The sequence below is a fragment of the Clostridium yunnanense genome, from assembly GCF_016595795.1.
Lineage (GTDB): Bacteria > Bacillota > Clostridia > Clostridiales > Clostridiaceae > Clostridium_AR > Clostridium_AR yunnanense.
In genome coordinates this window covers 115,344-230,686 of record NZ_JAENHN010000053.1, presented here as the reverse complement: position 1 = coordinate 230,686, position 115,343 = coordinate 115,344, and the positions used below count along the sequence as shown (strand labels likewise).

General features: G+C 31.5%; 99 protein-coding genes (2 of these 99 cut by a window edge). 86 read left to right on the top strand and 13 right to left on the bottom strand.

The annotated features are described in order from the left end of the window. The 6 genes from JHL18_RS20600 to JHL18_RS20575 form a co-directional block, all read left to right on the top strand. On the top strand, positions 1-689 hold the final stretch of the coding sequence (locus JHL18_RS20600) for a UxaA family hydrolase (RefSeq protein WP_200272723.1). Its footprint begins 799 nt before the window's first position; only the last 689 of its 1,488 coding nucleotides appear in the window; its start codon lies beyond the left edge, outside the window; it ends in the stop codon at positions 687-689. A gap of 564 nt (positions 690-1,253) precedes the next feature. After that, a complete protein-coding gene (locus JHL18_RS20595) occupies positions 1,254-1,898 on the top strand; it encodes a bifunctional 4-hydroxy-2-oxoglutarate aldolase/2-dehydro-3-deoxy-phosphogluconate aldolase (RefSeq protein ID WP_200272721.1) in 645 nt (214 codons plus the stop codon). 31 nt (positions 1,899-1,929) lie between these two features. Then, positions 1,930-2,877 carry a sugar kinase gene (locus JHL18_RS20590; protein ID WP_200272719.1) on the top strand — a complete coding sequence of 316 codons (948 nt, stop codon included), beginning with the start codon at positions 1,930-1,932 and terminating at the stop codon, positions 2,875-2,877. A gap of 320 nt (positions 2,878-3,197) precedes the next feature. Next, the gene (locus JHL18_RS20585) at positions 3,198-3,962 is read left to right on the top strand and encodes a MerR family transcriptional regulator (RefSeq protein WP_200272716.1); all 765 of its coding nucleotides are present in this window, start codon (positions 3,198-3,200) and stop codon (positions 3,960-3,962) included. Between the two features lie 287 nt (positions 3,963-4,249). Further along, positions 4,250-4,621, top strand: coding sequence for a hypothetical protein (locus JHL18_RS20580; RefSeq protein ID WP_200272714.1), 372 nt, complete (start codon positions 4,250-4,252; stop codon positions 4,619-4,621). A gap of 34 nt (positions 4,622-4,655) precedes the next feature. Next, positions 4,656-5,327, top strand: a complete 672-nt coding sequence (locus JHL18_RS20575; protein WP_200272712.1) for a DUF421 domain-containing protein — start codon at positions 4,656-4,658, stop codon at positions 5,325-5,327. 66 nt (positions 5,328-5,393) lie between these two features. Here the strand turns inward: JHL18_RS20575 and JHL18_RS20570 are convergent, their stop codons facing one another. Further along, positions 5,394-7,040, bottom strand: coding sequence for a cell shape-determining protein (locus JHL18_RS20570; RefSeq protein WP_200272710.1), 1,647 nt, complete (start codon positions 7,038-7,040; stop codon positions 5,394-5,396). A gap of 138 nt (positions 7,041-7,178) precedes the next feature. Beyond that, complete coding sequence (locus JHL18_RS20565; protein ID WP_200272708.1) at positions 7,179-8,108, bottom strand: alpha/beta fold hydrolase; 930 nt, start codon at positions 8,106-8,108, stop codon at positions 7,179-7,181. Positions 8,109-8,479: 371 nt separating this feature from the next. Between JHL18_RS20565 and JHL18_RS20560 the strand changes: the two genes are divergently transcribed. The 3 genes from JHL18_RS20560 to JHL18_RS20550 all read left to right on the top strand — a co-directional run bounded on the left by JHL18_RS20560 (position 8,480) and on the right by JHL18_RS20550 (position 13,814). Next, positions 8,480-9,202 carry an MBL fold metallo-hydrolase gene (locus JHL18_RS20560; protein ID WP_200272706.1) on the top strand — a complete coding sequence of 241 codons (723 nt, stop codon included), beginning with the start codon at positions 8,480-8,482 and terminating at the stop codon, positions 9,200-9,202. An 808-nt stretch (positions 9,203-10,010) separates the two neighbouring features. After that, on the top strand, positions 10,011-11,762 hold the full coding sequence (locus JHL18_RS26520) for a carbohydrate-binding protein (protein WP_243278038.1): 1,752 nt from the start codon (positions 10,011-10,013) through the stop codon (positions 11,760-11,762). A 27-nt stretch (positions 11,763-11,789) separates the two neighbouring features. Further along, positions 11,790-13,814 (top strand): glycosyl hydrolase family 18 protein, encoded by a 2,025-nt coding sequence (locus JHL18_RS20550; RefSeq protein WP_200272704.1) that lies wholly within the window; start codon positions 11,790-11,792, stop codon positions 13,812-13,814. A 59-nt stretch (positions 13,815-13,873) separates the two neighbouring features. Here JHL18_RS20550 and JHL18_RS20545 read toward each other — a convergent pair whose 3' ends face one another. Then, entirely contained in the window at positions 13,874-15,625 is a 1,752-nt protein-coding gene (locus JHL18_RS20545) for a methyl-accepting chemotaxis protein (RefSeq protein ID WP_200272703.1), read from the bottom strand. Positions 15,626-15,888: 263 nt separating this feature from the next. Between JHL18_RS20545 and JHL18_RS20540 the strand changes: the two genes are divergently transcribed. Both JHL18_RS20540 and JHL18_RS20535 read left to right on the top strand, forming a co-directional pair. Continuing rightward, a complete protein-coding gene (locus JHL18_RS20540) occupies positions 15,889-17,583 on the top strand; it encodes a methyl-accepting chemotaxis protein (RefSeq protein WP_200272701.1) in 1,695 nt (564 codons plus the stop codon). 228 nt (positions 17,584-17,811) lie between these two features. Further along, positions 17,812-18,510 carry a DUF2161 family putative PD-(D/E)XK-type phosphodiesterase gene (locus JHL18_RS20535; protein ID WP_200272699.1) on the top strand — a complete coding sequence of 233 codons (699 nt, stop codon included), beginning with the start codon at positions 17,812-17,814 and terminating at the stop codon, positions 18,508-18,510. 140 nt (positions 18,511-18,650) lie between these two features. Here the strand turns inward: JHL18_RS20535 and JHL18_RS20530 are convergent, their stop codons facing one another. Further along, complete coding sequence (locus tag JHL18_RS20530; protein ID WP_200272697.1) at positions 18,651-19,271, bottom strand: VanZ family protein; 621 nt, start codon at positions 19,269-19,271, stop codon at positions 18,651-18,653. A gap of 346 nt (positions 19,272-19,617) precedes the next feature. Here JHL18_RS20530 and JHL18_RS20525 point away from each other — a divergent pair, with 346 nt between their 5' ends. After that, positions 19,618-21,264, top strand: a complete 1,647-nt coding sequence (locus tag JHL18_RS20525; RefSeq protein ID WP_243278036.1) for a SulP family inorganic anion transporter — start codon at positions 19,618-19,620, stop codon at positions 21,262-21,264. Positions 21,265-21,516: 252 nt separating this feature from the next. On the opposite strand, the gene JHL18_RS20520 is transcribed toward JHL18_RS20525, so the two are convergent. Next, on the bottom strand, positions 21,517-22,416 hold the full coding sequence (locus JHL18_RS20520; protein WP_200272696.1) for a DMT family transporter: 900 nt from the start codon (positions 22,414-22,416) through the stop codon (positions 21,517-21,519). Between the two features lie 207 nt (positions 22,417-22,623). Between JHL18_RS20520 and JHL18_RS20515 the strand changes: the two genes are divergently transcribed. The 14 genes from JHL18_RS20515 (at position 22,624) to JHL18_RS20450 (ending at position 42,907) form a co-directional block, all read left to right on the top strand. Beyond that, a complete protein-coding gene (locus tag JHL18_RS20515; protein WP_200272695.1) occupies positions 22,624-24,783 on the top strand; it encodes a YhgE/Pip domain-containing protein in 2,160 nt (719 codons plus the stop codon). Positions 24,784-24,801: 18 nt separating this feature from the next. After that, on the top strand, positions 24,802-26,958 hold the full coding sequence (locus JHL18_RS20510; RefSeq protein WP_200272694.1) for a YhgE/Pip domain-containing protein: 2,157 nt from the start codon (positions 24,802-24,804) through the stop codon (positions 26,956-26,958). 184 nt (positions 26,959-27,142) lie between these two features. Continuing rightward, complete coding sequence (locus tag JHL18_RS20505) at positions 27,143-27,814, top strand: MgtC/SapB family protein (protein WP_200272693.1); 672 nt, start codon at positions 27,143-27,145, stop codon at positions 27,812-27,814. Positions 27,815-27,959: 145 nt separating this feature from the next. Next, complete coding sequence (locus JHL18_RS20500) at positions 27,960-29,132, top strand: NAD(P)-dependent malic enzyme (RefSeq protein ID WP_200272692.1); 1,173 nt, start codon at positions 27,960-27,962, stop codon at positions 29,130-29,132. 116 nt (positions 29,133-29,248) lie between these two features. Beyond that, positions 29,249-30,808, top strand: a complete 1,560-nt coding sequence (locus tag JHL18_RS20495) for a 2-isopropylmalate synthase (RefSeq protein WP_200272691.1) — start codon at positions 29,249-29,251, stop codon at positions 30,806-30,808. A 307-nt stretch (positions 30,809-31,115) separates the two neighbouring features. Then, on the top strand, positions 31,116-31,592 hold the full coding sequence (locus tag JHL18_RS20490; protein ID WP_200272690.1) for a hypothetical protein: 477 nt from the start codon (positions 31,116-31,118) through the stop codon (positions 31,590-31,592). A gap of 462 nt (positions 31,593-32,054) precedes the next feature. Beyond that, positions 32,055-34,085, top strand: a complete 2,031-nt coding sequence (locus JHL18_RS20485) for a methyl-accepting chemotaxis protein (protein WP_200272689.1) — start codon at positions 32,055-32,057, stop codon at positions 34,083-34,085. 669 nt (positions 34,086-34,754) lie between these two features. Next, positions 34,755-35,759, top strand: coding sequence for an ATP-binding cassette domain-containing protein (locus JHL18_RS20480; protein WP_200272687.1), 1,005 nt, complete (start codon positions 34,755-34,757; stop codon positions 35,757-35,759). Beyond that, on the top strand, positions 35,743-36,540 hold the full coding sequence (locus JHL18_RS20475) for an ABC transporter permease (protein ID WP_200272685.1): 798 nt from the start codon (positions 35,743-35,745) through the stop codon (positions 36,538-36,540). Before JHL18_RS20480 ends, JHL18_RS20475 begins: the two co-directional genes overlap by 17 nt. Continuing rightward, positions 36,530-37,321 (top strand): ABC transporter permease, encoded by a 792-nt coding sequence (locus JHL18_RS20470; RefSeq protein WP_243278033.1) that lies wholly within the window; start codon positions 36,530-36,532, stop codon positions 37,319-37,321. The genes JHL18_RS20475 and JHL18_RS20470 overlap by 11 nt, the downstream gene beginning before the upstream one ends. 437 nt (positions 37,322-37,758) lie before the next feature. Beyond that, positions 37,759-39,996 (top strand): DNA helicase RecQ, encoded by a 2,238-nt coding sequence (gene recQ, locus JHL18_RS20465; protein ID WP_243278032.1) that lies wholly within the window; start codon positions 37,759-37,761, stop codon positions 39,994-39,996. Positions 39,997-40,015: 19 nt separating this feature from the next. Further along, on the top strand, positions 40,016-40,807 hold the full coding sequence (locus tag JHL18_RS20460) for an EFR1 family ferrodoxin (RefSeq protein ID WP_200272681.1): 792 nt from the start codon (positions 40,016-40,018) through the stop codon (positions 40,805-40,807). Positions 40,808-41,276: 469 nt separating this feature from the next. Beyond that, complete coding sequence (locus JHL18_RS20455; RefSeq protein ID WP_200272679.1) at positions 41,277-42,509, top strand: ammonium transporter; 1,233 nt, start codon at positions 41,277-41,279, stop codon at positions 42,507-42,509. A 32-nt stretch (positions 42,510-42,541) separates the two neighbouring features. Continuing rightward, complete coding sequence (locus JHL18_RS20450; protein ID WP_200272677.1) at positions 42,542-42,907, top strand: P-II family nitrogen regulator; 366 nt, start codon at positions 42,542-42,544, stop codon at positions 42,905-42,907. Positions 42,908-42,975: 68 nt separating this feature from the next. On the opposite strand, the gene JHL18_RS20445 is transcribed toward JHL18_RS20450, so the two are convergent. After that, positions 42,976-43,989 carry a polysaccharide deacetylase family protein gene (locus JHL18_RS20445; protein WP_243278029.1) on the bottom strand — a complete coding sequence of 338 codons (1,014 nt, stop codon included), beginning with the start codon at positions 43,987-43,989 and terminating at the stop codon, positions 42,976-42,978. 346 nt (positions 43,990-44,335) lie between these two features. On the opposite strand from JHL18_RS20445, the gene JHL18_RS20440 reads away from it, so the two are divergent. The 5 genes from JHL18_RS20440 to JHL18_RS20420 all read left to right on the top strand — a co-directional run bounded on the left by JHL18_RS20440 (position 44,336) and on the right by JHL18_RS20420 (position 51,751). Next, positions 44,336-46,969 (top strand): EAL domain-containing protein, encoded by a 2,634-nt coding sequence (locus JHL18_RS20440; protein WP_200272675.1) that lies wholly within the window; start codon positions 44,336-44,338, stop codon positions 46,967-46,969. Positions 46,970-47,114: 145 nt separating this feature from the next. Then, positions 47,115-48,800: a putative bifunctional diguanylate cyclase/phosphodiesterase gene (locus tag JHL18_RS20435; RefSeq protein WP_200272673.1), complete on the top strand. Its 1,686-nt coding sequence runs from the start codon at positions 47,115-47,117 to the stop codon at positions 48,798-48,800. 208 nt (positions 48,801-49,008) lie between these two features. Beyond that, the gene (locus JHL18_RS20430; protein WP_200272671.1) at positions 49,009-49,413 is read left to right on the top strand and encodes a YbgA family protein; all 405 of its coding nucleotides are present in this window, start codon (positions 49,009-49,011) and stop codon (positions 49,411-49,413) included. Between the two features lie 256 nt (positions 49,414-49,669). Then, positions 49,670-50,629: a serine hydrolase gene (locus JHL18_RS26070; RefSeq protein ID WP_200272669.1), complete on the top strand. Its 960-nt coding sequence runs from the start codon at positions 49,670-49,672 to the stop codon at positions 50,627-50,629. Between the two features lie 135 nt (positions 50,630-50,764). Then, positions 50,765-51,751, top strand: coding sequence for a Gfo/Idh/MocA family protein (locus tag JHL18_RS20420; RefSeq protein WP_200272667.1), 987 nt, complete (start codon positions 50,765-50,767; stop codon positions 51,749-51,751). A gap of 199 nt (positions 51,752-51,950) precedes the next feature. Here JHL18_RS20420 and ytaF read toward each other — a convergent pair whose 3' ends face one another. Both ytaF and JHL18_RS20410 read right to left on the bottom strand, forming a co-directional pair. After that, the gene (gene ytaF / locus JHL18_RS20415) at positions 51,951-52,598 is read right to left on the bottom strand and encodes a sporulation membrane protein YtaF (RefSeq protein WP_338025492.1); all 648 of its coding nucleotides are present in this window, start codon (positions 52,596-52,598) and stop codon (positions 51,951-51,953) included. Positions 52,599-52,847: 249 nt separating this feature from the next. Further along, positions 52,848-53,693 carry a C1 family peptidase gene (locus JHL18_RS20410; protein WP_200272663.1) on the bottom strand — a complete coding sequence of 282 codons (846 nt, stop codon included), beginning with the start codon at positions 53,691-53,693 and terminating at the stop codon, positions 52,848-52,850. A gap of 370 nt (positions 53,694-54,063) precedes the next feature. On the opposite strand from JHL18_RS20410, the gene msrA reads away from it, so the two are divergent. Continuing rightward, on the top strand, positions 54,064-54,537 hold the full coding sequence (gene msrA, locus JHL18_RS20405; protein WP_200272661.1) for a peptide-methionine (S)-S-oxide reductase MsrA: 474 nt from the start codon (positions 54,064-54,066) through the stop codon (positions 54,535-54,537). 407 nt (positions 54,538-54,944) lie between these two features. Further along, on the top strand, positions 54,945-55,805 hold the full coding sequence (locus JHL18_RS20400; protein WP_200272659.1) for a hypothetical protein: 861 nt from the start codon (positions 54,945-54,947) through the stop codon (positions 55,803-55,805). 199 nt (positions 55,806-56,004) lie between these two features. Here the strand turns inward: JHL18_RS20400 and JHL18_RS20395 are convergent, their stop codons facing one another. Further along, entirely contained in the window at positions 56,005-56,619 is a 615-nt protein-coding gene (locus JHL18_RS20395; RefSeq protein WP_200272657.1) for a hypothetical protein, read from the bottom strand. Positions 56,620-56,864: 245 nt separating this feature from the next. Between JHL18_RS20395 and JHL18_RS20390 the strand changes: the two genes are divergently transcribed. Together JHL18_RS20390 and JHL18_RS20385 are read left to right on the top strand one after the other, a co-directional pair. Further along, the gene (locus JHL18_RS20390; RefSeq protein WP_200272655.1) at positions 56,865-57,140 is read left to right on the top strand and encodes a putative Se/S carrier protein; all 276 of its coding nucleotides are present in this window, start codon (positions 56,865-56,867) and stop codon (positions 57,138-57,140) included. Between the two features lie 21 nt (positions 57,141-57,161). Beyond that, on the top strand, positions 57,162-58,307 hold the full coding sequence (locus tag JHL18_RS20385) for an aminotransferase class V-fold PLP-dependent enzyme (RefSeq protein ID WP_200272653.1): 1,146 nt from the start codon (positions 57,162-57,164) through the stop codon (positions 58,305-58,307). Positions 58,308-58,434: 127 nt separating this feature from the next. Here JHL18_RS20385 and JHL18_RS20380 read toward each other — a convergent pair whose 3' ends face one another. Both JHL18_RS20380 and JHL18_RS20375 read right to left on the bottom strand, forming a co-directional pair. After that, complete coding sequence (locus JHL18_RS20380; RefSeq protein ID WP_200272651.1) at positions 58,435-60,069, bottom strand: hypothetical protein; 1,635 nt, start codon at positions 60,067-60,069, stop codon at positions 58,435-58,437. Positions 60,070-60,225: 156 nt separating this feature from the next. Then, entirely contained in the window at positions 60,226-61,572 is a 1,347-nt protein-coding gene (locus tag JHL18_RS20375; protein WP_200272649.1) for a hypothetical protein, read from the bottom strand. A gap of 185 nt (positions 61,573-61,757) precedes the next feature. On the opposite strand from JHL18_RS20375, the gene JHL18_RS20370 reads away from it, so the two are divergent. The 7 genes from JHL18_RS20370 to recJ all read left to right on the top strand — a co-directional run bounded on the left by JHL18_RS20370 (position 61,758) and on the right by recJ (position 72,782). After that, positions 61,758-62,024, top strand: a complete 267-nt coding sequence (locus tag JHL18_RS20370; protein ID WP_200272647.1) for a DUF1294 domain-containing protein — start codon at positions 61,758-61,760, stop codon at positions 62,022-62,024. 257 nt (positions 62,025-62,281) lie between these two features. Next, entirely contained in the window at positions 62,282-63,694 is a 1,413-nt protein-coding gene (locus JHL18_RS20365) for a glycosyltransferase family 2 protein (protein ID WP_200272645.1), read from the top strand. A gap of 552 nt (positions 63,695-64,246) precedes the next feature. Then, entirely contained in the window at positions 64,247-66,199 is a 1,953-nt protein-coding gene (locus JHL18_RS20360; protein WP_200272643.1) for a DNA gyrase/topoisomerase IV subunit B, read from the top strand. Positions 66,200-66,216: 17 nt separating this feature from the next. Then, a complete protein-coding gene (locus JHL18_RS20355) occupies positions 66,217-69,147 on the top strand; it encodes a DNA topoisomerase IV subunit A (protein WP_200272641.1) in 2,931 nt (976 codons plus the stop codon). Between the two features lie 15 nt (positions 69,148-69,162). After that, the gene (locus JHL18_RS20350) at positions 69,163-69,723 is read left to right on the top strand and encodes a DJ-1 family glyoxalase III (protein WP_200272640.1); all 561 of its coding nucleotides are present in this window, start codon (positions 69,163-69,165) and stop codon (positions 69,721-69,723) included. A 57-nt stretch (positions 69,724-69,780) separates the two neighbouring features. Next, a complete protein-coding gene (locus JHL18_RS20345; protein ID WP_200272639.1) occupies positions 69,781-70,992 on the top strand; it encodes a M16 family metallopeptidase in 1,212 nt (403 codons plus the stop codon). An 11-nt stretch (positions 70,993-71,003) separates the two neighbouring features. Beyond that, positions 71,004-72,782: a single-stranded-DNA-specific exonuclease RecJ gene (gene recJ / locus JHL18_RS20340; protein WP_200272638.1), complete on the top strand. Its 1,779-nt coding sequence runs from the start codon at positions 71,004-71,006 to the stop codon at positions 72,780-72,782. A 40-nt stretch (positions 72,783-72,822) separates the two neighbouring features. Here the strand turns inward: recJ and JHL18_RS20335 are convergent, their stop codons facing one another. After that, entirely contained in the window at positions 72,823-73,005 is a 183-nt protein-coding gene (locus tag JHL18_RS20335; RefSeq protein ID WP_200272637.1) for an alpha/beta-type small acid-soluble spore protein, read from the bottom strand. A gap of 234 nt (positions 73,006-73,239) precedes the next feature. Here JHL18_RS20335 and JHL18_RS20330 point away from each other — a divergent pair, with 234 nt between their 5' ends. The 16 genes from JHL18_RS20330 (at position 73,240) to fliY (ending at position 91,476) form a co-directional block, all read left to right on the top strand. After that, a complete protein-coding gene (locus JHL18_RS20330; RefSeq protein ID WP_274600981.1) occupies positions 73,240-74,322 on the top strand; it encodes an undecaprenyldiphospho-muramoylpentapeptide beta-N-acetylglucosaminyltransferase in 1,083 nt (360 codons plus the stop codon). Between the two features lie 271 nt (positions 74,323-74,593). Then, a complete protein-coding gene (locus tag JHL18_RS20325) occupies positions 74,594-75,019 on the top strand; it encodes a flavodoxin (protein WP_200272636.1) in 426 nt (141 codons plus the stop codon). Between the two features lie 132 nt (positions 75,020-75,151). Next, positions 75,152-78,673, top strand: coding sequence for a pyruvate:ferredoxin (flavodoxin) oxidoreductase (gene nifJ, locus JHL18_RS20320; RefSeq protein ID WP_200272741.1), 3,522 nt, complete (start codon positions 75,152-75,154; stop codon positions 78,671-78,673). Positions 78,674-79,040: 367 nt separating this feature from the next. Continuing rightward, positions 79,041-79,415: a DUF1292 domain-containing protein gene (locus tag JHL18_RS20315; protein WP_200272635.1), complete on the top strand. Its 375-nt coding sequence runs from the start codon at positions 79,041-79,043 to the stop codon at positions 79,413-79,415. A gap of 430 nt (positions 79,416-79,845) precedes the next feature. Further along, positions 79,846-80,670: an aminotransferase class IV gene (locus JHL18_RS20310; RefSeq protein WP_200272633.1), complete on the top strand. Its 825-nt coding sequence runs from the start codon at positions 79,846-79,848 to the stop codon at positions 80,668-80,670. A 102-nt stretch (positions 80,671-80,772) separates the two neighbouring features. After that, entirely contained in the window at positions 80,773-82,674 is a 1,902-nt protein-coding gene (locus JHL18_RS20305) for a flagellar assembly protein A (protein ID WP_200272631.1), read from the top strand. An 11-nt stretch (positions 82,675-82,685) separates the two neighbouring features. Beyond that, complete coding sequence (locus JHL18_RS20300; RefSeq protein ID WP_200272629.1) at positions 82,686-83,135, top strand: chemotaxis protein CheW; 450 nt, start codon at positions 82,686-82,688, stop codon at positions 83,133-83,135. A 9-nt stretch (positions 83,136-83,144) separates the two neighbouring features. After that, positions 83,145-83,633, top strand: a complete 489-nt coding sequence (locus JHL18_RS20295; RefSeq protein ID WP_200272627.1) for a chemotaxis protein CheD — start codon at positions 83,145-83,147, stop codon at positions 83,631-83,633. 13 nt (positions 83,634-83,646) lie between these two features. After that, positions 83,647-84,687: a protein-glutamate methylesterase/protein-glutamine glutaminase gene (locus JHL18_RS20290; RefSeq protein WP_200272625.1), complete on the top strand. Its 1,041-nt coding sequence runs from the start codon at positions 83,647-83,649 to the stop codon at positions 84,685-84,687. 10 nt (positions 84,688-84,697) lie between these two features. Next, positions 84,698-85,462, top strand: coding sequence for a CheR family methyltransferase (locus JHL18_RS20285; protein WP_200272623.1), 765 nt, complete (start codon positions 84,698-84,700; stop codon positions 85,460-85,462). 371 nt (positions 85,463-85,833) lie between these two features. Continuing rightward, positions 85,834-87,885, top strand: coding sequence for a chemotaxis protein CheA (locus tag JHL18_RS20280; RefSeq protein WP_200272621.1), 2,052 nt, complete (start codon positions 85,834-85,836; stop codon positions 87,883-87,885). Positions 87,886-87,905: 20 nt separating this feature from the next. Beyond that, positions 87,906-88,508: a chemotaxis protein CheC gene (locus JHL18_RS20275; RefSeq protein ID WP_200272619.1), complete on the top strand. Its 603-nt coding sequence runs from the start codon at positions 87,906-87,908 to the stop codon at positions 88,506-88,508. 15 nt (positions 88,509-88,523) lie between these two features. Next, a complete protein-coding gene (locus JHL18_RS20270; RefSeq protein ID WP_128212445.1) occupies positions 88,524-88,883 on the top strand; it encodes a response regulator in 360 nt (119 codons plus the stop codon). A gap of 15 nt (positions 88,884-88,898) precedes the next feature. Beyond that, a complete protein-coding gene (locus JHL18_RS20265; RefSeq protein WP_200272617.1) occupies positions 88,899-89,300 on the top strand; it encodes a chemotaxis protein CheW in 402 nt (133 codons plus the stop codon). Between the two features lie 21 nt (positions 89,301-89,321). Then, positions 89,322-90,317 (top strand): flagellar motor switch protein FliM, encoded by a 996-nt coding sequence (fliM, locus tag JHL18_RS20260; RefSeq protein ID WP_200272615.1) that lies wholly within the window; start codon positions 89,322-89,324, stop codon positions 90,315-90,317. Then, positions 90,310-91,476, top strand: coding sequence for a flagellar motor switch phosphatase FliY (gene fliY / locus JHL18_RS20255; protein WP_200272613.1), 1,167 nt, complete (start codon positions 90,310-90,312; stop codon positions 91,474-91,476). The genes fliM and fliY overlap by 8 nt, the downstream gene beginning before the upstream one ends. Before the next feature lie 42 nt (positions 91,477-91,518). Here fliY and JHL18_RS20250 read toward each other — a convergent pair whose 3' ends face one another. Next, positions 91,519-91,689 carry a hypothetical protein gene (locus tag JHL18_RS20250; protein WP_207753069.1) on the bottom strand — a complete coding sequence of 57 codons (171 nt, stop codon included), beginning with the start codon at positions 91,687-91,689 and terminating at the stop codon, positions 91,519-91,521. Positions 91,690-92,091: 402 nt separating this feature from the next. On the opposite strand from JHL18_RS20250, the gene flgM reads away from it, so the two are divergent. The 28 genes from flgM to JHL18_RS20110 form a co-directional block, all read left to right on the top strand. Continuing rightward, positions 92,092-92,370, top strand: coding sequence for a flagellar biosynthesis anti-sigma factor FlgM (gene flgM, locus JHL18_RS20245; RefSeq protein ID WP_200272609.1), 279 nt, complete (start codon positions 92,092-92,094; stop codon positions 92,368-92,370). A 1-nt stretch (position 92,371) separates the two neighbouring features. Beyond that, the gene (locus JHL18_RS20240) at positions 92,372-92,782 is read left to right on the top strand and encodes a flagellar protein FlgN (RefSeq protein WP_200272607.1); all 411 of its coding nucleotides are present in this window, start codon (positions 92,372-92,374) and stop codon (positions 92,780-92,782) included. A gap of 14 nt (positions 92,783-92,796) precedes the next feature. Beyond that, positions 92,797-94,617: a flagellar hook-associated protein FlgK gene (gene flgK, locus JHL18_RS20235; RefSeq protein ID WP_200272605.1), complete on the top strand. Its 1,821-nt coding sequence runs from the start codon at positions 92,797-92,799 to the stop codon at positions 94,615-94,617. Between the two features lie 15 nt (positions 94,618-94,632). Beyond that, positions 94,633-95,628 carry a flagellar hook-associated protein FlgL gene (flgL, locus tag JHL18_RS20230; protein WP_200272603.1) on the top strand — a complete coding sequence of 332 codons (996 nt, stop codon included), beginning with the start codon at positions 94,633-94,635 and terminating at the stop codon, positions 95,626-95,628. A gap of 19 nt (positions 95,629-95,647) precedes the next feature. After that, entirely contained in the window at positions 95,648-96,076 is a 429-nt protein-coding gene (gene fliW, locus JHL18_RS20225; RefSeq protein WP_200272601.1) for a flagellar assembly protein FliW, read from the top strand. 1 nt (position 96,077) lies between these two features. After that, positions 96,078-96,293, top strand: coding sequence for a carbon storage regulator CsrA (gene csrA / locus JHL18_RS20220; protein WP_200272599.1), 216 nt, complete (start codon positions 96,078-96,080; stop codon positions 96,291-96,293). A 12-nt stretch (positions 96,294-96,305) separates the two neighbouring features. Next, positions 96,306-96,662 carry a flagellar protein FlaG gene (locus JHL18_RS20215; RefSeq protein ID WP_200272597.1) on the top strand — a complete coding sequence of 119 codons (357 nt, stop codon included), beginning with the start codon at positions 96,306-96,308 and terminating at the stop codon, positions 96,660-96,662. 29 nt (positions 96,663-96,691) lie between these two features. Further along, entirely contained in the window at positions 96,692-97,000 is a 309-nt protein-coding gene (locus tag JHL18_RS20210) for a hypothetical protein (protein WP_200272595.1), read from the top strand. 9 nt (positions 97,001-97,009) lie between these two features. Beyond that, on the top strand, positions 97,010-97,393 hold the full coding sequence (gene fliS / locus JHL18_RS20205) for a flagellar export chaperone FliS (RefSeq protein ID WP_200272594.1): 384 nt from the start codon (positions 97,010-97,012) through the stop codon (positions 97,391-97,393). 1 nt (position 97,394) lies between these two features. Further along, positions 97,395-97,733: a flagellar protein FliT gene (locus JHL18_RS20200; protein WP_200272592.1), complete on the top strand. Its 339-nt coding sequence runs from the start codon at positions 97,395-97,397 to the stop codon at positions 97,731-97,733. Between the two features lie 17 nt (positions 97,734-97,750). Then, on the top strand, positions 97,751-99,622 hold the full coding sequence (fliD, locus tag JHL18_RS20195; protein ID WP_200272590.1) for a flagellar filament capping protein FliD: 1,872 nt from the start codon (positions 97,751-97,753) through the stop codon (positions 99,620-99,622). 788 nt (positions 99,623-100,410) lie between these two features. Then, entirely contained in the window at positions 100,411-101,544 is a 1,134-nt protein-coding gene (locus JHL18_RS20190) for a flagellin N-terminal helical domain-containing protein (protein ID WP_200272588.1), read from the top strand. A 256-nt stretch (positions 101,545-101,800) separates the two neighbouring features. Next, on the top strand, positions 101,801-101,977 hold the full coding sequence (locus tag JHL18_RS20185) for a carbon storage regulator (protein WP_200272586.1): 177 nt from the start codon (positions 101,801-101,803) through the stop codon (positions 101,975-101,977). Between the two features lie 235 nt (positions 101,978-102,212). Further along, on the top strand, positions 102,213-103,475 hold the full coding sequence (locus JHL18_RS20180) for a flagellin N-terminal helical domain-containing protein (RefSeq protein ID WP_200272584.1): 1,263 nt from the start codon (positions 102,213-102,215) through the stop codon (positions 103,473-103,475). A 289-nt stretch (positions 103,476-103,764) separates the two neighbouring features. Next, positions 103,765-104,082 carry a hypothetical protein gene (locus JHL18_RS20175; RefSeq protein ID WP_200272582.1) on the top strand — a complete coding sequence of 106 codons (318 nt, stop codon included), beginning with the start codon at positions 103,765-103,767 and terminating at the stop codon, positions 104,080-104,082. A gap of 274 nt (positions 104,083-104,356) precedes the next feature. Beyond that, positions 104,357-105,223 (top strand): flagellin N-terminal helical domain-containing protein, encoded by an 867-nt coding sequence (locus tag JHL18_RS20170; protein WP_243278027.1) that lies wholly within the window; start codon positions 104,357-104,359, stop codon positions 105,221-105,223. 433 nt (positions 105,224-105,656) lie between these two features. Next, on the top strand, positions 105,657-106,055 hold the full coding sequence (gene flgB, locus JHL18_RS20165) for a flagellar basal body rod protein FlgB (RefSeq protein WP_200272580.1): 399 nt from the start codon (positions 105,657-105,659) through the stop codon (positions 106,053-106,055). Between the two features lie 6 nt (positions 106,056-106,061). Continuing rightward, on the top strand, positions 106,062-106,469 hold the full coding sequence (gene flgC, locus JHL18_RS20160) for a flagellar basal body rod protein FlgC (RefSeq protein ID WP_200272578.1): 408 nt from the start codon (positions 106,062-106,064) through the stop codon (positions 106,467-106,469). Between the two features lie 12 nt (positions 106,470-106,481). Next, positions 106,482-106,787, top strand: coding sequence for a flagellar hook-basal body complex protein FliE (gene fliE / locus JHL18_RS20155; protein WP_200272576.1), 306 nt, complete (start codon positions 106,482-106,484; stop codon positions 106,785-106,787). A gap of 18 nt (positions 106,788-106,805) precedes the next feature. Beyond that, entirely contained in the window at positions 106,806-108,377 is a 1,572-nt protein-coding gene (fliF, locus tag JHL18_RS20150; RefSeq protein ID WP_200272575.1) for a flagellar basal-body MS-ring/collar protein FliF, read from the top strand. Positions 108,378-108,380: 3 nt separating this feature from the next. After that, on the top strand, positions 108,381-109,397 hold the full coding sequence (gene fliG / locus JHL18_RS20145) for a flagellar motor switch protein FliG (RefSeq protein WP_200272574.1): 1,017 nt from the start codon (positions 108,381-108,383) through the stop codon (positions 109,395-109,397). Further along, complete coding sequence (locus JHL18_RS20140) at positions 109,381-110,130, top strand: FliH/SctL family protein (protein ID WP_200272573.1); 750 nt, start codon at positions 109,381-109,383, stop codon at positions 110,128-110,130. Before fliG ends, JHL18_RS20140 begins: the two co-directional genes overlap by 17 nt. A gap of 13 nt (positions 110,131-110,143) precedes the next feature. Next, entirely contained in the window at positions 110,144-111,454 is a 1,311-nt protein-coding gene (gene fliI, locus JHL18_RS20135; RefSeq protein WP_200272572.1) for a flagellar protein export ATPase FliI, read from the top strand. Positions 111,455-111,460: 6 nt separating this feature from the next. After that, entirely contained in the window at positions 111,461-111,901 is a 441-nt protein-coding gene (gene fliJ / locus JHL18_RS20130) for a flagellar export protein FliJ (protein ID WP_200272571.1), read from the top strand. Positions 111,902-111,906: 5 nt separating this feature from the next. After that, on the top strand, positions 111,907-113,586 hold the full coding sequence (locus tag JHL18_RS26515; RefSeq protein WP_200272570.1) for a flagellar hook-length control protein FliK: 1,680 nt from the start codon (positions 111,907-111,909) through the stop codon (positions 113,584-113,586). 11 nt (positions 113,587-113,597) lie between these two features. Continuing rightward, entirely contained in the window at positions 113,598-114,284 is a 687-nt protein-coding gene (locus JHL18_RS20120) for a flagellar hook capping FlgD N-terminal domain-containing protein (RefSeq protein ID WP_200272568.1), read from the top strand. A 10-nt stretch (positions 114,285-114,294) separates the two neighbouring features. After that, positions 114,295-114,681 carry a TIGR02530 family flagellar biosynthesis protein gene (locus JHL18_RS20115; protein ID WP_200272566.1) on the top strand — a complete coding sequence of 129 codons (387 nt, stop codon included), beginning with the start codon at positions 114,295-114,297 and terminating at the stop codon, positions 114,679-114,681. An 89-nt stretch (positions 114,682-114,770) separates the two neighbouring features. Next, positions 114,771-115,343: the start of a flagellar hook-basal body complex protein gene (locus JHL18_RS20110; protein WP_200272564.1), read on the top strand. The gene runs 2,100 nt beyond the window's last position; 573 of the gene's 2,673 nt are visible here — the first part of the coding sequence; it begins with the start codon at positions 114,771-114,773; its stop codon lies beyond the right edge, outside the window.

Here is a 115,343-nt window from a genome sequence, read left to right as displayed (position 1 = left end):
CTGATGGATTCTCAGGAATTACTGCAAATCCTCTAGTAGGAAGATTTTCAGATTTCCTTGTAGCACAAGGCGGAACTACTATCCTTACAGAAGTTCCTGAAATGTTTGGAGCAGAAACACTGCTTATGGATAGAGCTTTAGATGAAGGAGTATTTGATAAAGTAGTTCACTTAATAAATGATTTCAAAGAATACTTTATAAGATATGATCAACCGGTATATGAAAATCCTTCGCCAGGAAATAAAGCTGGCGGTATTACAACTCTTGAGGATAAATCTTTAGGTTGTACACAAAAAGCTGGTACAGCTACAGTAATAGATGTACTTAAATATGGAGAAACACTTAAAGAAAAAGGATTAAACTTGTTAAGTGCACCAGGAAATGATTTAGTTGCTGCTTCTGCTTTAGCATCTGCAGGTTGTCAAATGGTACTATTCACAACTGGAAGAGGAACTCCATTTGGATCTTATGTTCCTACATTAAAGATATCAACAAATACACAATTATTTGAACTTAAGCCTCATTGGATTGATTTTAATGCAGGAAGTCTTCTTGAAGATAAGAATTCAGAAGAAGTTCTTAAGGAATTCATTGACTACATAATAAGTGTGGCTAGTGGAGAACTTGCAAATAATGAAAAGAATGATTTTAGAGAATTAGCTATATTCAAAACAGGTGTAACTCTTTAATCAAAAGTGTAAATAAAGATTATTCAGTTTAATAGGATTCGGACTTAAAATAATTATCTTCCTAAATTCTCATAAGTCCTTATGATGAGTGAAGGAAGAGGGTTTATACAGATAAGTACATTTATAAAATATAAATTACAAAGACCATAATATAAAAAAATAAGATACACTACTCCATATTACAATTGATTGCTTTTGATTCATATGCCCTTTGTCTTTAAAAGTTACCGATGAAACTATGGAGTAGTGCATCATTACGAGGTTCTAAATTCAGCTATATATTTATATAGAAATATTAATTCAGTTCAATAACTATTTTCAAAATTCTTTTTGAAAGATAGAAGGATTTTGAAAATATAAGTTTTACTATGAGTTGTGTAAATCTATAATCGAAAATTTTAATGTGCAAAATTAAAAACATAAATTGAGCTGTAAAAAGGAACTAAAGATGAAACACTTCAATCCAAAGTCTATTTTAAAACTCATCTTGTTTATTAGAGGAGAAGTTGACAATATAAAATTGATTATGAAGTGGTTCATCTTTATAGATAATAGGAGGATTGAATGAAAAGAATACAAGTAGTACAAAAAATAATTGAATGCGGTGTTGTAGCTGTTATAAGAGCTGAATCAAAAGATCAAGCAATAAAAATTATAGATGCAGTTAAAAAAGGTGGAATAAAGGCCTTAGAAATAACTATGACAGTGCCAGGTGCTGTTGAGATCATAAAAGAAATATCAGAAATCTACAAGAATGAAGATCTAATTATAGGAGCAGGAACAGTTCTTGATCCAGAAACAGCTAGAGCATGTATACTTGCAGGCGCAGAATTTATAGTAAGCCCTTATTTCGATGCAGAAACTGTTAAACTATGCAATAGATATAGAATAGCAGTAATGCCAGGAATAATGACAGTTAAAGAAGCTGTTGAAGCTCTTGAATATGGTGTTGAAGTATTAAAAGTGTTCCCAGGAAATGCTTATGGTCCTTCAATAATAAGTTCATTTAAGGGACCTTTACCACAAGCTAACTTTATGCCAACAGGTGGCGTAAATCTAGACAACATAAAGGATTGGGTAAATGCAGGAGCTGTAGCAGTTGGAACAGGTTCCGACTTAACTAAAGGTGCTAAGACTGGTGATTATGAACTAGTTACAGAAACAGCTGCAAAGTTTGTTGAAGCACTAAGAAAAGCAAGAGAAGCTTAAAAACAAAAATTGAGAGCAGGTGTGAGCGTAGATGGAAGTGTTAACTTTTGGTGAAACTATGGTGCTTTTCAATCCAGAATCTAATGGACCGTTAAGATATGTTAATAGTTTTGGTAAGTCTGTAGGTGGAGCGGATTCTAACGTGGCTGCAGCACTTTCAAGACTTGGACACGATGTAGCATGGTTTTCAAAATTAGGAAAAGATGAATTTGGAAGACAAATTTTAAATGTAGTAAGAGGCGAAGGTGTTGATACCTCTAGAATTAAATTTGATGCTGAGGCAAGTACAGGTATCATGTTTAAGGAAAGAATAGGTGGAGACAATCCTAGTGTGTACTACTATAGAAAAGGTTCTGCAGCAAGCAGACTTTCAGTGGAAGATATAGATGTAGAGTATATAAAGCAAGCTAAGATAATACACATTACTGGTATAACACCAGCATTATCTGAAAGTGCTAGAGCAATGGTTTTTGAAGTTTTAAAGATAGCAAAAGAAAATGGTATAACAGTTTCTTTTGACCCTAATATAAGACTTAAATTATGGACTATTGAAGAAGCAAAGCCGGTGCTTTTAGAGATAGCTAAGATGTCAGATATAATCTTCCCTGGTGCTGATGAAGGGGGACTTCTTCTAGGAACCACAGATGAAAAAGAGATAGCTGAGAAGTTTATAGCTATGGGAGCAAAAATTGTAGCTGTAAAGCTTGGTGCTGATGGCTGTTATGTAGCTGATAAAGATGGAGGCGTGTATGTTACTGGCTTTAAGATAGAAAAGCTAGTAGATACTGCTGGAGCAGGGGATGGATTTGCTGCAGGATTTTTATCAGGAGTACTTAAGGGGATGAGCTTGAATGAGTGCGGAACCCAAGGCAACGCAGTAGGCGCAATGGCAACTCTTGTTCAAGGGGACATGGAAGCATACCCATATGAAGAGCAACTTATGACTTTTATGGGTAAGAAGAAAGTTGTAGATAGATAGAATAATACTAAAGATAAAATGTGATTTAACTAGGTATAGGAAAAATAGATAAGAAGACAGATAATCCCTGAGAGGATTGCGATTCTTAAGGATAAATAGTATATTATAAGAAAATGTTTTGGACGAACATGGATAAAAAAGCTTGAAGTTTTTCAAGCTTTTTTATTTTTTTATTTTAGGAGTATGATTAAAAATCTAATCAATATTTTATAAAACATAAACTAAGAGGATATAATAAGAAAATTTAAAAATATTTCGAATTCCTATTGACCTTTACGCTACGTATAAGTTTATAGTATAGATATCAGGAGGTGATACACATGGAATATACAGTTCAAAAGTTAGCTCATTTAGCAGGTGTCAGTGCACGTACTCTTAGATATTATGATGAGATAGGGATTCTTAAGCCGGCAAGAATCAATTCATCTGGATATCGAATATATGGTCAAGATGAGGTAAATAGATTGCAGCAAATACTTTTTTATAGAGAGCTTGGAATAGAGCTAGACAATATTAAAGATATAATAACAGCACCTTCTTTTGACGGAGCTGAAGCGCTAAAGGAGCACCGTGTAAAGCTTCTTGAGAGAAAGATGCAGTTAGAGCTTCTAATTGCAAATGTTAATAAGACCATTGAGTCTATGGAAGGGAGAATTACTATGAGTAATAAAGAAAAATTTGAAGGCTTTAAACAAAAGCTAGTTGATGATAATGAAAAGAAATATGGAAAAGAAATACGTGAGAAATATGGGGATGAAGCTGTTAATAAATCAAATAATAAGCTTAAGAACATGACTGAGGAAGAGCATGAAAGAATAACAAAGCTTTCTAACGATGTTATGGAAACATTAGCAGCTGCATTTAAGACAGGAGATCCAGCAGGGGAATTAGCTCAAAAGGCAGCTGATCTGCACAAACAGTGGTTATGCTTCTACTGGGATCAATACAGCAAAGAGGCTCACGCAGGACTTGCTCAGATGTATGTGGATGATGAGAGATTTACTCAGTATTATGACAAGGATCAGCCAGGTACTGCAGAGTTTTTAAGAGACGCTATCCTTATATATACAGGGATGAAAAAATAGTAATATTTTTATGTTAAGAGTTACAGATTGATATCTGTAACTCTTTTGCTATGTAAGAAAATGCGAAATTTTTAGTTGTTTCAAACTATAAGATTCAAGTTCTATACAAAATTTTAAGTGTATAAAACAAAAAGATTATTCATCTGTCAAACTTCCATTATATATGAAGAAAATCAGATGCGTTAAAAAATCACTGAAGAAGGTTACTTCAGTAATTTTTTACTGTATATAAAGTGAGTTTTATCAAAAGATAAATATATAAATATTTAGTTGATACAGGAGACAATATGAAAAACAAACATGATATTAGATTATTTATTGCTTTGACATGGATTATTTCTTTTGTATTTATGTGGTGTTTCTTCTATATATTATTACCTAGGGATAGATTTAAAGAACAATTAGACATAATTGAGAAGAATGTAATGGAAAGTAGATGGGATGAAGCGAGAGTTTCTATTGATGAGTTGAAAAAAATATATGAAGGAAATAGAACTATAATACAAATTAATAATGCTACAGAGGCATTTGTCACATTTGACTCAATGATAGGCCAGTTAGATGATGCAATAAAAAACAAGCAAGAATTGGCTGGAGAGTATGTCGGAGGATTAAGATACTACACAGATTTTGTGATGAAAGCTTTTTCTGGGCCTTAATTTCATGAGAAAATAACCATTTAGGAGGGGTGAAATGATTGATGTCATATCTTTTAGCATAAGGGTAGTGGTAGTTTTCTACTTTACATACCTCTGCACAAGATCCCTTTCAAAAAAAGCCATGGCTCAAATGACAGCTTATGAAATTGCAGGAATCATGATTTTAGCTAATGTAGCAGCAGAACCTTTAGTAGATAAGGTTATGGTTAAATCTGTATATGGCACAGGACTATTGGTTGCCTTAATGGCTTTAAGTACTAGGCTGGCTTTGAAAAATAAATTTAATCATATAATGGAGCATGCCCCAAGTATAATTATGGATAAAGGAAAACTTGATATGAAAGCTTTAAATACATTAGGTCTAAGTTTTAATCAACTTGAGGGCTTACTTAGACAGCAAGGATATGATAAGATGTCTGATCTAGATACGATAATAATGGAGCCTCAGGGTAATATTTCAGCATTTCCTAAAGCTGAAAATAAGCCAGTTACATTAAAAGACTTAAATATAACAGATAATACTCAAGGAATAACAATACCTTTAATAATTGATGGGGATATACTTTATACTAATGTTAATCATATAAAAAAGACAAAAGAATGGCTTATTGAGGAACTGAATAAACAAGGGATTTATGATTACAAAAACGAAGTAGGTATAGCAGAACTTGATTCTAAATGGAAGCTAATTGTGTTGAAAAAATAGAGTTATAGGGGTGGCTACCTATAACTCTTTAAGGCTTTGGTATGGCTAATAGTAATATCTACTATATTATTTCTTCTCACCTTCAATTTTTTGTTCAGTTGCTGACTTCTTTTGAGCAAATTCTAAATTATCGAAGGCAGTTGCATTAATAACACTGTTATCTGAATCGATATATTGTATATCTATCTTATCACCAGGTTGTGTAAGTGCTAGTTCACTAGAGGCGTCTGCACTTACAACAAAGACAACATCAGGTTTTTCTTTAACAATTATATGGTAGAAGGTTGTTTTATCTATATTTTCCTGACCGATTCTTAAAACAGTACCTTGTTCATGATTTACTTTTCCAGAAGAATTTAATGATGAAGAACTACCTTTTCCAGAAAGTGCTTTTGTATAATCTGATAATGCTTGTTTAGTAGTCTCACCAACTCCAACAAGGTTATAATCCTGCACACTGATCATCCCATACATTCTAACTATGCCATCTTTATCCTTAAGTGTTGTAAAATAAGTAGGAACATTTTCTATATTTATTAGTATTGGAGAAGTTGCAGTATAGCCCATATTTTGAACTTTTCCTTCTGCTGATTTTATACTTGCAGATTCAGTGGCACCTGAAGTTTTATACAAAGTTGTCTCATGAGTTTTCATATTTGTCAAAGTAAAGCCTATAGTTGCGCTGTCTTTACCTACAGAAGTAAGTCCTGTGTAGAAATAGCAATTACCTTTGTCGTATATTATTTCTCCATCATCAGTGGTCTTTAGCTTATTGTTCTTAGTAAACCATTGATAGCCTTTTATATATTCACCGTATAGATTTAATTGATCTTTAATTATTTCTTCAGGTTGTATTCTATCAACCCACTTTGGAGTATTATCAATATTGTAGTTATCAACTTGTCCAGTCTGAGCGTTTACTATACAAGTACCTATAGCATTTTCTCCGGAAAAACCAATAGTATTTTTATATCTAGTAATAACCCAATAAGGAGTTCCGTTATCATCGATTTCAAATGAAAAATCTGTTAGACCAGTGAATTCATTGCCTTTATAGTAAGCATGCCTCTTAAGATCATCACCTAAATATGCATTTGGCTGATATTTTAAAGAAATAGGCTTATTGTTTACTTCCTTTACAAAAGTTACATCATCAGCATTTGTAGCACTTACAACTATATATCCAGGAGTTCCTTCGTTGTTACTCATCCAGCTGAAAAAACCAGAATGAAGTAAAGGTACAATCCAACAAAGTTTATCTTTAACTATTTGTTTTACTGGTTCACCGGTTACAACTTGGCTACCTATTGCTCCTGCTTCTCCTAGCTTCTTTTCAGCTAATTTCTGTGCATAAGCTTTATCTACAACAGGTAGTTGGGTTATATCAATTGGAGATATATCTTTAGAAAATTCCTGCTCTTTTATAGTTCCAATTAAGCTTTTATAAGACTTAGATCTAAACAAACCACTTGTGGATACACAATAACCGATAAATAGTATTATTGTAAGTGGTATTAGCAGTAAAACAAACTTTTTCTCTGAAAAACCTGAAAATAATATGGAAAAAATTATTACTAAAACAGAAATGAATAAAGTGGTAGAGAAAAATTTCAAGGATAATGGCATTAAAAATACAAAATGCAGTACTAGAGCAACTATGGCAAAGAAAACTATTATTGCTATACGATGTTTGGAATTAAGTTGTTTTTTCATCTATAAATCTCCTTGATTCAAATAATTTATTTATGGATGGATCACTTCGTAATAAAACTTATTATTTTTAAATTCTCTCACCAGAAGCCGTGAGAGTTTTAAAAATAGGCTTCGGTTCGAAGTGGTACATCTTTAGTATTAGTCTAAAAGAATATGGTTTAACCAATAAACTATATCATTAAATACTACATTGCTATTGAGTTCGTTAATCAACTCGTGTCTATTGCCAGTATATAGCTTTATATTCACATTATTTAGGTTTACATCTTTATATATAGTGTATAGGTTTTTAACCCAAACACCATAATTTCCTACTGGATCATCTTCACCAGAAATTATAAAAACAGGTAGTTGTTTAGGTATAAGTTCTAATCTGTTAGTATCATATAGTTTTGTAAGACCTTTTAGGAAATAATAATAAAAACCAGAAGTTGCTATATTTCCACATAGAGGATCAATCTCGTATTTCTGTATTTCTATACTATCCTTAGTAAGCCAGTCAAACTTAGACTTGGACTTTTTAATTTTTTTATTATAGTTATAAAAACTTAAAAAATCTAATAATGAACTTTTTTTAAGGTCACCAAATAAAGATTTTTCAATGAAGGAAAGTACAATTCCTCCGTGAACAGCTAATCCTTTTCTTAGAGCTGAACCAGAAAGCATTATACCAGAAATCTCATTTCCATGCTTGATGATGTATTCCTGACCTATGAAGGAACCAAAGCTGTGAGCAAATATAAAAACCGGTATATTCACATGTTTCTCTTTAATTATATTAGTTAGCATATGTTCATCTTCAACTATCTTGTTAAAACCATCTCTACCTATGTAGCCTAGGTTGTTTATATCTGTTCTCCCATGACCTCTATAATCATTTGCATAAACAATGAAATTCTTTGAGTTAAGATATCTTGCAAAAGCAGCGTATCTTGCTGAATGTTCTGCCATTCCATGAAAGATTTGAACTATCCCTTTTGGAGTGGAAACATCATCCCAACAACGTACAAAAATTTTTTTCTCATCTTTTGTATCAATAAAAAAAGACTTTTCAGTATCTTTATTCATGGATCGCCCAATCCTTTCAAAAAAATCATCTAAAGATTAAACAAATATATACTTAGTATTATACTTAATTCTATCTGATTAATTGATTAAGTCAAATAAAAATACAGCCTTGTAGAATCGATTAATAGTTAATATAATTATGTACAACGTTAAACCTAGATATAGCTTAAAAAAACCTCTGGGTTCTGTTATAAAGCTAAATAATCAAAAAACTATTTTTAAAACTTTCTTGGGTTCTTAGAGGAGAATTCGAAAGTATAACTTTTATTATGAAGAGGTACATGCATAAGCTTTACAACTTATAAGGAGGAAATATAAAATAGATTTTAATATAAGATATTTGGACTTAGAATTAGAAAGGAAGGTAAATTATGAATAGAGTAATTCCGTTACAAGTTAGCTTTGGAAGTATTGATAATCTAATTTTTCCAGTAATATTAAATGATGATAGCGAGATGGTCTTGATAGACTGCGGATATATAGGATCATTTGAACTAATAAAGAAAGCTGCTATGGAAGTAAAAGTTGATTTATCGAAATTAACAAAGATAATAATAACCCATCACGACCATGACCATATAGGGGCTTTGGGAGAATTTAAGAAAAGTTACCCTAATGTAAAGGTAATCTCATCTTTTAATGAAGAAAAATATATTAGTGGTAGAGAAAAGTCTTTGAGGCTTCAGCAAGCTGAAAGAATTTTTAAAGATATTCCAGATGATAAAAAGGAAGAGGCGTTGAAGTTCCATGAGATGCTTCAGGCTGTTAAACCAGTTGAGGTAGATATATGTGTAAAAGATAAGGATACTTTTGATTGCTGTGGTGGAATAGAGATTATAGAAACTCCTGGACACATGCCTGGCCATATTTCAGTGTATTTAAAAGAAAGTAAAACTTTAGTTACCGGAGATGCAATGGTAGCCGAAAGTGGTAAGTTATGCATTGCAAATCCACAATATACTTTAGATATTGAAGAGGCAAGAAAATCAATAGAAAAGTTTTTACAGTATGATATAGAAAAGATTATATGCTACCATGGAGGGATTTGTACTGAAAGAATTAAAGAATCTATTGAACAAATAGTAAGTAAATAAGACTATTTTAGTATAAGTTGTCGTAAGTGAAAAGTAATCTTCATATCTCTATAAATTAAGAGAGTATGAAGATTATTTTAGTTAATATATATTTCTATGTGTCTACTTTTATATTATTTAGCTGATTTTAGTAGAATATTATAACTTTATATTAAAACAAATGTAATTGATAATAAAAAAAATATAATATAAGTAACTAAAAACTTAAAAATAGTGTTTACAAATTGATGTTATGATTATATAATAAGGATATAAAAATTAGCAGAAAATTCTATAAATAATAATTTCTATATTTAAAGTAATAAATATTCTAATAGATTCTAAATTCATAAGTGGTAATACATTTCTAAAAACTTATTCTTAAGCAAAATATACTCTACATTAATATCCATAAAGTTATAACGTGTTTAATAATATTGTTGCTATCTAATAGCAACAAACTGGTATATACATCTATATATGTTTGCATATGATTTTAATTAATTGACCAAATCTAAACCTTCTTAACAAAATAGTTCTTATTATAAAAATTCAGTTTAACCTTATTTAAAAATAATAAATTTTATTACGAAATGGTACATCCATAACTACAGATATAGAACTCAAATCTATGTAGTGACTAATGATAAATAAAATTTCTTTATCGTAGGCTAATTATAATCTGATAACTTTATAATTCAACCATCTTCTTAAATTTTCTGGGCAAAAAGCAGAACAATCTTAAACTAATCTATTGTTTTAAATTCATTCTCCATTAAAAAAGTTTCCAATAAAATAATATAAATTAAATGTTTGAAAGGAGTTTTTTATGAAAAGAAAGCTTAAACTAATTTCATCACTTCTTGTGGCGATGGTATTTACTTTTTTTGTGTTACCATCTTTTAGTGCCATTGCTGCACCAGCTCTTAACAGCCGACTTCTTGTTGGATATTGGCATAATTTCGACAATGGGACAGGCATAATAAACTTAAGAAATATATCAAGTAAATGGGATGTTGTCAACGTTGCTTTCGCAGAATCAGGAGGCGACAGAAGTACAATGCAATTTGCACCAGTAACTGGAACTGACGCAAGTTTCAAGTCAGACGTAGCATACCTAAACAGTATAGGGAAAAAAGTCGTAATATCAATAGGTGGACAAAATGGAGTGGTACTTTTACCAGATGCCGCTGCAAAAACTAGGTTTGTAAACTCAATGATATCTATAATTGATAAGTATGGGTTCAATGGCATAGACATAGACCTTGAAACTGGTATGTCATTAAATGGTGGAGATAGCGATTTAAAGAATCCTACTACACCTCAAATCGTAAACCTAATAGCTGCAATAAAAGAAATATATAACCATTATGGATCAAGCTTCATAGTAAGTATGGCACCAGAGACTGCATATGTTCAAGGTGGCTTTGGCACTTATGGAGGTATATGGGGAGCATATCTACCTCTTATAAATGGAGTGAGAGATATCTTAACTTATTTACATGTACAACATTATAATTCAGGTTCATGTTATGGATTAGATGGAAAAGTATACACTCAAGGAACTGCTGATTTTGAAGTAGCTTTAGCAGAAATGTTGTTAAAGGGCTTCCCAGCTGGAGGTAATGCAAACAATGTATTCCCTGCATTAAGACAAGATCAAGTAATGATTGGATTACCTTCTAATCAAGCTGCAGCACCAAGTGGTGGATATATAAATCCTACAGAAATGAAGAAAGCTCTTAATTATTTAATAAAAGGACAATCTTATGGTGGAAGCTATAAGCTTGCAAATGCTCAAGGATATACGAACTTCAGAGGATTAATGGCTTGGTCTATTAACTGGGATGCATATACTGGAAATGAATTTACAAACAGTTATCGTCCTTACCTTGATAGCTTAGGAAATAACAATCAAACAGTACCTGCAGTACCAAGCGGACTCACAGCAACAGCTGCAAGTACATCACAAATAAACGTATCTTGGAGTACTGTGTCAAATGCAACAAGCTATGATATAGAAGTAGATGGAGCTGTAGTAACTAATGTTACAAGTCCATACGCACACAAGAACTTAGTAGCAGGTTCAACTCATTCTTACAGAGTAAGAGCTGTAAATTCAGTTGGCGCAAGTGCATGGAGTTCATCTGTATCTGCTAAGACATCTACTACAGTTACTGTACCTTCAGTACCAACTGGACTCTCAGCAGCAGCTGCAAGCACATCACAAATAAACGTAACTTGGAGTGCAGTATCAAATGCAACAAGTTACGATATAGAAGTAGATGGAGCTGTAATAACAAATGTTACAAGCCCATATGCACACAAAAATTTAGCAGCTGGTTCTACTCATACTTATAGAGTAAGAGCTGTAAATTCAGCTGGAGCAAGTTCATGGAGTAGTTCTGTATCTGCTAAGACTCAAACTTCAACAGGGGTTGCTGCTTGGGCACCTAACACTTCATATGCGGTAGGAGCTTTAGTTACCTATAACGGAGTAACTTATAGTTGCAGGCAGGCTCATACATCATTAGTAGGTTGGGAACCACCAAATGTGCCAGCACTATGGCAAGCACAGTAATAAAAGATAATTGAAAGGAGTTAGAATATGAAAAAAATATCTTTAAAAAAGATTCTATCCATTGTTGTTTCATTATCAGTTTTATCCATTGCTGCTCCTACTTTAACTAGGTCCTCAGCTTCAGCTACTACAAATACTAGTTTGGCTGCTCAGTCAGCTACTGGTAAGAGATTTGTTGTATACTTTCCAAACTGGGGAATGTATAACGCTGCTCATAACAGTATGTCAGTTGATAATATTCCTTGGGATAAGGTAACCGTAGTAAATCACGCTTTCTTTACAGTGGATTCAACTTACAAACTAGCAAGTACAGATGAGTATGCTGATTATCAGGCTACATTCCCTCATTCAGGTGGTTGGAATCCTGGAGACCTAAGGGGACATTTTGGAGAATATAAATACTATAAATCACTTAATCCAAATGTGAAAATTCTTATTTCAATTGGTGGATGGACAAGAGGAGAGAACTTCCATGCAATGGCAAGCACCGCAGCTAATAGAGCCACATTTATAAATAGTGTAGTCTCCTTCTTAAAACAATATCCTTTTATTGATGGTATAGATATAGACTGGGAGTATCCAGGTGTAAATAGAACAGCTGCTCCTGGAGATCAATATGATAAAGGCTGCCCAGGTGGACCAGAAGATAAGCAAAACTTTACAACTTTAATGAAAGAAATCAAACAGGCGTACAGCAATAACGGTTTATCTGGAAAACTTCTAACTATTGCTGCCCCAGGAGGATATGATAAAGTAGATCTAACAGAGCCAAATTTATATAGTCAATATCTAGATTGGATAAATGTAATGACTTATGATATTCATGGTGCTTTTGAAAATACAACAAATCATCATTCTGCAATCTACGCAAATCCAAATGATCCTTCACCTACATCACCTGTAGATATAAAAAACAAATATAATACTGATTATATTATGAAGTATTTTGTAAGCAAATACAATGTTCCTGCTGATAAGCTTAATGTAGGTTCACCTTTCTACTCAAGAGGTTGGAAGAATGTTGATAAAACTACTGGAACTAACGGACTATTTGCAAAGGCAAGTGGAGCACCTGTAGGTAACCTTGATGATCCAAATAATCCAGGTGGACAAAACTCTTATGGTCAAATGCTTCAATTAGAAAAAACATCAGGATATGTTAAATATAGAGATAGTTATTCTAAGGTTCCATGGCTATATAATTCTTCTTTAGGTATAACTTATACCTATGAAGATACTACATCAGCAGCAGCTAGATGTGATTATGTTATAAATAATGGGTTTGGAGGGGTAATCGCTTGGGATATATCAACTGATGATCTTGCTAGTGGACTACCACTTACTAACACTATAGCAACAAAACTTGGAATTGGTGGACCTGTAACTCCAACAGTACCAACAGTACCATCTGGACTCACTGCAACAGCTGCAAGTACTTCACAGATAAATGTAACTTGGAGCTCAGTATCAAATGCAACTAGCTATGATATTGAGGTTGATGGAGCTGTAATTACTAATGTGACTAGTCCTTACGCACACAAGAATTTAGCTACAGGTTCAACTCATACTTATAGAGTAAGAGCAGTAAATTCAGTAGGGGCAAGTGCATGGACTACATCAGTATCAGCTAAAACTGCTACATCAGTTACAGTACCAGGAGTACCAACGGGCCTCGCAGCAGCAGCCGCAAGTACTTCACAGATAAATGTATCTTGGAGCACAGTATCAAATGCAACTAGCTATGATATTGAAGTCGATGGAGCTGTTGTAACAAATGTGACAAGTCCTTATGCTCATAAGAATTTAGCTGCAGGCTCAACACATTCCTATAGAGTAAGAGCAGTAAATTCAGCTGGAGCAAGTGCATGGAGTAGTTCTGTGTCAGCAAAGACTCAGGCATCAACTGGAGTTGCTGCATGGGCACCTAATACTGCATATGCAGTAGGAGCTTTAGTTACCTACAATGGAGTAACTTATAGTTGCAGGCAGGCTCATACCTCATTAGTAGGTTGGGAACCAGCAAATGTACCAGCACTTTGGCAGGCACAATAAAAAAGACAAAATAATAAAAATCTCTGTAGAGCTAAATAATAGCTTTACAGAGATTTTTTTTACAACTTAAATTTAGAAATCATTGAAACTAGATTATCTACAGTTTCTTTAGATTTGTTTGATTGATTTATTACTTCATTTGCCATCTCAACTATGCTAGTGGTTTTTTCAGCTATGTCGGTCATCCCTGTTGCCCCTTCATTAGTTGCACTGCTAACTTCAGTGATTGATCGCGTAACATCTTGAATAGATGCCAGTAGCTCTTCAGTTGTAGAGCTTAGATCAGTTACTAAATCATTAAAGGTTAAGGAATCTGCGTTATATTGATCGCCAGTATTAACAAGCTTTTGATAGTCAGGAATTATTTGCTTATCCATATAATCTAGCACGTTTACAGAGCTTTCTCTCAATTTATTAACGGCAGTTATTACAGAAGCAGTTACACTTTGTATCTCCATTGCACTTTGTTTTGAAATTTCTGCTAGCTTTCTTATTTCATCAGCTACTACAGCAAAACCTTTACCTGATTCTCCTGCTCTTGCAGCCTCTATTGCAGCATTTAAAGCAAGTAAGTTTGTTTGTGAGGAAATCTCCAATATGCTTTCAGTTAGTGAATTGATTTGCTCAACAGCTTTTACCTCATTTAAAGATGATTTTAAACTGTTATCAAGAGAAACTAATATCTGTTGTGATTTTTTCTGCGATTCAACAGCTTCGGATTTTAATGCAGTAGCACGATTACTAATTTCTCTTGAAGAAGTAACTCCATCTTCTGATTTGCCAGCAATGTTTTCAACAGCTTTTTCAATCTCTAAAGTAGATGCGTTCATTTCTTCAGTAGCTGCTGAAGTTTCTTCCATTCCAGCAGATAATTGCTCAACGGTTTTAGATATATCTTCTAATTCCATACCTAAACTTGTCATGTTTGAATTGGATTTGTCTACCATCATATTTACAGAGTTAGTGGAGGCGATAACATCAGTTAAGGTTTGTCTAAATTCTTTTCTTGAAATTCCTTCAGCTTTAATTATCTGACCAAATTCATCTTTATCTTCTAAATATTTAGTATAACTATCGTCATACTTAAGATCAAAATCCGCAGTTTTGTTAATTAAGGAAATAGCAACTTTTGCCCTTCTATTAATATTGATTATCAAAGCTATACCTAAAAGTAAGGAAAGGACTAAGGTAGATATAGAAACAGTCATAATTATGTTTTTTACACTTTGTACTGATTTTGCACTATTTAAAATAACCTGCTTACCATAATCATCTAAGATTTCTTCCATTTGGTTTATATTACTTCTAGCTGAATTAAAAGCATCTAAATACTGCTTCTTATCCTTTAAAGTATTGGTTTCAAGATTATATAGATTTGTCCACAAAGTAAAATCTTTATTAAAATTATCATAAAGCTGAAAGACGTTTAAATTTGAATCTTTATGAGTTAAATTTGTTAAATTATCTTTATCTTTGTTCAGTATATCAATTGCTAATTTGACTCTTTCATGGGTCTGCTTTAAATTTCCAGCATAATCACTTTTCAAACCATTGACATCAATATCTTTATCAGGAGCTTCTAATTCTGCTTGAGCATCCAGGGCCTGATAAAAATCTCTATCTGCATTTAGAAGCCAGTATTCACTTTGATGAACTGTATCATACAAGTTTGATACTAATCTTTTATTAATCGAATCAATATCGATCAATGAAAGAGCAGAAACAAAAAATAAAGATATTACTGGTATAAGCAAAATTAAACTCATTTTACCACCTAATTTGATGTTATTAATTTTGATAAATTTAGACATATAATCCCACCCCAAATTTTAATTTTAAAATAAATAAAATGTTTATAAATTTCTTGAAATTCGAACAAAAATTCAGTTACTTCATATAAGATTTTTCGTGCTGTTCCTACAAAGCTTTAATATAAAAACTTGGTTAAATTGTTGTTAAAAAGGAAGTTTAATCCAGTCAATATATAAAAAAATGTGGCGATAAATAAAGTAAAACAGTATAATTATAACTAATCAGCAAAACTTTCGTCGAAATAGGAAAGAGGGGTAAAGAAATGAAACTAAAATGGAGAATTACATTAATAATATCAATAACGCTTCTTATATTTTCTTCACTTCTTGGAGGCATTATTTATTACAAGGTTACAGAAGTAATTAAAATGAAGATATCAAATGAACTTGATACTAATTCAAATATGGGATTGCTTATTTTAGATAAGAAGTATCAGGGAAACTGGAAAGTACAAGATGGAAAACTCTATAAAGGGGATAGTGTTATTAACGAAGATTATTCTGTTATAGATGAAATTAAAGAAAAAACAGGAATGTATGTTACCATCTTTATGGGAGATACCAGAGTAGCTACTAATGTTAAAGACAAGGATGGCAAAAGAAGTATAGGAACAAAAGCTAGTGAAGCGGTTGTTGATAAGGTTATTAAAGACGGAAATTCCTTTGAAGGAAAGGTAAATATACAAGGAATTGATGTACAAGCTAACTATGTACCTTTAAAAGATAAAGATGGTACTGTAGTAGGTATGTGGTTTGTTGGAATAGCTCAAGAAGATGTTCAAAAAGAATTGACAGCTATGGCGATATACATAGGTGGATTTAGTATTGCTGTGATAGTTATAGGTGCATTCATTGCCTTCGGTATAGCAAAGTATATAACTAATGATTTGGAAATACTTAAGAACAAAATTGAAGTGTTTTCATCTGGTGATTTTAGTAGCGAAATCGATAAAAAGGTATTAGGAAGAAAAGATGAAATAGGGAAGATAGGTAAAGCGGTAGCAGGAATGCAGGAGGGTATTGTATCTATAGTACAAAGTGTTATGGAAGAGACTAAATCTATAGAATCTAATATCGAAAATATCAATTCAAGACTAGATAATCTGCAGGTTGACATAGAAAGTATTTCTTCAACAACTGAAGAATTATCGGCAGGACTAGAAGAGACATCCGCTTCAGCTCAAGAGATGAATGAGACTTCTGAAAGAATTGAAGCTTCAATTGAGGAGACTTCGGAGAAAGCGAAGAGTGGTAAAGATGCATCTGAAAAGATAAAGAAAAGAGCCGAAGAGCTTAAGATAAAGGCTGTAGATTCGCAAAGAATAGCACAAGAGATATATGATAAAACTCAAAAAAACATGAATATTTCTATTGAAAAGGCAAAATCAATAGAAAAGATAAAATTACTATCTGAAACCATTCTTACAATAGCTTCACAAACTAATTTATTAGCATTAAATGCAGCGATTGAGGCTGCAAGCGCAGGGGAGGCTGGAAGAGGATTTTCTGTAGTAGCAGAGGAAGTAAGAAAGCTTGCTGAAAACTCGCAAAGCGCAGCAACAGAAATTCAAAGTGTTACAAAATTAGTCATCGATTCCGTGGACAATTTAACTGAAGACTCTAAAAATATGCTTGAGTTTATGGATACTACTGTTTTTAATGATTATAATGTATTCGTTCAAACCGGAGAACAGTATAGAGAAGATGCGGTTTTTGTTGAGAAGCTAGTATCAGATTTTTCAGCAACTTCAGATGAATTGGCAAAGTCAATAAGTAATATGGTGACAACAATAAATGAGATAACTAGTGCTGCTAACGATGGGGCAATGGGTTCAACAAGTATAGCAGAAAAGACGATGGTCATGGTAGAAAGTGTAAATAAGTTGGTTGAAGAAGCAGTATATACGAAGAATAGTTCGGAAAGTTTAGAAAAAAGTATAAGTAAATTTAAAATCTAATAAAGAAGAAAATATATACCACTTCAATCAAAAAGTTCTTTTGATATGAGGTGGTATGTTCATTTTTCTGTAAAGTTTTTATAGTAAAATATTAAGAAATTGATTATTATAAAAATATATTAAATAAACTGCAAAACTTAACTAGATTTTTAGTATTTGGTATAAAGAGGTTGAGTTTGGTTAATTTAATTATTATGAAAGACTAATGAGCAAGTGGAGATTTAAACAATGAAAAAGGATTTTTTACTTGAAGAAGAATTGTATAAGCCTGTTAGGGAATATCTATCAAGCATTGGATATGATGTTAAAGCTGAAGTGGGCAATTGTGATGTTTTTGCTATGAAAGATGATAAAGTAGCAGTGGTAGAGCTTAAAAAAGGTTTGACTATAGAATTATTAGTACAAGCTACTAATAGGCAAAAATTTGCTGATTTAGTTTATGTAGCAATTCCAAAGCCTAAAATTAATTTTTTCAGTAAGAAATGGAAAGATATCTGCAATTTAATAAAAAGACTACAACTAGGGCTCATATTAGTTTCTAAAAAAGATAGTAAGTACGAGGTAAAGATTGCTATAGAACCAGCTCCTTTCGATATAAAGAAAAGCATAAACTCAGGAAAGAAAAAAAGAAATAGGTTAGTGAAAGAATTTAAAGGAAGAACTCTTGAAGATAATGTTGGAGGCAGCAAAGGTAAAAAGCTAATGACAGCTTATAGAGAGCAGTCTATAAAGATAGCAGAGTATATGATGGAAAATGGCCAAACTTCTGCAGCAGATCTTGCTAAGAGTGGATTTAATCACAAAAAAGCCTATTCGATTATTTATAAAAATTATTATGGGTGGTTTAATAAGCTGAATAAGGGAATGTATGAATTAAGTGAAGCGGGAGTAGAGGAGCTTAAGAAAAGAGCTTTATTAACAGGTTAGTTTGATGTCGTCCCAATATTTTATAGTTGGAGCATGAATAATTTAATAGTTGAAGAATACATCTTATAAATAAAACCATGTATAAATAGGAGAATAACACCTTTTATATACATGGTTTTATTTATTTTAATTTATAAGTTTTAATTTTGTAGAACCTTATTACTGTTTTTATATTTTGAAATAACTAGACTTACAAAAATATAGATACAATAACCTACTGCAGCTCCTAATGAGTTTAAAATCAAATCATCTATATCCACAATTCTGCCGAAGGTTAGTCCTGAATAGTTTTCTAAAAATTGCAGTATTTCTATACATAAAGAAACCATTAAACCTAATATAAAACTCTTCTTAATGGAATCTACTTTACTTGTAAGTAAAGGTAGCAGCATCCCCATAGGCATTAACAGAATAAAGTTTCCACCAACATTTCTAATCATAAGTTTAATCTGAAATGCTACTGAAAAATTGTGTTGTCCCATCTGAGAAATCTCCCTGGCTATATCGGTAAATGGAACGTAATTTACGGATATATAATTATCATATGTAGGTGGTGATCCATAAACATATATTGTTATAGGTAAGAGTGTTACCCCAACAACAGCTAAAGCATAAAAAGTGAAAATAAATCTTAGAAGTTCTTTTTTAAAAGATATCTCTTTACCACTTCTTTTACTTAAGAAGATCCTAATACAAAGTACAAATAAGTAAATAGGTATTATAGTTATAAAAAGCAATGTCCCTTTTAATACATATCCCATGACCATATTTCTATACTTCCTTCGAAATTAATTTTGTTGAAACGAAAAATTAACTGTAAAGCTAAAATTAGATAGTGCAAGTACAAAATATTATACCATTAATTGGAGGATTTGTGTATTTATTAAATATAAAACTTATTGTGGTATGAACTGAAATAGTAAAGTTAAACTAGAACAATTGAAAAGTGAATAATATATCCCTTAATCAGTTAAAGATTGTAGGAAGTTATTCAATGTATAAACAATTTGAAAAATTAGAACATTTACTTTAAATTTGGATTTATGTGTTATAATTTCTACGGCTAAACAATGTACATCAATTAATTAAAATATCGGGGGGATAAAAATGTTATTAGTTCCGAAGTCTGTAACCTGCATGAAAGGATATACAAAGGAACAATTTACAAAAGATTTTATATCGGGGATTATAGTTGCTATAATTGCACTTCCTTTATCTATTGCGTTAGCTATTGCCTCAGGAGTATCGCCTGAAAAGGGGCTATACACAGCGATAATTGGTGGATTTATAGTATCACTGCTTGGGGGAAGCAGGGTTCAAATAGGTGGACCTACAGGTGCGTTTGTAGTTATAGTCTATGGAATCATACAAAAATATGGATTAGATGGTCTTATAGTTTCTACTATAATGGCGGGGATTTTCTTAATTATAATCGGTGCATTAAAGCTAGGTAGTTTTATTAAGTTTATACCATCTTCAATTACAACCGGATTTACAAGTGGAATAGCCATAACAATTTTTTCAACTCAAATTAAGGATCTGCTTGGACTCAAGATACAATCAGTACCTTCAGAATTTATAGGGAAATGGGAAGCGTACATCAAAAATATAGGAACTATCAATATATCAAGTGCTCTTATAGCCTTGCTTACACTTGCCATTATAATTGGGTGGCCCAAAATAAATAAAAAGATACCAGGAACTTTTGTTGCTATAATAATAGTAACTATCATTACTGTTGTATTCAATCTTCCAATTAACACAATAGGAAAACAGTTTGGACATATATCTTCTGCTTTGCCAAGTTTCTCAATGCCAAGAATAAATATGAATATGATAAATGAGCTTTTGATGCCATCTTTGACAATAGCTATTCTTGGGGGTGTAGAATCCCTACTTTCTGCAGTAGTAGCAGATGGAATGATTGGTGGAAAGCATCGATCAAATATGGAGTTAATTGCTCAGGGAACTGCGAACATTTTTTCAGCAGCCTTTGGTGGTATTCCTGTCACTGGAGCAATAGCAAGAACTGCCGCTAATGTTAAAAATGGTGGGAGAACTCCTGTTGCAGGAATGGTTCATTCACTTGGATTACTTGTCATACTATTAGTATGCATGCCATATGTAAAGTTAGTTCCAATGTCAGCTTTAGCTGCGGTTTTAGTTATGGTTTCTTACAACATGGGAGAATGGTCTGCTTTTAAGGATATATTTAAAGCACCAAAAAGCGATTATTTAGTTTTCATTGTTACGTTTATATTAACAATTGTACTAGATTTAGTTGTAGCTATTGGTGTAGGTGTGGTTCTAGCTTCGCTATTATTCATGAAAAAGATGGCTGAAGTAACAGAAGTTAAGTACATATTAGATGATGATGCAAGTGAATATGAAGAAAGCTTTATAAATGACCAGGAGAGTTTAGAAGAAGGTATTGCGGTGTTTGAAATTACAGGGCCATTTTTCTTTGGAGCTGCAAATAAGTTTGTAAGTGCCATAAAAGAAATGGGAGCTCCGCCTAAAACCTTGATAATAAAGATGAGTAAAGTTCCATACATGGATTCTACTGCATATCACTCTTTCGAAATGCTCATTGATATATGTAAAAAGAGTGATACAAAGCTTAAGATTATAGAGGTACAGGAACAGCCGATGAAAATGCTCAGAAAATATGGCTTTATAGATATTATCGGCCAAGAAAATATATGTGAAAGCATAGAACAATCTATGTTTGAAGAAAATGAAAAGGTAAGCTAAAGGAGGATGTGAAAAATATAGCTATTCTTTTTCGTGGGCCGCTCGTGGAATGCCAAGCGCGGTGTAGCGAAACCTATAGAATAGCTTTTTTCACAGCCTCCTAAGGATGAAATTAAAAGGTGGTCTAGAAGTAAATTATTATTTTACTTTTAGACCACCTTTTAGTTTGATAAATCCATAGATAATATTGTTGAAATTGATGTGGGCTACATAAGTCAAACTCATTCAAGTATAAAAGTTTGCTACTTTAATTTACTTAAATTTATTTGTTCCCCAAACTCCAGTGAGTATAAGTATAGATCCAATAAAATGATATATATGAAAGCTTTCTTTCAAAATTAAAACACCAGCAACTATTGAAACTATTGTTGACACATTGGAGAAAACAGACATTTTTGAAGCTTGAATCTTTGAAAGAGTAAAATTGGTTAAAAAGTACGCGATTACGGAAGATATTATTCCTAAATATAAAATAGAAATTATAAAGGTTTTGTTTTTTAGAGGGTCAAAATAGTGGTGGATATCTCCGTTGATAGATACATCTATCAAGTTCATTATAGTAAAACAAAGTGCTGCAAAAAACATCATAAAATATGTGATTTCAACTGGAGTATAATACTTGGACACTTTCCTTGATATTATTGTGTAAAAGCCAGCTGAAGTAACTGCTCCAAGCAATAATAATATACCTAGAGGAGAAGTTTCTTGTCCACCAGTACTGCTCATAATCCCGATTAATGCAACCCCAAGTACAGAAATTATTATAAAAACAACTCTTGTTACAGAAGGGACTTCATTTAATATATAAACACCCAATAAGGTTACTGCTATTGGAATTAAAGAGAGCATAAGTCCAGAAACCGATGAAGAAGCATTTTTAACACCGAAAGTTTCAAATATAAAGTATACTACTGGCTCTGCGAGTCCTAGGATAAGCAACCCGCCTAGAGGTTTATTTCTATAATCTACTTTTAATATTCTAAAGATTATTAATACAGTCATAACCAAAAAGGCAAGTAAAAAACGAAATGATACAAGCATAAAAGGGCTTGCTACAGTAAGGGCTTGTTTTGAAAATAAGAAACTAAGACCAAAAATTATGGAACTAATTGATACTGAGATATAAGGTAATAAAGTATTTTTCTTGTCCATTAAATATAATCTCCTTAAAGTCAAAATATATATAAATATATTAATGTATATTTGCAAACTCTATAAATGTATTATTGCATGATTAAAATCATACTTTTAAGCAACTAATAATCACAAGAATTCATTATATTTTAATAGAGTAGCTGTGTCAAATATAGGCTGATTTATGAAGTAATACATTTATATGCAATAAAAAGGGGTTATACAATGAAGAATATTTTAAAAGTATTTAAAAGAGATATGAAAAGTATAGCAAAAAATCCTATTGCGTTATTAATCGTTGGAGGATTATGTGTTATTCCGTCTCTATATGCATGGGTGAATATAAAAGCCTGCTGGGATCCCTATGAAAACACAAGTACTATACCGGTGGCTGTGGTAAATAATGATAGAAAAATAATATATAAAGGAAAAGAAATTAATATAGGTGAAGAGGTAGTTAAAAAGCTAGAGGGTAACAAAAAGATTGGATGGACATTTGTAAATTCTAAAGCTGCAAGTCTAGGGGTGGTTGACGGAACATATTATGCTGTAATTGAGATACCAGAAGATTTTTCTTCAAGCTTTATAAGTGTTTTATCAGATAAACCTAAAAAGCCTGAAATAAACTATAAAGTAGATACAAAGGCAAACCCTGTAGCTACAAAGATTACGGGGGTAGCTAAAAATACATTGACAGAGGAGATTACTACAAACTTCGTAGAGACTGTTAATGAAACTATATTTTCATCATTAAATGATGTAGGACAAAATGCTGAGAAAAATAAGCAAGACATTATAAAATTAAAAGATAATATAATCAACATGAATAAAAATATGGAGCTAATTCTCAGTACCCTACAAAACATTAATACTAGATCGGGAGATTTAAGTAAGTTTTTAACTGAAATAAAATCAACGATGCCGTCAATAAGCAGTGGGCTCGATTCTGTGATAGAAAGCAACGAAAATAATAAAAATTTAATTAAATCTACTCAAAACTCAATGAATAGTTCTTTTGATTCTATTAATATGACTCTGAATAATTCACAGGCTTCAGTTTATAGGATTCAAGCTTCGATGAAAGATATGAATGCTGTAGCCTCTGATACTACAAGTGCTGAAGCTAATTCAATTATTGGTAAGGTCACTATGGAAGTAGGTAATATAAGCAATGGAATTAGTTCTACTGTAGATTTTCTTCAAAAGGTAAATGAAGCAAGTCCGAGTGGTGAAGTTACTAAAATGATTGCATCCTTAAAAAATATTCAAACTTCATTAAATGATGAAAAAAGTAGATTAGAAAGTGCAAGAACACAGTTAAATGAAGCAAATAAAATTAATAAAAATATGTTTGATTCTATAAATAACGGAATAGCTGATATAAATATTGAAATTATTAACGCATCTAAACAGTACAATACAAGTGCTAGAACTTCGTTAAATGCTATTTCTAATAATCTAATAACATCTACAAATGATGCAACTGATTTACTAAAGTCAGCTCAAAACCTTAATAGTCAAATAGATAAACTAATGAATACAGCAATTGATGGAACCAATCTAGCTAATAAGGTATCAGGTGACATGAATTATAGACTTGTTGAATTTAAAGATACTATAAGTAAGCTTAGTGAGAAGCTACAGCTTGTAAATAATAATGATCTTGTTCAAATAATAAGTATCTTGCAAAGTAATCCTAAATTTATGGGGGATTTTATAGCTGATCCTATTAATTTAAGAGAAGAAGCAATAAATGCAATACCTAACTATGGTTCGGCGATGGCACCTATATACACTGTTCTAGCTTTATGGGTTGGATGCTTACTACTAACATCTTTATTAAAAACCTCCGTAGTAGCTTTTGAAGGTAGTGAAAACATATCACTGAGAGAAAAACATTTTGGTAAAATGCTTACATTTGTTACCTTAGCATCAATACAGGCTTTTATTGTGTCAGTAGGAGATAAGGTATTGCTGAATGTGTATACAGTTAGCACAGCTTTAATGATAATTTTTGCAATTGTATCATCTATAACCTTTGCTATAATAACCTTCACTTTAGTTTCTATATTAGGTAATATAGGTAAAGCTATAGCGATAGTATTTATGATAATTCAATTAGCTGGTAGTGGAGGAACATATCCGATTCAGGTAGATCCTTTGATTTTTAGAATACTTCAACCTCTATTTCCTTTTACTTATAGTGTAGGAGGTTTTAGAGAGGCAATAGCTGGCCCACTAATAAGTAGTGTGGTACTAGACTTTACTGTATTAATAATTATAGCAATAGTATTTATTTTGATAGGATTCTTTTTCAAAGAACCTTTGCACAATAAAATTCATAAGTTTGAGATGAAATTTGAAGAGTCTGGCATTGGTGAGTAAGAATTTAAGGAGAGAATTATGAGGAAAGTTTTTAAAGTATTTATTAGGGATTTGAAAAGTATATTTAAAAATCCTGCTGCTTTAGTTATTGTAATAGGATTATGTATTTTGCCATCTCTTTACGCTTGGATAAATATAAAGGCTTGCTGGGACCCTTATGCAAATACAGGAAATCTCCCAGTGGCTATAGTAAACAGTGATGAAGGAACAACCTTTAATGGTAAAAATATAAATGCTGGTGAGCAAGTTGTTGCTGAATTAAAGAAAAACAAATCAATTGGCTGGGTATTTGTAGATCAGTGGCAAGGCAACTATGGATTAAATGAAGGCAAATATTATGCTTTAATAGAAATTCCTTCAGACTTCTCAAAGGGACTTGTTAGCCTTACTACAGTTACTCCAAAGAAGCCAGATATAATATATAGAGTTAACCAAAAGTTAAATGCAATAGCAGCAAAAATTACAAATGCAGCTAAGGAGCAAGTGGCAAAAAATATTAAAAGCAATTTTGTAGATACTGTAAATAAAGAAGCGCTTAAAACTATAAATTCTGTAGGTGAAGAGTTTAATATAAATAAAGCACAAATAATCCAAATTAAGAATACAATGACAGAAGCAAATGGTGATATAGATGCAATAAAGAAATACATAGCAGAAGCAAATTCTAACTCTGAACAGCTTCAAAAATATTTAGGTGATGTAAAAACAAAATTACCAAGGATAACAGAGCAAATAAACAGTTTACAAAAAGCTACTGAGGCCAGTAAAGAGCTTACTATAGCTACTAAGCAAAGCATAAGTTCACTGGCTTCAACTTTAAACAATGACATAGGAAAGATTCAAAGTATAAACAATCAAAATCAAAATCTTCTAAAGAAATTAAAAGATATAAATAATGGAACAAGTACAGATAATATCATTAGAGTAATAGGAGATATGGCTAGCATAATGGATGGTGCAGATAAACTAGTAGATGCTGATATTAAAAGTTTGGAGGCAGTAAATGAAAGTCATCCAAACAGTCAGATTACTGCAATTATAAACTCCTTGAAAGCTTTAAAGGTTGTAATTGGTGTAGAGAAAAATAATCTAGATAGTTTAAAAACATCAATAAATAGTAGTGCGTCTAAAGAAAACATAAATACATCTTTAGATAACCTCACTAAAATAAGTAACGATTTGTCTAATCAAGTAGTTAGTGTATCCAATGGTTTTTATTCAAATGGAATTTCTCTTTTAAATGGCATTGCAGATAGTATGACAGCAAGTTTGGATAACATGAATTCAATATTGGAGTCTACCAAAGTCATAGTTCCTCAGCTAGATGCACTTGCCAACTTTGGTATAGCAAGTAGTAAAGCATCAGTACAACAAGCTAACGATTTAAGCAACAAACTCTCTGAATTACAAGTAGAATTAAGCAAATTAAGTGATAAAATGAAAGATTTAAGCAATGATAACATAGATCAAATAATTAAGCTTATGAAAATGAATCCTGATGAGATAGCTGGTTTTATTTCTTCTCCTATAAATGTAAATGAGACAGATGTATATGATGCTGGAATATTTGGTGTTGGACTCACTCCATTTTATACAGTATTAGCTATATGGGTTGGAGCATTATTATTATCATCTTTACTCACTGTGGAGGCAAGAGACTTTGAAGATGGAGAAAGATTAAATTTTATGCAAAGGCATTTTGGGAAAATGTTGTTATTCCTCATAATATCTATGATTCAAGCTGTAATAGTTACTTTAGGGGATAAATACATTTTAGGGGTAAAAGCAGCAGATATGAGACTTATGATTATATTTGCATTAGCATCTGCGATAACTTTTACAATTATAATTTTTACTCTAGTCTCAATATTCGGTAACGTAGGAAAAGCGATAGCAGTTATAATAATGGTATTTCAAATTGCGGGAGCAGGTGGTATATATCCAATACAAACAAATCCCAAGATATTCGGTATATTGCAGCCTTTATGGCCTTTTACCTATGCAATAAATGGATTTAGAGAGGCTATAGCAGGTCCAATATGGAATACTGTTTATAAAAACTTAATTTCACTATCTATGTTTGCTTTAATTTTTATTATGCTTTCAGTGCTTAAGAAACCATTTCATAAATTAACTGAATTCATGGAACATAAATTTAAAGAAGCTGGAATCTAATATCAAAGAGTACATTTTTTATCATAATTTATCTTCTTGGTGGGGTTTATAGATCTATTTTGGAAAGCATATTATGAGTAAAAGCTGTTGTAGCAAGCATAGCAAAAGCTGACATGTCAATGTGTATAGAAAAAAATAAGAAGAAATGTAAAAATATAAATTAATTACATACAAAGGTGGTATAATGGATTATAAGGTAATACTTGAACATTTATCTAGACTTCTAATAGCTTCTTTTTGTGGGATACTAGTAGGCTGGGAACGAAAAAGCAGAATGAAGGAAGCAGGTATTAGAACTCATTTTATTGTGGCCTTAGGAGCTGCTTTGATGATGATAATCTCAAAGTATGGATTTCAGGATTCAGAAGCGTTTCTAAAAGTCCCAATAGACCCCACAAGAATAGCAGCTCAGATTGTTAGTGGTGTTGGTTTCCTAGGAGCAGGAGCTATTTTTATGCAAAAAAATACTATTAGAGGTCTTACAACTGCAGCTGGAATTTGGGTAACAGCAGGTATAGGAATGGCTGTTGGTGCTGGAATATACTCTGTTGGGTTCGCGGCCACCATAATAATTATTATAGGGCAAACTGTTTTACATGCAGACTATAAATGGTTATCATCACCAAAGGCTGTGCCGGTAAATATTACGGCGACAAATCAAGAAAAAGTGGTTAAGGACATAAATGAGAGACTAAAAAGTAATGGGATTACCATTCTAAAAATAAAGATTATCAAAAGACATGAAGATGAACTTATAGATTTAAAGATGATTTTGAAAGTAAATCCATCTATTACACCTATTGATATTGTAGATATAATTGAAAGTGATAAAAATGTAAGGTCTGTAGAAGTTTAACTTTCATCCATACGGATATAGTGTATTAATATATGTTTCCATTATGAAAACTTAATTTTATAAATACAAAAGATTTAAATCAAAAAGCGATAAAGTTAGTATTTGTATTTAAAAACAAGTACTAACTTATGGGAGGAGATAAATTATGAATTATTTTGAAGAAAGTCTTAAGGTACATGAAGCACATAAAGGGAAAATAGAAGTTATCTCTAAGTTGAAAGTAGAAACAAGAGATGATTTAAGTCTTGCATATACTCCAGGAGTTGCCGAACCATGTAAGAAAATACATGAAAATAGAGATGATGTATATAAATATACAGCAAAAGGCAATTTAGTAGCTGTTGTAACTGATGGAACAGCAGTATTAGGACTTGGAGATATAGGTCCTGAAGCTGGACTACCTGTTATGGAAGGAAAAGCTATATTGTTCAAGGAATTTGCAGGTGTAGATGCATTTCCAATTGCTTTAGCATCTAAAGATCCGGATGATATTGTAAAAGCAGTAAAGCTAATTGCTCCAGGGTTTGGTGGCATTAACTTAGAAGATATATCTGCACCAAGATGCTTTGAGATAGAAGAAAGATTAAAAAAAGAGTTAGACATTCCAGTATTTCATGATGACCAACATGGAACTGCTGTAGTTGTTCTTTCTGGTGTAATTAATGCATTAAAAATAGTTGGAAAGAATATAAAAGATATAAAGGTGGTAGTAAATGGAGCTGGAGCTGCTGGTACTGCTATAGCTAAATTGTTATTATCACTTGGAGTTAAAAACCTTATTGCATGTGATAAGGTAGGAATTTTATATGACGGAATTGAGAATGTAGATTATGCAAAGAAAGCTTTAGCTAAGATATCAAATCCTGATAAAATACAAGGAAGTCTAGCTGATGCTTTAGTAGGAGCTGATGTATTTATAGGGGTATCTGCACCAGGAATATTAAAGGCAGATATGATTAAAAAAATGAATAAAGACTCTATAGTTTTTGCAATGGCAAATCCAGTACCAGAAATAATGCCAGATGAAGCAAAAGAAGCAGGAGTAAAAGTTATCGGAACAGGAAGATCTGATTTTCCAAATCAAATTAATAATGTCTTAGCTTTCCCAGGAATATTTAGAGGAGCATTAGATGTAAGAGCTAAGGAAATAAATGAAGAGATGAAGATTGCAGCAGCATATGCTATAGCGAACTTTGTAAAAGATGAAGAATTGACACCTGATAACGTGATTCCAAGTGCCTTAGATAAAGAGATAGCTAAGGTAGTTGCAGATGCAGTTGCAAAAGCAGCGAGAGAAACAGGAGTTGCTAGAGTTTAACATAATATAAAATCAATAATAAAATTAAAAATATGTCTAGCTTAAGATAGACATATTTTTTACTGTGAAAAAACCATATTTATGAATTGAAAAAGCATATATTGGGGGTTAGATATATGGGAAAAAGAATTTTGGTATTAGATACAACGTTAAGAGATGGAGAGCAGGTTCAAGGTGTAAAGCTTAACTTATATGAAAAGTTAAAAATTGCAGACCAATTAAAAAACTTAAATGTAGATATAATTGATGCAGGCTTTCCGGCTAGCTCAAAACAAGATTTTAAAACTGTAGAAACTATAGCTAAAAAGCTTGGAAGTTATACTTCAATATCTGCAATAGCTAGGGCTGTAAAGGATGATATTGATTTAGCATATAAATGCTTGAAGTTTGCTGACAATCCACTAATTCATATATCACTTGGGGTATCAGATATACATATTGATAAGAAGCTTAGAAAGACTAGAGAACAGATATTACTCCAAAGTGAAGAAGCTATAAAATATGCTAAAAGATTTTGTGATGATATTCAGTTTTCCTTTGAGGATTCAATAAGAGCAGACTTTGAGTATCTTTGGAAAAGTATTGAAAATGCTGTAAATGCAGGTGCAACAATAGTCAATATAGCAGATACAGTTGGATTTGGAGTACCTGAAGAGTTTGGGGATCTAGTTAATAAAATAAATTATCGTTTGAAGAACTTAAATGATAAAGCACTACTTAGTGTACATTGTCATAATGATATGGGGCTGGCAACGGCTAATACACTTGCAGCTATAAAGAATGGTGCTGATAAAATTGAAGGAACCATAAATGGCGTAGGTGAGAGGGCTGGTAATGCAGCTTTAGAAGAAGTTGCGATGACACTTAAAGTTCGTGAAGAGTATTATAAATCATATACTAATTTAATAACTACAGAGTTGAAGAAAACTTCAAGTTTAGTTAGTTATATAATGGGATTAGATGTAGCCTCAAATAAGGCGATTGTAGGAGCAAACGCTTTTAAACATTCTTCTGGAATTCATAAAGCTGGAGCAATTAAGAGTCGAGACGTATATGAAATAATTCATCCAGAAGATATAGGTAGAGAGGATTCTGATATAATCTTAACAATGCACTCAGGTAGAAGTGAGCTTAAGGATGCACTAATTAAGATGGGATTTGAAAGGTTTACTGATGAAGAGTTTAATCATATATTTGATAAGTTCCAAGAAATTGTGGAACTAAAAAAAGAGGTATATGACTATGATATTTACTTTCTTATAGAAGATATAGTTGAAGATAACACCTATTTAGGTGATGAAATAATTGAAAAACGAAAAAATCTTTATGAACTATTAGATTTACAGGTTATAAGTAATAGTATCTTTCCTTCTGCAAGTGTTAAGCTTAAGAGAGGTGACAAGATATATAAAAAAAGTAGTATAGGGAACGGTGCTGTAGATGCCTTATACACAGCTATAAAAGAAGTGACTGAATTAGACGTTGATTTAAGAGAATACAAGATAAGCAGTATATCTAGAGGTAAAGAGGCTTTAGGAAAAGTAACAATTAACTTAAGCCATAACAAAAAGAATTATATATCTAGAGCTATTGATACTGATATAATAAAGGCTAGTGCTATGGCCTTTATTAATGCTTTAAACAATATACTTATGGATAAAACAAAAACTAATTAAATTCTAATAGCTAGCTCATAGAGCGTCTCCTGTATAACCAATTAATTTCAACAATATTCTTAAATATAACTATAATAAATAAAAAAGCTGCTTATAATAAAGCAGCTTTTCCTCACATTCATGAGTAAAGGCAGATGCGTTAAAAAGTTTGCTTTAGCGACTTTTTTTATTGAGTATATGCTGATATACATGAATATTTAGGTAAAAAGAAAAAAAGTTATATTATATGCCATATATTATGTAGAAAACTACAAAAATTAGTGTATAATTTAAATCGAGAACAAATGTTTTGTGAGGATGAAAAGGAATGTATACCATTATTGATTTAATAGACAAGCTTATCGCTATAGAAAGAAATTCTGAAGAGGGTTATATAATACTTAGTGAAAGTAAAGAGTTGAGTGAAAGAGTACGAATAATTGCAAAGGTTTTCGCAAAAAGACACAAAAGACATGCTGATAAATATGCCGACATAAAAACAAAGATTGATGCTAATGTAAATATAGAGATAGACTTTTTTACTTATGACAAAGCTGTTAAATTGATATACGAATTTGTAAAATTAAAGAAGACTAATGTAGTTTATGTAAATGGGAAAGATCTTGTAGACACAGCTCTGAGATTTCAGAAAGAAGGGTTGGCCTTACTGCTAAGTATACATGGGCTTTTGATAAAATCCCATACCGATCCAGGAACTGAAAACTATAAGATACTGTTAGATATAATTGATGAAGAAAAGAAGCAGATAAGAGATTTAGAAAAATTTAAAAATGAAAGCGCTTAATTGCTTTAGAAGGTATGTTATTGAACTTGTTTGTTTAAATAATATGCCTTTTAATTTTTATAAAATTTATTTTTAGGTGCTGTTAAAGCACGGTGTTGAAATTAATTTCAACAGTATTCTTAAACATAGTTTATTATTAAAATGTGTGATGAAATATGTTATATACTGGTATTTGGTAATGCTTTTTTGCTAATATAAGTATATTTTAATTTAAAAATTCATTTAATATTGTAAATTCCTCTAAAAGGAATTGATAGATTATATAGAGAATATATATCTGTGCGTAGAATTTAGATTAATTAGTGTTCTTCTTAGTACAGTAAAGAAGTAAGTAGTCTAAAATTTATGCAGATAGAATTGAATCCGTTTAGTTTCAAATGTAAACAAAAGATAAAGTTTAGTTTTGGTGTATACGTTCTCTAAAATTTTTTAAATTTATTACTTTTAATTTAGGAGGAAAATATGTCTATCAAAAAAAGATTACCTTTAATAATGATTTTGTTATTAATTATGGCTATAGGAGCACTTTCAGTAGTTACTTATAATAACATGTCAAAGGCACTAATGAATCAAAGTGATGGTGAGATGAAGTCTTTAACAACAGAAGGAGTTAAAACTCTTGAAGCGTTAATAGAAAAAGAGAAGAAAGCAAATGATATGTTGGCAACTAAAAGTGAGTTTAGAGATATTCTTACTAGAAAAGGGAATGGAGAAGATTCAGAGGAACTAACGCAAAAGATTACAGATACTAATAATTGGCTAAGAGAGTATGTAAGAAATCAAACGAGTCTAGATAATGTTTTTGTAATTGATAAAAATTTTAGTGGTGTGTTGGACGGAAATTTCAACATGGGAGCAGAATATGATAATGAGGAGTTTGTGAAGACTGTTTTATCAGGAAAAACTGTTATAAGCAGCTCGATAACATCAAATTCTACAGGAAAAAGAATAATAGTATTTGCAACCCCTATATTGAGAGACGGAAATGTTATAGGAGCAGTAGGGTCTGCTGTAACTTGCGAAAGTCTTTCGAATTACTTAAAGGATTTAAGAGCTTCGTCTTCGCCATCAAGTTATTTATATATTGTAGATGGTACTGGAAACATAGTTTATCATCCTGATGATAAGAAGATAGGAAAGCTTGTAGAAAATGAAAAAATAAAACAAGTGGTTAACGAAGTGAAGAATGATTCAAACCTAAAGGGTCAAAAGGTTCAGTATACATATAATAAGGCTGAAAAAGTAGGCTATTATGAATTGATTTCAGGAATGAATTGGATTGTTGTTTTATCAGCTGATAAAGCAGAGGTAATGCAACCAATAACTGATATGATGAAAATGTACATAGTAATGGCTGCAATAATAATTGTTATATCTGCAGCTATTGGAATTGCAGCGTCACATAGGATTACATCTTCAATTTTAGATATAACTAAATTAGTAAATGATACTGCAGAGCTTAATCTTGTATATAATAAAAGATATGAAAAGTATGAAAGATATAAAGATGAAGTTGGGCTTATGTTCAAGTCAGTAACAAGCACAAGGAAAATATTGAGAGAGTTAGTTCAAAATCTTACCGAAGTATCAAACAAAATAAATGAAAATGCAATACTAGTAGAAGATATGACAAAAAACTTAAAAGCTTATGCGGATGAAACTTCTTTAGAGACAGAAACCTTATCTGCCAGTATGGAAGAGAGTGCAGCTACAGTTGAGGAGATATCAGCATCTTCTAGTGAAGTTAGCAATGCAATAGAAGTAATCTCAGAAAGAGCATCAGAAGGAAGCCTTCTAACAAACGATATTTCAGAAAGATCTAAAATTCTTAAAGATAGTTCTGTCAGTTCAGGTAAAAATGCTAAAGATATCTACTCTAGTGTTAGGGACCAGTTAGAAGCAGCTATAAAGAAGTCAGAGGCAGTAAAGCAGATTGAAGTGCTTGCTCAATCAATTTTAGAGATTACGGAGCAAACTAATTTACTTGCACTTAATGCAGCCATAGAAGCTGCAAGAGCAGGGGAAGCAGGAAAAGGTTTTGCAGTTGTTGCTGATGAAGTAAGAACCTTAGCTGAACAGTCAGGAAGTACTGCTTCTAATATTCAAAACATAGTAAAGACTGTAAATTCCTCTGTTAAAGATTTAAATAATCAAGCTTTAAGAGTATTGCAATTTATAGATACTCAGGTTTTAAATGACTATGAAAGCTCATCAAAATCCTCTGAGCAGTATAATTTGGATTCTATTAAAGTAAATAATATGATGTTGGAATTTAGTGCAACATCAGAAGAATTAACGGCAACCATTGAAAATATATCTACTGCTATAATCGACATCTCCGCAACGGTAAGCAACGGTGCAGCAGGAATTACAAGTATAGCAACTAAAACTTCAGAAGTTGTAGATAAGGTTAATATAATAGAAAATAGTGTTTTAAGAAGCAAAGAAAGCGCAGAAAGTCTAAGAGAAATAATATCTAAATTTAGATTGTAGTACATAGACTGCATTTTTAATTTGTTAAATAATTGGGAAAATTCATAGGAATATATTTATGGTTCATTAAAGTTTTTAAAAAAGTAGTGCAAATATAATAGTATTATTACAAATGTTACAAATATATGAACTAACTATTAACCTGTGTTTACAATTCTTTACAAATAATGTATAATATCAATAATATGAGAGTGTATCTAGGGTTCCGGTATATGTAGATGTACGACTGGTCCGAGCGATACAGGATTTTTTCTACACTTTTAGGACAAAAGCCTAAAGGACGAGTCTCGAGATGAGATTTGTCTTTTGGGCTTTTTTTTACTGTATAAGAAAATATGAAATTTTTATGTCGGTTCAACCTTAATATTTCGTTGATTTTAGAAGTTTTTATGTTTATACAGTAAAAAAATAAAACTTATTCGCCCGCCAAATTTTCCTTATATGCATTCGGAAAGGCAGATGCGTTAAAAAAGCCCACTGAAGAAGATCGCTTCAGCGACTTTTTTGTTTTAACACTGTGTTGAAATTAATTGGCCATTCCATCTGAAAAAACCATTTAATTCTAATAGCTCGCTCATAGAGCATCTCCTGCATAACCAATTAATTTCAAAAGTATCATTAAAGCATAGCTTGAATTTTATATAAAAATCAATGAAGGAGGTAGTATAAGTGGAAATAATTACAGTAAGAAACTTGTACAAAAAGTTTAAAGTTAAAACTAAGGAGCCAGGATTAAAAGGAAGTTTACGTTCAATTATCTCTCCAAGCTATCGGGAAATTGAAGCAGTAAATAATATTTCCTTTAGTGTTCAGAAGGGAGAGATTTTGGCTTTCATTGGTCCAAATGGTGCAGGAAAGTCAACAACTATAAAAATGATGACAGGCATACTTCATTCTAGTAGTGGGCACATTGAGGTTGCTGGAATGAATCCTGCGAAGGAGAGAAAGCAGTTAAGCTATAACATAGGAACTGTTTTCGGCCAGAAATCACAGCTGTGGTTTCACCTCCCTCCAATAGATAGTTTTAATTTATTAGGTAATATCTATGATATGGATAAAAACAAACTTAAAAGAAGGATAAACTATCTAAAAGAAATATTTGAGATAGAGGAACTTATGGATATACCTGTTAGAAAGCTTTCTTTAGGTCAGAGAATAAGATGTGAAATAGCAGCATCCATACTTCATGAGCCAGAAATAATATTTTTAGATGAGCCTACAATAGGATTGGATGTTGTAGTTAAGCAGAATATAAGAGATTTAATTATTAAGTTAAATAGTGAAGAAAAAACAACGATATTTTTAACCTCACATGATTCTGGAGATATAGAACAGCTATGTAAAAGAGCTATAATAATAAATCATGGAGAAATAGTATTAAATGAAAGCATAAAGGATCTTAAGCATAATTATTTAAATAAGAAAGTTATTAATATAAAGTATGATGCCTCAGTAAACATAATGGATAAAGATCTTAATATAATAAAAAATAAGGAAAATGCCTTAAAAGTTGAAGTTGATACATCAAATCAAGATATAGAAGTTGTTTTAAATAATCTAATAAATAAAGGAAGAGTAAAGGATATAACAATATCAGATCCTTCGTTAGAAGATATAATCTCTCATATATATAGATCTAATAGGGGAGGGGAAGTTCATGCGGCTAATTTATAAGTATCTACAAATATCAAAGATAAACATGTCTAACAACTTAGTTTACTTTTGGAATTTTATAAGCAAAAACTTATTCTTCGTATTTATAATGTTTATATATTTGATGCTTTGGAAGAACGTATATGGTAGCAAGGGCAATACAATAGCGGGATTTAGCTTAAATCAAATGATATGGTACTTGATATTTACAGAACTTGTAACCTTATCACGAACGGATATACATCTTCAAGTAAATGATGATGTAAAGACAGGTAATATAGCATATCTATTAAATAAACCTTATAATTACATCGCATATTGCTTTTCGTATTTTATAGGAGAATTAGGAATTAAACTGTTAACAAATGGTCTTATAGGAATAATAATTGGAGTGATATATGTAGGGCCGCTTAATAGCTTCAACTTAGTTTCTCTGCCTTTTATATTCATATCATTGGTGGTGGGTTGCATAATAAATTTTTTCATTTATATAACTATAGCGCTAACCTCATTTTGGTTTGAAGACAATAATGCTTTCTTTTGGATTTACTCAAAACTTATCTTTACATTAGGCGGAATGCTTATGCCTATAGAACTTTTCCCAAAATGGCTAAAGAATATCTCTAATTTTCTTCCTTTTTCTTACGTAACTTATGTACCTGCAAAATTAGCAGTTAATTTCTCTTTTTATGATTTTTCAAGGCAGTTTATGCTTCAACTTTTGTATCTTGGTATATTTATCTTCCTGTCAGCAGCAATGTATAGAAAGGGGGCAAGAAATCTAAATGTTAATGGAGGTTAGAAAATCAATAAAATTAATATTATATTATTTTAAATTCAACCTATCTGCCGTAATGGAATATAGAGTGAGTTTTTTAGTACAAGTTTTTGGAATGATACTAAATAATTCTGCGTTTATATTTTTCTGGTGGGTATTATTTAATAATGTAAATTCTATAGGAGGCTATGGGTTTAAAGATGTTATGATGCTTTGGTCTATAATGTCCACTAGTTTTGGAGTAAGCTTTTTGGTTTTTGGTAACGTAGGAAATATAACAAAAATGATACTAAATGGAGAATTAGATACTTATCTACTTCAGCCGAAAGATGCTCTTATAAACATACTATGTTCTAAAACAATAGTTTCAGCATGGGGAGATACTCTGTATGGAGTAATATTATTTATTATCATGAATGGCTTTCATATCAAAAGCTTTATGTTGTTCATTCTGTTCTGCATCACTGGAGCTCTCATATTTGCTTCAGTACTTATAACCTGTCATAGTTTTAGCTTCTATGCAGGCAATTTAGATAGTTTAGCTCAACTTGTAACTGAATTCATGATTAGTTTTTCAATATATCCAGAAGGTATTTTTAAAGGAGCAATAAAATATGTGCTTTATACAGCTATCCCAACAGTATTCATGGTTTATATTCCAGCAGAAATTGTAATAAATTTTTCTTTGATAAAAGCGCTAGAAGTTTTAGCAGTTACAGTAGTATGGATAACTATTGCCTATGTAGCATTTTACAATGGACTTAAGAAGTATGAGTCAGGTAATTTGATTATAAACAAACTATAGAAGTACAACTTAATTATAAAATATAGCCTATATTTGAGTTGCTCATCGATAAAACTAAATATTATTTTAATTAAACTATATTAAAATGCTACTGTTATTTTATAATAATTGTAGCATTTTTTATTCTTTAGAAATAAGTCGCTTCTGTGATTATTGGCTAATAATTATTTGCAGAAGTTAATATTTAAACAAAAGAATAATGCAAGTTATAGTAATTAATAACAGATGTAAGGACAAGAAGTTTGGAGAATGAAGTTATGCTATAATTAAAAAGGATAGCATAATCCTAAGAATATTTTTAAAGCTTTTTAGAGCCTAAAGCTGAATTTAAAAATATAAATTATGTTAGTAAGTTATACAGTGAAAAAATGGGATATAATTTTAGATGGGATTTTTTACAAGAGTTATGTTTTTATATAGGAGGAGTAACATCAGAAATGAATTTAGATTTAGATATGAATACAAAAGATTTTAATGATAGAGCTTTAGAAGTTTTAAATAAATACTATGGATATAGTTCTTTTAGACCTGGGCAGAAGCAGATTATAGATGAAATTTTAAATGGTAATGATGCTGTAGCCATTATGCCAACAGGTGGAGGAAAGTCTATATGTTATCAAGTTCCTGCAATGATTGTAGAAGGACTTACAATTGTCGTTTCTCCTTTGATATCACTTATGAAGGATCAAGTAGATGCAATTAGAGATATAGGAATCGAGTCAGCATATATAAACAGTACCTTATCGAGTAGAGAGATAGATGAGATTTTTCAATTAGCATTGGAAGGAAATTTGAAAATACTATATGTTGCTCCAGAAAGACTTGAAACTTCACAGTTTTTGGACTTAGTATCTAAAGTTCAGGTTGGTTTAGTAGCTATTGATGAGGCGCATTGTGTATCACAGTGGGGACATGATTTTAGAACTAGCTACAGGTTTATCAAAAGTTTTATAAGTATATTAAAAGTAAGGCCTATAGTAGCAGCGTTTACTGCAACTGCTACAAATGAAGTAAGAGAAGATATAATAAAACTTTTAGGGTTAAGAGAGCCTAAGGTTTTCATATCTGGATTTGATAGAGCAAATATAAAGATAAAAGTCGTTAAAGGTGTTAATAAAAAGAAATATATTGTTGACTTCATAAAGAAGAATATTGATTCAGCTGGAATTATATATGCTGCTACCAGAAAAGAAGTGGATTCTCTTTATGAGCAATTAAGTGGTAAAGATATAAGTTGTACTAGATATCATGCGGGACTAGGTGATGAAGAGAGAAGCAAGAATCAAGAAGATTTCGTTTATGATAGATATAATGTAATGATTGCTACAAATGCTTTCGGGATGGGAATAGATAAACCTAATATTCGATATGTTATTCATTATAACATGCCTAAAAATATAGAAGGATATTATCAGGAGATTGGTAGAGCAGGAAGAGATGGGGAAGAGAGTGAGGCTATACTTTTATTTTCTCCCGGAGATATACATACACAAAAGTATATTATCGATATTGGAACTGGTAATGAATCACGAAAAGTTAACGAATATAAGAAACTTCAAAGCATGACTGATATGGTATATAGTAATGATTGTTATAGAAAATATATACTGAATTATTTTGGTGAACAATATGATAAACACTGTAACAACTGCAGTAACTGTGAAGTAGAAGGCGAGCTTACAAACAAAACTCTAGATGCACAAAAGGTTCTATCCTGTGTGTTTAGGATGAAAAGATCATATGGAGCAACAGTTCTAATAGATACTTTAAGAGGTTCAGAGAATAAAAAGATAAAGGATCTAGGTTTTCACAGACTTTCAACCTATGGAATAATGAAAGATTACTCAAAAGATGATCTTAAAAATTTTATAAACACTTTAGTTTCACATAGGATATTGAGCTATGATGAAGGTGAATATCCTGTGGTAAGATTAAATGAAAGGTCTATGGCTGTACTCAGAGGTGAAGAAGAGGTTTGGTTTAAAGAAATACAGAAAGTAAGCAAGATCATAGAAGACAATGCGTTATTTGATATACTTAGAAATCTCAGAAGAGAAATTGCTGTTCAAGAAAAAGTACCACCATATATTGTATTTGGAGATTCAACTTTGAAGGAAATTAGCGGAAGAATGCCAAGAACTATGGAAGAGCTTAGTGATATATCTGGAGTAGGTGAGCTTAAGCTAAATAAGTATGGGGAAAGATTTCTTAATGTGGTTGTAGAGTATGTGGAAAGTAATAAAATTGAAGTGCAGTTTGATTATAAGAACAAAGAAAAGAATACAAAGACCAATACTGAACAAATGAAGTTAGACGAAGTAACTTCTAAAAAAGCGAAAACAGTAAAAGAACCAAAAGAAGGAAAGAAAAAGTCCTTTATGCTAACAATTGATATGCTTAGAGAAAATCTTAGTTTATTAAAGATAGCAAAAGAGCGTGAAATAACTATTTCTACTGTGTGTAGCCACTTAGAGCAGTATGTTTTGGAAGGAAATCAAATAGATTTTTTAGTAGATTTTAGCGATATACTTAGTAAAGAGCAAGAAACAGTTATACTAGAAGTAGTCAAAGAACTTGGCGATGATAAACTTAAGCCAATAAAAGAAAAGGTTGACGATGCCATAACTTATGATCACATAAAGGTGGCATTGTTAAAGAAGAGATTAGCAATATGATTTTTTATGGGGTGAGGGTATGATATTTTATTTTTCAGGTACAGGTAATTCACTATATGTAGCTAAGAGTATAGCTAAAAATATAGGTGATGATTATACGTCGATAGCATCAGTAATAAATGATTCTAGTGAAGAATATGTTTATTGCTTAAAAGAAAATGAAGCTATAGGTTTTGTTTTTCCAACTTACGCTTGGGCAGCACCAAAGGTAGTAGAAGCCTTTATAGATAAGTTAATATTAAAAAATTATAAAGATAATTATGTTTATGCTGTAGCCACTTGCGGAGAAAATAGTGGACATTTATTAAAAGCCTTTGAAAAATTAATAAAAGAAAAAAATATTATTTTAAATAGCGGATTTGTGGTTCGCATGCCAAATAACTATATTGTATCTTCAGATATTGATAATGAGAAGATTACTGAAGAAAAACTTAGCAAGGCAAAAGATTATGTAGAATATATAACTGAAAATATAAAGAATAGAAAATCAAATGTATTTGAAAGTGTAAACACTTTTTATGATAAGCCTCTAACAAAGATAGTTAGTCCTCTTTTTAACAAATTTGCATTGAATAACACCAAAAAGTTTTATGCAAACAGTAAATGTATTTCTTGTGGATTATGTGAAAAGATTTGTGTTTCTAATACTATAAAAGTCAATGGAAAACCTAAATGGGGAGAAAAGTGTACACAATGCTTAGCATGTATAAATTGGTGTCCTGTCAAAGCAATACAATACGGAAAAGGAACAGAGAAAAGGAATAGATATACTAATAAAAATATAAAATCTAATGAGTTAGTAATTAGATAATCATAAATACTTATAAAATTTTGAATCTTATCATTTAGTAAAAATAAAACTAATCTAAATATGGAACTACAAATATATGGATGTACTATTTTGTAATGAAATTTATTTTCTTTAAATCCTCTCACTAGTAGCGGTGAGAGTTTTAAAAATAGATTTCGGCTCGAAGTGGTACATCTTTAATTTTGCTTCTATATGACAAGGTTAAATATTATATCAAGTTTATTATGAAAATACAATGATTATCATCATAAAAACTTAAATAATATTAAATTAATCCATAGATACTAATGAAAACGTTAGTAAAATCTTATTTTCATAAAAATGAGCCGTTTTTCATTGAAAAATTAACAGATTGTTGATAGCCCCCTTTAAGATTCATAAAATAAGAATATGAAATAATTTAAATTTTAAAGGCGTAGTTTAGTAATTTTGACTACTGAAAAATAATATTAAAAAGGGGGAAAATTTTATGAACGGGGTAAACGGAGCAGATACAACCTTTGTAATCTTTGCAACAGCATTAGTTATGTTAATGACTCCAGGTCTAGCATTATTTTATGGAGGAATGGTAAGAAGAAAGAATGTACTAAGTACTACAATGCATAGCTATGCAGCAGTAGCAATAGTATCAATTCAATGGATTCTTATCGGATATACATTATGTTTTGGAACGGATATTGGTGGGATTCTAGGAGGATTCAATTTCTGGGGGCTAAATGGTGTAACCTTCGCACCAAATGCTGATTATGCAGCTACAATACCTCATCAAGCATTCATGTTATTCCAACTTATGTTTGCAATAATAACTCCAGCTTTAATATCTGGAGCAGTAGCTGAAAGAGTTAAATTTTTATCTTTTGCAGTATTCATATTACTTTGGAGCACTTTTGTGTATGATCCTGTTGCGCACTGGGTATGGGGTGTAGGTGGATGGATTAGAAACCTTGGTGCATTAGATTTTGCAGGAGGTAATGTTGTTCATATAAGTTCAGGTGTTTCAGCGTTAGTTTTCGCAATAGTACTAGGTAAGAGAAAGAGATTAGAAACAATAACTCCACACAATATACCAATGACAGTTCTTGGGGCAGGAGTGTTATGGTTTGGGTGGTTTGGATTTAACGCTGGTAGTGCTTTAGCTATAAATGATGTTGCACTTAATGCATTTATAACAACAAATACCTCTGCTGCTATGTCAGCAATCAGCTGGGGATTATGTGAATATATCCACAGAAAGAAAGTCACTTCACTTGGTATAGCAAGTGGTGCTGTTGCTGGTCTTGTTGCTATAACTCCAGGCGCTGGATTTGTAACTCCAATCTCAGCATTAGCGATAGGTCTTTTAGGTGGAGCAATATGCTTCTACGCGGTAACTGTGCTTAAGAAAAAGTTCGGATATGATGATGCTTTAGATGCTTTTGGATGTCATGGAATAGGCGGTATATGGGGTGGTATAGCAACTGGTATATTCGCTTCAAAAGCAGTAAATTCAGCAGGAGCAGATGGCTTAATATACGGAAACATTAATCTTTTAGGGGCTCAATTAGTTGCTATACTGGCAACAGTTGCATATTCTGCTATAATTACATTTATAATATTAAAAGTAATGAATGCAGTATCAGCTTTAAGAGTAAAAGATGAAGATGAACAAGCAGGATTAGATGTATCACAACATGGTGAAGATGCTTACGGTGGAATTATCTAATTAGCAATATGATTGAAAAGGAGGCTATATAAATGGGAGAAAAACTTAGCAAGATTGACATAATAATATCACCAGCTAGATTCGATGAATTAAAAGATGCATTGTGTGCTATAGGTATAACAGGGATGACTGTATCAAATGTATTAGGCTGTGGTATGCAAAAAGGTCATAAGGAGTATTATAGAGGTTTAGCTGTAGAAATGAATTTACTTCCTAAAATAAAACTAGAAATCGTAGTTTGTGATGTTCCAGTTGATTTAGTAGTGGAAACAGCTAAGAAGATACTTCATACAGGAAAAATTGGGGATGGAAAGATTTTTGTCTATGATGTGGAAAATGTTATAAGAATAAGCACTGGACAAGAAGGAAGAGATGCGCTTCAGTATTCAAAAGAATAAATGTTATTTACTCAACAAAGAAAAATCGAACAGGATAAACTCCTGTTCGATTTTTTTACTGTAAAAAATTACTCCAGTGTCTTAAATTCATAGCCTTGAGCTCTTAAATACTCAATTATACTAGGTAAGGCATTAGCAGTTTCTTCTTTACCATAGGTATCGTGCATAAGTATGACTACTTTTTTCTTGCCACCGACAGATTCTTTAACCATTTGAAGTAATTCTTGAGAATTCTTTTTCTTTCCTTCTGCATCTGAATCGGAGGCGTTCCAATCTACGGATATATATTTTTCTTGTTTTAACCGTTGGTCAAAGTTAGGAAGATTGGAATCGTGATAGTAAGATCTACTCATGTATCCGCCGGGAAGTCTTATGAGTCTAGTATTAAAGTTGTTTCCTAGGATGTCTTTCAAGATAGTATTTGTTTTATATACTTCTGTCATAAAGTAGTCGGTATCTATCTTATTATTAGGGTATAGTTTGTTTAAATCATGTGAATAAGTGTGGTTGCCAATAGCGTTACCGTTAGCATAGATATTGCTAACCAAGCTTCTACTAATAGAATTTTTTTGTATATTATTGCCGAGTAGAAAAAATGTTGCATTTATATTATATCTTTTCAATGTGTCTAAAACTTTTGGAGTAACAGTAGTAGATGGGCCATCATCGAAGGTTAAATACGCAGTTTTCTTTCCATCCTCTAAGAGGGCATCTTCAAACCTAGTTGAAGTTTTAGTTTGATTTATAGGAATTGTATTATTAATAGGAGTATTAGTATTGGTATTAGTATTGTCAGAAATGTTTTTAGAATATAATACGGAATTTATATCAAGATACTTGAAGTTAAAAACGGAACTATAATCTTCATAATTAGTTATCATATTCTTTTCGTCATATGGATACGAAAAATCACTCTGTTTATCAGTGAGATCATAATTATTACTAATAATATACCTATCAATTAGGATTAGGGTGGAGAGTATTAGAGTTAGAATAAGAAAAACAATTAAAAATACTAAGAACTTCAGCGTCTTCATAAGTTTTGTAAAAGTCTTATTTACAAACTTAAAAATCTTTAACATAATTAAATTTATTACCTCCCTCAAACGAAAAGTAATTATAGAACATAGCCAATTTATAATATGCTGGCAGAGTTGAAAAGGGAATAGAGATAATATTACAATGTTGTTACTTTTCTTATAGTTTCATGATAGAATTTTAGCAGGGTGACGAATAGAGAGGTAAGGTTAGCTTTAACTATGTTCATTAAGGGAGTTTATAGTTTCTAACTTGAAGATCATATCTCCAATGAATAGTTTTAGGTTTAAAGTTGTCCGTCTTTATTGATAACTGCATAGTTAATAAGGTATAATTTTAAGATATAGATATCTAGACTTAATACGGTTATCAAAACTGGGAGGATTAAGAATGAATTTTATTTATAGATTAAAGATGAGGTCAAAACTCATATTAGCATTTACAGTAATATCGCTTTTTAGTGGAGTGATGGGATGGGTTGCATTAAAAAATATTAGAGTTCTCAATAGTAATAGTGCTATTATGCATGAAAGAAATTCAAGGGTAATAAAAGATATTACTTTAGTTAAGTCGAATTTAGTCCAAATTAATCTTGATATTTATATGATATTGGATCAAAGAAATTCTAATAAAGTAAAAACTTTAGTAGACGAAATAAATACCTTGAAATTCGAGGATGATAAATTACTAGAGGATTATGAGAAACATATAGTAGACAGTGAAGATAGGAAACTATTTGGTGAGTTAAAAAATATATTGAGTATATATAGGCAATATAGAGAAAGATTGCTAGCATACATAGATGAAGAGAATTATGATAAAGCGTGGATCGTATATAATGATTTAGAAATAGTAAGTGATAATATAGTAAAAAATACTGAAAATTATATTGAATTTAATTCAAGAGTTGCTGAGAAGTATGACAAGTATAATAAACAGTTATATCATGATACTATTGTATCAACCATTGTTATAGGGGTATTGGGTTTTGTTATTTCAATACTGGTAGGTTATTTTATTGCTTATAGGATTTCTGGTAAAATAAAGACCATATTAGATTTTGCAAAATCTTTGACTGAAGGAAATCTTGAACACAAAATAATCATGAAATCCCAAGATGAGATTGGTCAGTTAGCAATCGAATTAAATAAAGCTGCTGATAAAAGAAAAGAATACGAAGAAAACTTAATGAGTAGTTATGAGGAGCTTGAAGCATCCTATGAAGAAGTTAGAGCTTTAGAGCAGGAATTAAGAGAAAAATATAACGATTTAGAAGCTTCATTTGAGGAAATAACAGCATTAGAACAAGAGCTAAGAGAAAAGTATACAGAGATATCAATCAATGAGGAACTACTAAGAAATAATGAAGAGTGGTACAAGCTTATAACTGAGGCATCTTACGATGCGCTTTGGGATTGGAATATAAAAGAAGGAAAGATGTTTTTTTCAGATCAATGGTACAAGGTATTAGGATACGATAAGGAAAAAACTATTGATATGGATTGGAGCAAGTTAATTAATGAAGAAGATTACGAAAGACTTCAGAATGTTATCAGAGAAAATTGGGAGAGTAAGAGTTCAGTCTTTACAGTAGAGTACAGAATCAAAGATGTTAATGGAATATACACATGGATGCAAACCATAGGAAAAACATTATTTGATTCAGAAGGAAAACCCTATAGGTTAGCTGGATCACATAAAAATATAACTGATATAAAGGAATATCAACATAGATTAGAATACATAGCATACCATGATTATTTAACTGATTTACCTAATAGGCAGTATATGCATAAAGTAGCAGAGCAGTATTTTGATAATAAAGATGTCTGTGAACTCAGTAAAAGTGCATTAATATTTGTTGATATTGATAATTTTAAGTACATAAACGATACTTTAGGACACAACTTTGGTGATTTTTTAATTTGTGCTATTGCTGATAGACTTAATAGAATCAAGGGAGCAGAGGATTTATTGATTAGATTAGGTGGAGATGAGTTTGTAATAATACTAAATTCTATTGAAGATAGGATGCAGGTAGAGCATTTCTGTAGTGATATGCTGAAGTGTTTTGAATCATCATTTAACGTGGACAGTAATTACTTGCAAGTTACATCCAGCATTGGAATAGCAATTTTCCCTGAAGACGGTAAAGGAATAGATGATCTTTTGACTAAAGCAGATATTGCAATGTATAGATCAAAAAGTTTAGGTAAAAACAACTACACATTCTACCATTCAGGAATGAATGATAAAGTGATAGAGAGAATGGAAATTGAAAGATATTTAAGAAATGCATTAGATAAAAACGAATTTATTCTTTATTATCAACCTCAAGTTGATGCTAATACTGGTAAGATATGCAGCTTTGAGGCTCTAATTAGATGGAATAGTCCAGAATTAGGTTTTGTACCTCCTGATAGATTTATTACTTTAGCAGAAGAAAATCATAGGATAATAGATATTGGAAACTGGGTACTAAGAAGTGCTTGTGAGTTTATAAAAGAGGTACATACAGATGGGCATGATAACTGTTATATATCAATAAATGTATCAGTAATTCAATTGATGCAAAGTGATTTTGTAGACAATGTTTTAAAAATTATAAATGATATTAAAATAGACCCTAATTATATTGAGTTGGAAATTACTGAATCTATATTTATCGAAACCTATGACAGCATAAGTGATAAGTTGAATAGATTAAGAGAGATAGGAATTAAAATAGCTCTTGATGATTTTGGTAAGGGCTACTCCTCATTAAGTTATCTGAAACAACTACCTATAAGTACTTTAAAAATTGATAAGACATTCATAGATGATGTTGCTGAAGAACACAAGATATCTTTAGTAGAGAATATAATAGATATAGGACATAAAATGAATCTAAAAGTTGTTGCAGAAGGTGTAGAGACTGAGGAGCAGTTAAATTATCTAAATAAATATAGCTGTGATAGGATACAAGGCTATTACTTTAGTAGGCCGGTTCCTCAAAGGGAAGCAATTAGTTTGCTTAATAAATAAAATAGATAAATAGAAAGAAGCTTAGCAGTGAAAAAATTTCAATGCTAGGCTTTTTTATTGTGTAAGAAAATTGATTAGGCGTTTTTTTATTAAATTAATTATGAGATTATGGAAACAATATATTATAGAGGTGGTGAATTTTCTTTTGAAAGATATAAATAAAATTTACAGAATGAATGAAAGAAATATACAGTATTACTTAGATTCTTCAAGTAAGATAAACCCAAAGAGGCAATCATTTAAAGTTGCGTCTGTCTACGCAATAGTAGGTATTATTTGGATTGTAACCTCTGATAACTTGGCAGTATATGTAGCTGGGCGTGATAATTTATATGAGCAAATTCAAACCTACAAAGGGTGGGTGTTTGTATTATTAACGACTTTAGTTATATACATATCCATTAGAAACAGTTTAATGCTTTTTGATAAGGCACTAAATGAGATCTATCAAAATTATGATGAATTAAATAAATCTCACGAAACTTTACTAGAACTAGAAGGAGAAATAGAAAGACAACTTCAAGATCTCCACATATTAGCATATTATGATACTTTCACAAAGCTACCTAACAAACACCTATTAGAAAAAGAGATAAAAAACCTAATTAATAGTTCTAAAATTGAAAGTTTAACTAATAAATTTGCTTTTATATGTCTAACAATAGATAACTTAGCAGATATAAACGATATATTAGGGCATAAATATGGTGATTTACTTATAAAAAATGTAGGAAACACACTGAAGGATATAATAAATAATCCAAATAAGATTTCGAAATTGAAAGAAGATATGTTTGCTATTATATTATTAAATATAAAAGATAAAAATGAAGTTGTGGATAAAGTAAATAATATCCTTTTAAAATTAAAAAGGGGCTGGAAGATAAACAATCAAGAGTTCCATATTTCATATAACTTAGGGATTTCCTTATACCCTATTGATGGAAGTAATTTTAACGATCTATTAAAGAATTCCAATATGGCATTATCAAAAGTAAAAAGCTTGGAAAAGGATAAAGTTTCGTTTTATGATAAAACAATAGAAGAGAGAAATGTAGTTAAAATAAATCTTATTAACGAGATTATACATGCCATTGAAAATGAACAATTTAGTTTATTCTACCAACCTATAGTTGATTTGAAAAAAAATGTAGTAATAGGGGTTGAAGCTTTAATTAGGTGGATTCATCCTAAAAAAGGATTTGTGTCACCAATGGATTTTGTACCTTTAGCTGAGAGCATGGGTCTTATTGATAATATTGAAAAGTGGGTATTTAAGCAAGCATTGATGCAAAAGAAAAGTTGGAATGAAAAAGGATACAAATCTATAAAGATATCTATTAATTTATCTTCTAAGAGAATGAATAATGACTGCTTTATAGATGAGTTGTGTTCTATGACAAATAGTATGGAAATTGATAGAGAAGAAGTACAATTAGAGATTACTGAAACTTCAGTGATAGATAATTTGGAAATAGCGGGTATAATGCTAAATAAATTGAGAAGCATGGGATTCAAAATTGCATTAGATGATTTTGGAACGGGATATTCATCACTTACCTATATAAATTCTCTTTCGATGGATGTGGTTAAAATAGATAAGGAATTCATAAAATCAATATCTAATAAAAATAAGAATGCAATCATAGTAACGGCAGTTATGAACTTAATACATAGTCTTGATTTAGTTGTAGTAGCAGAAGGGATTGAAAATATTGAACAAAAGGAATTTTTGAAGCTAAATGGTTGTGATATGGGGCAAGGCTTTTTATATAGCAAGGCTTTGCCGGCAGTGGAGGTAGAAAAGTTATTTACTATAAAATTCGAATAAAAAGGTCCATATAAGCTAAGTCTATATAAGAAAAGAAAGGGGCGTTTCTATGTTTGGAAAGTATGTAGAAATAATTTTTACATCCATATCTGTTCTTATTGTTGTATGGGCTGTTTTAGTACTTGTTGTTGATAGAGAAAAGGCATGAATAGTTGGTTGGTTCTGATATATTGAGTATAATATTATTAAAAAGTGGTCAGAGGTTTCTATGAGAAATAATAATATAAGAGAAGCACAACAATTATGGGCAAAATATAAATATTGCATAATGGAAAGATCTTATTATGAATATAAAAAAATAAGTAAGTATTTTTCAGAAGATAATGTTAAACTAGATGAAATAAGACAAATATTAGGTAGTGCATTACTTATGGATTTATCTAAGGGACAGGTAATAAATACATTGCAGCATGTTTGGGGCTATTTTAAGAAGATAGCGGATGAACAAGAAAAAATAAGTTTTTTTAGTTCTTTAAAAATGTACGAGAATGATGAATGTACCTTACAGGAAGTGAAAGTTCTCCTTTATGAACTAGCTAGCAAGTATAATATAAAATATTTGCTAGATAGTTTTTATTTTAAAACTAGCCAGGAGTATGATTTATATGAATAGCAGTGAATTAATAGACTTATTATATAAATTATGTGTTAAATTTGTGTAATAATTATATAAAGACACATAATTTCACACACTCATCTCACAGTTATTATAAAGATACGTTTTATAATAAATATATATGTATGTACCACTTAGTAATAAAATTTATATTTTTAAATTCTCTCACCAGAAGCCGTGAGAGTTTTAAAAATAGATTTCGGTACGAAATGTTATATCTTAGAAGATAATACTGTATGAGAGGTTGATAGGTGTGAAAAAGAAATATGTGTATACCTGTATGGTTGTAGGCATAATTATAATAGTTTTTATAGGATACAGGAATAATGGACAGGCTAAGGTTTTGGCTGATAAAAATGAAGCTATTACAAGTTCTACTAATACATCAGAAAATACAAGTAAGTTAATAACTGAACATAAGCAAATAGATGATGAAAAGATAAGAGAAATAGAAGAGGTTCAGGAAATAAAAGTAAACAAACAAAAGAAACTAGATGAACTTAAAGCAAAGGTTGAAAAGATTATTAAAGAGGATATGAATAATGTTGGGGTAGCTTATTATGATTTAAATTCTGATTTAGGCTTTAATATAAATGGTGAAAAGATCTTTGGAGCGGCTAGTACCGTAAAAGTTCCTATTAGCATGGCTACCGTTGACCTAGTAAAAGAAAATAAATTAACTATGGATCAAGGCGTTGTTTACTCTTCTCAGGATTATGAGGATGGCGCTGGAATATTACAGGGGACCAGTACACTAAGGGAGCCAATAAATATAAGTACATTAATTGATTATTCGATAAAGTATTCAGACAATATAGCTGTAAATATGCTATTGAAGACTATAACACCAGAGTATAAATACTCTTATATTGAGAATATAGTCAAGCATACGGTAAATAGAGAGGAAAATGAATCATCAGCTTTAGATTCTTTAGAAATATTGAAAAAGTTATATTTTAATAAAGACAATAATGAGTATTACAAGACAATTATCGAGGATATGAAAAATACAGTTTATCATGATAGAATTGATAAGTACATACCACAAGAAATGGTTGCACATAAGATTGGGGACTACGATGATTACGTAAATGACATAGGAATAATATATGCTGATGAACCTTATATATTAACAGTATTTACAAAGGATACTAATGGGAATCCTGATGAACTTATAGCAAAACTCTCTAAGTGTATATATGACAATAGATAAAGTTGAAATGTTATAATATTAATATTACAATTACCTTAAATATAAAATTATATATGAAACTTGTAATAATGTTGGTGCTTTTAACTGTTTATGAGATAAAGTATATATTATGATTTTTAACCTTAGGAGGAAAACATGATTAGATTTGGTGTTATAGGTACAAGTTGGATAACTCATGCATTTATAAAAGGTGCTAGTAATATAAAGGATTTTAAGCTGTCAGCTATTTATTCACGTGATTTAGAGAAAGCTAAGGAATTTGGTAAGATATATGATGAAATAACTTATTTCACATCACTAGAAGAAATGGCTCAAAGTGATGTTATAGATGCAGTATATATAGCAAGTCCTAATTCGTTACACTGCGAACAGTCAATATTATTTCTTAAGAATAAAAAACATGTAATATGTGAAAAAGCATTTGCTTCTAACTCAATGGAAGTAGAATCTATGATAAAAGAGGCAATAAAAAATAATGTTGTATTGATGGAAGCTTTAAAGTCTCATTTCCTTCCGAATTTTAAAGTTATAGAAGAAAATATCTATAAGTTAGGAAAAATAAGAAGATACTTGGGAAACTATTGTCAGTACTCATCAAGATATGATACCTATAAATCTGGAACAAGAGTCAATACTTTCGATGCAAGTTTCTCAAATGGATCAATCATGGATATAGGGATATATTGCGTTCACCCAATGGTAAAGCTTTTCGGAGTTCCAAAACAAATAACTGCATCTGCGTATCTTCTGAAATCTGGTGTAGATGGAGAAGGCTCAGTAATAGCAAAATATGATGATATGGATGCTGTTATAATGCACTCAAAGATAGCTTATTCTTATTCACCAAGTGAGATACAAGGTGAAAATGGAACAATGATTATAGATAAGATAGGATCTCCAGAAAATATTGAAATAATTTATAGGAATGGTGAAAGAGAAGTTTTGACTGTACCTCAGATAGAAGATAATATGTTCTATGAAGCAGAAGAATTTATTAATCTCATAAATGAAGGGAAAATTCAATCCCAGGTTAACTCTCATGAACATTCACTAAATGTGATGAATGTAGTAGATGAGATAAGAAGTCAAACAGGGGTGAAATTCCCTGCTGATACTAAATAAAGATGAAGCACTTCAATCCGAAATCTATTTTCAAAACTCCTCTGGGTTCTGAGAGGAGAATTTGAAAATATAAATTTAATTATGAAGTGGTTCATTTATAGGTTACTGATCTATAAAACACCAATTTAAATTTTTAAATTGGTGTTTTACTATTTTTAAAATATAGTAGTATCTATTAAAAACATTAGACTTTATCTTTTTAAGTTAGTGCAAGTTCAAATAAGCCTAAAGCTATTAATATTAACGCAGAAATTAATGGTGCGGCACTACCTAATTTTTTTGCTAGGAACTTATTACCTAAAAACATGCCAATTGGAATAACAATTATACTGAAGATAAAGGTGAATAAGGTGGTTCTAGTAATATCTAAACCTGCTATACTTCCACCAATACCAAGTCCTACATTGTTAATTGCTAGAGCTACTGATAGTGAAAAAGATTCTTTTAAATCAATTGTACCAGAATGATCAAAATCAGCTGCTTCGGGATTGTCTAGTAGGTTCATGCAGCTTCTTTTACTACTAGAATCCGATAGGTTGGCTGATTGTATGTTTTTAAGAGACCTATAATAATCATATAAAAACCATAATCCAATTACCAGTAAAATAGTACTACCAATAATATTGGCTGTATGAGGAGCAAGTAAATTTGCAAGAGCTAAACCTAAAGACATTGATATAAAAGTACCTAAAGAAGAAACTATGCTTATGACTATATTACTAAAAAAGCTTATTTTTATATTCTTTACTCCGTAGGCTAGAGCTACAGTAAAGTTATCTATACTACTTGTAAAAACAAATAGTATTATTGCTAGTAAATTCATGTTATCCCTCCTTTGTGACTTAATTTCAATATATTGAAAAGAAGGAATATATGTTACAGGTATTAATGATTGCGATTCAAAATAAAAATATGTATATACTAAAGCATTGTTGTTAAAGGTTTAGTAGCTAAGTTTATATATAACAGTTTGTAATTTTAAAATTGGATTTTATAAATGTTCGAAAATCACTAAATCACATGATTTTCGAACAAGCACAAATAGAAATTTTCTGTAATAAGGATACATAGTTAGTCTAACAAGGGATAGGTTGATTTAAAAAAACCAGTCCTTTTTCAAAACATACCAAAAATCCTTGGCGAGTCCTTTTAAAATATATTCGTAAGGAAGATAACCATAGCCATCTTCACCCCAGTCTTCACCCCATGAGTTTTTTATTATTAAGGCCCCTAAGCTAGAATGTCCGGTTAGTTTATTAATTGACAAATATTTATCGTCATAACCTACGGCCATAACTGAATGGCCACCTATTACCCTATTACGGGAATTCGGGAATAATATTTCCCCTGATTCTTCTGCAGAAGCTATGCAGTCGTATACGGAAAAACCAAAAATACATGGAAGTTGTAAACATAGTAGTTCTTTAATTTTTTGAAGAATATTCTCAGTATCTTTGTTTACATCTAGTTTGAAAAAAATCAAATCCTTATAATCATCTCTAAAACCATAACAAAAGGCCTTTGGATCTTCATCAATTTTATTAGAGCTTGTAGAATAATATCTTTCAGGAGGCATACCAAATTGAATTAAGGATTTTAGTGCAGAGCGAAATGATACGCCAGTATCTCCGATGTTTCCTAAAATTGATCTAGAGTTTTTATAAACAAAAAGAGATGAACCATTAGTGTTTTTGCCGAAGACTTTATTTTCAAAGTATTCAATTAGACTTACCAATGCTTCAGCAGTAGAAGAGTTGATTAGTCCTTGATTTTTTATTGGTGAGCACCAATTTCTGAGATCAATAAACCTTGGTGGACTTTCTTCAGTTTTTTTACTTGATGCATAAATGTTTTTTATAATGGCTTTGACTTCAGGAGTATCCTCAGTATAATCATTTATGTCGTTGTAATCAGGAATCCAGCCTAATCTATGATGTAGCATAAAAAAACCTCCTTAGTAAAGAAATAGTTTGTAAGTATAGAGTTCCTGTATGGAAACTTAATTTATACTTGTTCGAAAATTGCACACCTATGAACTTTAACATGTATAAATTAATTGTTGAGTTAGGAAATCTGTAATTATTTCTCTCATATACATATATGCAAGAAAAGTGTAATTTGAAATAGAAAAAAGTCAAAAAAACACAAATATAGGTAAAGATATTGGATTATAATCTATTTTTTTGTACAATGTAATTATAATTAATTGATATTTATTACAAGTTAGGTTGCGAGATTCAGTGAGTTATGCATAAGTTAGCATTGGGTAGAAAATCATATATAAAATATAGGATTAAGGAGGGTGTGTAAATATGAAAGAAATAGTATTTGCAGGTGGTTGTTTTTGGGGCGTAGAAGAATTTATGTCTAGAAAAAATGGTGTAAAAGAAACTAAGGTTGGATATGCAAATGGAGAAAAAAATGAACCTACTTATGAACAAGTATGTACAGGAACTACTGGTCATGCAGAAGCTTGCTATGTAAAGTACGATGAAGAAGCTATATCTTTAAATCAATTGCTAGATGAATACTGGAGTATAGTAGAACCCACAGTGATTAACAGGCAAGGAAATGATATAGGGCACCAATATAGAACTGGAATTTATTACATTGATAAACATGATTTGAAGGTGATTGAACAAAGTAAGGAAGAACAGCAAAAAAATTATAATAAACCTATTGTAACTGAAATAATACTACTAAAATGTTTTTATGATGCAGAGGAATATCATCAAAAGTATTTAAAGAAAAACCCAGGTGGCTACTGCCACATAAAATTAGATTAGTAAGCTAATTTATTTAGAGTCCACTATTAATTCTATCAAATAGAATCAATAGTGGATTTTATTTTAAAAAAATTTTTTATAAAAATTTTAAATTTTTACAAATTATAGATAACACTTGGTAGCCATGTTGAATATTATATACCGAACGAATCAGTAATTATGTGTAAGCATTAATTTCAGTAGGAATTTACTGTATAAAAGATATTAAATGATAACAGATTTATTCACAGTACTTAGTAATTTGCAAAGGCGGTTTTGTGATTGACTACCTGTTTGTGCAAATTAAAGTAAAATATAAAAAAATTAGCAAAATTATGCTATATCACAAGGTAATAAGAACACTTTTATATTAGCAACATAATATATTATTGAAGTGTCTAACGTAAAATGGAATAGGAGGATATATTATGCAAGAAAATTTTGAGGTAAAAGGAATGGCTCCATGCCCTTCACCAATCAGCGATGAATGTATAATAGCTCACAGAGTATATGGAAAATGCAGACAACAAGATTGCTTAAGACCATTCGATAGTACAGTTTTAACACCACCTCCAGGAGCAATTGAAATAACTTCATCTAGATTAGGAGAGGCAGGATCAATTAGCGGTGGTGTAATAGTTGGAGGACCAATCGCTCCAGGTGAAATAATTACCTTCAATAGTTCAGTAGCATCAGTAAGGGTTGTACCAGGATCGTTTAGAGTATCTGATATAAGAGTTACAGTGAACCCAAGTGCATTTGGGCAAGAGGGATTTTATGACGTAACAATAGTATATACTTTTACGTATGCAATTAATTTGCTTGATGCATCTGGATTAGTAATACCAGTAACTTTAACAGTAACTGGAGAACCAGCAACTGTAATAACTAGCATCTGTGCTTTCACAACTTACACAAAAACTTTATGTCTATTTGGTGGAGAAGCTAGTGAACAGACAATAACTACAACTAACACTTTATACAGCCCACAGTCAACATATGTAAATGTTGGCAACTTACCTTATGCACTTGTTCAAGCTATAGCTAATCCATTACAACAACCAATAATTGGAATATATGAAAGTATTCCAGGAACAGTTGAATACCATGCTGATGTTGTTATAGGTTTATTTACAATTATTAAACTTTACAGAATAGTTAATATGACAGTTAGCTCAAGTGGAGACTGTGATATACCAGAATGTGAACCTATTACTGGAGATCCATGTGAATTCTTTAATAGCTTGCCATTCCCATTTGAAGATTTTGATCCACCAACAACTTTATAGAATTAAGAGTGCCAACATATTTAAAATATGTTGGCACTTTTATTTATAGGGTTCCAACTTAAGTTTTCGTAATGGAACCCTATACTATAAAGTAAAATGTAAAGTTTTGAGTTAGTCAAACCTATATATTTCAACGGCTTTAGAAGTTTTTTATGTGAATATAGTAAAAAAGGACTGCCCAAAAGCAGTCCTAGTAAGTTTATGGTACTAGAGGTGGTATTATTGGTATTATAGGTGGTATTACTGGGAGTATAGATGTTGTAGGTGTTATACCTGTAAAACTAGTAAATTGGTTTAGTAAAACAGCAGGTTTTTCTTCAGCAATTATATTGAAGAATAGACCTTGAGCAACACTATTAACAGTTAAAGTAGCTGCAGCAACTACGATTCCAGCAGTGATTGCAGTAACTCTAAAGAAATAATCAGTAGAACCTGCGCAAAGTGGAGTAGCTGGATCATCAACAAATTGGAATGGTAGAACATCATAAATTACTGCGCCAACTGCTAGAGTTAATCCGCTAACTATAGTTTGTCTAGATCTGAATATTGGAGTAGTTGAGGTTGCACTTCTGAAAACTTCTAAAACAACATCAACTGATCCAACAGCAGCAACAGCTGCTAATGCAGTAAATACTAGTGGGATTGTACCTTCTATAAAGACTCTATTGCCTCTTGTTGTTAAAGGTAATGTTAAACTACCTATGGTAACTGGTGTTCCAATGCCGGCTACTGCAGGAATTGGAACAGGAATATCTGCTGTACCTGTTATTGAAACGAAATTAGTTGGAGTATTAATTAAAAAAGGTGTAGCCATGAATTAAAAACCTCCCTTTCATGTAAATCTATTATATATTATGATATTTGTCGTATTTTGGTTACTAATGTAATTGTAAGAAAAGGTTTTAACAAATATAGCAGAAAAGTTTAAGTCGAATATATTTAGCTTCTATTGATACGTCTAGGAAAAAGCTAATTTGAAACTTTATTTTGAATAAGCAGTGCAATTTTTGTGCTTATTCGAATATATTATATTAAATTGTTTTATAGCGGGTGAATTCAATGAGAGACTTAAATGTATGTATAATAGCTTTTTCTTCCACTAGTCAAAGTGTAAATCTTTATAAGATATTAAAAAATAAAAAATACAATGTGGTTATGATACAAACCCCTTGTACTATATCAGCAGGCTGTGCTCGGTCAATAGAGATTAAAGAACAGGACTTAAATGCTATAGTAAATGAAATAAAGCAAAATAAAGTTGATATTCAGGGGATATATAGAAGATCTCTAAATGATAGTACAAGACGTTATTATTACTCTGAGCTTGATATTTAAATAAATATAAGGGAGGTTAATATGGTTTATATAGATAATGCCGCCACATCTTTTCCAAAGCCAGAATCTGTTTATGATTCTGTTTTGGATTGTATGAAAAGATATTGTGCAAACCCGGGGAGAGGGTCGCATAAATTATCACTAGAGTGTGAGATGAAAATAATTGATACAAGGCAAAAGATAAGTGAATTGTTCAATATAGATGATATTATGAATGTTATTTTTACTAGTAACACTACTGAAGGGTTGAATATAGCAATTAAAGGGGTATTAAAGAGTGGGGATCATGTAATAACAACTTCTATTGAGCATAATTCTGTATATAGGCCCTTAAGAAAGCTAAAGGAAATTGGAGTTGAAGTATCAATTGTTTCTGTTGATGAAAAAGGATATATAAATTTAGATGAACTACAAAAAAATATAAAGATAAACTCTAAGGCATTGATAATAAACCATGGATCAAATGTTTTGGGGACTGTTCAAGATATTGAGAAAATAGGGAGAATAGCAAAAAAAAATAATCTTATATTTATTGTAGATGCAGCTCAAACTGCTGGGGTTTTTAATATAGATGTAAAGAAGATGAATATTGATATTATGGCCTTTCCAGGACATAAATGTTTATATGGGCCGCAAGGAATTGGAGGGCTTTATATAGGAGATTCAGTTAATGTTGATACTTTTAAAGAAGGAGGCACTGGTAGTAATTCCAATATAATGGAACAACCAGATTTTATGCCTGATAAATTTGAGAGCGGTACATTGAATACTCCAGGAATTGTTGGACTTGGTGCTGGAATAGATTTTATTTCAAAGATAGGTATTGATGTAATAAGGAAACATGATCAAGAATTAGCTGTATATCTAACAACAGAACTACAAAAATTGCCATATATTTCTATGTATGGAGAAAATGATTGTGAAAAGAAGTGCCCCGTAGTCTCTTTCAATGTAGATGGCTATGATAGCTCAGAAATAGGGGAGTTTTTTAATAGTAGAGATATATATTTGCGTACAGGATATCATTGTGCTCCTATTATACATAATATAATAGGAACTAAGAATCTAGGTACAGTTAGAGCAAGTTTTGGATATTTTAATACAATAGAAGACGTAGAAAAGTTAGTGGCTACAATAAAAGAATTGTATGGACAAAAAAGTATATAACATATAAAAATCTGAGGAGTGGCAATGATTTTTATCTCAAATGCCACTCCTCTTAATTCGTGGTTTTAGATGTAATTGTAGGCTTTGATATAAAGATGTACCGTATTGGATAAGGTTATTTACGATATTACTCTTCGTCATTAAATATACGTTTTATAAATGAAGATTTCTTTTGCTTAGCGCTAAGTTCTTCTATTGCGCTATTTAAATTATTTACTTGATTAAGAAGTTCTAAGTTCTTTTGAGTAAGGGAGGATAAAGTTTTATCTTTACTTGTTAACTGTTCTTTTAGGGTATCAATTGTTTTGGTTAAAGCAGCTATTTGATTAGCTTCGGAAGATGTTGAAGTTTGTGGTTGAGTAAAGTTAGAATTGTTTTTGTATGCATTTACTTGACTATCTAAATTAGATATTACCTTATTAAGCTCTTCTATTTTATTCTTATATGTGGAGACGGAACTATGTTTATCTGCAAGTCTTTTTTCTAAATCACTTATTTTATTTTCTTTGTTTAGTAAGTTTTGATATAAAGATGCAATGTTTGCTTTTAGTTTTAAGTTTTCTTCATCGTTTATATTAGTTGCTTTTGATAAATTTTTCATCTTATCTTCGTTGAGAGTAGTTTTATATTTTAAATCCTTGATGGTGTTTTCAAGTGTATTTATATGCTGTTGTTTTTCAAAGAGCTGTTTTTCGTATTCTATTAATTTTAATGCGTTCATTTTCAATGAGTTATCGCTAATTGTATCTGCGCTATCATCAGATCTTTCTTTGTCTGATAAGGAAATATTGAAATAGTAGGAACTTCCAAGAATCAAGTTGCCGGTGGTGTTCTTTGAAAAGAATATATTATTTACTATCATTGGATTATTGGTTTGATAGTTTACTTTAAATATTACATTGTTTGTCTCAAGTTGGATATTGTTAGAACCGGATTCTCCTTTTAAGAAGTCTACGATTTTAGTTGATATTACTTGGTCAGTCACTGATGTGAAAAAGAATTTGCCGTGAAAAAAAGCTGTTGAACAGGCTAGTAATCTAGAATTACTATTTACGGAGCTCCTAACCATATTTGTAGGAATTCCGTAACCATATTTAAGCTGGCCTCTTTTTTGGCTGTTAATCTTATAGCAGTAGGATAGTACTTCTCCATCAGCTACAATAAAAGAGTAGTCTTCAATAGGCAGGTAAGAGGTATCTAAGATGTTAAAACCTTCCCAATTATTTTTAACAGCATCGTATTTTCTAAAGCCAAGACAACTGTTTTTCATTTTTTTGTTATAGCACAGGTATATATTATTACCTACTGTACACGATATAAACGAATAAGGAATGGAGTTATCAATTATATCTAACATAAGTGGGGAAGTAAGTTTTAAATCTGATGTAATGAGTCTGTGGTATAAAAATGTAGTATTATCTGTTGTCTTTGAATAAATAATATTTAAATAATTATTAAGTGAAATTATCTGTATGTAATCGCTGGCTAAATGGTTATTGGTAATTATTGAACTTGTTAAGTTTTCATCAATCATGCAATGCATGATTATGCTATTACTAAGATTCTGAGTAAAAATATATATAGCATCATTTTTTGTCAATATGACACTAAGTAAGGTTTTACAACTGTCAATGATAACCCTTTCATTCCCGAAGCCATTATCATCAAAAGTTCTAAGGCAAACTTGAGATTCGTTCTGATAGAAATACCAAATAGAATTTCCTATTTCTAAGGCATACTCGTTATATTTATTTGCTAACATAATATAATTACATCCTCCATACTAATATATTAATAATAATCAAACTAAAAGTTAAATGACTTTAAATGTAGATATCACTCTAAGAGAATTTGCATTTTAAGCTGATAAAGCTATTAATATAGAATATGCAGTAACAACAATGAGATAGTACTTGTTTTACTTATTATTCTTATTGTTAAGCCTTAATAATTCATCTATAATTTTACTTTTATCATCTATTACATTTAATAAGTTTGATATCAAATCTTCGTAGTATTTTCTAGTTTTAATATTAAGACCAACAAATCTGGATACTCTTTTCTCAAACTGTTTATTGGTTGTATTAAGAGAGGTTTTCAAGCTATCAATCTCCTTATCTTTTTCATGAAGAAGTCTCAGATATTTTAAAGTAAGTGAATTTATAATAGATAGTAGATAATTAGTAAATTTATCATTGTTTTTTGTTACAGTATTTTCAGTAGTATCAAAATTGGCTTTTGTATCTGTACTTGTAGTAGTTGTAATTAAAGGTATTGCAATTGGGGGATTTGGAACTTCATCATTCTTTAGAAGTTCATTATAAAATAGTGATTTCGCAAAGATTTTTTCTGATATAAAGCCGTTAAAAACAGAAAAAGTAGAGGAAATCTTAAATATCGTTGCTGCGATGTTGTTGTTATTATTTTCAATAGTAACTACACTTGTCCAATTTTTGAGGTCATATGAGGTTGTGATATAAAAGTTAAGTCCAGCAGACCAATTTAGATAAAATTTGTTGTTGTAAAAGGATAGCATAGGCTTTGTTATAGATACATTAACATTAATCTGACTTTCCTCGGAAAAAAGAAATTTGTCTTGAAAACAAGTAATTGATCTTTGAAAAAGAAAAATATCTTTGTTTAAGGTTTTATTATAGAAAATGATAATTTCGTTTTCGGCAGACAAAACATTTACAGCAAAAGCGTTAGGGATATCGAAAGATTTAATTTTAATTGAGTTATTGTCATCTATCTCTCGTAGAGAATAAGTATTTTTGTTATAGTCTTCACATATTAATAAAATTAATTTATCATCTAACAAAGTAGTATATAAAGGACATGAGTATTTTAAGGAATTAATTTTACATAATTCGTATGATTGACAACTATTTGACACAATTCCGTGGTAAATATATGATATAGTATTTTTTAAATTAGATAACCTATAGAAAAAGTGGATTGATGTTTTAGTAATTTCTAGTGATATGAAATCCATCTTTCTATATGAATAGCTTGATGTTTTAAGCCATTGAATTATTATGTCATCTAATTGTGAAATATTGAGTTTTATTAGTCCTAGCTTAGAATCAAAGGTAAGAAATAGTATAAAAATAAAATTAGGACTATATTTTACATCGAACATCTCTACATTCTGTTGAATTGTCCTATGGAATGTAGAATTAAATATTTCTATAGATGCATTTTTAAGTTTTATGTAAAAAATATTTTTGTTAAAATTAATAACTAAAAACTTATTATTATTCATAAAATCACCACAATCTATTATTTTGGATATGCAATCTGAAAACTTACAAACTTTTACCTAATATAAAATTATGATATAGATGAAGTATTTAGCACATAAGCAATATAAATAATGTTATGGATGTATCGTTTCATAATAAAATTTATATTTTCAGATTGAAGTGCTAAATCTATAGAGGAGTAAAGATGATAGTATATTATTTTTTATTTATAAACCTTATAGGGTTCTTTGTTATGTATATGGATAAGAAAAGGGCAATAAAAGGTAAGTGGAGAATTTCTGAAAAAAATTTGTTCTTGGTTGCTATAGCGGGAGGTAGTTTAGGGGCAATTATATCAATGAATTTATTTAGACATAAAACTAAGCATTGGTATTTTAAATATGGACTACCATTTTTATTTTGTGTACAAATAATATTAATAATTATTGGGAAAAATATTTTTGGGAAATAAGAATTTTGCATTTAAAAGATGAAAAAACATGAAAGTGTCAATAAATAAACGATTACATTTTTTATGTGCAAACACAGTGCCGCTTTAAAATTAAAAAGTATAAATATTAATATACAAATAGACTTGATTTTTTCTTGTTATTGAAATATAGTATATAAGGATTTTGAACTTTATTTATAATCGAAAATTTTGATATTTAATTGTTATAAGATACAAATTCCAGTATATAGTACTAATAAAAAATGGGAGTGAATTACATGGGGAATTTTGTTTATTATATAACCGCTGCAACCAAAGTATTCCAAATCGTAGTCTACACACTAACTTTGTATTATTTAATGTTAAGCTTGTTTGGGCTATATAGACGAAAAGAGAAGAAAAACTATACTCCAAATAAAAAATTTGCTATGATAGTTGCTGCTCACAATGAAGAAGTGGTTATTGGAAATCTTATTGAAAGCTTGAAACATCAAGAGTATCCAAAAGAGTTGTATGATATTTTTGTAATTGCAGATAATTGTACTGATTCAACTGCAGAGATATCAAGAAAACATGGTGCTAAGGTCTTTGAAAGAATGAATAAGGAAAAAAGAGGTAAAGGTTACGCACTTGAATGGATGTTTGATAAGATATTCAAGATGGACAAGAAGTATGATGCTATAGCAATATTTGATGCTGATAATTTAGTTTCACCTAATTTTATAAAAGAAATGAATTCAAAGATGTGTGAAGGATACAAGGTTGTACAGGGATATCTAGACAGTAAGAACCCAGAAGATTCATGGATAACTCAAAGTTACTCTATATCCTTTTGGTCTTCAAATAGAGCATTTCAATTAGCTAGAGCTAATCTGGGATTATCTAATCAAATAGGCGGTACAGGATTCGCAGTGGATGTAGAAATACTCAAAAAATTAGGGTGGGGTGCAACATGCCTTACTGAAGATTTAGAGTTTACTTGTAAACTAGTACTAAATGGAGAAAAAGTAGGTTGGGCTCACGATGCTATAGTGTTTGATGAAAAACCTCTTACTTTAAAAGATTCATGGAATCAGAGAAAGAGATGGATGCAAGGTTTCTCAGATGTAGCTTCGAGATTTTTTGTTAGGCTTATAAAAAAGGCGGTTAAAGATAGAGATTTTGTAGCTTTTGATTGTGCACTTTATGTTGCTCAGCCTTTTATGACTTTGATGGTAGCATTGTCACTTTGTCTTACAGTTATCCAAAGTAATTTTGGAATAGGGTTGTTTACAATGGACCAAATGTTCTCTGAGGATAGTATATGGATTTGGAGAAGCTTTAGTATGTTTCAATTTTTATTAACTCCTTTTATACTTATAGCAGATAGAAAGCTTACAAAGAAATTTTTTGCTGTTCTACTTTTATATTCAACAAATGTTTTGGTTTTACCAGCGTTTATAGAATTTATGGAAAAGACTAAGGACTTTACATTTATAGCATCAGTAAATATAGTGTTTACTCTTGGATTCATAGCTGCTGTTATGATTACAATGGGTAAGAAAGCTACTTTGCTGTTCTTTAGATACCTTCTATATGCAATATACACATTAACTTGGGTACCGATAACAATACAAGGAATAATGAATAAAAATAACAAAGAGTGGTCACACACTAAACATGTAAGACAAATTGGAATATATGATGTATAGATTGATACCCAATGCTTAAGCATTGGGTATTTTGTTATTAATGTGTTTAAATTAACTTAATAAATGTAAATTGATCTTATTGAGGGTTAAAATAACTGAAATCTAATAAATAACATAATTTTGATACATTTAAGATACTGTTTTAAACTAGCTAATTATTAAGGGAGTTTTGAAAATATAGATATAAATAAATGAAAGTGGCTTATATAAAAATTCAATAATATAGGAAAGGTTAAGAAGAATTACGGTTTGGAAATATATAAAAATTCAATATTATTACAATTATCTTGATAATAGTTGAAATATTAATTACAATTACATGATGTGGTGAATGTATAGAATTAATAAAAATACATATATGCGAACAAATGTTTGACATAATTTCTTAAAGTATTTATACTTTGATAATGAGGAAGAGAAATATTTATATAGGTGTGTTTGCCTATTAAAATGAAGCTTGAATTCTGTGTCAATAATTCAAGAATTAAAATACAGGATACGAAAGAATAATATAGTGTGTTATATAGGTATTAATTGCTTTGGAGGAGAATAATGGAGAAGGAAATTTTAAATAGCAGTTATGATGTTACAGATCTTACGTCACTTGAAAAACTTGAACCAGTTAGGATAAGACCCGGAATGTATATTGGGTCTACTGGTAGTAAAGGGCTGCATCATTGTGTATGGGAAGTTCTTGATAATGCTATCGATGAAATAACAAATGGATTTGGAGATACAGCAATTGTATTATTAAATAAAGATAAAAGCGTAACAGTCCTTGATAATGGAAGAGGAGTACCAACTGGGATGCACCCTATTAAGAAAAAATCTGGTGTAGAGATGGTGTATACCGAACTTCACACTGGAGGTAAGTTCAATAATAAAAATTACAAGACTTCTGGAGGACTACATGGAGTTGGAGCAGCTGTAGTAAATGCATTGTCAAAGTGGCTAGAAGTTGAAGTTTATCAGAATGGTAAGATATACAGACAAAGATTTGAGTATGCAATGGATAAGCAATTAAAAAAGCTTATGCCTGGTACACCTGTAACTAAGTTAGAGATTATAGGTGAGAGTGATAAGACTGGTACTAAAGTAACCTTTATGCCTGACGAGGAAGTCTTTTCTAATACGGATTTTAAATTTGATGTAATAGATGAGAGATTAAAAGAGTTAGCTTTTCAGAATAAAGGAATAAAGCTGAAATTTATTGATGATAGAAAAGAAGAAAGTGTAATAAAAGAGTACTATTCAGAAAGAGGTCTATTAGATTTTATAGAATATCTTAATGAGAGTAAAACACCTATTCACCAGGAGCCAATTTTGTTTTCGGGTGAAAAAGAGATTGATGGTATAAACATGTATGGTGAGGCATGCATACAATTTACTGATTCATCAACTGAGTATATAGCCAGCTATGTGAATAATATACCTACAACTGAAGCTGGAACTCATGAAACAGGATTTAAAACAGGGATGACAAGGGCTTATAAAGAATGGGCTAAAAAACTTGGATTAGTTAAAGAAAAAGATAAGGAATTTGAAGGTGATGACTTAAGAGAAGGCATGACTGCAATAGTAAGAATAAAGATATCTAATCCTATGTTTGAGGGGCAAACTAAAACTAAGCTTGGTAATAATGAAGCTTACACAATGATGAATGAGCTAGCATATATCAGATTTTCTGAATGGATTGAAGATAATAAAGAAATAGCTACAGCTGTAATTAATAATGCTCTTGATGCTGCTGCTAGAAGAGAGAAGATAAGGAAAATAAATGAAGCAGAAAAGAAAAAGATAGGAAAAGGTGCTGCGCCTCTAGCTGGAAAAATAGCAGTTTGTACTTTAAAAGATAATACTCAAACTGAGTTTATAGTAGTGGAAGGAGATTCGGCTGGTGGGTCTGCTAAACAGGCTAGAGACAGAAGATTTCAGACTATAATGCCATCAAAGGGAAAGATAATGAATACCGAAAAGCAGAAACTAGAAAATGTACTTGCTAGTGAAGAATTAAAAATATTCAATGCAGCAATAGGTACTGGAACTTTAGATAATTATAAAGAAAAAGATTTAAGATATGATAAGATTATAATTATGAGTGATGCTGATGTTGATGGATATCATATCCGAACTTTGTGGATGACATACATTTATAGATATATGAGACCTTTGATCGCCAATGGACATCTTTATCTCGCACAGCCACCATTGTATAAGGTTTATAAGAATACAAAGAGTGGAGAAGTCTCTCAATATGCTTATAGTGACCAAGAATTGGAGCAGGCAAAGAAAAAGATAGGAAAAGGTGCTTTGATACAAAGATATAAAGGTCTTGGAGAAATGAATCCAGAACAGTTGTGGGACACAACACTTAACCCAGAGACAAGAACACTATATCAGGTTAATATAGATGATGCTGCGAAGGCTGAAAAAATGGTTTCTTTACTTATGGGAGATGTTGTTGAGCCACGTAAGAAGTATCTTTATAAATATGCCGAGTTTTAGACAGGGGGAGTAATTAAATGGCAAAAAAGAATGAAGCAATTCCTAAGGATAATAATATAATTCCTATAGCTATAGAAGAAGCTATGCCTGATAACTACCTGCCGTATGCAGTTGAGGTAGCAAGAGATAGAGCTTTGCCTGATGTAAGAGATGGTTTAAAGCCAGTTCATAGGAGAATTCTTTATGGTGCATACCTTCTAAGAGCTTTTCCTGATAAGCCATATTATAAATCTGCAAGAATAGTTGGAGACATCTTAGGTAAGTTTCACCCACATGGTGACTCTTCTGTTTATGAATCAATGGTAATATTGGCTCAAAACTTTTCTACTAGAGAACCACTTATAGATGGACATGGTAACTGGGGATCTATTGATGGTGATAGTGCAGCTGCTATGAGATATACAGAGGCAAGGCTTGCACCTATCGCTATGGAAATGATAAGAGATATTGATAAGGGAATAGTTGAGATGGTTCCTAACTACTCCGATACTGAGTTGGAACCTAAAGTATTACCTAGTAGATACCCAAACCTTTTGGTGAATGGGGCTTTCGGTATAGCAGTAGGTCTTGCTACAAATATACCACCTCATAATCTTAAAGAAGTTTCGGATGGCGTATTAGCTTACATAGAAAACCCGGAGATAACGACAAAAGAATTAATGAACTATATAAAAGGGCCAGATCTTCCAACGGGAGGAATACTAATAGGTAAAAATTCTATGCTTTCTGCTTATGAAACAGGAGAAGGAAAAGTTACTCTAAGAGCTAAGACAATTATTGAAAAATTAGAAAATGGAAGATTTGGTATTGTTATAACTGAGTTTCCTTATAGAAGGAATAAGGCTAAGCTTCTTCAACTTATTTCTGAGATGACTGGAGATAAAAGGCATGCCAAGGCTTTGGAAGCAATAACGGATATAAGAGATGAATCTGACAGAACGGGTATCAGGGCTGTAATTGAACTTAGAAAAAATGCTGATGAAAATATTGCTGATAAGGTGCTTAAGTATTTATTTAAAAAGACAGACTTGCAGTGTAATATAAGTTTTAATATGGTTGCTCTTGCAGATGGTAAACCTGAAACAATGGGACTAAAGACCATAATAGGTCACTATGTTAACCATCAAAAGGATATTGTTACAAAACGAACTATAAGAGAATTAGAAGTAGCAGAAAAGAGATTCCATATTGTAGAAGGTTTTATAAAGGCTATCGATATAATGGATCAAATAATTGAAACAATTAGAGCTTCTAAATCTAAAAAAGATGCTTCTATAAATCTAATAGATAGATTTGGGTTTAGTGAAATACAAGCTGAAGCTATATTGGAGTTAATGCTTTATAGGTTAACTGGTCTTGAAATAAAAGAATTCCAAAAGGAACATAAAGAACTAGATAAGATTATAAAAAGATTAAGAAAAATATTAAGTGATGAAAGCGAACTTCTAAAGGTAGTAAAAGAAGAGCTAAAAGAAGTTACTGATAAATTTGCTAGTGCTAGAAGAACTGCAGTTATCGAAGATGATAGTGAAGCAAAAATAGATATAGAGGAACTTATAATAGCTGAAGATGTTATGGTAACTCTATCAAATGATGGATTTATAAAGAGAGTACCTTTGAAGTCTTATAATAGATCAAATTCAAATCCTGAAGATATTGAATACAGAGAAGGAGATTACCTTAAATATTGTATTAATTCTAACACAAAGGATAATATATTGTTTTTCACTGATAAGGGTAATATGTATCAAGCTAAGTGTAACCTTATACCAGAGTACAAGTGGAAGGATAAGGGGGAAAGAATTGATGAAATTATAAAGGTATTATCTATAGATGAAGAAAAGATAATAATGGCCTTATCAGTAGATAATTTTATGCCAAGTAAATGCTTCAAGTTTATGACTTCGAAGGCAGTTATAAAGAAGACATCCATGGATAAATTCATAACAGCATACTCTAAACTTTTGGCTATTAGATTAAAAGAAAATGAAAAGCTTGTAGATGTAAGGTTGGTAGAACTTGAAGAAGAGTCCAAGTTTATTCATTTAAAAACAAAGCGAGGTTTAGACTTCCAAGTTGAAGAGCCTGAATTAGAGCTTGTAGATAGAAATATAATGGGAATTCCGTTGAGCCCTATAAGCCAAGAAGACGAAGTTGTAGAAATAGAGTATATAGATGAATACAATTTTGCTGATTTTATAATTGGTGTAAATAAAAAAGGAAATATGAAAATATATAAGAAAGCATTAAAAGATGTCTTTATGAAGACTGCTACACTTTCAAATGAACAGATTTTGATATTTACATCTAAGGGTAATGTGTACAAAATCCCGAGTTATTTAATACAAAACATTTCAGATGAGATAAATATAAGAATGCTAGTAGATGGATTTAGTGAAGATGAAGTGATCTTGAGCTTAAGCTCTGAAAAAGATTTTAATGAGGAAAAGTCTGTAATGTTCTTTACAAAGAATGGGTTAGTAAAGAAGACGATAATGAAGGAATTTGAAGGAAATAGCAGCAATCAAGTAGCATACAAATTAAAAAATAATGATGATGAATTGGTTGCGGTGAAGGTTTATAAAAACGTAGGTAATTCAGATGTTCTAATGGTAACTAAAAAGGGTATGGTTATAAAGTTCTCTGAAGAAAATGTTTCTCCTATGGGGAGAGTTGCATCTGGAGTAACAGGGATAAGCTTAAAGGAAGATGATTCTGTTATTTTTGGATCGGTTTTAAAGTCGGTTGTTGAAAGTAAAAATAACAAGAGTTATAATGAAATTGCAGCGGAAATGGCTAAAGCTGAGAAAATTATTTTGGTTTCAAATAATGGTGACAAAAAAGAAATTATGTTAGAGGATATCAAGGCACAAAATAGAGCTGGTAGAGGGAATTGTCTAATTGTTGTACTGCAAAATGATTATGTTAAAGAAGTGCAACTTAAATAGGAGGTTAGAAGTTATATGAAGAAGGTATTGGTGTTACTAGCGGAAGGTTTTGAAGAAATTGAAGCACTTACTGTAGTTGACGTTCTTAGAAGAGCAGATGTAGAGTGTCAAACATGCAGCATTAAAGATAAAGAGGTATCTGGATCTCATGATATATTAGTGTTGGCGGATATGACTTTAGAAAGTGAAGATTTAAATAGCTATGATGCTATAGTTTTGCCAGGAGGGATGCCAGGAGCTTCTAACCTTAAAGAGAATATAAGAGTTATTGAGCTTGTTAAGGATTACTATGCTTCTGGAAAGATTGTGGCAGCAATTTGTGCTGCGCCAATAGTTTTAGCTAAAGCAGGAATAATTGATGGAAAGTTAATAACTTCATATCCATCTTTTGATAAGCAATTAGAACATTGCATTTATAAAGATGAACTAGTTGTGGTCGATGGAAATATAATAACAAGTAGAGGGCCGGCTACTACATTGCCTTTTGCCTTCAAACTTTTAGAGAAACTAGGTTATGAGCAAGAAGCTGTTGATTTAAAAGAAGGTATGATGTTCAATTTTTTACTTAAAAAGTAATATTTGTTCCTAGAGGGGATCCTCTAGGAACTTTTAAATTTTCTTTTGGAGGTTTTTATGGAAAGGTTTGTTTTAAATAATGGAGTTAGGCTATTATATGAACATAGAGAATCTTATTTGACTTCATTTTGTATTGGATTTGAAGCTGGTGCTAATGCAGAAGTGGGCTTTAAGCTTGGAACAGCACATGCACTTGAACATATGCTGTTTAAGGGAACAGCTACGCTAGATGAAGATGAAATTAATTTAAAATGCGATAGACTTTTTGGTTTTAATAATGCAATGACAAATTTTCCATATTGTATTTATTACGGAACTTCCTCAAATGAAGATTTTGTTGAAGCTTTCTCGTTATATTCAGATATAATACTAAATCCTGCTTTAAGTGAGAAGGGATTTAAGGAAGAGATAGATGTAATACTACAAGAATTTAATGAATGGAAGGAAGATTTTAGCCAGTATTGTGAAGATGAGCTATTCTATAATTCATATGAGAGAAAAAGGTTGAAAGATATTATTATCGGCACTGAGGCTTCTATAAAGGAAATAGATATAGATGAGCTAAAGAGATTTTATAAAAAATATTATGTGCCAGAAAACTGTGTCATATCAGTGGTTACAAGCATTTCTTTTGACAATATTAAGTCAATAGTAAATAACATATTCTCTAGTTTTAAAGGAGAATACAGCAAACAACTAGCTAATAATGAATCTATAAAATCTGATATTCATTACAAGCAAGTTAGTGGATTTGATGGAGCAAAAATACAATATATATATGATATAAGCATGCTAGATACAAAAGAAGTAGAAGCTCTTAGAATATTTAATATGTGGTTTGGTGAAGGGGTAAGTTCTAGATTGTTTGATAAGGTTAGAACAAAAGGTGGATTAGCATATGAGATATTCAGTGCTGTGAAAAACGAATCGAATATTAAGTTGTTTTCTATTAATTGTAGTACATCTAAAAATAGTGTGGATAAATGCCTTAACATTATAGATTTGATTGTTAATAATGCAGTTGGCGATTTTGAGACTCTAACACAAGATGATATTAATTATTTAATAAAGAGATTGAAACTTAAACGAGCTCTAGACTTAGAGAAAAGTATCGTGCTAGCAAATAGACTAGCAATATATGAGCTTATGTATAAAAGAAGTAAAATGGTTTTTGATGAATTAGAATTTGAATACGAAATTAATAATAAAGATATAATTAGAGTGATAAAAAAAGTATTTGTGAATCCTTCAAAGCAAATACTTTGGTAATGGAGATATATATGAGTGAAAATTGGCTTTTAATAAATAAAGGAATTGCAGATGCAAATAAACTTATAAAGGAATTAAATATAAGTCAATTCACTGCGAGACTGTTGGTAAACAGAGATATAACCGGTGTGAAGCAAGCTGAGAAATTTTTATATGGCGAGATAGATGACTTGTATGATGGTCACCTTATGAAAGATATGGATAAAGCTGTAGCTATGATAAAGCTTGCTATAGAAAATAATAAAAAAATTGCAATATACGGAGATTATGATTGCGATGGTGTTAACAGTACTGTAATTCTTAATAATGCTTTGAAAAACTGTAATGCAAACTATGATTATTATATTCCTAATCGAGAAGATGAAGGTTATGGAATGAATAGTAATAGAATAAAGAAATTAAAAGAAGAAGGGTATGAGTTGATATTAACCTGTGATAACGGAATTGCTGCTTTTGAGCAGGTTGATTTAGCTAAAGCGCTAGGTATGGATGTAATAATTACTGATCACCATGATATTCCTATTTTTAAAGAGGAAGATGGGACCTTTATTGAAAGGTTTCCTAATGCAGATGCGGTTGTTAATCCTAAAAGAGGTGATTGTCAGTATCCATTTAAGAAGTTATGTGGTGCTGGAGTTGCATTTAAATTGGTCCAGTGCTTATACGAGGCTTTGGGTATTCCTAAAAATAAGTCCTATGATTTGCTTGAATTTGCGGCTATAGCTACTGTGTGTGATGTGGTTGATCTAATAGATGAAAATAGAATACTAGTAAAAGAAGGTTTAAAACGTATTAATAATACTGGAAATATAGGGTTGAAAGCTTTGATGCAGCAAACTAATCTGGAAGATAAGGTAGTAGGCGCATATCATCTTGGATTTATAATAGGGCCTTGTATAAATGCTACTGGCAGATTAGAAACTGCAGATCTATCAGTTGAGCTTCTTATTACAAATGAGAAGGATAGAGCATCTGAACTTGCAAAAGAGCTTTATGAATTAAATCAAAGAAGACAAGAAATGACTAGTGAAAGTGTGGAGCTTATCGAAGATCAAATCTCACGGAATAATATGGAGAAGGATAAGGTGCTAGTAGTTTATAATGATACAATTCACGAAAGTATTGCTGGTATTGTAGCTGGTAGGATTAGAGAAAAGTATAATGTTCCAGCTTTGGTTTTGACGAGAGGAAAAGAAATGGCCAAAGGATCAGGACGATCCATAGATGAGTACAATATGTTTGAGGAATTATCAAATTGTAAAGAATTGTTAGATAAGTTTGGTGGGCATCCAATGGCAGCAGGATTGTCTGTTAAAGAAGAAAATATACCGAAACTTAGAGAAAAGTTGCTGCAAAACTGTAATCTAAAAGATGAAGATATAGTTCCAAAAGTTCGAATCGACTTGAGACTTCCTTTAGGATATATAAATGAACAGGTTGTGGATGAATTAGAGAAACTTGAACCATTTGGGAAAGGGAATAGTACTCCTTTGTTTGGAGAAAAATCTGTGGAAACTCTTAGAATATGGGCTATAGGGAAGGAAAAGAATATATTAAAGTTTAGATTTAAAATGCTAGGTAGTAATTATAGCATGGATGGAATCTGCTTTAATAAATATGAAGAATTTAAAGAACAATTCATAGATAGATATGGAGAAAATGAGTTTCTTAGTATTCTAGATACTTCATTTTGTAGCTTTAAAATGGATTTTCTTTTTTATCCTTCAATAAATGAATATAATGGCAATAGAAGTATTCAAGCAATAATTAAAAGTATTAGACTATGTTAAAAAGGGGTACAATATATCGTATCCCTTTTGATTTTCCAAATTATAGACTTTTCTCATACTGTTCAACCATTCTTTTTACCATTTCTCCTCCAACCTTGCCGCATTGGTTCGCGGAAACAGTTCCGTTATAGTCTGAAAATTGAACCCCTAATTCGTTTGCTACTTCATATTTGAATTTAGATAAACCATTTTTAGTTTCTGGTATTAATATTTTTTGAGCCATAAAATTTATCTCCTATCTAAATTTATTAAATTAAATTTGTGACGATTTAATGATTCTATATTAATGATACAACAATATTTTGTCCTTAAAGTTATAAATTGATATTATAAGATTTATGGAATAATAGTAATTAATTAAATTTATATTTTAAAATCTAGTTCATCTTTTAAGCTGATTTTAATATAATATAGATGGTTATAATTCAATTAGGGAAAAATTTAAGGGGATGATTTTTTGAAAAAATATAAAATAATTATGACTGGTGGAGGAACTGCAGGGCATGTAACTCCTAATCTGGCACTAGTACCTGAGCTTATGAAACAAAACTTTGATATAAAATACATAGGAAGTAAAGATGGAATAGAGAAAGATATAATAAAAAACTCCTCTAATATGGAGTACTTTGGGATATCTAGTGGCAAGCTTAGGAGATATTTTGATGTAAAAAATTTCTCGGACCCTTTCAAGGTTGTAAAAGGAATGGTAGAGGCTTATAAAATAATAACGAAAGAAAAACCTGATATAGTGTTCTCTAAGGGAGGATTTGTTACTGTCCCTGTTGTTATAGCCGCATCGATAAAAAAGATACCAGTGGTAACTCATGAATCAGATATAACTCCTGGACTTGCTAATAAGCTTGCTGCTCCATTTTGTAGTAAACTCTGTGTAACTTTTCCAGAAAGTTTAAATTATATAAAAGATAAGAAAGGTGTTTATACAGGAACACCTATTAGAAAAGAATTATTTGAAGGTAGTGCTATTAAAGGGAAGAAGATATGTGGCTTTAATGATAATAAGCCGGTATTATTTGTTATAGGCGGAAGTCTCGGGTCAAAAGCGATAAATGAAACTATAAGAAATTCATTAAAGGAGCTACTAGGAAAATACAACATAATCCATATATGTGGAAAGGGTAATTTTGACTCGTCTTATAAGGAGATAAAAGGATATGCTCAATTTGAGTATGTCTCAGAAGAGCTAACTCATTTAATGAATGCTGCTGACTATATTATTTCAAGAGCAGGGGCAAATGTGATATTTGAAATACTTGCTTTAAAGAAACCTAATATTCTTATTCCGTTATCAGCAAAGGTTAGTAGAGGAGACCAAGTTCTAAATGCGAAGTCGTTTGAAAAAAATGGATATAGTATTGTTATAGAAGATGAGGAGCTAAACAAAGAGAAACTTTTAGAGAAATTGGAAATATTAAATAATGATAGAAATAAGTATATAAGTAGCATGCGTGAGAGTAAAGGTAAGGATGGAGTATCTAATATAATCTCAGTAATAATGAATTGCGTTGCAGAGAAAAAATAATTTTTTTAAAAATGCGGAATTGAGAGAAAATTTAAAAAATAGTTCGTTAAAATAGAATAATTAGCATTAACAAGGAAATAAGGGATTTTGTAATGAAAATAGGTGGTATTATACTGGTTTGTGCTCTGCAAGAATAAATTTACGAAATATATTAAAATATGAAACTTGAAAAATAATTTCCATACTGTATAATATTTATGTGGACAAAGGGCAGAATTTGTAGCCACAACAAGTTGTTAAGAATTTAACAAGCGAATGAGGTGCTGTTACGATGAAGAAAGTATCAATAATTTACTGGAGCAACGGGGGAAACGTTGAAGTTTTAGCAGATGCAATAGCAGCAAGTGCAAAAGAAAATGAAGCACAAGTTACGATTAAACACGTAGCGGATGCTACTGTTGACGATGTTATGAATGCCGATTCAGTTGCTTTTGGAAGTCCATCAATGGACAGTAATAGAATAGAACAACAAGAGATGGAACCTTACATAAACCAATTTAAGTTATTACCTAACAATGGTAAAAAGCTAGTTCTTTTTGGATCATACGGTTGGGATGAAGGACAATTCATAGTCGATTGGTCTGATAGAATGAAAGATTATGGTTTTAATGTAGTTGATATTCTTGCAGTTAAAGAATCACCTAGTGAAGAACAACTTAGAAAAGCTAGAGAACTAGGGAAAGAGCTTGCAAGATAGAACTCTCAGTAAATAATCAAAAATAACAGTCAATCTTATTTTTCTAAAATTTATATTTTAGAATAACTCATCATACAAAACAATTATCAAAACAATATAACAATATAAGAAAGAGGGGTCAACTCGATGGCAATTAGAAAGATGAAAACTATGGATGGTAATACTGCTGCAGCTCATATCGCATACGCATTTACAGACGTAGCAGCTATATACCCAATAACACCATCATCACCAATGGCAGAGCATGTTGATGAATGGGTTGCTCAAGGAAGAAAGAACATATTTGGACAAAAGGTAAAGGTAATGGAGATGCAATCAGAAGCTGGTGCAGCTGGTGCAGTTCATGGTTCATTACAAGCAGGAGCGTTAACTACAACTTTTACAGCTTCTCAAGGTCTACTATTAATGATACCAAATATGTACAAAATTGCTGGTGAATTACTACCAGGAGTATTCCATGTTTCAGCTAGAGCATTAGCTGCAAATTCATTAAATATATTCGGTGACCATCAAGACGTTATGGCTGCAAGACAAACTGGTTTTGCAATGCTTGCTGAAGGTTCTGTACAAGAAGTTATGGATTTATCAGCAGTAGCTCACTTAACAGCTATAAAGTCAAGAGTACCATTTGTTAATTTCTTCGATGGATTCAGAACATCACATGAAATACAAAAGATAGAAGTTTTAGAGTATGATGAATTAGCTAAACTTCTTGATACAGATGCAGTAGAAGCGTTCAGAAGAAGAGCTTTAAATCCTGATCATCCAGTAACAAGAGGAACAGCACAAAATCCAGATGTATACTTCCAAGAAAGAGAAGTTGTTAATAAATTCTATGATGCAGTACCAGAAATAGTTGAAGGCTACATGGCTGAAATGACTAAGTTAACTGGTAGAGAGTATCACTGCTTCGATTACTATGGAGCACCAGATGCTGATAGAATTATAGTTGCTATGGGATCAGTTACTGACCTTGTAGAAGAAACTATAGATTACTTAAATGCAAATGGAAACAAAGTTGGTCTTGTAAAAGTAAGATTATTCAGACCATTCTCAGTTGAAAGAATGTTAAAGGTTATACCTTCAACAGTTAAGAGAATAGCTGTTTTAGACAGAACTAAAGAACCAGGATCAGCTGCTGAACCATTATTCTTAGAAGTTAAGAATGCATTCTACGGAAAAGAAAATGCTCCAGTAATAGTTGGTGGAAGATATGGACTTGGATCAAAGGATACAGTTCCAGCTCACATAGTTTCAGTTTATGAAAACTTACTTAAGGACGAGCCTAAAGATGGATTCACAGTTGCTATAGTTGATGATGTTACTAATAAGTCATTAGAAGCTATAACTGAAGATATAGATACAACTCCAGTAGGAACTAAAGCATGTAAGTTCTGGGGACTTGGATCAGACGGTACTGTTGGTGCTAACAAGAGTGCTATAAAGATAATCGGAGACCATACTGATATGTATGCTCAAGGTTACTTTGCATATGATTCAAAGAAATCTGGTGGTATAACTGTATCACATTTAAGATTTGGAAAGAAAGCTATAAAATCACCTTACTTAATAAATAAAGCTGATTTCGTTGCTTGTCATAACCAATCATATGTATACAAATACAATGTATTAGATGGATTAAAGAAGAATGGATCATTCTTACTTAACACTATCTGGACACCAGAAGAAGTTGAAGCTAATTTACCTGCAAGCTATAAGAGATATATCGCTAAAAACAACATTAAGTTCTACACTTTAAATGCTGTTAAGATAGCTCAAGAAATTGGTCTTGGTGGAAGAATAAACATGATAATGCAATCTGCATTCTTCAAGTTAGCTGACATAATTCCAGTAGAAGATGCTATTAAATACTTAAAGGACGCTGTTGTTTCTTCATATGGTAAGAAGGGACAAAACGTTGTTGATATGAACAATGCTGCTATAGACAAGGGTGTTGACTCAGTTGTTGCTATAGAAGTACCTGCAAGCTGGGCTGATGCAGTTGATGCAGAAGTTGTTGCTGCTAAGGTTAAGCCAGAATTCGTAACTAAGATAGTTGAACCAATGAACAGACAAGAAGGAGATTTACTTCCAGTATCAGCTTTCATTGGCGGAATGGAAGATGGAACTTTTGAAAATGGTACAGCTGCTTACGAAAAGAGAGGTATAGCTATAAACGTACCAGAATGGCAAGCAGACAAGTGTATACAATGTAACCAATGTTCATATGTATGTCCACATGCTGTAATCAGACCATTCTTATTAACTGAAACAGAAAAGAACAATGCTCCAGAAGGAATGAAGATAGTAGCAGCTAAGGCTCTTAAGACTGCTGAACCTATGTCATTCACAATGGCAGTAAGTCCACTTGACTGTTCAGGATGCGGAAACTGTGCTCAAGTATGTCCAGCACCAGAAAAAGCATTAATAATGAAACCACAAGCTACTCAACATGTTGAAATTCCATCATGGGAATATGCTACTGAAGCTGTTGCTCCAAAGGCTAACCCAATGAGCAAGACAACATTAAAAGGAAGCCAATTTGAACAACCATTACTTGAGTTCTCAGGTGCTTGCGCTGGTTGTGGAGAAACTCCATACGCTAAGCTAGTAACTCAATTATATGGTGATAGAATGATGGTAGCTAATGCTACTGGATGTTCATCAATTTGGGGAGGATCTGCTCCTTCAACTCCATACACAAAGAATCATCTTGGACATGGTCCAGCATGGGCAAACTCATTATTCGAAGATAATGCTGAGTTTGGAATGGGTATGTACCTTGGAGTTGCTGCTATAAGAGAAAGATTAGCTGTAACAGTTAAATCTGCTTTAGAAGCTGATTTAAGTGAAACAACTAAGGCTGTATTAGCTGATTGGTTAGAAAACATAAACAACGGTGAAGGTACTAGAGATAGAGCTAACAGAGTTATAGCTGCTTTAGAAACTGAAACTGCTGAAATAGCAAAAGAAATATTAAACGAAAAAGATTTCTTAGTTAAGAGATCACAATGGATCTTCGGTGGAGACGGTTGGGCTTACGATATCGGCTTCGGTGGATTAGACCACGTTCTTGCATCAGGAGAAGATATAAATGTTCTTGTATTTGATACAGAAGTTTACTCAAATACTGGTGGACAATCATCTAAGTCAACTCCAACTGCTGCTATAGCTAAGTTTGCTGCTAGCGGTAAGAGAACTAAGAAGAAAGATCTTGGAATGATGGCTATGAGCTATGGTTATGTATATGTTGCTCAGATTTCAATGGGTGCAGATAAGAACCAAACTCTTAAGGCTATAGCTGAAGCTGAAGCTTATCCAGGTCCATCATTAATAATAGCTTACGCTCCATGTATAAACCATGGATTAAAAGCTGGTATGGGTAACAGTCAATTAGAAGCTAAGAAAGCTGTTGAATCAGGTTACTGGGCAATGTACAGATACAACCCAACACTTAAGGAGCAAGGAAAGAAGTCATTCTCACTTGATTCTAAGGAACCAACTGCTGACTTTAAGGCGTTCTTAATGGGCGAAGTAAGATACGCTTCACTTGCTAAGGCATTCCCAGAAGCTGCAGATGCTTTATTTGAAAAGACTTATGAAGATGCTATGGAAAGATTAGCAAACTACAAGAGACTTGCTAATCAAGAATAGTTAAATGATGATAAAGGAACTAGCTTTGCTAGTTCCTTTGTTTTTTGCAAAGTATGATGTTATAGAAATTGTTTAGTGAGTTTTTTGAAAAAATTATGAGATTATGTATTAGAACGATAAAAAATTACCATAATATGAAGGTTGAAAGTTAGATAATGTAAAAATGGTTTCTATAGTAGAGGTTATTGCAGTAAATAATAGGAATATACATTGATTTTTTTATGTATAAAGCTTTGTTAAAAGTAATAATATTTATTATAGAATAAAAAAAAGCTTTTATTAATCCTAATATTAGGGTAAAATTAAAACATACTATTTTATTAAAGGAGGTGAATTTCACACATCGTTTAGATTGTGTGAATCACATATGTCAGAAAAAGAAAAAGATACTTGCGGATGTGGCTGTGGCTGCGAAGATAATGGTTTAGAATTAAAAGAAGAAAATACATGTGGCTGTGGCGAAGAAGGTTGCGGAGACGAAGACTGTGGATGTGGCCATGACCATGATCATGATCATGAAAGCTTCGTTGTAGATTTAGAAGATGAAAACGGCAATGTAGTAAGTTGTGAAGTTATAGATGCTTTTGAATATAAAGAAAAAGAATATGTTTTAGTTCAAAACCCTAATGATGGATCAGTATACTTATTCAAATCAGAGGGTGAAGAAGGAGAACTTTCAATACCTGACGATGAAGAATTTGAAGAAGTTACAAAATACTATGAGTCTGAATTAGCTCAATAGTTGAAAAAGGCGGTGTATACCGCCTTTTTATTATATAATAACCAATATAATTCTTATGCATGTAAACTAGTGATTGTGATTCATTTCGGTGGCTCTTTGCATACAGTAAAAAATAGAACTTATTCGTCTGCTAGAGTTTCCTGATATGCATTGAGAAAAGCAGATGCGCAAAAATACTCGCTGAAGGATATTGCTTCAGCGAGTTTTTTTGCAATAGTTTTAAAAATGTTGATATATATTTAATCACATAATTGTATGGTATTTATTGATTAATATATAATATAAGGTAGATAATTTTAAATATATAATCTTAATATAAAATCTATTTTAAAAACTCTTACGGCTTCAGTTGAGAGAATTTAAAAATATAAGACTTATCATGGAGTGGACGTATGTAAAAATAATATAATTATGAAATGAGGAGATAAAAATGAGCGAATGTTATTCAAATAAATTTATTTTAAACGGTACATCTAGAGTTAAAGAAAAATTTGACGATAATATACTAAGAAGAAAAGGAATGGTGTATGAAGTTATAAGAGTAATAGATGGAGTGCCTCTTTTTTTAGAAAAGCATCTTGAAAGAATGAATAACTCATTTTCTTTGATAAATAAGGAAATGAAGTATGATAAGGAGGAAATAAAGGAACAGATAGAAACTCTAATAAAAGAAGTCAATGTATTTGAAGGAAATATTAAATTATTAATGGATTCAGAAAGTGATGAAAGAAATCTTTTAGTATACTTTGTTAAGCATTCATATCCTACAATTGAACAATATGAAAATGGCGTAAATACTACACTGTTCTTTGGAGAAAGAGAAAATCCTAATGCAAAGATAGTAAATACTGATTTTAGAACATTAGTAAATAAACAAATAAGTGAAAAGAGTTGCTACGAGGCTATTTTAGTAGATAGAAATGGGTTTATAACTGAAGGCAGTAAATCAAATATATTTATGGTACTGGATAATGAGATATTAACATCGCCATTGGAAGATGTTCTTCCAGGGGTGACCAGAGGTTCTATAATTGATATATGTAAAGAAAATAATATATCAATAAGGGAAGAAAAAGTATCATACAGAGATATTACATCAATGGCTGGAATGTTTATAACAGGTACATCTCCAAAGATTCTTCCGATTGCGAATGTTGATAAAATAACATTAAATTCGCCAAAGAATACATTAATTTTGGAATTGGTAAGATTATATAATAAAAAAATTGATGAATATATTAAATCTGATAAATAATATTTGAATGAAATTATAATTCACATTAAAATTTAAATTACAATTAAACCTTAATATGGTATACTAAAAGCAGTAAATGACTCTTGGGGGGTGTGAATAATTATGGAATATGTATATGAAGCATTAACTATTGATGAATGCATCAAATTAGCAGAAGCTGAACTTAATATATCTGCAGAAGACTTTGATTATGAAGTTATTGAGAAAAAAGGTATGCTTAGAAGAAAATACAAAATTAGAGTTTCGCCCAAGAATAATACGTCAAATTATGATGGGAAGGTCTCTGTAAAAAACGGAAATTTTATAGTGACTAATCCTCAAGAACAAGGAACTCCTGCAAAAATATTCATAAGTAAAGATATCAATCTATATATAGATGATAAAAAAGTTGAAGATTTTTGTAGTATAACCGAAAATAATTCTATAAGGTATGATATTATAAATCAAGAAGCAAAAAGAGAATTAAATATAGTTAAATCAGATGATGATATGACTGCGATGGCTTCAGTAAAATATGTACCTAAAAGAGTATATAAATTATGTGATTCAGAAAACGTCAGTGTGTTAAATCTAAATATAGAACTTGAGTACGAAGAATATCCTCCAAAGTTTAATGAGCTTGAAATTAAAAAGGTTTTAACTGAAAGAGGTATTGTAAGTGGTGTGATTTTAGAAAACTTAAAAACTTTGTGTACAGGAAATGAACAAGGTGAGATTCTAATTGCAGAAGGTAAAAAAGTTAAAGAAACAGTACAGGATCGATTAACTATACTTTTCAAAGATAAACAAAAAAGAATAGTTTCTGAAGATGAGACAATTGACTTTAGGAATATGAACCAAATAGTTACTGTTCAATCAGGAGAAATAATAGCAACATTGATAAAAGGCTCAGAGGGAAAACCAGGAATAAACATAAGTGGCAAGGTAATAAAGCCTGAAAAATATAAGGAATTGCAATTGAATGCAGGCGAAGGATGCAAAATTGATGGTAGTAATATAATTGCTATAGAAGATGGAAGACCAGACTTTAAAAATAATACTATTTCAGTAAATAAAATATATGAAGCAACTTCAGATGTGAACTTGGCTTCTGGAAACCTTAATTTCACTGGTGATATACATATAGGAGCAAATGTTAGTCAAGGAATGACTATAAAAGCTGGCAAATCTATAAGCATTGATGGTTCTGTAGAGGGCTCACATATTATATCAAACGATCAAACCTTGATAAAAGGTAGTATAATTGGATCAACCATTGAAGCTGGAGGGAAAGACTTCCTAATACAACAGCAATTAGACGAATTAGAAAACTTAAAAAGTTCAATGTTGCAGCTTACTAGTACCGTATTAGAAATTAAAGAACATAATTTATTAGGCATTGACAGAAGTGATGGCGAAATAATAAAGGTTTTAATTGAGAACAAATTTAAGAGTATAACAACAAATTCGTTAAATATAATTAGATTGTTTTCTAAATCTGATGAAGAAGGTAGAAACATAGGTAGGATAGTAAAGCAAATGCTGGTAGGACTTGGACCGACCACTATAAAACATTTCAGTGAGTTGGACAAGTTGGTAGTGTTAGCAGATGAATATATTAAGAATATCCAAGGAAAAGTTAATATACCAGCTGATATTAGTATAAACTATTGTCAAGATTCTACAATAAGTTCTTCGGGAAATATATACTTAAATGGCAAAGGTCAATATATATCTCATTTAACATGCAGTGGAAGTATAATTTTCACTCAAAACGGTAGCGTGTCCAGAGGGGGATATTTAAAAGCTGAAAATGAAATAAGATGCAAGACCATTGGAAGTACTGGTGGAGTTAAGACAAAAGCTTCGGTTTCAAAAAATGGGAGCATATATGCAGACATCGCATATCACAATACTATTTTTGCAATTGGAGAAAGGGAGATAGTCTTAGAAGAACCTTCGAGGGATATACATGTATACATGGATGAGCTTGGAGATATAATAATAGATAAGTTTCGCTTATAAGGGGGATTAAAATGGCTAACAAGGAAATAAAGTTACTGATTTTTAGTTTAAATGGAGAGCATTACGCTACTGACATAATGGAAGTAGAAAGAATATTAGGTTATGAAACACCAACTGTGTTACCTGATGTACCAAGCTTCGTTGACGGAGTTATTAATTATGAGGAAAGTATTTTACCTGTAGTTAATTTATCTAAAAAATTTGGGTTTAATACTAAAGTAAATTTAGCTGAAACAAAGATTATTGTTGTTAAGGAAAGTGAATCTAAGATGGGCATTATTGTTGACAATGTCTATGAGGTTAAAGATGTAGAAGTTAATTTAATAGAAAACCCTCCAGCAATTGCTGCAAGTATTTCAAGAAGATATATAAAAGGACTAATAAGATTAAAGGAAAATATAGTAATCCTCTTAGATTTATCTAAAATTTTAACAGAGGAAGAAAAAACTAAGTTGCTATAAGGTGGTTCTATGATAGATGCAGAAATCAAAGTAGGTATTGCTGATTTAAATACTGTAAATTATCCAGATAAAATAATGACAATAGGACTAGGTTCGTGCGTTGGAATAGCAGTATTTGATAAAGTTAAATTGATTGGCGGGTTGTCACATATAATGTTACCTGATTCAACTCAGTTTAAAGAAGTGAAAAATCCGTATAAATTTGCTGATCTAGCTATTCCGATTCTAATTGAAAAGATGGAAAGGTTAGGATGCCAAAAAAGGAATTTGACTGTAAAGATAGCTGGAGGAGCATCGATGTTTAATTTTTCCGATAAAAGCATGATAAGTGATATTGGAAAAAGAAATGGTGAAGCTGTAGCAAAAACTTTAAAAGAATTACAACTTCAAGTTCTTGCTTCCCATCTAGGTGGAAATAAAGGAAGAACAATGGTTTTAGATTCAAAGACTGGCAAGGTAATAATAAAGATTGTAGGACAAGGTATTATAGAACTTTAATGGAGTGATAATCTTGAATAAAATAAAAGTTATGGTAGTAGACGATTCTGCACTTATGAGAAAGATAATTTCTGACATGATAAATGAAGAGACAGATATGGAAGTTATAGCTACTGCAAGAAATGGTGAGGAGTTCGTTGACAAGGTTGGAGGTTATAACCCAGATGTAATTACCTTAGACGTAGAAATGCCCAAAATGGATGGTATTACTGCGCTGAAGAAACTGAAACTCACTAATAGAAATGCTAAGGTTATAATGTTAAGTAGCTTAACTACAAGCTCATCAAGAACAACATTGGATTGTTTAGATGCTGGTGCTGCTGATTTCGTTTCAAAACCATCTGGATCGATCTCGCTTGATATTAATAAGGTTAAGCTTGAGCTAGTACATAAAATAAGAGCAGTAGCATCTATAAAGAGATCATTGTTTGACTTTAAAGTTGAGCCAAAGGAGCCGTCAAGAGTTATTACTACTAAAAAAGCATCTAACAAAATAGACGCAGTAGTAATTGGCGCTTCTACAGGTGGTCCGAGAGCTCTTCAAACTGTATTGACAGAGCTTCCTAACAATTTAGAGGTTCCAGTTTTAGTTGTTCAGCATATGCCAGCTGGATTTACAAAAACTTTTGCTGAGAGATTAAATAACCTTTGTAATCTGAAAGTTGTGGAAGCAGAAAATGATATGCGAATTGAGAAAAATGTAATATATATTGCTCCTGGTGGGTTCCATATGGAAATATCAAAAGAAAAGAGAATTTCATTAAATCAGGAACCTAGCATTTGGGGCGTGAGACCAGCCGTAGATAAGCTGTTTAATAGTTCAGCTTCAGTGTACGGTAAAAATTTATTATCAGTAGTATTGACTGGTATGGGAAAAGATGGAGCACAAGGCACTGTAGCCATAAAAAATGTTGGAGGACATACCATTTCTGAAGATGAGTCCACTTGCACTATTTATGGAATGCCTAAAGCCACTTTTGAGACAGGAAAAGTTGATGAAGTACTACAACTAGGATATATAGCAAAAAAAATCGTTACATTAGTGAAAGGATAGTAGATAAACTATGGATTTTGGCCAGTTTCATCAATGGGTACATAAGGAGCTAGGGATAAATTTATCAGCGTATAAACCAACCCAGCTTAACAGAAGAATAGAAAGTTTAATGACAAGATTAGGAGTCAAATCACTAGAAGAATATACGAAGTTGATTAAAACTGATAGAGAGCATAGACAAAGATTCTTAGATTTTATAACTATTAATGTTACAGAGTTTTTTAGAAATCCAGAATTATTTGATGAGCTAGAGGCGATTTTGAAAAAAGAGTCTGCAGCTAATAATAGTCTTAAGATTTGGAGTGCTGCTTGTTCTATCGGTTGTGAACCGTATTCAATCTCTATGATTTTGAATAATGTAAGTCCAAATGGCAGACATAAGATACTAGCCACTGATATAGATAATACAATTCTTCAGAAAGCTAAGTTTGGTGAATACACTGATAATGAAATGAAGAATGTAAAGCCTAGAGAATTGGAAAGGTACTTTAAGAAAGTTAAAGATAAGTATTATATAGAACAAAGTGTGAAAAACATGGTTACTTTCAAAAAGCATGACCTTATACTAGATAGTTATGAGAATAACTTTGATTTAATTGTATGTAGAAATGTAGTCATCTATTTTAACGTAGATGTGAAGAATGATATATACAAGAGATTTGCAGCATCCCTTAAAAAAGGTGGATTATTATTTGTAGGGGCTACTGAAAGTATTTATAATTACAAAGATTTTGGATTTGAAAAAGCTTCTACTTTTATTTATAGAAAATTATAAAAGTTAATAATTGCTATAAAGAAATTAACCACTTCGCACGAATAATAAGTGTTGAATAACTGAAAAGGTTATGTTGGTTTTACATATTTTCAATAAGAATATGATGTGTGATTGCTGTGACTTAGAAAAAAACGACTACATAAGTTTATTATTTAAATGCAATTAGTGCGTATTGCTTGGTTAATTTTAGTGATAATAACTTTAAGGTACTGATAAGGAATGCAGGAGGCATAACAATTAATAATTGTTATGTGCTAATAAGGAATACAGGAGGCACAACAATTAATAATTGTTGTGTGCTAATAAGGAATACAGGAGGCATGACAATTAATAATTGTCATGTGCTAATAAGGAATACAGGAGGGATAACAATGGACACATCTCAATATCTTTCAATGTTCTTAGAAGAGTCCATGGATAATTTGCAGACTCTAAATGAATCTTTGCTTGATTTGGAACAAAAACCAGATGATATTGATAAGTTAAATGAAATATTTAGAGTAGCTCATACTATAAAAGGGATGGCTGCAACAATGGGATTTAGCGATATAGCAGAGCTAACTCATAAAATGGAGGATGTTCTTTCTAAATTTAGAGAAGGCGAACTGAAAGTTACACAAAATGTAGTTACAGTACTTTTTGATTGCCTAGATACTCTTGAAAGAATGGTAAATAATATATCAGAAGGTATAGAAGAAAAAGTTGAAATAGAAAATATAATGAAGGACTTACATGATATAAGTACTAATGAGCAGCAAGATAGTGTTGCAGTTGATATAGTAGAAGAAGTATCAGAAAATAAGAGTTCATCAGATTACATAATAGACATAAATGAATATGACATGAATGTAATTAAGCAAGCTCATGAAAAAGGCTATAAAGCTATAAGAGTTTTTATAAGTCTTAATGAGAATACTTTATTAAAGTCTGCTAGAGCTTTTTTAATATTTAAAGAATTAGAAGAGCATGGAGAAGTAATAAAATCATATCCTTCTACAGAAGATATAGAAAACGAAAACTTTGATTTTAGCATTGAACTTATCGTTATTACTACACTAAATGCTGAAGAAATTGAAAAACTTGTTAAAAATATCTCAGAAGTGGATAAAGTTTCTACAGAAGAAGTCGAATTAAGAATAGAAAAAGTAAATGAAATTGTAAAAACTAAAGATGAATCAATAGCTAAGGCTGAAGTAAATGAAACGTCAAAACCATTAACACCTAAATCTATAGTTACAAATAAAGAAAAAGTTGAAGAAAAAAAGAGCAATAATCCAGCTACTCAAACAAAGAAGGTACATCAATCAGTAAGAGTTGATTTGGAACGTCTAGATAAACTTATGAACATGGTTTCTGAGTTAGTTATACATAGAACTAGATTGGAACAAATAAGCACAAATTATAGAGCTCAAGAGCTAAATGAAACTCTTGAACAAGTTGCCAGAACTACTTCTGACTTACAAGATCTTGTTATGAAGATAAGAATGCTTCCTCTAGAAGTTGTATTTAATAGATTCCCTAGAATGATTAGAGATCTTTCTGTAGAATTGAACAAGGAAATTAACTTCATTGTTGAAGGTCAAGATACAGAATTAGATAGAACTGTAATAGATGAAATAGGTGAACCATTAATTCACTTATTAAGAAATGCGGCAGATCATGGAGTAGAAAGCAAAGAAGATAGAGCAAAATCAGGCAAAGATCCTGTAGGTACAATCAAACTATCAGCATATCAAGAGGGTACAAAGGCTGTAATAAGAGTAGAAGATGACGGTAATGGTATCGATGTTGAAAAAGTTAGACGTAAAGCTGAAAAAGTGGGTATAAACACTGAAGGAATGACTGAAAATGATATAAAGAATTTGATTTTCTCTCAAGGCTTTAGCACTAACGAAGTAGTAACAGATATATCAGGTAGAGGCGTAGGTATGGATGTTGTAAAGACAAAAATATCTGCACTTGGAGGAACTGTTGATGTAGTAAGTGAAATAGGAAAAGGTTCAAGTTTTATAATAAGACTTCCTCTTACACTTCAAATAATTCAAGCTTTGCTTGTTAAAGTTGGAGAAGAAACACTTGCAATTTCTCTAGGTTTCATAGATAGAGTTATAGACTATAAGGAAGATAGAATAAAGAAGACTAATGGAAGAGAAGTTATAGTTTATAGAGAAAATGTTATACCTCTAATTAGACTTAATGAAACTTTACAAATTGATACTAGCAAAAAGGATAAGAATTTTATTATAATAGTTAAGGTTGGAGATAAAGTTGTTGGTCTTTTAGTTGATTCTTTATTAGGACAGCAAGAAATAGTAATAAAACCTTTAGGAAAAACTCTTGAAGGACTAAACGAGTATATAGGAGCAACAATACTTGGTAATGGTCTTGTTACACTTATACTTGATGTAGGTGCTTTAATCTAGGAACTAGAAGGAGGATTGTGATGGATTATACTCAATTAAGTGCACTTCAACTAGATGCACTTAAAGAAGTAAGCAATATTGGTGCAGGGAATGCAGCAACTGCTCTTTCTCAATTGTTAAACAGAAAAATTGACATGACAGTTCCAAATGTTAAGGTAATAGATTTTATGGATATTTATAATTTTGTTTCTGAGGAAGAATTGGTGGCGGCGGTACTAGTAAAAGTACTAGGCGATGCACCAGGAAATATATTATTTGTATTTGAAAAATCTATAGCTTCTAATATAATAGAAGTACTGACTGGAATGAAGGAAGATGAGTTTAGCGAGATGGGAAATTCAGTGCTATGTGAAATAGGTAATATTATTTCTGCAGCATATATGAATGCAATAGCAAGACTTACAAACTTAAGCATTATGCCATCAGTTCCGGCTGTGGCCTTTGATATGCTAAGTGCGATACTAAGCTCTACTTTTGTAGAGTCAGCACAGTATTCAGATAGTGTATTGGAAATAGAAACAATGCTATTAGGCGAAGATTCGGAAAATATTGGTGGACATTTTTACTTTGTCCCAAATCCTGGATCTTTAGAAAAAATATTAAATTCGATAGGCGTAATATAGATAGGGGGATTCTAAATGGCTAGAGTATTAATTGTTGATGACGCAGCATTTATGAGAATGATGATAAAGGATATTCTTGAAAAGAATGGATTTGAGGTTGTAGGTGAAGCAAGTAATGGAATTAAAGCTGTAGAGCTTTATAAGAAGGAAAAACCAGATGTAGTAACTATGGATATAACAATGCCAGATATGGATGGAATTGAAGCAGTTAAAAACATCAAAGCATTTGATCCAGCAGCTAAGGTAATAATGTGCAGTGCCATGGGCCAACAAGGTATGGTTATGGATGCAATAAGAGCAGGTGCAAAAGATTTTATAGTAAAACCATTCCAAGCAGATAGAGTGTTAGAAGCAATCAAAAAAGCGATTGGTTAATAAGGGGGCATGAAAATGCAAGTTGTTGTTTTTAAGATTAGTGATGAACTTTTTGCTGTAGAAACATCTAAAGTTCAGAGTATTACTGATATGACAGAAGTGACTAAAGTACCAAAAGCCCCAGAGCACATTAGAGGACTTATAAACCTTAGAGGTAGTATAATACCTCTACTGGATATAAATCTACTACTTAATATACCGAAGTCATCAAAAGCTCAAAGTAACATAATAATATTGAATGTTGATGATGAACAAGTAGGTATATCTGTTGATGAGGTTGAAGAGGTTTTAGAAATTGATGAAAAGCTTATTCAAAGACTTGAGAATGAAAAATATCAAAGCTATGTAAAAGGTATAGTGAATTTCGATGATAAACTAGTTACATTAGTAGATATAAGTAAAATACTAAAAATTTAATTAGTGAAGTGAGGTAAGCGTATGGCAGATGTATTATCACAAAGTGAAATAGACGCCCTATTGTCTGCCTTGTCTGCTGGAGAGCTTGAGCCAGAGGAATTGCAAAAAGATGAAGAAAAACAAAAAGTGAAAGTTTATGACTTTAGAAGTCCTCAAAAGTTTTCTAAAGAGCATATAAGGACACTTGAACTTATACATGATAATTTTGCAAGAATAATATCTAATTTTCTTACTGCTCAGGTAAGAAAGAATACAAAGGTTAAGATAGAAAACATAGAGCAGGTAACCTATGAAGAATTTATTCATAGTGTGTCAAATCCAACTACACTGCTTTTGTTTAAAATGCCACCTTTAAATGGTTCAATTCTTTTTGAGATGAATCCTAGTTTCTCCTTTCAAGTTATTGATATACTGTTAGGAGGAACGGGAGAGAGAAGACATGTAAGTAAAGAGTTTACGGATATAGATAAAAATATAATTACTCAAGTAGCAACAGGAGTGCTATCAAACCTAAAGCTTGCTTGGGAAGATGTCATGGATGTTGATATAGAAGTAGAAAGTTTAGAAACTAATCCTGCTTTAAACCAAACATTAGCACCAAATGAACCAGTAGCATTAATAACTTTTTCAGTGGAAATGGGTAAGAGTAATACTTTTATAAATCTTTGTATACCTTATTTAAGCATTGAAAAGATTCTTGATAAGCTAGTGATGCAAAACTGGTTCCAAGCAGGTGCTGATGACGATCTTGAACATACAAGACATGATCTAGAAAAAAGATTAGATGTCGTAGATGTAAATGTTAAGGTAGAACTTGGTAGTACAGAAATTAGCATTGATGATTTCTTACGATTGGTGACAGGTGATGTGATTAAGCTTGATAACAAGTATAATAGTCCTGTAACAGTAGTAGTTGAAGACGAAAAATGTTACCTGGCCAAACCAGGTATAGTTGGTAAAAATATGGGAGTAGCCATACTTGACATTATAGGTAAGGATGTGGAAGATTATGAGTAATGGATTTCTTACACAAGAAGAGATAGATTCTTTGTTGAATGGTCCATCAACACCAGCCGAATCCACAACAGGTAACACTGAAGAAAGTATTTCAGATATAGATAAAGATCTGTTAGGTGAGATAGGGAATATTTCAATGGGTTCAGCTTCAACAGCTCTTTCCCAAATAATCAATCAGTCGGTTAATATTACTACTCCAGTAGTAAGTACAACAACCTTGGGAGAGCTAAAAGAGCAATTTCATATTCCTAATATAGTACTTGAAGTAGAATATACCTCAGGAATATTAGGTAAAAATATATTAATAATGCAAATTAGTGATGCTGCAGTAATAGCTAACCTTATGATGGGTGGAGATGGTACTGTAAATACTACAGAATTATCAGAAATAGAACTAAGTGCAGTACAGGAAGCGATGAATCAGATGATTGGTTCTGCAGCAACCTCAATGGCTACTATGTTTGCAAGAGAAGTAAATATATCACCACCTATTTCAAAGACTTGGGATGAAGAAAATGAACCAGTTTCTGAAGGAATTAATGATGACGATATTTTAGTTAAAGTATCCTTCAAACTAACAATTGGCGATTTGGTAGATAGTAACATAATGCAGTTATTACCACTAAAAACAGCTAAAAAGATTGTTTCAATAATGATGGGGGAAGAGCAGAAAAGTGAACCAGTGCCTGAGCAACCTAAAGTGCAAGAAAGAGCACCACAACAGGAAGTAAGAGCAGCTAGTAATCCTGAACCATCTAATACATATCATGCCCAAGAAAGTCACAATGACTATAATCACTTTGTACAAGAGAAACCTATATATCAAGAGCAAAGAACTCCTGTAGAAGTTCATCAAGCATCTTTTGATAATTTAGCTTCAAGTCCTTCAGGTCCAGCACATAAAAATATAGATTTAATATTAGATGTTCCATTAGAAATATCTGTGGTTCTTGGTAGAACTAAAAAAAGTATTAAAGATATTCTATCTCTAAGTAATGGATCATTAATTGAACTAGATAAAGTTGCTGATGAACCTGTAGAAATTTTAGTAAATGGCAAAAGGGTAGCTTTTGGTGAAGTTGTGGTAGTTGATGAAAACTTTGGAGTTAGAATCACAAGTATAGTAAGTAACGCAGAGAGAATAAAGTCTTTGAAGTGATAAAAAGCACTGTTCCTGAATCAAGCAGGAAAGTGCTTTTTATTATTTTGAAGACATAAAGCACTGTGTTGAAATTAAATAGTTAAACATCCAATGCTTTAATGAGCATACGCAAAGAATTAATATGATTTTTTCATATTCCATGGCTAAAACTGTAAACTCACTACGTTCGAACAGTACAGTTTTTAACGCCATTACATCTGACAAAATCATTTAATTCTAATAGCTAGCTCATATAGCATCTCCTGTTTAACCATTTAATTTCAATGATATTGTTAAACAGAAACTAATATTGATATAAATTAATATATGTTTAACTGGATAAATAACTTGAATTAAATACTCAAACATATATATTAAAGCTATAATATATAAGTTTGAGTAAAAAAATAAAATAAACTTTAGGAGTTTTGGAAATAATAAAATTGTTAATATTTTGTTAATAAACTATAGATTTTTCTAACAGGTTCATAATAAGGTATAGGATGTCAAAAATGACACTTAAAATGAATTTAGATAATTAGGAATTTTTTACAAATATAAAAACTAAGTATAAACTAATTTATTCATTGCACGATAATATAAGTAGTGAATACAGTACAGTGGAGGTAAGGTATGAATATTAAAGGAGTAGGACCAACTAGAAATGTAATTGATATATATAATGTGAATAAAGTAAAAGCAACTCAAAAAGCTGAAAGTGTTAAAAAAGATAGCTTAGAAATATCAGGTGCAGCTAGAGCTTTAAGTAACTTTTCTTTAGGAGATGATGTAATGCCTAGAAGTGAAAAGGTAGAAGAATTAAGAATGCAAGTTGCAAATGGAACATATAAACCAAACAATGAGAAAATAGCACAATCAATGATTAATTCTATAAGTGAAGGAAGGGTTTAAAATGTACGAAGAGCTTATTAATGTAATACTTAGTGAAAAAGAAGCGCTTAATAAGCTTCTTTCGTTACTAGATAATCAGTATTCGTTTATATTGAAAAAAGATATATTTGGATTAGATGATGTTGCAAACAAAATACAAGCTTGTAATAAAGATATAGCAGAAGAAGAAGTCAAAAGAAGAAAGCTTGTTGGAAGCAATTCAATGAAAGAAGTTGTATTTTCTTCAGGAAACGAAAGCTTGGAAGAGAGTTATAGAGATATTTTAAAGCTTTTAGAAGCGGTGAGACTTCAGAAGGATACAAATGATTTGCTCTTAAAGCAGCAACTTTCATATACTAATCAAATGTTAACTTATATAAATCCGAACAGAGAAATGAAAACTTATAATTCATACGGAAAAATGTCAAGGTAGTAGGGGGAGAAAAGATGTCAGGTTTATTTTCAACATTTAATATAGCAAAAAGCGGTATGTCAGTTCAGCAAAAATCTATTGATGTAACTTCGCATAATATAGCAAACGCTAATACAGCAGGATACTCTAGACAAAGAGCAATCATAGAAACTACAAGACCACAATCTTTAGGTGGCATGGAGGCAGGACAACTTGGAACAGGAGCTCAGGTTTCCACAGTTGAGAGAATAAGAGATACTTTCTTAGATTATCAAGTAAGAAATGAGACTAGTATATCTGGGCAATATAGTACTAGAGAGAGTTTTTTAAGCCAGATTGAAGATGTTTTTACAGAACCATCTGATACGGGTATATCGTCATTAATGGGTAAGTTCTTTGATTCATGGCAACAATTGTCCAAGCAACCCCAAAGTTCAAACGCAAGAACTGTGGTTGTTCAGCAAACATTAGCTCTTACAGATGCACTAAATCATACATATACGCAACTTAAAGATTTAAAAAATAATGCTCAAAGTCTTATAAAGAATACTGTTACAGATATGAATAGTACTTTAAATCAGATTGGGCAACTAAATAAAGAAATAATAAGTGTTAAAAATGCTGGAGATACACCTAATGACTTAATGGATAAAAGAGATCTACTAATAGATCAGTTATCTAGCAAATTTAACTTAAATATAGATAAGAAAGCTTTTGAAGGAATTAATCTAAAACCTGCAGATGTTAATGGTATGAAGGCCCCGGAACTTGTTAAAGCAGATGGAGATACTGAGGTTGCTAGATTTTCATATATAAGCAGTATGGAAAAAGATCCAACTGATGATTCTGGTACTACTTATAAGATAACTTATTACAAGCTTGGAAATATGGATAATGAAAACAATAAACAAACAATAACTTTGACTAATGTGAGTCCTGATCAGGCAAAAGAGATTGAACAAACAAGAGTTATATGGGCAAATAGTAATGGGGTTGCTACTAAAGCAGATGGATATCCTTTAAGAGATGGCTCTGTTGTGGATGTACAAGAACTTAAGTTATTTTCTCCAGCATCAGGAGAAGTAAAGGGAAATGTAACAATACAAAAAGATATTGATAACTACATAGATCAAGTAAATAAGTTAGCTAAATCTATAGCTTTTACAGTTAATGCTGTACATAGTGGTATGTCAAGTGCAACTACTAATGGATTCCCTGATAAAGATTATATGCCTTTATTCGTAAATAAATCAGTTGCTAAATATAGCGTTAATGGTCAGATGATAAATCTTGATGATACACTAAAGAATGAAACAGAAATAACAGCTGAAAATATAACGGTAAATAAAGAAATTCTTAGTGATGTTATGAAATTAAAGACAAAAACAAGAGATTCTAACTTTGCGTATGCTTCACAAAATACAGTTGATGGTGAAGGTGATGGAGCTAGAGCATTGGCTATAGCACAGCTTAAGAACAATCTAATTGCTATTCAAGATATTGGAACTACCGTGAAGTCAAGAGCAGACCTTTTCGATATGTCAAAAGGAAAAGCAATACTAAAGGATAATGGGTTAGCAATCGAAAATAATAATAATGGAACAACTTTAGAAGCGTATTTTAAAGATACAATAGATAAATTAGGTGTACAAGCTCAAGAAGCATCAAGAATGGTAACCAACCAACAGCAACTTTTAGATTCATTAAATCAAACTAAAGACAGTGTGTCGGGAGTTTCACTTGATGAAGAAATGGCAAATTTAGTACAATTTCAACATGCATACAGTGCAAATGCAAAGGTTATTGCTACAGTGGACGAGCTTCTTGATGTAGTAGTTAATGGATTAAAGAGATAGAAAAGGAGTATTTAAATGAGAGTAACTAATAGAATGTTGTCAAATAACTTCTTAAGTGATATGAGAACAAACCTTAATAGTATGAAAACACTTCAGTCTCAATTATCATCAGGTAAAGAGATAAGAAGACCATCAGATGACCCTTTTAAAGTTGCAAGAGCAATGCAGCTTAATTCAGATATATCTGCCAATAAGCAGTACAATGAAAATATAAGTGATACTATAAATTGGTTAGATGCGACAGATACTTCATTAGATCAAGTGACTCAAACTTTTCAAAGAATTAGAGAGCTTACAATATCCTCAGGAAATGCTGCATATGGATCTGATGAAAGAAGAGCTATAAAAGATGAATTAAACCAGAAGGTATCGGAAATAGCACAAATATTGAATTCAAATTTTGATGGGAAGTATGTTTTTGGAGGAAGCAAAGCAACTTCAAAACCATTAGGAGTAAAGGACTTTGATGCAAACGGAAATAAAGGATTATTCTTTGCAGGAAAAGAAGGAGAAGAGCTTTCTATAAATTCTACTGATATAATAATGTCAAGCCAAATGGATATGATAAAGACTAAGTTACCAGTGGAAATATCAAAAGGTGTAACGATGGATTACAATGTAAGTGCATACGATGTGTTAAATTTCACAAGTGAAAAAGGAAAACAAATAAATGTTAGCAATTTGTTGAATAATATAATTAGTAACCTAGATTCAGCTTCTCCTGATGCACAAAGCAAACTTATAGGAGAAAATCTAAATGATCTAACTGCTGCAGCAAGTAATATACTAAAAATCAGAGCAGAAGTTGGAGCAAAGCAAAATAGAATGGAATCAGCTAAAGACAAAAATACTGAAGAAAATTTTAATTTAACCGAAGTATTAGCTAATACTGAAGATATAGATATAACTCAAAAAACGATGGAATACAGTACAATGCAGACGGTGTATATGGCATCACTGCAGACAAGTGCAAAAATAATTCAGCCTTCTCTCATGGATTACTTGAGATAGGAGCATTGGAGGGGATTTTATGAAACTAGAGACTAAATACCACGGTATATTAAATTATGAAGAAGAAGATATAATAACTTTTGCTAAAGGATTACCTGGTCTTCAAGAGTTGAAAAAGTTTATACTTGTTGATTTTGAAGAAAACCCAGTTTTTAAGATACTTCATTCTATAGAGAATAAGGAAATAGGATTGGTCACAGTTTCCCCCTTCGATGTGGTGAATGAATATGAATTTGAGCTGAAAGATTTTATTATAGAAAAACTTAAAATAGAAGATTCCAGTGACGTACTAGTTTTGAATACTGTGACACTAAGTACTAAAGCTGAAAATATTACTACAAACTTAAAAGCGCCAATAATAATAAATATAAAATCAAAGCTTGGGGAACAAATAATCGTAGATAATTCAAAGTATATGGTTAAACATCCTCTACTAAGGAGTGAGTAATATGTTAGTGCTAACTAGAAAGAAAGGTCAATCACTACTCATTGGTGATGATATCGAAATTTCAGTAATCAAACTAGACGACGGAAGTGTAAAGCTTGCAATAAATGCACCAAGGGAATTAAGTATTTTAAGAAAAGAACTTGTTAAAGAAGTTGAAGATGAGAATAAGAATGCTACTATAGTTGATTTAAGTGTTCTCAAAAGTCTCAATAAATAGAGGTGTATGTGTATGGAGTTAAGAGTTAATCAAGGAAGTGGAACTAACACTAATGTAGAAGTGGCTAGTCAACCAAAGCCAATAACAACTGATATATCTATACAAGAAGATAAAAAAACATTAGATACTAAAGATAAAAATGATGGTCATGAAATAAAAAAAGCAGTTGAGAAGCTAAACAAGTTTCTTGAAGGTGATAATGCACATGCAGTATATGAAATGCATGATAAATTTAAAAGTGACTTGATGATTAAAATAATTGACGATAAAACAAAAGAGGTACTAATGGAAGTGCCTCCTAAAAAGATTTTGGACATGGTTGCCAAGCTATGTGAACTTGTTGGGGTTGTTTTTGATAAGAAAGCATAGGGATAGTTAAGTATTTAGGAGGAATCTATATGGAATATAAACTAAATAAAATAGATACCGACCTAAGAGAAAAGCTCAAAGAACAGACTAGGGATGGTAAGGTTCATGCTAAGGATGGAATAAAAATAGAAACACATGTTGATAGCTATAAATATAGGGAACCTGGTAAGGGTAAAAAGAAAGACAAGCATAAAGAAGAGTCCTTTAAAGAATTTGTTAAGGAACAAAAATTAGTTACAGTTGATGGATATAAAGCTGATACTGTTGAGGTAGAAGTTACAAAAGAGAAGGACTCGAAAGAAAACTATAGAGGAATATTTATAGATGTTAAAAAATAGGAGGATATTATGTACGGAAATAATGGTTATAATGTATATAAAAATAATAGTGTAAATTATGCATCCAAAGAACAATTACTACTAATGCTAGTTGACGGAGCTGTAAAATACTCAAAAATAGGTAGGCAAGCTATCCTAGATAAAGATGTAAAAAAAGCTAACGATAATATAAAGAGAACACAAGATATATTTACAGAACTTATGATTAGTTTAGATCCCAATGCTGGTGAATGGGCAAAACAAATTTTTTCAGTATATGAATTTATAAATTATCAGTTAATGCAAGCTAATATAAAGAAAGATATTGAAATAATGGATACAGTTATACCGCTAATTGAAGAAGTTAGAGATACATGGTATGAAGCTGATAAGCTAGCAAAGGTAGCTAAATAGTATGGTTGAGTTAAGAGAACAGCTCTTAAGGTATAAAGAAATAACTGATAGTATGATTTCTTCTATAAAAGAAGAAAATGAAGAAAAATTTAAACAGTTAGTTATGGACAAGCAACTGTTAATAAACTCTATAAATGAAGCAAGCCAAAATTCTATTGCGTTTAAAGAAATTGCTGATGAGCTTAGACTTATGGAACAAGATCAAAATTTACATAATTTAATAGAACAAAAAAAGCTTGAAATAAAAAGTGAAATAAAAAAAATAGATGATAAGAAGAATGCCACAAATGCATATAATAATGCTTTTAGAGGGTATAACTTTATAAATAAAAAGATTTAAAATGAGAGGTGATTGTTTTGAACGTATCAAGTACATCAAGTAATAGTAGCAGTAGCACAAATTATGGCAGACTTACAGGTCTTGCAACAGGGCTAGATACTGATGGAATGGTAAAACAAGCATTAGCAGGAGATCAAACAAAAATAGATGGTGCAAAGCAGGAGTTACAATATACGAAATGGCAGCAAGAAGCTTATGTAGGATTTATTAAGGATATTAAGGAGTTTAATAACTACTTTGATATATTAAAGCCGGAAAATATGATGCTATCTGGATCTTATACTGGAACAACGGCATCTTCGACTTTATCAAGTGGGGTTGATGGGAGTAATTATTTAACTGCTACCACATTGCCAGGTGCAATTAAAGGAAACTATGAAGTTCAAATAAATAGTTTGGCTAAAAGTGCAGCCATGAATTGGTCTTTTAATTCAATAGAGACACCAGTTGCGTCAATAGATTCAGCTAAATGGAGTGGAAAAACTATTGAGTTTAGTGTCAATGGGTCAAGCACTCCTATTAATATAACTTTGGGAGCTATTGATCCAAATGCTACTGTTGATGATGTGAAAGATGCAATTAACACAGCTATTTCTGCAAATGGTACTTTGGCTGGAAAGGTTTCTGTAAGTTACAATAGTGATAACACTAATATGGTGTTTTCAATTTCTGATAATAATATTACTCTAAGTGGGACTAATATTGAGCCGTTATCTCCCTTGATAGGAAAAAATACAGGAGATACAAAGCTATCTGATTTAGGCATTGATTCGAGTGGATTTGACCTAACTATTGCTGGTAAAACGTTCAATATTGCTGTAGACAAAGCACAATCGATAAATGATTTTGTAGATACAATGAAAAATGCTTTATCTGGAAATGAGTCTTTATCTAAGTATGTTAATATAAGTTATAGTGAATTAACAAAAAAATTAACTATTGAAACCAAAGACACTGGTTCAAATACTGCTTTTTCTATTTCCCCATCATCTGGGGCTACGGCTGGTAACATAGTAAGTTTATTTGGAAAGGCTGGAACTAACACAGGTGTGAATGCTTCTGTATCAATTAAAGCGCCTGGAGAAACAAGTTTTGTTGCGATAACCAAGAGTTCTAATAATTTTGCAATAGATGGTATTAAATATAATTTAGTAGCTGCAAAACCAGGAGATACAATAAACTTAAATGTTAAATCAGATGCTTCGGCGCAAGTGGATAAATTTAAAAAGTTTGTTGATAAATATAATGAGCTTATAGATAAAATAAATACTAAGATAAGTGAAAAGAAAAACTATGACTATAAGCCTTTAACTGATGCACAAAAGTCAACTATGACAGAAAGTCAAGTAACTGCATGGGAGACAAAGGCTAAAGAAGGGATACTAAGAAGAGATAACTATCTTACAGGTATTGTGTCTAAATTAAGACAATGTGTTTACGATACAGTTCAAGGGGCTGGGATAAATGTTGCTGAGATAGGTATTACAACTACATCTAATTACATGGATGGTGGTAAATTAGTTGTAGATGAAACTAAGCTAAAATCAGCTTTGGAAAATAAAGGGGACTTGGTTCAAAAGCTATTTACACAAAGCTCTACCACTTACCAAAATAAGGGTATATTCCAAAAGTTTAAGGATGCAATAAATGATGCAGTTGGCACTGATGGAACTCTTATAAAGAAAGCTGGATATATAAATACTAGATGGGTAAGTGAAAATGATATGTCTAAGAGTATTGCAACTAAGAATGCTAAAATAAAGGATATGCAATCCATGATGACACAGAAGCAACAAAGGCTATATTCGATGTATGCTGCTTTAGAACAAAATATGAATAAACTTAATTCGCAAAGCACTTGGTTATCATCATCGTTAGGTTCACAATAAAGATTGATAAGGTTAATAGCATACGTAGAAAAGATTCTAATACTTAATATTAGAATCTTTTTTTGCATTAAAATATAGAGTTGAATTTGCCTATTTAGCTCTTAGAGTTACAAAAATTTTATAAGATATTATTTCTGCACATATATTACTTAATAATTTATATCAAATATGAATTAGAAGAGTAGATATAAAAGAATGAAGCTTGTTGTTACGAAAAAAGTGGACTTATTTGCCAGTGTCAAAAGTATAAAGTATTATATTATTATTGCGATTAATATAGTATGAAGATAAATTAAAATAATTTTAAATTATAAATCTATTTATTTTTGTATGTTAATAAGATAATGAAAAAAATTAGCTGCAAAATATAAAGTATTATATAAATCAAACGATTAATATAGTATGAAGATAAATTACTAATAGATAATAGTTATAAATTTATTAAGTTATCTGAATGTTTATAAAATAAAGAAAATATTTTATAAACTCACTAAAAAAGTATAAAGTATTATATAAATCAAACGATTAATATAATATAAGGATGAAACACTAATGAACAAGGATTGTAAGTTAGGATCATCTAAAGGTAAAAAAAGAAACAAAAAAGTTTTAAAAAAGTAGTAAAGTATCATACAAAAGTAACGATAATATAGTATAAGGGTGAAAAACACTACTTAAAACAAAAAACATTAAAGTAACAAACTTAAAGTGGTAGTAAGTTCAAAGAACTTAACTATAAATAAAATTATTGGACATGGATGTCCGTCAAAATCAGGGAGGGTTTTATAATGATAATCAATCACAATCTTAATGCAATGAATGCTCACAGAAACATGACTTCTAACACAAGTAATGCTGGAAAGTCAATGGAGAAACTATCTTCAGGTCTTAGAATAAACAGAGCTGGAGATGACGCAGCTGGACTAGCAATATCTGAAAAGATGAGAGGCCAGATCAGAGGTCTTGATCAAGGCGCAAGAAATGCACAAGATGGTATTTCTCTAATCCAAACAGCAGAAGGTGCATTAAACGAAACACATTCAATACTACAAAGAATGAGAGAACTTTCAGTTCAATCATCAACTGCAACAGTTACTGCTGACGATAGATCTGCAATGGACAAAGAATTCCAACAATTAAAAGGTGAAGTTGACAGAATTGGTGATCAAACACAGTTTAATACAATGGATCTTTTAAAAGGTGGATTTGGAGCTTCATCATCAGGCGGAGCTAACATAGTTGCTGCAAAAGGTATTACAGATTACAACATAGGTGGAGCACAAGCTGGTTCAGTAGCATTTACATCAGCAGCTGGTACAAACACAGGAGTTAAATTAACAGCAGTATTTACAGATGCAGGCGGAAACAGTACAACTCAAGTTTTAGATGATGTAGCTGTTCCAACAGGAGCAGATACAAAGACAATAAGTTTTGATAAATTAGGAGTTAGCTTTACAGCAAATAACTCATTAGCAACTGGTTCCTTTGGTGGTGCTGCCGACGATACAATAACTATAACAACTGCAGCTGCAAAGTTCCAAGTAGGTGCGAATAAAGACCAAACAATAGACTTATCAATAAGAAATATGAAAGCAACTGGTTCAGTATTAAACTTAGGAGCAAATGATGTATTGACTCAAACTAAAGCTCAAACTTCTATTCAATCATTAGATAATGCTATAAAGGAAGTTTCAACTGAAAGAGCAAACCTAGGTTCAGTACAAAACAGACTAGAACATACAATTGCTAACTTAAACACTGCAAGTGAAAACTTAAGTGCATCTGAATCAAGAATCAGAGACGTTGATATGGCTAAGGAAATGATGAATTTCTCTAAGAACAACATACTTAGCCAGGCTGCACAAGCAATGCTTGGACAAGCTAACCAACAACCTCAAGGAGTGCTTCAATTACTAAGATAGTAATTTAGTTAGGATATTATAGATAAATTAAATAGATTGGAGTCAGAGTAATAACCTCTGACTCCCTATTTAAAAAAATAAATTAAAAAAATTAAAAAAAATTTAAATTTGGTATAAAGTTCGAAAATGGATGTTCGAATAATAAAGTATAACCAAATAAATCATGGACGATTAATAAACTTATCTAATTTTGCAGGAGGCAAAAAAGAGATAGGTATATTAATCGTCTATTTTTTGGATTTCAAGGAGGAAGAATATGTTAGTGTTAGGCAGGAAGCCCGGAGAATATGTAGTTATAGGTGATAATATCACTGTAAAGGTAGTAAGAAGTGAAAATGGAGATTTAAGACTTGCAATTGATGCTCCTAGAGATGTTAAAATCACAAGAGGTGAGGTTTGGGAGCAAGAACAAAAGAATGGACAAGCTATTTAATATCTTCAACTTAATAAGTTAAACTCAGGAGGAGTAATTTTATCTTATAAGTCAGCAGGATGCTGATGCTATAAGGTTAAATTACTCCTTTTTCTTTTTTATATAAAATAGTGATTGATATTTTGAAAACATGAAGTATCAATAAAACTTAGGTAGTAATGCCATTATGGCTTTAACTATAAATAATAAACAGTGGAAAAGGATGTCCACTTTAAAAATCAAGGAGGGAATTTTTATGATAATCAATCATAATATGAACGCATTAAATGCACACAGACAAATGACAGGTAATACTGCAGCATCAGGAAAATCAATGGAAAAGCTTTCTTCAGGTCTTAGAATAAACAGAGCTGGAGACGATGCAGCTGGACTTGCAATTTCAGAAAAAATGAGAGGACAAATAAGAGGTTTAGATCAAGCTTCTAGAAACTCTCAAGATGCTATATCATTAATTCAAACTGCTGAAGGTGCTTTAAATGAAACTCATAGCATACTTCAAAGACAAAGAGAATTAGCTGTTCAAAGTGCTAATGATACAAACGTTGGTCAAGATAGAACTGCTATACAAGCTGAAATGAACCAATTAACTCAAGAAGTTGATAGAATAGCTAATACTACTGAGTTCAATACTCAAAAATTATTAGATGGTTCATTTAATGGAAAGAAGTTCCAAATAGGTGCTAATAACACTCAAGATATAACATTAAGTGTAAACAAGATGGATTCTTCTTCTTTAGGTTTAGTTTCTGGAAATACTATTGAATCAGGTGCAACTGTTACAGGTGCAAGTGATGCTAATGGTAGATTAAAAGATGGTACTTACACAGTTAAAGGAACTAATCTTGTAGATGCTAGTGGAAACACTGTTGGTACAGTTGGTACAAATGCAATAACAGTAAGTGGTGGAGCAGCTGCTTCAATAACTGCAACTAAAGGTACAATAGTTGATGGCTCTAAAATTACTATAAGTAATGGAGGAGATAAATTTGAGTTGAAGAATCCTATAACTGGAAATGCTCCAAAATTAGCTCCAGGAGATTACAGCATTAGTGGTACTAATGTAATCAAAGATGGTAAGATAGCTGGTGCTTTTGCAGGTGGTAATCTTACAATGAATGATGGTACTTTAGTTACAGAAGCAGAGTTAGGATATCAATCTGGTAAATTAGTATCAGGTGGATCATTCACTATAAATGGAGCTGATGTATCAACAAGAGATGCTGCTCAAGGAACAATAACTTCTTTAGATTCTGCTATTGCTAAGGTTTCTTCAGAAAGAAGTTCTCTAGGTGCTTACCAAAATAGATTAGAGCATACAATAAACAACCTTGGAACTGCTAGCGAAAACTTAACTGCTGCTGAATCAAGAGTTAGAGATGTAGATATGGCTAAAGAAATGATGAACTTCTCAAAGAACAACATACTTAGCCAAGCTGCACAAGCTATGCTTGCTCAAGCTAACCAACAACCACAAGGAGTTCTTCAATTATTAAGATAATTTAAGAATCTTTTACAGATGGTATGGAGTCAGGGTATATTACTCTGACTCTTTTTTACTATATCTAGAAAATATATATTTTATATTAACTTAATATACCTACTTGAATTACTTTTTAGACTTTTAAGTCATATAGTAGAAAAACAAAACTTGTATGTCTGATGAATTTTTTATATGTATATTCGGAAGGGTATAGGTGAAAAAATCCGGTTTAAGATGCTTTATAAAGTTATCAAATGGATTGTTACCATATAAGGTAATGGAATAATAAATATAAGGGGTATAACTTATGTATTATGATGAGTATGTTATATTAACTAAAGAAGATATTGAAAGTATAGAAACAAAACTCAATATAATAAAACTATTAATTGTTGATCAGTATGCAAAAGGTAAAGTAGATGAAATTCTTAATATCATAAATAAAGAGGAAGTGGTAGATAAAAAAGTATCTATAGATGAAATAATATATGATAAAATGAATGAGGCTAAAGGGATTGATCCTGAATTGAATGCTAATTTGTATGTATTATATAGAAAACTTCAGGATAAACGAATTGACCCATTAGAAGCTATGAGATTATATGAAATATACACTAATGAATAGATGATTATAGAGTACAAAATCATATGATTAAATATTATAAAAAAATAAAAATGATTATATTTAAAGTGCTAAAAAATTGTATAATGATGATAATGTATGATGGAAATATATTTAAACATTAAAATTTATAAAATTATATAATATATACAAAAAATGCAGTTTCGAATGGTCTTATAAATAAGAAAAATAAAAATACCGTGATATTGTTATGTGCTTTAAGCTAAAGTAATTTAATAAAGCGACGATATAATTAACATAAAAAGAGTACGGAGTGATGAAGATGAGATTATATCATAATTTAGCGTCATTAGATTTATTCAGGAACTATAAGAAAAATTTAGTAGGTCAAAGTAATTCCTTAGAAAGAATATCTTCAGGTTCTAAAATAAATTCGGCTAAAGAAAATCCAAATGCTATCGGTCAAAGTGAACTTATAAGAATTCAAATACGAGGTGCGGAAGCTGCTAGTAAAAATGTTCAAGACGGGGTGTCTATGATGCAAACCGTTGATGGTGCACTAAATTCAGTTAACGAAGCTTTAGCTAGAGTGAAAGAACTAACAGTTCAAGCTGGAAGTGAATCTTTAAACGATGAAGATAGAAAGACTATTCAAAATGAAATAAATCAGCTTAAGCAACATATAAATGATATAGGCAACACAACAGAGTTTAATGGCTTAAAGATGCTTAGTAGCCCCTATGTTAATGATAATAGTAAACCATATATGCAGACTATGCTATCAGGAGCGAATGTAGGAGATAATATTGAAATTCCGATGTACAATATAAGTACAGGTATTTTAAAAGATGATAAAGGAAATTCGTTAGAAGATTTAGATGTTGCTAATCCAAATAAGATTAATACCAATCTACAGGTTGTAGATGCTTCGATAAATCAAGTGCTTAGTATGAGAAGTAAATATGGAGCACTGCAAAACAGATTCGAAGCAGCAGCAGAAAACTTAAGCAGCAATAATGAAGTGTTACAGAGAGCGGATAGTCACCTTAGAGATTCAGATATTGCTCAGGAAATGATGGAGTTTTCAAGAAACGGTATATTAGTACAATCAGCTACAGCACTTATGGCTCAGACAAATAAATTTCCTCAAGATGTTTTGAATATATTAAGCAGAGTAAAGTAGATACTACGAATAATGTAGTATCTACTTTTTTCTTTAATTAAATTCAACAATGGTAAGAAAATCTAAATTACTCAATAAAATTATAAATTATTTCTGATGACAAAATTCGATATTTTATATATAATCAATTCATGATGACGAACAATTCGAATGAGTTTGAATATTCAGAAAATTTATGCTAAGATGTACCTTGTAAAAATTTAAACGCAGAAATTTAATTATTTTTTACATTTAGTTAAAATTTAATCTAGAAAATTATGAGAAATTGCGATATAATTTTTAACAGAAGTTGTTTTTTACAAAAAAACTTAGTTTTTTACAAAAACAATCAAAAAGAAAAAGTTTTTAATGCTAAATGTGTAAAAATGAATAATAGAAAAAATAAATGATTTTAAAATTAAAGTAAAAAATGTTCGAATGGTGGTGAAATTTAATGACGATTAATAGATTGGATTCAGATAATTATACTTATAATCTTATTAAGAGAGGATTGGATGTATCCTCACTAAGATCTAAGGTAATCGCAAATAATATGGCAAATATAAATACTGCGGGGTACAAAAGAAATACAGTTTCTTTTGAAGATACACTTAAAGATGTATCAAATGATATTCAAAACACTGGATATACTAATGTTGATGAAAATAGTTTTGGACAAGTTAAATTGGACAAAGATACTTCTTCAAGCATGAGAGTAGACGGGAATAATGTTGATTTGGAATCTGAAAAGGTAAATCAAGCAGCAAATACATTGCTTTACAATGCGTTGATAACTCAAGCTAATAGCAAAATCAGTATGACAAGATATGTTATCACTGGTGGTGGGAGGTAATAATTAATGGGAAGTTTGTTTAGTGCTATAAGAATAAGTGCAAGTGGTCTGTCAGCAGAAAGATTAAGATTAGATACTATATCTTCAAATATAGCTAATGCAAATACTACAAGAGGTGAAAATGGTAAGCCTTATGTTAGAAAAGTAGCTGTATTTCAGGAAAATCTAAATGGTGCATTAGGTATGAACGGGGTAAAGGCTGTTGGTATAGAAGAGGATAAGTCTCCACTAAGAAAAGAATATGATCCTACTAATCCTGAAGCAGATCAAGATGGATATGTAACTAAGCCAAATGTAAATATATTAAACGAAATGGCAGATATGATTGCAGCATCAAGATCATATGAAGCAAATGTTGATACCTTAAACGCAGGAAAAACTATGTTTATGAAAGCTTTAGAAATAGGTAGATAAGGAGAATAATATATGAGAATAAATAGTTTTGTACCAGATACAAAGGTCTTTGAAAAGGATATAATACAAAATACCCAAGAGAATACTGGAAATGGTGGACTAAGTTTTCTGGATACATTAAAAGAGAAGTTAAATGAGGTAAATGATCAACAAATAAAAGCAAACGATCTAACTGATAAATTAGTAAAAGGTGACGATGTAGATATACATCAAGTAATGTTATCAAGTGAAGAAGCTAAGATGAGTTTAGAACTAGCTGTGCAAGTTAGAAATAAGTTGTTAGATGCTTATCAAGAAATAAATAGAATTCAGTTGTAATAGATAGGAGTGCTACTAATGAATAAGCTATTAGAGGGCCTTAAAGGGTTTATGGGAAAAATTAAAGCTATGAGTAAGGGTAAAAAGATAGCTTTAGGCATCTCTCTTCTAGCTGTGGTGACCGCAATCATAACTTATACAATTATATCCAGTAATAATAAGTACGGAATACTATTTTCTAATTTGGCTGCAGATGATGCTCAGGTTGTTACGACAAAGCTAAAAGCAGACAAGGTTGATGTGAAAATATCAGGAAATAGTATTCTTGTGCCGAAAACTCAAATAGACGAGTTGAGACTGGAACTTGCGCCACAGCTAACAGATGGGAGTAAGGGATACGAACTAATGGATAGTGGTAGCTCCTTCGGTATGACTGACGAGGAGTTTAAATTAAAGAAATTAAGAATGCAACAAGGAGAGCTCGAAAAGACAATAAAGAGCTTTAGTGAAATCGAGAGTGCAAGAGTACATATAACACCTGCGGTTGATTCAGTTTTTGTAAAGGATAAAACACCAGGTAAAGCGTCTGTATACTTAAAGCTTAAAACTGGAGCTAAGATATCCAATGATCAGGTTAAAGCGATGGTTTCTTTAGTATCAGGGGCTACTGAGAACATACCTAAGGAAAACATAGAAGTAGTAGATGATAAAATGAACCTTTTGTCAAAGGGTTTATATGATGAAAATGGTGAAGAAGCAGCTTCTTCAAGCATTGAAAAGAGACAAGGTGCACAAGCAGATTATGAAAATAATTTAGAAAAAAATATAGTAGAACTTTTAGAGCCTGTAATAGGTAAAGATAAAGTTAAGGCTAAAGTAAGTGCTACTTTAGATTTAGATTCAAAACAAAAAACTGTAGTTACATATGATCCAAATAAAGTTGTAAACAAGCAACAGACAACAAGGCAAACAGGAAGTACATCTGAAGGGACTACTACACAAAGTCCTGTAGATAACAATGCGGTAAATACTGTAGCTGGTAATACTGGAGGACAAAATGTTACTTCAAATGAGTCGCAAAATGTTGAATATGCAGTTGGAAGCACAGAAGAGAAAACTATAAGTGCACCAGGTGAAGTAAAGAGAGTAACAGCGTCTGTAATAGTAGATGGAAAGATGGATGCTGCAACACAAGAAGCTATAAAGAACATAGTTTCAAGCGCAATTGGATTTAAGCAGGATAGAGGGGATGAAATAAATGTCCTTGGAATGAGCTTTGATCCAACTGAAAAAGCTGCAATTCAAAAACAAATAGATCAAATGAATGCTGATGTAGCTAATGAAAAGAAAATGGCTCTTTATAAGACATTAGGGGTAGCAGGAGCAGCGGCTTTAGTATTAATAGTTGGTATAATATTAGTAATTAGAAGGTTTAGAAAACCAGCAGAGGAAGAAAGACAACATATACTAGACGTAGTTGTTAATGATAGAATAGATCCTAAGGACATAGAGAGATTTGAACCAATTAACTTTGATGTTAATAATGAAAAGACTCACATGGAAAACGAAATCAAAAAATATGCTACTGACAAACCAGAACAAGTAGCTGAGATAATTAAGTCATGGTTATCAGAGAATGAGAGGGGATAGGTAATGCCAAGAGAAGGTACTAAATTAACTGGGATGCAAAAAGCAGCTATACTTTTTATCACTCTTGGGCCTGAAGCTTCTGCAGGAATTATTAAGAAGTTACCAGAGAGTGAGATACAAAAAATTACGTATGAGATAGCTAATATCACTTCAGTTAGTTCAGATCAGAGAGAAGAAATACTTAATGAATTTCTTGAGATGAATAAAGCTAGAGATTATATAGTTGAGGGTGGAATGGATTATGCGAGAGTGTTGTTAGCTAAAGCCCTCGGACAGCAAAGAGCATCAGAAATTCTAGAAAAAGTAACAGAAGTAACTCAGCAATATAGACCGTTTTCTATTGCTAGAAAAGCTGATGCACATCAATTGCTTAATGTTATTTCCAATGAACATCCTCAAACTATTGCATTGATTTTATGCTATCTTCAAGCTGAAAAAGCAGCTCAGGTTATAGCAGAATTACCAGAGGAACTTCAAAGTGATGTTGCATTTAGAATTGCAAGCATGAACAATACCTCACCGATGGTAATAAAAGAAATTGAGAAGGTTTTAGAAAGTAAATTATCATCTATAGTTAGAACAGAAGTAACTAGCTTAGGTGGAGTTGATACTTTAGTTGATATATTAAATCAAGTTGATAGAACTACTGAAAAGAATATAACTGAAAGTTTAGAAAGAGAAGATGCAGATCTTGCTGAAAAGATTAAGAGTAGCATGTTTGTATTTGAAGATATCATTACTCTTGATGATGTATCCATTCAAAGAATACTTAGAGAAACAGATGCTAAAGAATTGGCGCTGGCTCTTAAAGGATGTTCTGAAGAAGTTGCAAATGCTATATTTAAGAATCAATCTAAGAGAGCCGCTGCTTCATTAAAAGAAGATATGGAATTCTTAGGACCAGTAAGACTTATGGATGTTGAAAAAGCACAACAAAAGATTGTTTCTATAATTAGAAGATTAGATGAAGCTGGAGAGATAATTCTAGCAAGAGGTGGAGAAGATGCAATCATCCTTTAGTGTTATTAAAAGTAATATTGTAACTTCAGGAAATAGTAAAAAGATAAATACAGATTATGAGCAAAAGAGCTTGATGGAAGAGATGTTTGATAACGACCCTGAAGAAGCTGCTAGAATGGTAGAAAGCTACAAGAATATTGGTGAGAATATAATAAAAAATGCTCAAAGACAAAAAGAGAGTATGTTAGAAGCTGCATATGTACAAGCTCAGGAATTAGAACGCGAAGCCTATGAAAAAGGTTATAGACAAGGTACTGAGAATGGTTATGAAGATGGATATAAAGAAGCTTATGAAAAAAATATAGAATTAGCTAGAAATGAAGCTAATTCTATCATAAGCAATGCTAATAATATATTGTTTTCTGCAAAACAAGAATATGAAGCATATTTAGAAGAGAAAAAGGAACAGATCATAAGATTGTCAATTGAAATGACTGAGAAGATATTAAGAGAAAGATTGGGAACAGAGCATGGTCTGGACTCTATAGTTGAGGATGTTATAGCTGAATCAAAGGGCACAAAAACTTTCGTTATTAAATGTAATTCTATACATATCGAATCTGTTAAAGCACAACTTGAACTATGGAAGAGTAGATTTGTTATACAGGGTGAAATTTTTGTTATAGAAGATTCTTCACTTAATCCAGGGAATGCATTGGTAGAGAAGGAAAATGGAACTGTGAAAGTAGGTATTGATATATCTATGGAAAAGTTAAAAGAGGCTCTTCTATAACGGGAGGTATATGATGATCTCGATAGATTTTGAAGGAATACTTGATAAATTAGATGAAGTGAACTTCAACTATTATGAAGGTAGAGTTAAAAAGGTAATAGGACTTACTATTGAAGTAGAAGGAATTAGAGCTTTTGTAGGTGAACTTTGCACTATTTATAATGAAAGAAATAAAGCAATAAAATGTGAAGTTGTAGGGTTTCGAGATGATTCAGTAATATTAATGCCTTTAGGTGAGCTTAGCGGTATTTCACCTGGATGTAAAGTGGTTCCTGAAGGCAGACCATTAAGTGTCAGATGTAGTGATGAACTTCTTGGTAAAATGCTAGATGGACTGGGAATACCTTTTGATGGTAAAGAAATAAGTAGTGGCGAATACTATCAGCTAGAAAACTCACCGCCTGATCCTATGAGAAGAAGAAGAATTAAGGATGTTTTACCAACTGGAGTAAGAGCTATTGATGGATTTTTGACTTGTGGTGATGGACAAAGAATTGGTATATTTGCAGGTAGTGGAGTTGGTAAGAGTACTACTTTAGGAATGATTGCTAGAGAGGCTGAAGCAGACGTAAATGTAATTGCTTTGATAGGGGAAAGAGGAAGAGAAGTTCTAGACTTTATAGAAAAGGATCTTGGCCCTGAAGGAATGAAAAGGTCTGTAGTAATATGTGCTACCTCAGATCAGCCGGCACTAGTAAGATTAAAAGGAGCATTAACAGCAACAGCAATAGCTGAGTATTTTAGAGATAAAGGTAAAAAAGTTATTCTTATGATGGACTCAGTAACTAGATTTGCAATGGCACAAAGAGAAGTAGGTCTAGCTATTGGAGAGCCACCAGCTACAAAGGGATATACACCTTCTGTTTTCGCGATGTTACCTAAACTCATGGAAAGAGCAGGTACCTCAGACAAAGGATCAATAACAGCTTTCTATACGGTACTTGTTGATGGTGATGATTTTAATGAACCAATAGCAGATGCTGTAAGAGGTATACTTGATGGACATATAGTGCTTTCAAGAGCTCTAGCTCATAAAAATCATTATCCTGCTATAGATATATTGAACTCGGTATCAAGACTTATGCCTACTATAGCAGAAGATGTTCATAAGGAAGTAAGTTCTTTTGCAAGAGATCTTCTAGCTACATATAAAGAGTCTGAGGATTTGATAAATATAGGAGCCTATGTACGAGGTAGTAATCGAAAAGTAGATATGGCAATGGATTATCATGATTTTATAATAAGCTTTTTAAAACAAGGTATAGATGAAAAATCTACATATGAAGAAAGTAAAAATAGACTTATTTCAATGTTTAAAGGATAGGATATCATGGCAAATGGATTTAAGTTTAGTCTTCAAAAGGTTCTAGATATAAGAGTGGAAAAAGAGGAAGAAAGCAAAAGACTTTTTCAAAAAACTCAAAGAGAAAAGATACTAATTGAACAGAAAATTAGAGAGATGAATGAAAGTTTTGAACAACATAAAAGTATAAAAAGTGGTGAATCAGCAGCATATCAGAAAATAAAGAGAAATTACTTAAATGCTTTAAGTTCAGGAATACAAGATAAAGAAAAAGAACTTGAAAATAAAGATAAAGAATTAAACTACAGAAGAGAAGATCTTAAGAAGAAACAGATAGATAAGAAGACTGTTGAAATACTTAAGGAGAAAAGATATGAAGCTTTCATCAAAGAGCTTGATAGACAAGAGCAGATTACAAATGATGAATTTGCTTTATACGCTCACCTTAGGAACATTGAAAGGAGGTGAATAAAGTGAATATAAGTGGACTTAATAATGGACTTGATTTAATGCAGGTAAAGCCAAGCACCCAAAGTAACCAAGCTTTAAACAGTAAAAATGATAATAATAAAATTGATGACAAATTTTCATTGATATTATCAAAAAAATCAGAAAGTAATACTGATGTAAAAAGCAAGGATTTAAATGATAGAAAAGATGATAACAAATTAGATAATACTCTATCGAAGCTTAAGGAAATTAAGGAACAGCTAGATAACAAGGGAGATAGTCTACAAAAACAAGTATCTGAAGTTTTCCCAAAGGAAAAGCCAGAAGTAATAGATTCAATCGTTGAATCTATAAAGCAGATTATAAAAGAAGCTTCTGATGGAGATAAGGGTATTAATAGTGTACTAGGGGAATCTGTTAGTGAGACACAACATAAAACAGATGTAGATAATAGTAATTTCCAAGGAAATAATCAAGCTGATAAAGATAATGCTGAAGATGATGTGGATAAACTTGTTGCAATTTTGACTATGTTATTGATGGGCACTAGTACTCAGACAAATAATGAAACTATTACGACAAATGTTACTTCAAATAATATCAAAGACTCCGATACTGAAGGTATAGAATCTATAAAAGAAACTTTGAGTAATGTGAAACAGATGGATTTAGCTGTTAAGGAGTTTGCAAGTAATGCGGGTAAGGATGTAAGTTCAGTAGCAAGTGAGCAAACAAATTCAAAAAGTATAGTTACTGAAATCATGAAGTTGTTGGAAAAGGTTGATGATGCACAAACTCAAGGGAACTTACAATTAGATGACAAGGCAAAGGAAAGTTTACAAAATCTAATCGAAACTGTTGTAAGTGGTAAGCCACAAGAGGATAAGTCATTAAAATCAAGTGCAGATACAAAAGATATAAAACAAGTTATTCTAGGCTTAATTAATTTGAAAAATGATACTAAGGCAAATGATGTTACGCAAGACAGTACTAATAAAGACAAAACATCAGCTAATACAAATAGCTTGTATGTAGCTGCTAATAGATTCAAAACAAATGAAAGCAATGTATCTATTGAAAATTCAACAAAGAAGATAAATTCTGATTCTAATGATGGTGATAAAGTGCTTAAATCTATCATTGGTGATAAGGATAGCAATGTTCAGAGCAAATTTTCAATGATGATTGATCAACTTAAAAATAATACTCAAGCTGTGGCAACACCAAAAGAACAACCTGTTATTAGTAGAAATACAATGATAACTGATATAGTTAAATCAATTAAGTATATGGAGAAGCTTGATGTAAAAGAATTAACATTAAAGACTAACCCAGGAAACTTAGGGGAGATAACTATAAAGCTTACTTTAGATACAAACAATATGAAAGCAACCTTGACTGCCAACACAAAAGAAGCATTTAATCTTTTGAATGATAATTTAAAGGAGCTTCAAAAGAGTTTAAGTTCTAATGGAATTAAAATACCTGAAGTATCTATAGAACTTAGAAATGATAACTTCAACAATCCTAATAGAGATCCAAACTCTCAAGCAGCCAACTTTGGATTTGGAAGCGAACAAAAGGAAAATAGACGTCAAGGAAATAGTAGTACAAGTGGTGGAGTCTTATCTGAAGATGACATAAGTATTGAAGAAAATAATAGACAAGCTACCATAAATAATAATCTTAATTATTTAGTATAGGAGGTGTTATAATGGCAACAGATATAAATTCAACTAGCTATGTGCAAAATTATGATGGATCAAGAGCTACCTCAAGAGGTACGACAATAATACAACCTGGTAAAGATATGGACAAGAATTCTTTCTTAAAGATTTTATCTGCTGAGTTGTCCAACCAAGATCCAGATAACGCAAAGGATAGTACACAGTACATATCGCAAATGGCACAGTTTACTTCAATGGAACAGATGGCTAACTTAAACAATACAATGAGTTCATTTGCAGCCAATTCACTTGTAGGTAAGGGTGTAACGATGAAAGATCTTAATCAAGCTGGAGAGCAGTATACTGGAGTAGTTAAAGCTGTAAGTACTAAGGGCGGTGAGACTACAATCAGCGTTGCAGTAAGTGAAAACGGACAAACACAATATAAAGATTTTTCAATGAGTAACATTGATACTGTCCTAGATGTACCAGATAGTACGATTGCACCGATATCAAACATAAATGGAAATATGTCTTTCTTATCAGCGGCATCACTAATCGGTAAGCAAGCAGAATTCTCAGATAAAGATAGTGCTGGAAATGCCTATAAGGGAGTCGTAAAAGGTGTATCAAAAGAAAATGGAGTTATAAACTTATCGGTTAAAGTTGATGGACAGGATACTCTGAAGACCTTCACTTACGATAAGCTAACAAAAGTAAATGCTATAGAATAGGGTGGTAGGTGTGAGTTACAGAATAGTAAATGGTAAACCGTATTTAGTTGGTAACCTAACTGCACCTCTAGAACCAAAAAAAGAGAATACTGATGCAAGTAAGAAAAGCTTTAAAGATATATTAGATGAGAAAATAAGCTCAAAAGAATACGGATATAAGATATCTAATCATGCATCGGAAAGATTGAAGGATATAAATTTCTCAAAAGCAGATTACATGGAAATTCAAAGAGGATTTGATCTAGCCAAGGAGAAGGGTGCAAAGAATACGGTCATGGTATACAAGGATGTGGCTTTGATTGCAAGTGTAGAGAATAATACAATCATAACTGCGGTAGAGAAGGATAGAGCTCAGGAAAATGTATTCACTAACGTAGATAGCGTAGTGATTTTGTAAACAAGAGGCTGGACCTAAGATAGGGGGCCTCACCTTGTGGAAAGATAGAAGCAAGGTATTTAAATTAAAATTTTGGGAGGTCAATATATATGTTAAGATCAATGTATTCAGGAATTAGTGGAATGAAGGCAAACCAAACTAAGCTAGATGTTATAGGTAATAACATAGCCAACGTAGGTACTACAGCATTTAAATCTTCAACAGCAAGATTTCAGGACATGCTTAGCCAAAGTGTTAAGGATTCAATGGCACCAAATGCAAACCAAGGTGGTGTAAACTCAGCTCAGGTTGGTCTTGGTGTAAAGCTTGCAAGTATAGACTCTGTTATGAAGCAAGGTAACTTACAACCAACTGGAAGAGCTTTAGACATGGCTATAGATGGAGATGGATTCTTCATGGTTAGTAAGGGAAGTTCAGTTTTTGGAGATAATCAGTTACAAGTTAATCAAAGAGCTGGTGCACATAATATAACTGCACAATCTTTAACAAATTCTGGTGCGCAGCTTATGTATTCAAGAGATGGTGCTTTTAGCTTAGATGAACAGGGCAACTTAATAACTGCTGACGGATACAGAGTTATGGGATATTCTTTAACAAATGACGATACATCCGTGGCTGCATCTTCAGTAGCGCCAAATAAGGTAAACTTAAATGGATTAGAT

Bases quoted from the DNA above. Each gene is read 5' to 3' on its own strand.
- JHL18_RS20595 (WP_200272721.1), top strand. From the start codon at position 1,254: ATGAAAAGAATACAAGTAGTACAAAAAATAATTGAATGCGGTGTTGTA.
- JHL18_RS20590 (WP_200272719.1), top strand. From the start codon at position 1,930: ATGGAAGTGTTAACTTTTGGTGAAACTATGGTGCTTTTCAATCCAGAA.
- JHL18_RS20585 (WP_200272716.1), top strand. From the start codon at position 3,198: ATGGAATATACAGTTCAAAAGTTAGCTCATTTAGCAGGTGTCAGTGCA.
- JHL18_RS20580 (WP_200272714.1), top strand. From the start codon at position 4,250: ATGAAAAACAAACATGATATTAGATTATTTATTGCTTTGACATGGATT.
- JHL18_RS20575 (WP_200272712.1), top strand. From the start codon at position 4,656: ATGATTGATGTCATATCTTTTAGCATAAGGGTAGTGGTAGTTTTCTAC.
- JHL18_RS20570 (WP_200272710.1), bottom strand. From the start codon at position 7,040: ATGAAAAAACAACTTAATTCCAAACATCGTATAGCAATAATAGTTTTC.
- JHL18_RS20565 (WP_200272708.1), bottom strand. From the start codon at position 8,108: ATGAATAAAGATACTGAAAAGTCTTTTTTTATTGATACAAAAGATGAG.
- JHL18_RS20560 (WP_200272706.1), top strand. From the start codon at position 8,480: ATGAATAGAGTAATTCCGTTACAAGTTAGCTTTGGAAGTATTGATAAT.
- JHL18_RS26520 (WP_243278038.1), top strand. From the start codon at position 10,011: ATGAAAAGAAAGCTTAAACTAATTTCATCACTTCTTGTGGCGATGGTA.
- JHL18_RS20550 (WP_200272704.1), top strand. From the start codon at position 11,790: ATGAAAAAAATATCTTTAAAAAAGATTCTATCCATTGTTGTTTCATTA.
- JHL18_RS20545 (WP_200272703.1), bottom strand. From the start codon at position 15,625: ATGTCTAAATTTATCAAAATTAATAACATCAAATTAGGTGGTAAAATG.
- JHL18_RS20540 (WP_200272701.1), top strand. From the start codon at position 15,889: ATGAAACTAAAATGGAGAATTACATTAATAATATCAATAACGCTTCTT.
- JHL18_RS20535 (WP_200272699.1), top strand. From the start codon at position 17,812: ATGAAAAAGGATTTTTTACTTGAAGAAGAATTGTATAAGCCTGTTAGG.
- JHL18_RS20530 (WP_200272697.1), bottom strand. From the start codon at position 19,271: ATGGGATATGTATTAAAAGGGACATTGCTTTTTATAACTATAATACCT.
- JHL18_RS20525 (WP_243278036.1), top strand. From the start codon at position 19,618: ATGTTATTAGTTCCGAAGTCTGTAACCTGCATGAAAGGATATACAAAG.
- JHL18_RS20520 (WP_200272696.1), bottom strand. From the start codon at position 22,416: ATGGACAAGAAAAATACTTTATTACCTTATATCTCAGTATCAATTAGT.
- JHL18_RS20515 (WP_200272695.1), top strand. From the start codon at position 22,624: ATGAAGAATATTTTAAAAGTATTTAAAAGAGATATGAAAAGTATAGCA.
- JHL18_RS20510 (WP_200272694.1), top strand. From the start codon at position 24,802: ATGAGGAAAGTTTTTAAAGTATTTATTAGGGATTTGAAAAGTATATTT.
- JHL18_RS20505 (WP_200272693.1), top strand. From the start codon at position 27,143: ATGGATTATAAGGTAATACTTGAACATTTATCTAGACTTCTAATAGCT.
- JHL18_RS20500 (WP_200272692.1), top strand. From the start codon at position 27,960: ATGAATTATTTTGAAGAAAGTCTTAAGGTACATGAAGCACATAAAGGG.
- JHL18_RS20495 (WP_200272691.1), top strand. From the start codon at position 29,249: ATGGGAAAAAGAATTTTGGTATTAGATACAACGTTAAGAGATGGAGAG.
- JHL18_RS20490 (WP_200272690.1), top strand. From the start codon at position 31,116: ATGTATACCATTATTGATTTAATAGACAAGCTTATCGCTATAGAAAGA.
- JHL18_RS20485 (WP_200272689.1), top strand. From the start codon at position 32,055: ATGTCTATCAAAAAAAGATTACCTTTAATAATGATTTTGTTATTAATT.
- JHL18_RS20475 (WP_200272685.1), top strand. From the start codon at position 35,743: ATGCGGCTAATTTATAAGTATCTACAAATATCAAAGATAAACATGTCT.
- JHL18_RS20470 (WP_243278033.1), top strand. From the start codon at position 36,530: ATGGAGGTTAGAAAATCAATAAAATTAATATTATATTATTTTAAATTC.
- recQ (WP_243278032.1), top strand. From the start codon at position 37,759: ATGAATTTAGATTTAGATATGAATACAAAAGATTTTAATGATAGAGCT.
- JHL18_RS20460 (WP_200272681.1), top strand. From the start codon at position 40,016: ATGATATTTTATTTTTCAGGTACAGGTAATTCACTATATGTAGCTAAG.
- JHL18_RS20455 (WP_200272679.1), top strand. From the start codon at position 41,277: ATGAACGGGGTAAACGGAGCAGATACAACCTTTGTAATCTTTGCAACA.
- JHL18_RS20450 (WP_200272677.1), top strand. From the start codon at position 42,542: ATGGGAGAAAAACTTAGCAAGATTGACATAATAATATCACCAGCTAGA.
- JHL18_RS20445 (WP_243278029.1), bottom strand. From the start codon at position 43,989: ATGTTAAAGATTTTTAAGTTTGTAAATAAGACTTTTACAAAACTTATG.
- JHL18_RS20440 (WP_200272675.1), top strand. From the start codon at position 44,336: ATGAATTTTATTTATAGATTAAAGATGAGGTCAAAACTCATATTAGCA.
- JHL18_RS20430 (WP_200272671.1), top strand. From the start codon at position 49,009: ATGAGAAATAATAATATAAGAGAAGCACAACAATTATGGGCAAAATAT.
- JHL18_RS20420 (WP_200272667.1), top strand. From the start codon at position 50,765: ATGATTAGATTTGGTGTTATAGGTACAAGTTGGATAACTCATGCATTT.
- JHL18_RS20410 (WP_200272663.1), bottom strand. From the start codon at position 53,693: ATGCTACATCATAGATTAGGCTGGATTCCTGATTACAACGACATAAAT.
- msrA (WP_200272661.1), top strand. From the start codon at position 54,064: ATGAAAGAAATAGTATTTGCAGGTGGTTGTTTTTGGGGCGTAGAAGAA.
- JHL18_RS20400 (WP_200272659.1), top strand. From the start codon at position 54,945: ATGCAAGAAAATTTTGAGGTAAAAGGAATGGCTCCATGCCCTTCACCA.
- JHL18_RS20395 (WP_200272657.1), bottom strand. From the start codon at position 56,619: ATGGCTACACCTTTTTTAATTAATACTCCAACTAATTTCGTTTCAATA.
- JHL18_RS20390 (WP_200272655.1), top strand. From the start codon at position 56,865: ATGAGAGACTTAAATGTATGTATAATAGCTTTTTCTTCCACTAGTCAA.
- JHL18_RS20385 (WP_200272653.1), top strand. From the start codon at position 57,162: ATGGTTTATATAGATAATGCCGCCACATCTTTTCCAAAGCCAGAATCT.
- JHL18_RS20380 (WP_200272651.1), bottom strand. From the start codon at position 60,069: ATGTTAGCAAATAAATATAACGAGTATGCCTTAGAAATAGGAAATTCT.
- JHL18_RS20375 (WP_200272649.1), bottom strand. From the start codon at position 61,572: ATGAATAATAATAAGTTTTTAGTTATTAATTTTAACAAAAATATTTTT.
- JHL18_RS20370 (WP_200272647.1), top strand. From the start codon at position 61,758: ATGATAGTATATTATTTTTTATTTATAAACCTTATAGGGTTCTTTGTT.
- JHL18_RS20365 (WP_200272645.1), top strand. From the start codon at position 62,282: ATGGGGAATTTTGTTTATTATATAACCGCTGCAACCAAAGTATTCCAA.
- JHL18_RS20360 (WP_200272643.1), top strand. From the start codon at position 64,247: ATGGAGAAGGAAATTTTAAATAGCAGTTATGATGTTACAGATCTTACG.
- JHL18_RS20355 (WP_200272641.1), top strand. From the start codon at position 66,217: ATGGCAAAAAAGAATGAAGCAATTCCTAAGGATAATAATATAATTCCT.
- JHL18_RS20350 (WP_200272640.1), top strand. From the start codon at position 69,163: ATGAAGAAGGTATTGGTGTTACTAGCGGAAGGTTTTGAAGAAATTGAA.
- JHL18_RS20345 (WP_200272639.1), top strand. From the start codon at position 69,781: ATGGAAAGGTTTGTTTTAAATAATGGAGTTAGGCTATTATATGAACAT.
- recJ (WP_200272638.1), top strand. From the start codon at position 71,004: ATGAGTGAAAATTGGCTTTTAATAAATAAAGGAATTGCAGATGCAAAT.
- JHL18_RS20335 (WP_200272637.1), bottom strand. From the start codon at position 73,005: ATGGCTCAAAAAATATTAATACCAGAAACTAAAAATGGTTTATCTAAA.
- JHL18_RS20325 (WP_200272636.1), top strand. From the start codon at position 74,594: ATGAAGAAAGTATCAATAATTTACTGGAGCAACGGGGGAAACGTTGAA.
- JHL18_RS20315 (WP_200272635.1), top strand. From the start codon at position 79,041: ATGTCAGAAAAAGAAAAAGATACTTGCGGATGTGGCTGTGGCTGCGAA.
- JHL18_RS20310 (WP_200272633.1), top strand. From the start codon at position 79,846: ATGAGCGAATGTTATTCAAATAAATTTATTTTAAACGGTACATCTAGA.
- JHL18_RS20305 (WP_200272631.1), top strand. From the start codon at position 80,773: ATGGAATATGTATATGAAGCATTAACTATTGATGAATGCATCAAATTA.
- JHL18_RS20300 (WP_200272629.1), top strand. From the start codon at position 82,686: ATGGCTAACAAGGAAATAAAGTTACTGATTTTTAGTTTAAATGGAGAG.
- JHL18_RS20295 (WP_200272627.1), top strand. From the start codon at position 83,145: ATGATAGATGCAGAAATCAAAGTAGGTATTGCTGATTTAAATACTGTA.
- JHL18_RS20285 (WP_200272623.1), top strand. From the start codon at position 84,698: ATGGATTTTGGCCAGTTTCATCAATGGGTACATAAGGAGCTAGGGATA.
- JHL18_RS20280 (WP_200272621.1), top strand. From the start codon at position 85,834: ATGGACACATCTCAATATCTTTCAATGTTCTTAGAAGAGTCCATGGAT.
- JHL18_RS20275 (WP_200272619.1), top strand. From the start codon at position 87,906: ATGGATTATACTCAATTAAGTGCACTTCAACTAGATGCACTTAAAGAA.
- JHL18_RS20270 (WP_128212445.1), top strand. From the start codon at position 88,524: ATGGCTAGAGTATTAATTGTTGATGACGCAGCATTTATGAGAATGATG.
- JHL18_RS20265 (WP_200272617.1), top strand. From the start codon at position 88,899: ATGCAAGTTGTTGTTTTTAAGATTAGTGATGAACTTTTTGCTGTAGAA.
- fliM (WP_200272615.1), top strand. From the start codon at position 89,322: ATGGCAGATGTATTATCACAAAGTGAAATAGACGCCCTATTGTCTGCC.
- fliY (WP_200272613.1), top strand. From the start codon at position 90,310: ATGAGTAATGGATTTCTTACACAAGAAGAGATAGATTCTTTGTTGAAT.
- JHL18_RS20250 (WP_207753069.1), bottom strand. From the start codon at position 91,689: ATGATTTTGTCAGATGTAATGGCGTTAAAAACTGTACTGTTCGAACGT.
- flgM (WP_200272609.1), top strand. From the start codon at position 92,092: ATGAATATTAAAGGAGTAGGACCAACTAGAAATGTAATTGATATATAT.
- JHL18_RS20240 (WP_200272607.1), top strand. From the start codon at position 92,372: ATGTACGAAGAGCTTATTAATGTAATACTTAGTGAAAAAGAAGCGCTT.
- flgK (WP_200272605.1), top strand. From the start codon at position 92,797: ATGTCAGGTTTATTTTCAACATTTAATATAGCAAAAAGCGGTATGTCA.
- flgL (WP_200272603.1), top strand. From the start codon at position 94,633: ATGAGAGTAACTAATAGAATGTTGTCAAATAACTTCTTAAGTGATATG.
- fliW (WP_200272601.1), top strand. From the start codon at position 95,648: ATGAAACTAGAGACTAAATACCACGGTATATTAAATTATGAAGAAGAA.
- csrA (WP_200272599.1), top strand. From the start codon at position 96,078: ATGTTAGTGCTAACTAGAAAGAAAGGTCAATCACTACTCATTGGTGAT.
- JHL18_RS20215 (WP_200272597.1), top strand. From the start codon at position 96,306: ATGGAGTTAAGAGTTAATCAAGGAAGTGGAACTAACACTAATGTAGAA.
- JHL18_RS20210 (WP_200272595.1), top strand. From the start codon at position 96,692: ATGGAATATAAACTAAATAAAATAGATACCGACCTAAGAGAAAAGCTC.
- fliS (WP_200272594.1), top strand. From the start codon at position 97,010: ATGTACGGAAATAATGGTTATAATGTATATAAAAATAATAGTGTAAAT.
- JHL18_RS20200 (WP_200272592.1), top strand. From the start codon at position 97,395: ATGGTTGAGTTAAGAGAACAGCTCTTAAGGTATAAAGAAATAACTGAT.
- JHL18_RS20190 (WP_200272588.1), top strand. From the start codon at position 100,411: ATGATAATCAATCACAATCTTAATGCAATGAATGCTCACAGAAACATG.
- JHL18_RS20185 (WP_200272586.1), top strand. From the start codon at position 101,801: ATGTTAGTGTTAGGCAGGAAGCCCGGAGAATATGTAGTTATAGGTGAT.
- JHL18_RS20180 (WP_200272584.1), top strand. From the start codon at position 102,213: ATGATAATCAATCATAATATGAACGCATTAAATGCACACAGACAAATG.
- JHL18_RS20175 (WP_200272582.1), top strand. From the start codon at position 103,765: ATGTATTATGATGAGTATGTTATATTAACTAAAGAAGATATTGAAAGT.
- JHL18_RS20170 (WP_243278027.1), top strand. From the start codon at position 104,357: ATGAAGATGAGATTATATCATAATTTAGCGTCATTAGATTTATTCAGG.
- flgB (WP_200272580.1), top strand. From the start codon at position 105,657: ATGACGATTAATAGATTGGATTCAGATAATTATACTTATAATCTTATT.
- flgC (WP_200272578.1), top strand. From the start codon at position 106,062: ATGGGAAGTTTGTTTAGTGCTATAAGAATAAGTGCAAGTGGTCTGTCA.
- fliE (WP_200272576.1), top strand. From the start codon at position 106,482: ATGAGAATAAATAGTTTTGTACCAGATACAAAGGTCTTTGAAAAGGAT.
- fliF (WP_200272575.1), top strand. From the start codon at position 106,806: ATGAATAAGCTATTAGAGGGCCTTAAAGGGTTTATGGGAAAAATTAAA.
- fliG (WP_200272574.1), top strand. From the start codon at position 108,381: ATGCCAAGAGAAGGTACTAAATTAACTGGGATGCAAAAAGCAGCTATA.
- JHL18_RS20140 (WP_200272573.1), top strand. From the start codon at position 109,381: ATGCAATCATCCTTTAGTGTTATTAAAAGTAATATTGTAACTTCAGGA.
- fliI (WP_200272572.1), top strand. From the start codon at position 110,144: ATGATCTCGATAGATTTTGAAGGAATACTTGATAAATTAGATGAAGTG.
- fliJ (WP_200272571.1), top strand. From the start codon at position 111,461: ATGGCAAATGGATTTAAGTTTAGTCTTCAAAAGGTTCTAGATATAAGA.
- JHL18_RS20120 (WP_200272568.1), top strand. From the start codon at position 113,598: ATGGCAACAGATATAAATTCAACTAGCTATGTGCAAAATTATGATGGA.